The organism is Comamonas sp. C24C (assembly GCF_053345995.1).
Map to the genome: position 1 here is coordinate 320,237 of NZ_JBKFBC010000001.1, position 110,904 is coordinate 431,140.

A 110,904-nucleotide genomic window follows, 5' to 3' on the forward strand; every position below is an offset into this window, starting at 1 on the left:
TGTTTTTTCGACTGCGCTTACGCCGCCATGACTGCCCACAAGGTGCTCATATTCGGTCTGGTGTGGCTTTGCATCTGAAGCCCGCTGCAATCGGTATGCCACTGCACGTTGACCCGTGATCAGCGGCCTTATCCGCGCTGTCCTGTTGTTCGATCTGGGAAACACCATGACTACGCTTGACCACGCTGCATCGGCCAAAGCGCCGGCTGCTGCGAAGAATCGCCCCCTGAACCGGGAGGACTACAAGACCCTGGGCTTATCGGCCCTGGGCGGAACGCTGGAGTTTTATGACTTCGTGGTGTTCGTCTTTTTTGCCAATGTGATCGGCAGCCTGTTCTTTCCGGCTTCGCTGCCCGAGTGGATGCGCCAGCTGCAGACGCTAGGCATTTTCGCCGCCGGCTATCTGGCACGCCCCATCGGCGGCATCTTGATTGCCCACTTCGGCGACATTCTGGGCCGCAAGAAGATGTTCACGCTGTCGGTGTTCCTGATGGCCGTGCCCACGCTGGTCATCGGTCTGCTGCCGACCTATGAAACCATAGGCCTGGCTGCTCCCATCCTGCTGCTGCTGATGCGCGTGATGCAAGGTGCCGCTATTGGCGGTGAGATGCCCGGTGCCTGGGTGTTCGTGGCCGAGCATGCTCCCGTAAAGCGTTACGGCTTCGCCATTGGCGCACTGACTTCTGGCATTACCGGCGGTATCTTCCTGGGCTCCATCATCGGGGTCTGGCTCAACAGCACCTACAGCCAGAGCGAGATCCACGACTGGGCCTGGCGCCTGCCCTTCATTCTGGGCGGTGTCTTCGGTCTGGTGTCGGTGTATCTGCGCAAGTTCCTGCACGAGACTCCCATCTTCCAGGAGTTGCAGGCTCGCAAGGCCGCCGACCGCGAACTGCCGATCAAGACCATCCTGCGCGACCACCGCGAAGCCTGCGTTGTCGTGGCGCTGATGACCTGGGTGCTGTCCACGGCGATTGTGGTGGTGATTCTGTTCACGCCGGCCTATCTGCAAAAAGTGTTTCACATCGAGCCTGCCATGGCCCTGAAGGCCAATGCCGTGGCGACCGTGACGCTGACCATGGGCTGCGTGTTCTGGGGCTGGCTGTCCGACAAGATCGGCACCAAGCTGACCATGCTCATCGGCTGGGGCGGCATGACGGCCACGGCCTATCTGTTCTACCTGAACCTGCCAGGCAACGAGGCGTCTCTGATCTGCAACTATGCGACCGTGGGCTTCTTCGTGGGCTCCATCTCGCTGCTGCCCGTGGTGGGTGTCCGGGCCTTCCCGCCTGAAGTGCGTTTCACCGGTCTGTCCTTCTCCTACAACATGGCCTATGCCGTGTTCGGCGGTCTGACTCCCATGCTGGTGTCCGTGTGGCAGCAGGTGGACGTGATGGCTCCTGCCCACTATGTGGCGGCCATGGGCGTGCTGGGCATGGCGATGGGATTCTGGCCGCTGGCCTGCAAGGGCTGGCAGGCCAAGAAGGCTTGAAGCCGCTTGTCTTGAAGAAAGGGCAGCTCTGGGCTGCCCTTTTTTACGTCTGTCAAAGCCTTGCTGGCTGGGTCTGTGTGCGGGCTTGGGCACAATCGGAGCATGAGCATTGAGCGAAACACCCTGTTATCCGTTTTCAACGGGCTGCTGCAGCCAGAGCGCTTCAAGGACTACGGACCCAACGGCCTGCAGGTTGAAGGCAGGAGCGAGATTCGTCGCATCGTCAGCGGTGTGACGGCCAGTCGCGCCCTGATCGAGGCAGCGATCGAGGGCGGGGCCGATGCCGTCTTCGTGCACCACGGTCTGTTCTGGCGCGGCATGGATGGTCGTATCACGGGCTGGCTCAAGGAGCGCATCCGCCTGCTGCTGGCGCATGACATCAATCTGTTTGCCTATCATCTGCCGCTGGATGCCCATGCCGAACTGGGCAATAACGCGCAGCTCGGGGCTCGGCTGGGCGTGCAGGGTCAGGCCGCATTCGGCGACCAGAACCTGGGCTGGCTGGCCGATGCGGACTTTGCCGATGCCACAGCTCTGGCCGAACATGTGCAAGCCGTGCTGGGGCGCAAGGTGACGCTGGCCGGTGGGCAGGAGAGCCAGCCGATCCGCAAGCTGGCCTGGTGCACCGGAGGGGCGCAGGGCTTTTTCGAGTCCGCGATTGCCGCCGGCGCCGATGCCTATATCACCGGCGAGATCTCCGAGCCCCAGATGCATCTGGCACGGGAGATGGGCGTGAGCTTTATCGCTGCCGGTCATCACGCCACCGAGCGCTACGGCGCGCCGGCCGTGGCGGCCCATGTGGCCCAGGAGTGCGGGCTGGAGCACCGCTTCATCGATATCGACAACCCGGCCTGATCCGGTCCCGGACCTTCGTCTCTCACTTTTGATGGCTGCAAGCACTTGAGAACAGAGGAGCTTGCGGCAACCCTGATGCCTATGTCCGTCAATGCTTCAACCCAAACCATCGCCATCACCCAGGGCGACTGCGCAGGCATAGGGCCTGAAATCATCGCCAAGGCCTTCCGGGCTGCGCCGCAGGCCATGCGCGGCTGCTTTGTGGTGGGCGAGTTGCAGACTCTGCGCCGTGCCACAGCGCTGGCCGCCCGTGCTGCTGAGGGCGATCAGGGCATCGCTCAGCCCGTGGTGGTGATCGATGAGCCGGGCGAAGCCTGGTCTGTCCCGGAGGGTGCTGTCGCGCTGCTGAACCTGCCGGGACTGGCGGGGCCTCAGCCCTATGGCCAGATTTGCGCAGCTGCCGGGCAGGCCGCAGCGCAATGCGTGGTCTGGGCCGCGCAAGCGGCTTTGCGTGGCGAGATTGCCGCCCTGGTCACGGCGCCTCTGCACAAGGAGGCGCTGCATCTGGCGGGAGTGACTTTCCCCGGGCACACGGAACTTCTGCAGGCCGAGGCGGCCGCCCATGCGGGCGTTTCGCTCGAGCAGATGCCGGTGCGCATGATGCTGGCGAACGACGAGTTGCGCACCGTGCTGGTCAGCATCCATGTGTCGCTGCGTGAGGCCATCGAGGCCATGACCGGGCCGCAGATCCTGCAGACCTTGCGCATCACGCATCAGGCGCTGAGCAGGAACCTGGGGCGCGCGCCTCGCATTGCCGTGGCTGGGCTCAATCCGCATGCGGGCGAGGGCGGCATCTTCGGTCGTGAGGAAATCGAGATCATTGCCCCGGCGATCGCGGCAGCTCAGGCCGAAGGCATGGATGTGCAGGGGCCGTTTGCGCCGGACACGGTCTTCATGCGGGCGCGAAATACGCCAGCCCATCCGGGTGAATTCGATGTGGTGTTGGCGATGTACCACGACCAAGGGTTGATCCCAGTCAAATATTTGGGTGTGGAAAAAGGCGTCAACGTGACCCTTGGTTTGCCGCTGGTGCGCACCAGTCCCGACCATGGCACGGCCTTTGACATTGCCGGCCAGGGCGTGGCTGATGAGGCCAGCTTGCTCGAAGCCATACATATGGCACGCAGTCTGGCGATTTGACTGTTCCTCAGCGGCAGCTCAGTGCGACATCCGTCCGGATGCATTGCACGGCAGCGCCCCATGAAAAAAGCCTGCCGGGGCCGGCAGGCTTGCAGTCATAAGACCTGAAGGATCTCAAGCCTTGCGATTGAGGCTGTCGCGGATCTCGCGCAGCAGCTGAATGTCTTCAGGCGTAGCAGGTGCTTGCTCCGGTGCCGCGGGTGCCTCGCGCTTGAGGCGGTTGATCTGCTTGACCATCATGAAAATGATGAAGGCCAGAATTACGAAATTCACTGCAACGGTGATGAAGTTGCCATAGGCAAATACAGGAATGCCGGCTTTTTTCAGCGCATCCAGTGTGCGTGGAACTCCCTCGGGCATGGTGCCCAGAACGACGAACAGGTTGGAGAAATCCAGCTTGCCAAAGAACAGACCCACCAGAGGCATGATCAGGTCGTTGACCACGGAATCAACGATTTTCCCGAACGCGCCGCCGATGATCACGCCCACGGCAAGATCCATGACGTTTCCCTTGATTGCGAACTCACGGAATTCTTGCATCATGCCCATAAGCAGTTCCAGTCACTAAGAGTTTGAGATAGCGCAGTATTGCGTGACTTTGGCGGTTGTCAACGTCGGACTGGGGCTGGAATAACCATAACCCCACCGCTAGAATTTGCAGTTGACCCCAAATCAAGCGATGTACTTCGAGGAAATCCATGAGTGACTCTCCAGTCGACTCCAGCAAGCGCACGTGGATCATCACGTCAGCATGTGCTGGTGCCGTGGGCGGTGTGGCAACGGCCGTCCCTTTTGTGAGCTCCTTCCAGCCTTCTGAAAAAGCCAAAGCAGCAGGTGCTGCGGTAGAGGTGGATATCTCCAATCTCAAGGATGGTGAGAAGCTCACCGTCGAGTGGCGTGGCAAGCCGGTGTGGATCATCAAGCGAACACCCGAGCAGCTCAAGGACTTGCCTGGCCTCGATGGCGAATTGGCGGACCCGAAATCGGTGCGTCATCCCGAAGAGTTCACGCCGCCCTATGCGCAAAATGAAGCGCGCTCCATCAAGCCTGAAATCCTCGTGGTCGTGGGCATCTGCACCCACCTGGGCTGCTCGCCCACCGACAAGTTCGTTGCCGGGCCTCAGCCTTCGCTGCCCGCAGACTGGAAGGGCGGTTTCCTGTGCCCATGCCATGGCTCCACCTTTGACATGGCCGGCCGGGTGTTCAAGAACAAGCCAGCGCCGGATAACCTGCAGGTGCCGCCACATATGTATCTGTCCGACACCAAGCTGCTGATTGGTGAAGACACCAAGGCAGCCTGAGGGAGACAAGAACAATGGCCCACGAATTCAAGCAAATCGACCCGAACTCCACGACTGGAGCGAAGGCCATGAACTGGCTGGAGAACCGGTTTCCGACGGCATTCGATGCGTACCGCGTCCATATGTCGGAGTACTACGCTCCCAAGAACTTCAACTTCTGGTACATCTTCGGCTCGCTGGCGCTGCTGGTGCTGGTGATTCAGATCGTCACCGGCATCTTCCTGGTGATGCACTACAAGCCCGACGCCGAAAAGGCGTTTGCTTCGGTGGAATACATCATGCGTGATGTGCCCTGGGGCTGGCTGATCCGCTATATGCACTCCACGGGCGCCTCGGCGTTCTTTGTGGTGGTCTATCTGCATATGTTCCGCGGTCTTCTGTACGGTTCTTACCGCAAACCGCGCGAACTGGTCTGGATCTTCGGTTGCGCCATCTTCCTGGTGCTGATGGCCGAAGCCTTCATGGGCTATCTGCTGCCCTGGGGCCAGATGTCATACTGGGGCGCCCAGGTGATCGTGAACCTGTTCTCCGCCATCCCCTTTGTCGGCCCCGATCTGGCCTTGCTGATCCGCGGCGACTATGTGGTGGGCGATGCGACGCTGAACCGCTTCTTCAGCTTCCACGTGATTGCCGTGCCCCTGGTGCTGCTGGGTCTGGTCGTGGCGCATTTGCTGGCGCTGCACGATGTGGGCTCCAACAATCCCGACGGTATTGAAATCAAGGGTCCGAATGCGCCCAAGGATGAAAAGGGTCGCCCTCTGGATGGCGTTCCCTTCCACCCTTACTACACGGTGCATGACATCTTCGGCGTGACGGTGTTCCTGTTCCTGTTCTCGGCCGTGGTGTTCTTTGCACCCGAGTTCGGCGGCTACTTCCTGGAGTACAACAACTTCATCCCCGCCGACCCGCTCAAGACGCCCAATCACATTGCCCCCGTCTGGTACTTCACGCCCTTCTATTCGATGCTGCGTGCCATCACCGGCGAGATGATGTATGTGCTGATCGCCTGCGTGGTGCTGGGTGCCGGCTACGGCATTCTCAAGTCGCGCCTGCCCGGTTTTGCCAAGGGTGCAGTGGCCATCGTGGCGCTGGGTGCCATCGCCATGATGCTGTCCATCGACGCCAAGTTTTGGGGTGTGGTCGTCATGGGTGGTGCGGTCATCATCCTGTTTGCCCTGCCCTGGCTCGATTGCAGCCCGGTCAAGTCGATTCGCTATCGTCCCAGCTGGCACAAGTATGTGTATGCAGTGTTTGTGGTGAATTTCGTCGTCCTGGCCTATCTGGGTGTGCAGCCTCCGTCGCCGATTGGCGAGAAGGTGTCTCAGGTCGGCACGCTGTTCTACTTCGGCTTCTTCCTGCTCATGCCCTGGTGGAGTCGCTTGGGCGAGACCAAGCCCGTGCCCGAGCGTGTGACCTTCAAGCCTCACTGAAGCAGGAGAGAACAAGAATGAAGAAACTGATTCTGACCCTGGTTGCGGTCCTGGGTATCGCCGGTGCTGCGCAAGCCTCCGAAGGCGGCATCCACTGGGACAAGGCGCCGGTCAACACCAGCAATACGGCATCCTTGCAAAATGGTGCCAAGATCTTTGTCAACTACTGCCTGAGCTGCCACTCCGCTGCCTTCATGCGTTTCAACCGCTTGAAGGACATCGGTCTGACCGAGCAGGACATCAAGGACAATCTGCTGTTTTCCACCGACAAGGTGGGTGAGACCATGAAGGCCGCCATCAATCCCAAGGAGGCCAAGGAGTGGTTCGGTGCCAATCCTCCCGATCTGACGGTGATTGCGCGCTCACGCGCCGGCTCGGGTGGCTCGGGTGCCGATTACCTCTATACCTTCTTGCGTACTTTCTACAGGGATGACACCAAGGCCACAGGCTGGAATAATCTCGCCTTTCCCAGCGTAGGCATGCCGCATGCGCTGTGGGAGCTGCAGGGCGAGCGTCGCGCCATCTTCGAAGAGCATGACGACCACGGAACTAAGACCCAGGTCTTCAAGGGTTGGGAGCAGGTGTCTCCTGGCAAGATGAGCGCAGTGCAGTACGATCAGGCAGTTGGCGATCTGGTGAATTACCTGCAATGGATGGGGGAGCCGGCTCAGAACACCCGAACCCGTATCGGGGTGGGCGTTTTGATTTTCCTGGGTATCTTCATCTTTATCGCCTGGCGCCTGAATGCCGCGTTCTGGAAAGACGTGAAATAAGCTTTGCCGCCGTGCAGCAGTTGTCTGCAGCCAAACCGTGTTAGTGCAGAGTGGGGTGCCGTGGGCAACCCACTCTTTTTGATTTTTAGGAGTCTCCACCATGATGGTGCTTTATTCGGGAACGACTTGCCCCTTCTCACACCGCTGCCGCTTTGTGCTGTTTGAAAAAGGCATGGATTTCGAGATCCGCGATGTGGACTTGTTCAGCAAGCCCGAAGAGATCGCCGTGATGAACCCCTATGGTCAAGTGCCAATCCTGGTCGAGCGCGACCTGATCCTGTACGAGTCCAACATCATCAACGAGTACATCGATGAGCGCTTTCCCCATCCCCAGCTGATGCCTGGCGACCCCGTGGATCGTGCCCGTGTGCGCCTGTTCCTGCTGAACTTCGAGAAGGAACTGTTCGTGCACGTGAGTGCACTCGAGGAGCGCAACGTCAAGGGCAATGAAAAGGCTCTGGAAAAGGCCCGTGCCCATATCCGTGATCGCCTGACTCAGATGGCTCCCATCTTCCTGAAGAACAAGTACATCATGGGCGAGAACTTCTCCATGCTGGACGTGGCCATTGCTCCGCTGCTGTGGCGCCTGGACTACTACGGCATCGAGCTGTCCAAGAATGCCGCTCCTTTGCTCAAGTATGCCGAGCGTATCTTCTCGCGTCCGGCTTACATTGAAGCGCTGACGCCTTCCGAAAAGGTCATGCGCAAGTAATTGCACATGAGCGCAGAGCGGGCATGCTGAAGGGATTTCCTTCATCTGCCCGCTTTTTTGTCTTTGCAATCTTCTGGATTTGATTCGTCAGGAAACGAGATGACAGCCCCTGAAACGACTTCAACCCGTCCGTATCTGCTGCGGGCTTTGTTTGAATGGTGTACCGACAATGGTCTGACGCCGCATATCGCCGTGCGTGTGGATCGCAGCACCCAGGTGCCCATGGAGTTTGTGCGCGATGGCCAGATCGTGCTCAACATCAGCTACGACGCGACCAGCGGCCTGCTGATCGGCAACGAGTACGTGGAATTCAAGGCACGCTTTGGCGGCCAGCCTCGGGAAATCATGGTACCCGTGGCAAACGTCATGGCCATCTATGCTCGGGAAACCGGCCAGGGCATGGCCTTCCCGCCCGAGGAGGACGAAGTCTCCGCGGATGGCGATGTGTCATTGATGGACGATGGCGAGCCCGACATGGAGTCGGATGACGAATCCTCGGCCGAGCGTGTGGTGCAGCTGGTTCCCGTCAAGGCCGAAGCCGAGGCTTCCGGTGAAGATGATGCTCCTCGTACGCCACCGCCTGCAGGTGGTCGTCCGGCGCTCAAGCGTGTGAAATAAGCGGAGAGACATCCTGAAACCGGATGCCCGAGGGCAAGCCAAGAAATTTTGGGTTTCTTCTTTTGGGGCTGTTTTTCTACGTTAGAATTCAGTCTTCGCCGGTTTAGCTCAGTTGGTAGAGCACCCGCCTTGTAAGCGGTAGGTCGTCAGTTCGAATCCGACAACCGGCACCAAACAAATAGGTCTCTTCGGAGGCCTTTTTTGTTTTTCAGTGCCTAAAAAGCCTTATCAGGCCTGAACCTTGATGCGTATGCGGGTGACGGCCCAGCCTTTGGTGCGTAGATGGGCTGCCATGGCGGGCAGCAGTTGGCGCACTTTGGCGGCAGCTGCGTTGTTTTTCACGATCAGGCACCAGCCGTCTTCATCAATGGGTCCGGCCTGCAGGCTGGCGCGCAGCATGGGCGGAACCAGTGGCAGGACAGCCTTGAGCCGGTTGCTTGAGTCCTGCGTCAGCGCTGCCAGGCGCGCCAATGTGGGAGAAGACTCCATGGCACTGATGGCGGTAACTGCGTGATGACGGCGAACAATGGTCATGCGAAGGGCGGGCGGTTGGGTGAGGGGCGAAGCCCAAGCTTAGCGCAGTCGGCAATGAATGCGGCAGTGCGGGTCGTTTGCGTTGATGTGCCTGCGCTTGCGACGCAATCCCGTACGTACTCTGAAGCAGCGCAAAACCAGGGCAGGCTTGCGCGGTTAGAATGATTTTTTGGTCCTGTTCCTGTTTTGGAGGCGCCAGGAGGTTTTTCACCTATTTTGGGTGTGGCTCTTGACGGCCCCGGGGACGGCCCCATCTGAAGACCAACAATCAAGGAATTCTGGACACATTGCTTTGCGCAACCGGCAAAAAAGCGATGTGCCTTCGCACGCATGGCCACCAATTTCCTCACCAAACTGTTCGGCAGCCGCAATGACCGGTTGCTCAAGCAATACCGTAAGACAGTCGCTCGCATCAATGCGATGGAGCCTGAGTACGAAAAGCTCAGCGATGAGGCATTGCGCGCCAAGACGCAGGAGTTCAAGGATCGCGTTGCCAAGGGCGAGGCGCTGGACGAGCTGTTGCCCGAAGCCTTTGCCGTGGTGCGCGAAGGCTCCAAGCGCGTCATGAAGATGCGTCACTTTGACGTGCAGATGCTGGGCGCCATGGCGCTGCATGACGGCAAGATTGCCGAAATGCGCACCGGTGAAGGCAAGACGCTGACCGCGACGCTGCCCGTGTACCTCAATGCCCTGTCGGGCGAGGGCGTGCATGTGGTGACCGTCAACGATTACCTGGCCAACCGCGATGCCATGACCATGGCTCGCCTCTACAACTTCCTCGGCCTGTCGGTGGGCATCAACCTGCCCAATCTGTCGCGCGAGCAAAAGCAGCAGGCCTACAACTCCGACATCACTTACGGTACGAACAACGAGTACGGCTTCGACTACCTGCGTGACAACATGGTGTATGAGCCCGGCGACCGTGTGCAGCGCGTGCTGAACTACGCCATCGTCGACGAGGTGGACTCGATTCTGATCGACGAGGCGCGCACTCCGCTGATCATCTCCGGTCCGGCCGAGGATCACACGGCCATGTATGTGGCCATGAATCAGATCGTGCCGAATCTGGTGCGTCAGGAAGGCGAAGCCGATCCGCGCACGGGCGAAGGCGTGACCAAGCCCGGCGACTTTACGGTCGACGAAAAATCCCATCAGGTCTATCTGACCGACCAGGGCTATGAAGCGGCCGAGCGCCTGCTGAGCCATGCCGGCCTGATCACCGAAGGCTCGTCGCTCTACGACCCCTCCAATATCTCTCTGGTGCACCATCTGTACGCCGCGCTGCGTGCCAACCAGCTGTACTTCCGCGATCAGCACTATGTGGTGCAGAACGACGAAATCGTGATCGTGGACGAGTTCACCGGCCGCCTGATGGCAGGCCGCCGCTGGAGCGATGGCCTGCACCAGGCCGTGGAAGCCAAGGAAGGTGTGGCCATTCAGGCCGAGAACCAGACCATGGCCTCGATCACCTTCCAGAACTACTTCCGTCTGTACAAGAAGCTGTCGGGCATGACCGGCACGGCCGACACCGAAGCCTACGAATTCCAGGAAATCTATGGCCTGGAGACCGTGGTGGTGCCGCCCAACAAGCCCAGCAAGCGCCAGGATCAGCTCGATCGCGTCTACAAGACCACCAAGGAAAAGTACGATGCGGCGATCAAGGATATCCGCGAGTGCTACGAGCGCGGCCAGCCCGTGCTGGTCGGTACGACCTCGATCGAGAACTCCGAAATCATCGACCAGCTGCTGACCCGCGAGAAGCTGCCCCATCAGGTGCTCAACGCCAAGCAGCATGAGCGCGAGGCCGACATCATTGCCCAGGCGGGCAGTGAAGGCATGATCACCATCGCCACCAATATGGCTGGCCGTGGTACCGACATCGTGCTGGGCGGCAATATCGACAAGCAGCTCAAGGCCATCGAGAGCAACGAGGCGCTCAGCGAGACCGAGCGCAACCAGCAGATCGAGCAGCTGCGTGCCGACTGGCAAGTGGCCCACGACAAGATCGTGGCCCTGGGCGGTCTGCGCATCATCGCCACCGAGCGTCACGAGTCGCGCCGTATCGACAACCAGCTGCGCGGCCGTTCGGGCCGTCAGGGCGATCCCGGTTCCTCGCGCTTCTATCTCAGCCTGGACGACCAGCTGATGCGCATCTTCGCGGGTGACCGTGTCAAGGCCATCATGGACCGCCTGAAGATGCCCGAAGGCGAAGCCATCGAGGCCGGCATCGTGACCCGCTCCATCGAGTCTGCACAGCGCAAGGTGGAAGCCCGCAACTTCGACATGCGCAAGCAGCTGCTCGAATATGACGACGTGGCCAACGACCAGCGCAAGGTGATCTACCAGCAGCGCAACGACATTCTGGATTCGACCGATCTGAACGGCATGCTGGCCGCCATGCGCGAGGACGTGATCACCGACCTGGTGCGCCAGTATGTGCCGGCCGAGTCCATGGAAGAGCAGTGGGACGTGCCCGGCCTGGAAAAGGCGCTGGCCAGCGAATGGCAGATCGATCTGCCCTTGCAGCAAGACGTGGCGGGTTCGGAATCCATCACCGACGAAGAGATTCTGGAAAAGGTCGTCAAGGCGGCCCACGATCTGTTCGATGCCAAGGTGGCTTTGATCGGTCAGGAGAACTTCACGCAGTTCCAGCGTGCCGTGCTGCTGCAGAGCTTCGACACCAACTGGCGCGACCATCTGGCCGCGCTGGACTATCTGCGCCAGGGCATTCACCTGCGCGGCTATGCCCAGAAGCAGCCCAAGCAGGAGTACAAGCGCGAGGCGTTCGAGCTGTTCCGCCAGCTGATCGACCAGGTCAAGACCGAAGTCACCCGCGTGCTGATGACGGTGCAGGTCCGCTCGCGCGAAGAGATGGACGAAGCTGCCGTCGCCATGAACGAGCGCGGCGCCCAGAGCCTGGAGCACATGAGCTATGCCTCGCCCTCGGATACCGAAGGCATGAGCATCGAGGACGACGTGACGCTGGCCGAGCCGCTAGCCATGCCCGAGGGCGTGCATGTGGGTCGCAACGATCCTTGCCCCTGCGGCAGCGGCAAGAAGTTCAAGCTTTGCCACGGCAAGCTGTCCTGACCCCCTGAGGCGCTTTGCGCCTTCCCCCATTGACGGGGCTCATTGCTGTGGGGCGCCTCTTGCTGGCCGTCTCTGACTTGAGCATGCGTTATCGAACAACACGGGCTGCGGCCCGTGTTTGCATTGGGGCGCAGCTTTTTGCGCAACAAAATCCGGCAAGTCCGATCAGGCCTCCGTTTGTTCCGATAATGGGGAACGTTTTAACTTTCGACCCCTAGGCTGCTGCACGGGGCGCGCTCTTGGCCAGAGACATCGAGCAAGAGCCGCCTCGCGGCGAAGATGTCGTCCCCCTCGGGGGAAGCCGCGCAGCGGCACAGGGGGAGGCCTCTCTCAGGAACATACAGAAATGTCCGTGAATCTTTCCGCTCCCGTCGCCGCTGATCTGCTGGCGATCAATGGCGTTCGCATTGGTGTTACCGAAGCCGGCGTGCGCAAGGCCAATCGCAAGGACCTGACGGTGTTCCTGCTCGACGAAGGTGCCTCGGTGGCCGGCGTGTTCACCCAGAACCGTTTCTGCGCCGCTCCCGTGCAGATCTGCCGCGAGCATCTGGCGGCCGGCACCGGCATCCGTGCCATGGTCGTCAACACAGGCAATGCCAATGCCGGCACCGGCGCCGCCGGTCTGGCCAATGCCCGCGCCACCTGCGCTGCGCTGGCTAAGGAGCTGGACCTGAGTGCAGGCCAGATCCTGCCTTTCTCCACCGGCGTGATCATGGAAGAGCTGCCCGTTGACCGCATCGTGGCGGGCATGCCCAAGGCCATCGCTGCCGCCAAGGCTGACAACTGGGCCACGGCTGCCGAAGGCATCATGACCACCGACACCTTGCCCAAGGCCTTCAGCCGCAGCGTCAGCATTGGCGGCAAGACGGTTTCCATCACCGGCATCAGCAAGGGCGCTGGCATGATCCGCCCCAATATGGCGACCATGCTGGGCTTTCTGGCCACGGACGCGGCGATTGCCCCCGAGCTGCTGCAGCCTCTGGTCAAGGAGTTGGCCGACGGCTCTTTCAACCGCGTGACCATTGATGGCGACACTTCCACCAATGACTCGTTCGTGCTGATCGCCACCCACAAGGCCGGCAATGCCCAGATCACGGCGCTCTCCAGCGCCGAGGGCGAGCAGCTCAAGGCAGCATTGCTGGAAGTGGCGCAAAAGCTCGCCCAAGCGATCGTTCGCGATGGCGAGGGCGCCACCAAGTTCATCAGCGTCAAGGTCGAGGGTGGCCGGAATGAGGAGGAGTGCCGTCTGGTCGCTTACTCCATTGCCCACTCGCCCCTGGTCAAGACGGCCTTTTTTGCTTCCGACCCCAACCTGGGCCGCATCCTGGCCGCTGTGGGTTATGCCGGCATTGCCGATCTGGATCAGACCAAAATCGATCTGTACCTGGACGATGTGCATGTGGTGGTCGATGGCGGCCGCAATCCTTCCTACAAGGAAGAAGACGGCCAGCGCGTGATGAAGCAGCAGGAGATCCTGGTGCGCGTGCTGTTGGGTCGTGGCGATGCCGCGCAGACGGTGTGGACCTGCGATCTGAGTCACGAATATGTGACGATCAATGCGGATTACCGGTCGTAATTGACTCACCCCCTGAGGCGCTTTGCCTAGGCGGTTCCGCCTGGGCCACGCGCCTTCCCCCTCTCTCGATGCGTTGCATCGGGAGGGGGACGATACCTTCGCTGCGAGGCGGCTCTTGCTCGGTATCTCTGGCTTGGGCTGCGTCAGCCTCATGCCTCGCAGGCGACTGCGTTTGCTGCAATTTCAGGAGCTTCCTGCGTTTGTTGATATTGAGTTTTGATTGCTTTTCATTCTGAAATCAAGATTCCACAAGCGCAAGAAGCTATAAAAATATGGAGATCTGGTCGTGCAAGATGTGATGAACCCTTTGGAGCGCTTGGTCGAGCGTGCCGAGCAATTGATGCAGCGCATCGAGTCCGTGCTGCCCCAGCCCCTGCAGGCGCCCGCCGACTGGGATGCGGCGATTGCCTGGCGCTACCGCAAGCGCGCGAACGGCTGCGGCGTGCTGGAGCCGGTGCGTCATGTGGGCGCCATGCAGCTGTCCGATCTGCAGAACATTGACGTGCAAAAGGAAAAGATTGCCCGCAATACCGAGCAGTTCGTCAGCGGTCGCACGGCGAACAACGTGTTGCTGACGGGCGCGCGCGGCACGGGCAAGTCCTCGCTGATCCGCGCCTGTCTGCACAGCTATGCGCCCCAGGGCCTGCGTCTGATCGAGGTGGACAAGGCCGATCTGACCGATCTGCCCGACATCGTCGACGTGGTCGCCGGCCGCAGCGAGAAGTTCATCATCTATTGCGACGATCTGAGCTTTGAAGAGGGCGAGCCCGGCTACAAGGCCATGAAGTCCATGCTGGATGGCTCGGTTTCTGCGGCCACGCCCAATGTGCTGGTCTATGCCACCAGCAATCGCCGCCATCTGCTGCCCGAGTACATGACGGACAACCTGGCACAGCAAAAAAGCGAGAACGGCGAGATCCATCCCGGCGAGGTGGTGGAGGAAAAGATCTCCCTGTCCGAGCGCTTCGGTCTCTGGGTGAGCTTCTACCCCTTCAGCCAGGACGAGTATCTGCGCGTGGTGGCGCAGTGGCTGTCCGCGCTGGGCATGGACCAGGCCACCATCGAGGCGGCCAGGCCCGAAGCCCTGGTCTGGGCGCTGGAGCGCGGCTCGCGCAGCGGTCGTGTGGCCCACCAGTTCGCGCGCGACTATGCAGGCCGCAACGAGCGTCCCGTGACGGTCAAGAAACGCATTGAAGATGTGGACGGTCTGGCTGAAGAAGCAGACCTGGAATGAAGAAAGAGTGTTGTGGAAGTGACTGCTGAAACACAGGCGCAGCGCAAGCACACGGAAGTGGCCGTGGGCGTGCTGTTGCGCGAATCCGATGGGGCGCTGCTGATTTCAAGCCGCCCTGCAGGCAAGCCTTATGCGGGCTACTGGGAGTTTCCTGGCGGCAAGCTGGAGGCCGGTGAAAGCGTGGAGCAGGCTTTGCGTCGCGAGCTGATCGAAGAGCTGGGCGTGACCATCGGCCAGGCCCATGCCTGGAAGGTGACCGAGCATGATTACCCGCATGCGCTGGTGCGTCTGCACTGGTGCAAGGTGACGCAATGGACGGGCGAGTTCGAGATGCGCGAGGGCCAGCAGATGGCCTGGCAGCAGCTGCCGCTTGATGTGCACCCAGTCCTGCCAGGCGCCTACCCCGTGCTGCAATGGCTGAGCGAGGAGCGCGGCCTGGTTTTTGATCAAAGCTATTACGAGGCGCAGCAACCCGTGGAGTGAGGCGTTACGCTACTGAATGGAGAGCGCCTTGCGTATGGTGAGTCTGGATTTACTTGGGTAATCAAGCTGAAATCAAGACATGCCAAGCGCAAGGCGCTCTTGTTTTTTGCTGCTTTGCTTAGTTTTCCGTGCGCGGATCGCCAAACGGCGCATCTTCGGGTGGCGTCTGAGCCGGAACGCGGAACTCTTCATTGCCCCAGGCGCCCAGATCGATGTTGCGGCAACGCTCGCTGCAGAAGGGGCGGAACTTGTTGCTGGGCAAAAAAACGCTGGGGCCGCCGCAGGTCGGGCATTTCACCATGGTGGGGGATTGCTTGTCAGTGCTCATGGCGTAGATGTATCACAGCTGGAAAACACGGGTGGCCGACCCTGAAAGACAGCGAGCCGCAAGCTGCGGCTCGATGCAGGGAGAAGACTGCCTGCGGCTCAGGCGCAGAGCGTCAGCTCGAAAGACGCGTCGTCATTGCTGGGCTGGGGCTTGCCGCCATGGGCCAGCTTGAGCAGGCGCACCGATACCAGCAGGCGGTTGCCGCTGATCTCGGGCACCAGATTCAGATGCGGGTCTATGCGCAGGCGCAGTAGCTGGAAGCTGCGGCCGGCCGGCATGGCCTGCTGGAACACGCCATGCTCGGCCACCACGCGCTGGGGAATGCCAGTCTCGCGCAGCAGCTGCAGAATCAGCTCCAGCGCCTGGCCCAGCGGGGTCAGCTCGCCGGTCCAGTCTTCGAGGTCGCGCTGGCGGTAGCGTGGGTCGAGGTTCTGCCAGGCGTGATAGGCCGGCAGGTCAAAGCTGCAGGTGCCTCCGGGTATGCCCACGCGGCTGCGGATGGACATCAGCCATTCGTTCTCGGTCAGCGCCTGGCCGGTCTTGCCGGTCTGTGCATTGATGGTGGCAAAGCAGCCTTCCACCTGGCGCGCCACCTGGTGCAGCATGTGCTGGGAAATATCGGGGTTGTCGCGCAGCACGTCCAGCAGGTGCTTCTGGCGCTCCAGATCCTTGATGACGTCGGCCCGCAGATCGCTGCGCGAGGCCACATCCATGATCTCGAAGATGGTGATCAGGGCGAAATGATGATCGACCGAATGTGCGCGGGTCAGCAGCTCGCGCAGACGGCGATACAGCTGCTCAAGGCGCAGATAAGTTCTCAGACGCTCGTTAAAAGGATATTCGTACAGGATCACGTTTGCTGGGCTCCTCGGGGCGCACAGGAATCAGCGGTCAACGTGCACATGCGGCGATCACACGCACAGGCCAAGCCATGGCCTGCATCATAGCCCGAACCATGCAGCGATTTGATCGGTATATGCGTGGAGAGTTTCGATTGTGACCCCGTCATCGTTATAGACGACCCAGTCGGCCGCTGCCAGGCGCTGCGCGCGCGTGGCCTGGGCGTCGATGATGGCCTGAACGGCCTCGCGGCTCAGAGCGCTGCGCGCCATGACGCGCTCCGTCTGCGTGCTCTCGCGGCAGTCCACGACCAGCACTCCATCGAGCCTGGTTCGCCAGTGGCCGGACTCGATCAGCAGCGGGATGTCGTGCACGATGAGCTTGCTGCCGGCCGCCACGGCTGCTTCATGCTGCTGCCGGGTCTGCTCGGCGATCAGGGGGTGGAGTATGGCTTCCAGGCGCTGCCGCGCGGAGGAGTCGGCAAATACCAGCTCGCGCATGCGGGCGCGGTTGAGGGCGCCCTGGGCGTCGATCAGGTCGGCGCCAAAAGCCTGTGCGATCAGAGGCAGGGCCATGCCGCCGCTTGCCGTCAGGCTGCGCGAGATATGGTCGGCATCGATCAGCGTTGCGCCGCGTGCCTGCAGCCTGGCCGCAACCGTGCTCTTGCCGCTGCCAATGCCACCCGTCAGTCCCAGTCTGAATGGTGAGCGCTCGGGCAAGGATTGCATGGCTTAAAGACCCACAAAGCCGAGCACCGCTTGCGGGCCCCAGATCAGGCTGACGAAACCGCCGCCCGCGAGAAAAGGACCGAAGGGTACATAGCCACCTTCGCGCAGCTTGCTGTTGATCTTGAGCGCAATGCCGATGACGGCACCCACGACCGAGGCCATGAGAATGATGGGCACCAGTGCCTGCCAGCCGAACCAGGCGCCAAGCGCGGCAAAGAGCTTGAAGTCGCCATAGCCCATGCCTTCCTTGCCCGTGGCCAGCTTGAAGGCCCAGAAGATCAGCCACAGCGACAGATAACCTGCGACGGCGCCCCACAGCGACTGCTGCAATGGCACCTGGGTCCATTGCAGGGCGGAGGCGATCAGTCCGGCCCAGAGCAGGGGCAGAGTGATGGAGTCCGGCAGGAATGTGGTGTCCCAGTCGATCAAGGCAAGCGTCAGCAGGGCCGCGCTGAAGCCGCACCAGGCAAAGCCGGTGGCGGTCAGGCCGTCACGACCCAGACAGAAGGCAAACAGTGCGGCGCAAACCAGTTCGACCAAGGGATAGCGCAGGCTGATGGGCTTTTTGCACTCGGCGCAGCGCCCGCGCAGAAACAGATAGCTGAGAACGGGAATGTTCTCGTACCAGGCAATCTGATGGCCGCAATGCGGGCAGCGCGATCTGGGCTGGCTCAGCGTGACGGCAGGCTTGGCGGGTGGCAGCTCAATCCTGGCGCTCTGGTCCTTCTCCTTCTGCTCCTCGGCCCATTGCACACCTTCGGCATGCCATTCCTGCTCCATCATCAGCGGCAGGCGGTGGATCACCACATTCAGAAAGCTGCCGATCAGCAAGCCCAGGACGCCGCCGGCAGCGGCATTCAACACCAGTTCGGAAATCATCAGACCACTTGACCCAACTTGAAGATAGGCAGATACATGGACACCACGATGCCGCCAATCAAGGTGCCGAGGAAGACGATGATGATGGGCTCCATCAGGCTGGATAGGCCCGCCACCATTTCGTCCACTTCACTTTCATAGAAGTCGGCGGCCTTGCCCAGCATATGGTCGATGGCGCCCGATTCCTCGCCGATGGCGCACATCTGCAGAACCATGGAAGGGAAAATATTGGCATTGGCCATGGCAACCGTGAGGCTGGTGCCCGTAGAGACCTCCGACTGAATCCTGTCGGTGGCGCTTCTATAGAGATAGTTGCCCGAGGCACCGCCCACGGAGTCCAGCGCCTCGACCAGCGGCACGCCGGCGGCAAACATGGTGGACAGCGTACGCGTCCAACGGGCCACGCAGGATTTCTCGATCAGCACGCCGAAGATGGGCATTTTGAGCATGGTCCGGTCCATGAACTGCTGCACGCGCTCGTTGCGTTTCCAGGCCTGCATGAAGAAGTAGATGCCGCCGCCCAGCACGCCGAAGATCAGCCACCAGTACTGCACAAAGTACTCGCTGATGGCCATCACCAGCAAGGTGGGCGCGGGCAGGTCGGCGCCGAAGGAGGTGAAGACCTCCTTGAAGGCCGGGATCACGAAGATCATGATCACGGTCACCACGACAAAGGCCACGATCATCACCGATATGGGATACATCAGTGCGGACTTGATCTTGGACTTGATGGCTTCCGTCTTTTCCATGTAGGTGGCAAGACGGTCCAGCAGCGATTCCAGAATACCTGCGGCCTCGCCGGCCTCCACCAGGTTGCAGTAGAGGCTGTCGAAATAGAGCGGAAACTTGCGAAAGGCAGCGCTCAGCGAGGTACCGGTCTCCACATCGGAGCGGATGTCGTTGAGCAGCTTGGTGACATTGGGGTTGGTATTGCCGCGACCCACGATGTCGAAAGACTGCAGCAGCGGCACGCCGGCCTTCATCATGGTGGCCAGCTGGCGCGTGAAGAGCGCAATGTCCTTGGGCTTGATCTTCTTGCCGCCGCGGGTTCTGCGTTTCTTGATCTTGGACGGAGTCACGCCCTGGCGGCGCAGCATGGCTTGGATCTGGTTTTCTCCACCGGCACGAGTCTCACCGCGAACGATCTTGCCGTTACGGTCCTTGCCTTCCCACTCGAAGAGAAATTCCTTGATTCCCTTGGACGCTGCGCTTGCCATGGCGTTCCCTCACTGATACTGGTTTTACTCGTTGGTGACCGCCAGCACTTCTTCGAGTGAGGTCAGACCCAGCTTGACTTTATGCAGGCCCGAGCCGCGCAGAGAGCGTACTCCTTCGGCCTTGGCCTGTGCGGCAATTTCCAGCGCGCTGCCATCACGCAGGATGATGCGCTGAATCTCCTCGCTGATGGGCATCACCTGATAGATGCCGACACGTCCCTTGTAGCCATTATTGCAGGCAGGGCAGCCCACAGGCTTGTAGCTGACCCAGCTGCCGTCGAGCTCCTCTTCAGCGTAGCCGGCTTCGATCAGGGCGTCGTGCGGTATGTCGGCGGGTTCCTTGCACTGAGCACACAGGCGTCGTGCCAAACGCTGGGCGGTGATCAGAATCACGCTGGAAGCAATATTGAAAGGGGCGATGCCCATATTGCGCATGCGCGTCAGCGTGGTCGGGGCATCATTGGTGTGCAGCGTGGACAGCACCAGGTGCCCGGTCTGGGCGGCCTTGATCGAGATGTCGGCGGTTTCCAGGTCACGGATTTCACCGACCATGATGATGTCCGGGTCCTGACGCAGAAAGGATTTGAGCGCAGCGGCAAAGGTCAGGCCGGCCTTCTCGTTCACATTGACCTGGTTGACGCCAGGCATGTTGATTTCGGAAGGGTCTTCGGCGGTGGCGATGTTCACGCCTGGCTGGTTGAGCAGGTTCAGGCAGGTGTAGAGCGACACGGTCTTGCCCGAGCCCGTGGGGCCTGTGACCAAGATCATGCCGTAGGGGCGGTTGATGGCCTTGAGCAGGCGCTCCTTTTCCTCGGGCTCGTAGCCCAGGGCGTCGATGCCCATCTTGGCCGAGCTCGGGTCCAGAATACGGATCACGATCTTCTCGCCAAACAGCGTGGGCAAGGTGCTGACACGAAAGTCGATGACGCGGTCGGGGCCGACCTTGAGCTTCATGCGACCGTCCTGCGGAACGCGCTTTTCCGAGATGTCCAGGCGCGAGATCACCTTGATGCGGGAAGCCAGCTTGTCCTTGATCGCGATCGGGGGCGAGGCGATCTCGCGCAGCTCGCCGTCGATACGAAAGCGCACGCGGTAATTGTGTTCGTAGGGCTCGAAGTGCAAGTCGGACGCGCGCATATTGAAGGCGTCCAGCAGCATCTTGTGCAGAAACTTGACGACCGGAGCGTCCTCGACCTCGGCGCCGACGGCATTGTCTTTTTCCTCGGGGGCATCCTCGATCTTGACGTCGTCGAAGTCAAAGTCTCCGGAGCTGGAATAGGTGTCTAGGGATTCGCTGACGCTCTTGCCGGTCTGCTCGACCAGCTTTTGCAGCTTGTCGGCCTCGACAACTACCCAATCCACCAGCAACTGAGTCGTGAACTTGATCTGCTCGGCCGCTTCCTGCTGCGTCGGGTCTGCCGTGGCAATGGTGAGCCGGTTGCCGCGCTTGCTGAGCGCCAGCACGCGGTAGGCGTTGCTGATCTTGGGGTCCAGCAGCTCGCGCGGCAGCTGCTGGGCGTCGATGGCATTGAGGTCCAGCAGCGGTGTGCTGAACATCATGGAGATGGTTTCGGCAATTTCCAGCGCGCTGATCTCGCCGGACTGGCTCAGTTCGGTGATGAATGGCGTCTTGCCTGTGGCTGCTTTTTTGGCTGCGTTCTCGGCTGCTTGCTGCGAGACCTTGCCGGCGGAAATCAGGGCTCTGCCTAGACCGGGGATGGCAATGGGCGCAGGAGCGTTCTTTTGCAGATTGTCGGCAGCGGCCATGTATCCAAGTCTGGGAGGTGTAGGAGGAGTCCTATCCTACCATTCTTGTTGTTACCAGCGGTATGCTGTCAGACCCGCATGCCGGCGTCAACACAGCGTCATTGGACCTGGCGCAAGAAACGGCGACAAAAATGAGATTGGTCGGGGTGAGAGGATTCGAACCTCCGGCCTCTACGTCCCGAACGTAGCGCTCTACCAGGCTAAGCTACACCCCGCAAGCTTTGTTTGTCGAGCACCCAGCACCCAAGTGTACCTGGCGATTCAGGTGCGGCGCTCCAAAAGCTGAGAGGCCAATTGTAGCAAACTTGCGGTGTATGCATTGCTTGGCAGTGCGGCCAAGGCATCAATGGCGCGCTGAGCTTCCGCATGTGCGGCCGCTCTGGCAATGTCCAGGGCGCCGGTGCTGCGCACGATGTCCACCACGGCGTCGAGCTGGTCGGTGGAGCCTTGCTCGATGGCGTTGCGGACAATGGCGGCCTGCTCGGCGCTGCCGCGCTGCATGGCTGCGATCAGGGGCAGGGTGCATTTGCCTTCGCGCAGGTCATCGCCCAGGTTCTTGCCCATTTCCTGGGCGTTGCCGGTGTAGTCCAGCACATCGTCGATGATCTGGAAAGCCGTTCCCAGGGCCTGACCATAGGTGGCGCAGGCCTGTTCCATTTCGGGCGAGGCGCCGGCCAGCACGGCAGCCAGCTGTGCGCTGGCCTCGAAGAGCTGGGCGGTCTTGGAGCGGATTACATGCAGATAGCCGGCTTCATTCAGCGATGCATCATGGGTGTTGATGAGCTGCTGGACTTCGCCTTCCGCGATCACATTGGTGGCGTCGGACAGAATTTGCAGCACGCGCATGCTGCCCACTTCCACCATCATCTGGAAGGAGCGGGTGTGCAGAAAGTCTCCGACCAGAACGCTGGCCGGGTTGCCGAAGGTCTCGTTGGCCGTGGCCCTGCCGCGACGCAGTGTGGACTCGTCCACCACATCGTCGTGCAGCAAGGTTGCCGTGTGGATCAGTTCCACCACTGCTGCCAGAATGTATTTGTTCTTGCCCTGGTGGCCGAGGGCCCCGGCGATCAGCAGCAGCAGCGCCGGACGCAGGCGTGTGCCGCCAGCGGCAATGATGTATTGGGAGATCTGTGCGATCAGGGGGACGCTGGTTGTCAGTCGCTGAGCAATGACGATATCCACTTCGCGCATGTCATCTGCGATCAAGGCAAGCGGATTGGATGTGGAAATTTCTGTAGTCAAGGTGATGAACCGCCAAGTGGACTCACGATTATAGAAAGATGCAACCAAGTTTTGCGTGGTGTCCTCAGAGCCCGTTCAAGTGAACGAAGGCTGCGACATTGCTGTTGCTCGCAAGGCGCAAGCCTCACTGCGCACCTGTGCCTGACATCTGTCCCGCGCGGCCACGGTCGCGGCGTGCGGGTATGCTGAAGCGCTTCCTAGGGGTATGGCAGCAGAAAAAATGCATGCGTGCTAGAATTACCGGCTCCGTGGAAATCATTTCATGGAACTCTCAGACTTTAGAGGTTTTCAATGTACGCAGTCATAAAAACCGGCGGCAAGCAGTATCGCGTTGCAGCTGGCGAAAAGATCAAGGTAGAACAGATTGCTGCGGACGTAGGCCAGGAAATCGTGATCGACCAAGTTTTGGCCGTCGGCAACGGCGCTGAAATCAAGGTTGGTGCCCCCCTGGTGTCCGGTGCATCTGTAAAGGCAACTGTGGTTGCTCACGGCAAGCACGACAAGGTGCACATCTTCAAGATGCGCCGTCGTAAGCACTATCAAAAGCGCCAAGGCCATCGTCAGCAGTTCACCGAACTGCAAATCGTGGCAATCGCTGCTTAATTTTAGGAGCTAAGTCATGGCACAGAAAAAAGGCGGCGGCTCTACGCGTAACGGACGTGATTCCAAGCCAAAAATGCTGGGCGTGAAGGCCTTTGGTGGCGAGCTGGTGACAGCTGGTTCCATCATCGTGCGTCAGCGCGGCACCAAGTTCCACCCCGGTGAGAACGTTGGCGTGGGCAAGGATCACACCCTGTTTGCACTGGTTGACGGCCACGTGTCGTTCGGTGTGAAGGGCGCTCTGTCCAAGCAAACAGTCAACATCACGGCTGCATAAGTCGTCTGTGACTCCAACAAAGCCCCGACTTGTCGGGGCTTTGTTGTTTGAAAAGGCTCCAGGCAGCAGATTTCTGGCAGATGGGGCATGGTAATAGAGCACTCAAGTGTGGCCCGGAGCTTCTGGTGCACACTGATTTTGTAGACTGGATGCCTCATGAAGTTCGTTGACGAAGCTTTTATCGACATTGCAGCTGGTGACGGCGGCAATGGCTGCGTGTCTTTCCGGCACGAGAAATACAAGGAATTTGGCGGCCCCGACGGTGGTGACGGCGGCCGTGGCGGTCATGTGTATGCCGTGGCCGATGTGAACCTGAATACGCTGGTGGATTACCGCTACTCGCGCCGCCACGAGGCCAAGCGCGGCCAGCACGGCATGGGCTCCGACATGTTCGGTGCAGCCGGTGACGACATCACGCTGAACATGCCTGTGGGCACCATCATCAGCGATGCGGATACCGGCGAAGTGCTGTTCGAGCTGCTGGAGCCCGGCCAGGTCATCACCATCGCCAAGGGCGGTGACGGCGGTTTCGGCAATCTGCGATTCAAGAGTGCCATCAACCGGGCGCCGCGCCAGAAGACGCCCGGCTATCCTGGTGAGCGCCGCAACCTGAAGCTGGAGCTCAAGGTGCTGGCCGATGTGGGCCTGCTGGGCATGCCCAATGCCGGCAAGTCCACTTTCATCACGGCCGTCTCCAACGCCCGTCCCAAGATTGCCGACTATCCCTTCACCACCTTGCATCCCAATCTGGGTGTGGTGCGCGTGGCCGCAGAGCAGAGCTTTGTGGTGGCCGACATCCCGGGTCTGATCGAGGGCGCCTCTGAAGGTGCGGGCCTGGGTCACCAGTTCCTGCGCCATCTGCAGCGCACGCGTCTGCTGCTGCATATCGTGGACATTGCACCGTTTGACGAGGGCGTGGACCCGGTCGAGCAGGCCAGGGCCATTGTGGCCGAGCTCAAGAAGTACGACGCCGAGCTCTACGACAAGCCACGCTGGCTGGTGCTCAACAAGCTGGACATGGTTCCCGCGGAGGAGCGTGCCGCCAAGGTCAAGGACTTCGTCAAGCGCTTCAAGTGGAAGGGCCCGGTCTATGAGATCTCGGCGCTGACCCGCGAAGGCTGCGAACCGCTGATCCGCAAGATCTACGAGCATGTGCACAACCTGCAGCTGGCGGAACAGGCGCCCAAGGAAGTGGACCCCCGTTTTGCGGGAGGCGAGGATTCTGGTCTGGATATGGCCGATCCGCGTTTCGCTTCCTACGATCCGGAATAAGCTAGAGGGTACAACCCAGCAGCGCACTTGGTGCGCTGTTTTGCTTTGAATTTAATAGCTGCTTGCGCTTTACTTATAAGCGTTAGAGGCCTAAAACACTGTAAATTCTCATGTCTTCCAATGTGCTGCGTGATGCCCGTCGCATCGTCGTCAAAGTCGGCTCCAGCCTGGTTACGAATGAAGGTCGTGGTCTGGATGAGGCCGCCATTGAAGAGTGGAGCCGCCAGCTGGCGGCATTGGTGAATGGTGAAGACGGCGTCAAGCGCGAAGTCATCATGGTCTCCAGCGGCGCCATTGCCGAAGGCATGAAGCGACTGGGCTGGGCCACGCGGCCGACAGAAGTGCATGAGCTGCAGGCCGCAGCCGCCGTCGGTCAGATGGGGCTGGCCCAGATGTACGAGACCAAGCTGCGCGGCGAAGGCGTGCCAAGCGCCCAGGTGCTGCTGACCCATGCGGATCTGGCCGATCGCGAGCGCTATCTGAACGCCCGCACCACGCTGCTGACGCTGCTGCAGCTGGGGGTGGTGCCCGTCATCAACGAAAACGACACGGTGGTGATCGATGAGATCCGCTTTGGCGACAACGACACCCTGGGTGCGCTGGTGGCCAACCTGGTCGAGGCCGATGCGCTGGTCATCCTGACCGATCAGCGCGGCCTCTACAGTGCCGACCCGCGCAAGAACCCCGATGCCAGGTTCATCGACGTGGCCGAAGCCGGCAACCCTGAGCTCGAAGCCATGGCCGGTGGTGCAGGTCTGTCCATCGGTACGGGCGGCATGATCACCAAGATCCTGGCGGCCAAGCGTGCGGCGGGCTCCGGTGCTTCCACCGTGATCGCCTGGGGGCGCGAGAAAGACGTGCTGCTGCGCCTGACGCGTGGCGAGTCCATTGGCACGCTGCTGGTTGCCAACACGCACAAGATGCAGGCGCGCAAGCAGTGGATTGCCGACCATCTGCAACTGCGTGGTTCGGTGACCGTGGATGCGGGTGCCGTCTCCAAGCTGCGTGATGAGGGCAAAAGCCTGCTGCCCATCGGCATGATCGCCGTGGAGGGCGATTTCTCGCGTGGTGAAGTGATTGCCGTGCGCGATGAGGACGGCGCCGAGATCGCCCGTGGCCTGGCCAGCTATGCCAGCGCCGAGGCGCGACTGCTGTGCCGCAAGAGCTCCTCGGAGATCGAATCGCTGCTGGGCTACTCGGCCGGTCCCGAAATGATGCACCGCGACAATATGGTGGTGGCCGGACACTGAGTACCGGCGGTCATCAAAAAAGCCGTAATGCTGCGAGGCATTACGGCTTTGTTCATTGCAGAGGCTTGTGATCGGGCGGATTGTCTATGCCGGTCTGCGGGTCAGGGTCAAAACTGGCACCGGGCGGCAGCTCTATGCCGGGGTTGATGCGAAAGCTTCCTGTACGGGCCGGGTACATGACCTGGTGGTGCTGCGCCAGATGCGCAGTGCCGGGCTGGCCTGCTTCCTGCTCTCGTGGCCGCATGCCACTGCGCAGATAGCGGTTGCGCTGCTGCTCGCCGCGCGGCAGAAAGCGCGCCAGCTCGGTCAGCGCCATTTCATAGACGCCGCGTTTGAATTCGACCACCACATCCAGAGGAACCCAGTAGTCATTCCAGCGCCAGGCATCGAACTCAGGGTGATCGGTGGCACGCAGGTTCAAGTCCCAGTCATGCCCGACCAGTTGAAGCAAAAACCATATCTGCTTCTGGCCTTTGTAATGCCCGCGCGCGTCGCGGCGGATGTACCTGTCTGGCACCTCGTAGCGCAACCAGTCCCTGGTGCGGGCAACCACGCGAACGTGATTGGGCTTCAGCCCCACTTCCTCGTGCAGCTCGCGGAACATGGCTTGCTCGGGTGTCTCACCCCGATCAATGCCACCTTGCGGAAACTGCCAGCTGTGGGTGCGAATGCGTTTTCCCCAGAACACCTGGTTTCTTTGGTTGAGCAGGATGATGCCGACGTTCGGGCGAAATCCGTCCCGGTCAAGCATAATCAAACCCCAAATTTTTGAATTGTGTTCATTATGCATGGCCCCTTGTGATCGACAAGCGGGCCATGCCTATTTCCACTGAATTGCCAGTTCCATGAAAGCCACCCAATTTCTCATCTCCACCCTGAAAGAAGCTCCGGCCGATGCCGAAGTGGTCAGCCACAAGCTCATGATGCGGGCTGGCATGATCAAAAAGCTGGGTGCTGGCATTTACAACTACATGCCCATGGGCCTGCGCGTGATCCGCAAGGTCGAGGCCATCGTGCGCGAGGAAATGAACCGCGCCGGCGCCATCGAAACCACCATGCCCGTGGTCCAGCCTGCCGAGCTGTGGCAGGAAACCGGCCGCTTCGAGAAGATGGGCCCAGAGCTGCTGCGCATCCAGGACCGCCATGGCCGTGATTTCGTGATCCAGCCCACTTCCGAAGAGGTGGTCACCGATATCGCGCGCCAGGAGTTCAAGAGCTACAAGCAGCTGCCCAAGAACCTCTACCAGATCCAGACCAAGTTCCGCGACGAGCGCCGTCCGCGCTTCGGCCTGATGCGCGGTCGCGAGTTCATCATGAAGGACGCCTATTCCTTCGACAAGGACCGCGATGCGGCCCAGATCAGCTACCAGACCATGCGCGAAGCCTATAAGCGCATCTTCGACCGCTTCGGCCTGCAGTACCGCGCCGTGCGTGCCGACTCGGGTGCCATCGGCGGCGATCTGAGTGAAGAGTTCCAGGTCATCGCCTCCACGGGCGAGGACGCCATCGTCTACTGCCCGAACAGCGACTACGCGGCCAATATCGAGAAGGCCGAGAGCCTGGCGCCCACCCAGGCCCGTCCTGCTGCCGCCCAGGCCATGCAAAAGGTTGCCACTCCCGGCAACAGCACCTGCGAAGCCGTGGCCGAGCAGCTGGGTCTGCCTCTGGCGCAGACCGTGAAGTCGCTGGTGCTGGCCACGGACGAGCTCGACGACAAGGGTCTGATCGTCAAGACGCAGGTTTGGCTGCTGTTGCTGCGCGGCGACCACGAGATGAACGAAATCAAGGTTGGCAAGGTCGAAGGCCTGGCGGGCTTCCGTTTCGCGACCGTGGGCGAGATCGAGGAGCACTTCGGTGCCAAGCCCGGCTATCTGGGTCCCATCGGCCTGAAGAAGCCCGTGAACATCGTGGTGGACCGCGATGTGGCCGTGATGGCCGACTGGGTCTGCGGTGCCAACGAGGAAGACTTCCACATCACCGGCGTGAACTTCGGCCGCGACCTGCCCGAGCCTGCGGTGGTGGCTGATCTGCGCAATGTGGTGGCTGGCGACCCATCGCCCGACGGTGCGGGCGAGCTGGCGATCGAGCGCGGCATTGAAATCGGTCATGTGTTCTACCTGGGCACCAAGTACTCCAAGGCCATGGAAGCCACTTTCCTCGGCGACAACGGCAAGCCCCAGCACTTCGAGATGGGCTGCTACGGCATTGGCGTGACCCGCCTGCCCGCCGCTGCCGTGGAGCAGAATCACGACGAGCGCGGCATGATCTGGCCCGATGCGATTGCACCGTTCACCGTGGTGATCTGCCCCATCGGCATGGGTCGCAGCGAGGCCGTGAAGACCGAGGCCGAGAAGCTCTATGGCGAGCTGCTGGCACTGGGCGTGGACGTGATCCTGGACGACCGCGATGAGCGCCCCGGTGCCATGCTGGCCGACTGGGAGCTGATCGGCGTGCCCCACCGCGTGGTGCTGGGCGACCGTGGCCTGAAGGAAGGCGTGGTCGAGTACCAGCAGCGCCGTGACACAGAAGCTACAAAGCTGGCGACGAACGAGGTGCTGGGTCACCTCAAGAGCCGCCTGGGCTTGTAAGCTGCTGTTTCCATGCCCGAAACCCTGCTGAGCCGACGCCACTGCCTGAGGACTGCCGCTGCGCTTGCCGCCCCGGCGGCCGGCTGGCTGTGGCCGCAGGTGGCCTGGGCCGGTGGGCAGCTCGAAGAGCCGCTGGCCGACTCCGTGCGCACGGCGCTCAGCGCGGCCGTGGCGGGTTCGGGCGCGCCGCCCGAGCTGGAGTTCGCCTCCACAGCGGCGCGCATGAGCTATCTGCGCTGGCTGGTGGCCAGCAGCGACAAGCTGGCCAAGCGCAAGCCCGACCTGCAGGCGCGGCGCGAGTTCCTGCAGACCGTCTGGTACGAGTCCAAGCGCGCGGGCCTCGATGTGTCCATGGTCATGGGCCTGATCCAGGTGGAGAGCGGCTATCGCAAATACGCCATCTCCAGCGTGGGCGCGCGTGGCTATATGCAGATCATGCCGTTCTGGATGCGGCTGATCGGTGACGGCGATATCGGCAAGCTGTTCCACATGCAGACTAATCTGCGCTTCGGCTGCGTGATCCTGCGCCACTACATGGACCGCGAAAAAGGCGATGCCTATATGGCACTGGGCCGCTACAACGGCAGCCGGGGCCAGCCCCAGTATCCGAATGCCGTGTTCGGCGCCCAGCGGCGCTGGCTGGTGGAAGAGCCTCAGTCGGTCTGATACCGTGGCGATATATAAAAAGAGAGCGCCTGGCGCTCTCTTTTTATTGGTTTCAGCAGGAAAAGAACCTGAAGTCCTTTTTGGGTGAGTGCAAGAAGCTCCTGATTCAGGAGTGACTGCTTTTGCCAGCCTGGGCCTGGGCCGCGCTGCCCTGTACCTTGGCCGCAGCGGCTGCCGAAGGTGCGGCAGATTCCGCCGCAGGCTCGGGAAGGTGGGTCACCATGACCTGGTCGATGCGGTAGCTGTCCACGTCCAGCACCTCGAACTTGAAGCCGCCCCAGGTGACGGTATCGGTGCGGCGCGGCACCCGGCGCAGCATGACCATGAGAAAGCCGGCCAGTGTCTCGTACTCGTCGTCATGCGGCATATCGTCCAGATGCAGCACACGCATCACGTCCTCGATGGGCGTGATGCCGTCGATCAGCCAGGAGTGCTCGTCCCGGCGGATGATCTGCTCCTCGTCGGTCGGGCCGACCAGATCGCCCATCACCGTGCTCATCACGTCGTTGAGCGTCACCACGCCCACGACCAGGCTGTATTCGTTGACGATGACGGCAAAGTCCTCGTGCACCATGCGGAACTGCTCCAGCACCTCGGCCAGCGTCAGGCGGTCGGGCACGATGAGCACCTTGCGGATCAGGCTGTCGTCGGTGAGCGACAGCGGCTGGTTGTTGAGCGCGCGCTGGAACAGGTCCTTGGCGTCCACATAGCCGATCACATGGTCGATATCGCCGTCGCAGACGGGATAGGTGGAAAAAGGCTCCTCGGCAATGCGGGCGCGGATGATGGCGTCGCTGTCGTCGCGGTAGAAGAAGGCCACGCTGTCGCGCTGGGTCATGGCAGAGGCCACGGTGCGCGAGTCCAGCTCGAACACATTGGCAATCACCTGCTGCTCGCGGGCGGCCAGCACGCCGGCTTTGGTGCCCGCTTCGGTCATGGCCAGGATGTCGTCGCTGGTGATGCGCTCGTCGCGCGTGGCCGGCAGGCCCAGCAGGCGAAACAGGGTGTCGGTCGCCAGGTTGTAGAACCAGATGACGGGCTTGAAGATCACCACAAACCAGCGCATGGGCGCGAGTACGCGCACCACATAGCGCTCGGGCTCGTTCATGCTGATGCGACGCGGCAACAGGTCGGCCAGCAGGATGAAGGCCGAGGTGACTATGAAAAACGAGAGCAGGAACCCGAGGGTCGACGAGAGGCTGGGCGAGAACCAGATCGAGAAAAACTCGGTCAGTGCGGGGCTGAACGCACCCTCGCCGACGATGCCGCCGAGGATGGCGACGGCATTCTGTCCCACTTGCACCACGGTGAAATATTCGCCCGGCTGCTCCTGTACGCGCAGGGCATGCTCGGCTCCCTCATTGCCATCGTCGGCCATCTGGCGCAAGCGCAGGCGACGCGAGGCGGCCAGAGAAATCTCCGCCACAGAGAAAAAGGCGCTGAGCAGAATCAGCAGAACAATCACCGCAAGGCTTTGGGACACACTCATAGGCAGGGCTGCTGCGGCACGTCGAAGTGCCTGCGGCCAGTTATCAAGGAGTCTCTATTCGACCACATAAAGCCTGTGGCAGGCAGCTGTACTGGCTTCAGGGCTGAAGCGCGGCTGCCGAATGGGCCACGCGTGCCAGCGCATCGGCCTCGGTATTGCGGTGTCTGGGCACCCATTGCAGAACCAGTTCGTCAAAGTCCTGCATCTGTGCGCGGGCGGCCTCGAACAGCGGGGCGAGTCGGGCGATGGGCCGAGCCGGCTTGGCCGTGGGCGGGCCGAGCTGCTCCAGCAGGATCTGGGAATCGGTGCGCACGGTCAGGCTGCGCGCACCGAGCTCGCGTGCCAGCTTCAGGGCGGCCATCAGGGCGCGCAGCTCGGCTTCGTTGTTGCAGCCGCTGCGGTGCAGATTCTGCGACAACGTATGGCGGCTGCCGTCAGGCAGCTGCAGCAGCACGCCCAGGCTCATGGGGCCGGGGTTGGGCAGGGAGCTGCCATCGATATGGATGCAGCAGTGATGAGGGGGGATGGGTCTGGGAGGCGGCATGAAAAAAGCCACCGGGGTGCCGGTGGCTTGCAGACGGGATGAGGCTTACTTGGCGGCCAGCACTTGCTGCAGCTCGCCCGATTCGTACATCTCCATCATGATGTCCGAGCCACCGATGAATTCGCCCTTGATGTAGAGCTGGGGAATCGTGGGCCACTGGCTGTAGTCCTTGATGCCCTGGCGGATTTCCTGGTCTTCCAGCACGTTCACGGTGGCGATGGACTTTGCATCCACGCCGCAGGCCTTGAGGATCTGGATGGCACGGCCGGAGAAGCCGCACTGAGGGAAGCTGGCGTTGCCCTTCATGAACAGCAGGATGTCGTTGTTCTTGACCAGGTCGTCGATGCGTTGTTGAGTGTTGCTCATAGTGGGCTCCGGATTTTGGAAATGGCGGTACCAGCCGCGATGTCTGCAATTATTTCACCGACCGCAAGGAATGCGATGCTGTGAGGAAATCTTGCTGACAGGATATTTGGGGGTGGAGGTCGGGAAATCAAGCCTTGCCGCTCCGGCAGCCGCCTGTGCAGCGGGCAATGCCGGCCAGGTCGTGGCGGTGCTGGACCTGTTCGAAGCCGGCCGCCTGCATGAGCCGCGCCACGTCTTCGGCCTGATCCCAGCCATGCTCGAAGAGCAGCCAGCCGCCGTCTTTCAGGCGGGCCGGAGCCTGGTCGATGATGCTGCGTATGTCCTCCAGCCCATCGGCGCCGCTGGCCAGGGCCGACAGCGGTTCGTGGGTCAGCGCCGCCAGGTGCCGGTCGTCGGCGCGGATATAGGGCGGATTGCTGACGATCAGGTCTACAGGTTCCAGCCCGTCCAGAGGCTCCAGCCAGCTGCCATGGGCGAACTGTACGGGCAGTTGGAGCCGGGCTGCGTTGCTGCGGGCCACGGCCAGGGCATCGGCGCTGGCGTCCACGGCGATGACCCGGGCTGAGGGGCGCTGGCTTTGCAGGGCCAGGGCGATGGCGCCGCTGCCGGTGCCCAGGTCTACAACGCTAACCGGCTGCCCTTCAGGCATGAGCTCCAGCGCCCAGTCCACCAGGGTCTCGGTATCGGGGCGCGGGTCCAGCACCCTGCTGTCCACGGCGAGATCCAGGCCGTAGAACTCCTTGTTTCCGGTCAGGTAGGCGACAGGCGTGCCTTGCTGGCGCAGGGCGCACAGTTGGCTCCAGCGTTGCTGCTGCTCCTGATTCAGGGCATCGCAGTCATGCGTGATGAGCCAGGCGCGGGCATGCGCTGGCTGCTGCATCAGGTGCAGCAGCAGCATCTGTGCATCGACACGCGCCAGGCCTTGGCGGGCGGCTTGCTGCAGGGCTTGAGCGACGGAGAAAGTGGGGGGCGAGGGTTCGGTCATGGCTTGGCCGGCGGCCATCTTCTTCGGAAATTCAGCAAGGGTATATCTCGGGGTCGCCCGCCTTGTAGAGCGTGCCGTACAGCTGGGTCGACGACTGGCCGGGCTCCAGCATGGGGCGCGAACGTATTCCCAGCAACAGATGCTCCAGCGCCTGCTGAATATTCTCGCCCTCGAAGCTCATGCCTACAAAGGACCAGGAAAAGCAGCGTCCATCGCCCGCCATCAGCAACTGGCCGTGGGCATGGTGAACGTCGGCAACTGCTATCAGCCGGGTGTGCAGGCGCTGTTCCCAGGAGAGCAGGGCGTCGTCCGCATCTTCCCCGGTGAAATACGCTTCAAGCCAGTCAAACTCTATATCGCTGCTGGCGCATTCCCGGCCCTTGCCCACCTGGCCTATGTGCAAGCCCGCCAGGTTCTGCAGTGCCGCCACGGCGGGGTGGCTGGTCAGACTGGGCTGACGGCCCAGAGCGCTTTGCACAGGCACGGGTATGGCGACCTCTCGCTGCGGGGTCCAGCCCCGGGCTTGCAGCAGCTCGATGACGACAGGTGACTCGAAATTCAGCATGGCGGATTTTCAACGCCCGGGCGCCGAGATGAAGGGGCGCGCCTGCAGGATGATGAGCTGGTCGCCCTGCATGGCCCACTCGATATCCTGGTCCCGGCCGCCAAAGCGTTGCTTGATGCCGGCTCCGGCGCGGGCCAGTCGCTGCACCAGTGCGTCGCTGAGCACGGCGCGGCCGGCAGTCACCGCCACTTCACGCACGCCGCCCCTGGCATCCAGCTGCAGCGCCACATCGTCCTGGGAACGGTTGAGCACCTGCACGGCCTTGCTGCGGCTGGAGTAGAGGATTTGCTCTGCGACCCGCCGGCCCTCGACCACGCGGATGCCTATGCCGCGCTTGGCGGCGATATAGCTCATGTAGCGGTGCGAGGCATCGAAGGGGTCGCGGGTGATCATCACGCCAGAGGCGGAGGAGTCCACGGCTTTTTGCACAAACACCGACATCATCACCTGCGCATCGTCTATGCCCGCTGCCTGTCTGGCTTCCCAGGCCTCGAAGTTGTAGACCGAGGCCCAGACCTTGCGCACGGCGGCGGCCAGATCCGTGCCGCTGCGCACATTGGGAACGGTGGTGTAGAGGCCTGCTCCGCTGAAGTTGGGCAGGTCCTCGGAGCTGGAAGAGCTGCGTACGAACACGCCCTGGCTGCCCAGCTGGCCGGACCAGCGCTGTGCCCAGCCATCGGCCACGGCCGGGCTGATGGGCCATTGCTCGATTTCGGCCTGTAGTGCGGACAAGGCCTGCTTTCGAAGGCCTGCATCCGTCGCAAAACCGGGCTGCTGGCGCATGCGGGCAATGCGCTCGGCCAGGCCGTTGGCGCGCATGAAGTCGGCATAGGCGGCAAACGGAATGCAAAATCCATCGGGTACGCTGACGTCTGCCAGGCGGGCGGACTGGATCTCGCCCAGATTGGCGGCCTTGGCGCCGCAGCGGCGGCGATCCGCGCTGCGCAGGCCGGCCAGGGGCACCAGTTCGCTGCGACGCAGATCGGGCTGCAGCAAGACCTTGCTGCCCTTGGCGGGCTGGCGCAGTGCCTGCTGTTCCGCGCTCTGCTGTTCGGCAGCCGTGGCGGCGCGCAGCGCAAAGCTGGCGGGCTGTACGTCGATATGCACCCAGCGGCCGTTGAAGTCCGCGTATTGCTCGGCGGCTTTTTGCACATAGGCATTGGGTATGCCCCAGCCGCGCGCCAGCAGATTGACATGGGACAGCACCGTGGAGGGGCGCTCCGTCATCACACCGGCCACGGGCGGCAGGCTGATGGGTACTTCTCGCAACAGCACGATGTCCCTGGGCTGGAGGTCGTTCACCCCTTCGGCCTGGTTCAGGATGCGCAGCCGGCCCACGGCCTGGCCCTGGTTCAGCGGCAGATAGCTCTGGGCACCCAGTAACTGGGCTTGCGTAACCGCTGCAACACCGGCCTGTCGGGCCACGGCTTCCTGCTGTGTGGAGTTGGCCTTGAAGCGAGCCGGCGCAAAAAAACCGGTGCTCAGCGCGGCGGCCGTGGTCTGCAGCAACTCGGGCGTGAGCTGGTCGCCCTCCCAGAACTCGTAGCTGTAGTCCTTGAGCGCGGGCTGCCAGCTCAGTGTGCCGAGAATGAAGCGACGATCCGGCTCGCGGTAATTACGGTTGAGCGCAGGCTTTCCGCCCTGCAGCAGGCCTTTGGCGCGCAGAAAATCTTCGTGAAACGCGTAGCGCGGCGTGTTGATGAAATGCAGCGGTGCGCTCTTGCTGTGACGGTCGATCACAAACTGCACATGGGGCATGGCGCTGGCCGGGTCGAAGATGCGGGCCACGCGATCGAAGTCGGCGCGGCCGGCCAGCACGGGCAGGCTGGCGGGCGTGTTGCGGCTGCCCGCCGCATCGACCGGACGGCCCGCGCCCGAGTCATAGGCCGACGGCTTGCGCAGGGCCTGAGCCTGGGCCGCGGTTGATGCGAGCAAAAGACTGGAGAGCAGGGCCGAAACCAGAACCGGCAAAAAGCGCTGTGTCATCTTGAGATTGTCCCCATTTCTGGCGGAGCGTTCGAACGGACCCGGTTCGAGCCGACTGCAGCCTGGCCGGTGCCTGCGGACTCAGGAAGCGGCCAGCTCCGCCAGCAGCTCGGCCTCGCGCGCATGTTGCAGGGCCTGGATCACGTCGCCCAGATCACCTTCCATCACGGCCAGCAGCTTGTACAGCGTGAGGTTGATGCGGTGGTCGGTGAGGCGACCCTGGGGGAAGTTGTAGGTGCGGATGCGATCGCTGCGGTCGCCCGAGCCGATCAGGCCCTTGCGCATGGCCGCTTCCTTGGCTGCACGCTCGCTGCGTTCCTTTTCCTGGATGCGGGCCTGCAGCACCTGCAGGGCCTTGGCCTTGTTGCTGTGCTGGCTGCGGCCGTCTTGGCACTCGGCCACGATGCCCGTGGGCAGGTGGACCACGCGCACGGCGGAGTCGGTCTTGTTGATGTGCTGGCCGCCGGCACCGCTGGCGCGAAAGGTGTCGATGCGCAGATCGGCAGGATTGAGCGTGATGGCCTCGGCCTCGTCGGGCTCCGGCATCACGGCCACGGTGCAGGCGCTGGTGTGGATGCGTCCCTGAGTTTCGGTGGCAGGCACACGCTGCACGCGATGGCCGCCCGACTCGAAGCGCAGCGCGCCGTACACATTGTCGCCCTCGATGCGCAGCACCACTTCCTTGTAGCCGCCGATTTCGTTTTCGCTGGCGCTCATCACTTCCACCTTCCAGCCCACGTTGGCGGCGTAGCGGGTGTACATGCGGGTCAGATCGCCGGCAAACAGGGCAGACTCGTCGCCCCCCGTGCCGGCGCGGATTTCGACAAAGGCGGGGCGGGCATCGTCGGGGTCCTTGGGCAGCAGCAGGCGCTGGAGCTCGTCCTCGAGCTTGATCAGCTCGGCTTCGCCGCTGCCGATCTCTTCCTGTGCCATTTCGGCCATGTCGGGGTCGTCCAGCATTTCACGCGCGGCGGCAATGTCGGCTTCGGTCTGCAGGTAGCGCGTGTAGCGGCTGGCAATGGCCGTCACATCGGCATGTTCGCGCGAGATGGTGCGGTACTGCTTCATGTCGCCCATGATGTCTTCGCGCGAGAGCAGGAAATCCAGCTCCTGCAGGCGTTGGGCATAGCGTTCGAGCTGGTTGCGCAAAAAGTCTTGCATAGGGGGTCGCTAAGGCTTGGAAAAGGTGAGGGTGCTCACCTTTGTGGAGTCAGGGAAGAGGGAGGGCGGGCCACGGTCGGGCCATGCGCTGCACGAGGAGGGCAGCGCCGAAGCGGGCGAGCGCCGCTAAAGCTTGCTGGGGTTGCGGCTGGCGCGCAGGAACAGACGGGAGACGGTGTCTGCAGTCTGGGCGCGTTCTTCGGCGTCGCCCTTGTGCAGCTCGGCCATGGTGCCGTGCAGCATTTTCTGTGTGAGACCGCGCGAGAGCGCTTCCAGCACGGTGTCGATGTCTTCACCCTTGGCCAGCAGCTTTTTGGCACGGGCAATCTCCAGCGCGCGCCATTCGTCGGCCTGGGCGTTGACCTGCTGGATCAGCGAGACCGCGCCGCCCACAGGGTTGCGCTGGTCCATCCATTGCATAAAGCTTTGCACGCCGGTGTCGATGATGACCTCGGCCTGTTGCACGGCGGCCTGGCGCTGGGCCTGACCGGTGCGCACGACGGTTGCCAGATCATCCACGGTATAGAGATAGACGTCGTTGAGGTTCTTGACCTCGGATTCGATATCGCGCGGAACGGCCAGGTCCACCATGAAGATGGGGCGGCGCTTGCGCTTCTTGAGAGCGGACTCCACTGCACCCAGGCCGATGATGGGCAGGGTGGATGCTGTGCAGCTGATGATGGCGTCGTATTCGTGCAGATGCTCGGGCAGGTCGGCCAGACGCATGGTGCCGGCGCCGAACTGGGCCGCCAGCTTCTCGCCACGCTCCATGGTGCGATTGGCGATGGTGATCTGCCTGGGATTGCGGGCGGCAAAGTGGGTGGAGACCAGCTCGATCATCTCGCCCGCGCCCACGAACAGCACGCGAATCTTGCTCAGGTCTTCGAACAGCTGGCCGGCCAGACGCACGGCAGCGGCAGCCATGGAGATGCTGTGCGCACCGATCTCGGTGGAGCTGCGCACTTCCTTGGCCACGGCAAAGCTGCGTTGAAACAGCTGGTTGAGCGTGGTGCCCAGGGCTCCTGCAGTCTCGGCCGCACGCACGGCGTTCTTCATCTGGCCGAGGATCTGCGCTTCACCCAGCACCATGGAGTCCAGCCCCGAGGCCACGCGGAAGGCGTGGCGGGCGACCGAGCCATCCTGCAGCAGATACGAGTGCTGGCGTAGCAGCTCAGGCGCCACGCCGCCGCTGTTGGCCAGCCAGTGCATGGTGTGATCCATGGCGGGGGCGTCGGCAGCGCAGTAGATCTCGGTGCGGTTGCAGGTGGAGAGGATGGCGGTTTCCACGCCGCTGTGAGCCCGGCCCGCGTGGGACAGGGATGCGCGCAGGCCTTGCAGCGTCGGCGCGATCTGATCGAGCGCGAACGCAAAACGGCCCCGCATATCGAGCGGAGCCGTGTGGTGATTGATACCTAAAGCCCAGACTGCCATAACAGAGGATTATAAAATTTAGAACCGGATTGGGCACCCCCCGGTCCCAAAGCCTTGGAATCGATTGTTGCCATGGATCTTGTTGCGAGCGTTAATCATTTACTCAACTTCGTCGCCCCGGCTTTTTTTCTCGCTCTGGGCCTGGCGATCTGCGCTCGATGGTTCAAGCAAAACAAGGCTGGGGCCCAATCCTTCACTGCGCAAGTAGCTATCAATTTCATATTGGGTGTAGCGGTTTTGCTGGCCAGTCTTTGGCTGTTTTCACGCGATGGCAAGATGCTCGGCTATGCCGCGCTGGTATGCGCAAGTGCCTGCTGCCAGTGGGTGCTTTCCAGAGCCTGGCGCTGATTGAGGCGTTGGCTGGAAAGCTGTTTTGCGTGAAATCTTGATCTGACTCAAGAGTGTTTGTTGTATTCGCGCCAGTGTCCGGCCTCGCCTCAGTCACTGACGGCCCGGGGTTCGGCCTGCTCCAGTATCCAGCTGCGAAACTGCCTTAGGGCCTCCGTGGGAGGCCGGTTGCCTTGCTGGCACAGAAAGTAGCCGCGCTCGATATGCACCGGTGCATCCAGCGCCAGAGCCACGCGGCCCGATGCCAGATCCTCTTCCACCAGGCAGCGCTGCACCATGGCCACACCCATGCCGGCTGCCACGGCCTGCACCAGCAGGGCCACGGTCTCAAAGTCCGCGACCGGAGCGGGACAAGGCTGGCTCAGGCCCCGGGCCTGCATCCAGCTGGCCCAGTTGCCCGGGTAGTTAGTGTGGAACAGCAGCGGGCGGCTCAGCAAATCCTGCTCGCTGCGGATGGGGTTCGGCCCCTGCAGCTCGCGCGGGTGGCAGATGGGAATGAGGTCGCGGCCGATCACATACTCGGCTTCCACGCCCGCCGGCCATTGCTGGCTGCCGACGCGAATCCAGGCATCGATCTCCGGCGCATTGAGCGGATCGTCGCGCCGGTAGGGTGCGAAGGAGAGCATGATTTGCGGATGACGGCGGTTGAAGTCGGGCAGGCGCGGAATCAGCCAGTGGCTGAACAGCGTGGGAATGACCGACAGGCGCAGTTGGGGCCCATGGCGGCGCCTGCGTGCGGCGGCCGATGCGGATTCGATCGCCATCACGGCGGGCTCTATCGCCTGCAGATAGTCCTGTCCTGCCGCGGTAAGCGCATTGCGTCTGCCCAGGCGTTCGAACAGGGCAAAGCCCAGATGCTCCTCAAGCCTGGCAATGGCCCGGCTGATGCCGCCCTGCGTCACATACAGCTCCTGTGCGGCGAGCGAGTAACTGCCCAGACGGGCGGCTGCGGCAAAGGCGTGAAGTTCGGACAGGGACGGGGAGTGCATGCGCATGACGGCTTGAATTATGACGGCTGGTAATACTTGCGTGCCGTCTTGTCGCTTTTCGTGGCGCGGCCTGCGGCACAGAATGAAAAAAAGGTTGGAGTGCCAAGTCCTGCGCCCTTCGACCGACTCATAACCAGTCAAGGAGAAGCCGCATGGCTATTCGTCGTACCGTTCTGTCATCCATTGCCGCCTGCGCCGCAGCCGCTGCGCTGTCCCCCGCGTTCGCTGCGAATGCAGCAGCGGACTACCCCAATCGCCCCATCCGCTTGATCGTGCCCTTTGGAGCCGGTGGCTCCACCGACATGGTGGCGCGCCTGCTGGCCGACAAGATGGGCCAGATATTGGGCAAGGCCGTGGTGGTGGACAACCGTGGCGGAGCCGGCGGCTCGATCGGCGCTTCGGAAATCGCCAAGGCCGCTCCCGACGGGTACACCATCGGCATGGCCACGGTGTCTACCCATGGCTCCAACCCGGCCATCTTCCGCAAGCTGCCCTATGACGCGATCAAGGACTTTGCTCCCATCACCAATGTGATGAGCGTGCCCAGCGTGTTCGTCGTGAATGCCAGCGTGCCTGCCAAGACCATGAAGGAGTTCATCGCGCTGGCCAAGGCCAACCCCGACAAGTACACCTTTGCCTCGCCGGGCACGGGTTCGCTGGGCCATGCCAATATCGAGAACTTCATGAATCTGGCTGGTATCCAGCTGCTGCACATTCCTTACAAGGGGGCGGGTCAGGCCATTACCGATGCACTGGGCGGACAGGTCAATGCCATGACGGACAACCTGCCTTCGACCCTGCCGCATATCAAGGCCGGCCAGCTGCGTCCTCTGGCCGTGCTGGCCCTCAAGCGCAGCGATGTGCTGCCCGATGTGCCCACCTATACCGAGCTGGGCTATCCCCAGATGGGCGACGGCGGCTGGTTTGGCCTGGTGGCGCCTGCGGGCACACCCAAGCCCATCATCGACAAGCTCAATGCTGCGGCCCACAAGGTCATGGCTTCGCCCGACTATCTGGAAAAGCAGAAGTCCATCTCCGGCGAGTCCATGGGCAACACGCCCGAGCAGTTTGCCAAGCAGATCAAGACTGCTATCGAGCGCTACACGGCCGTGGCCAAGCGCGCCAATATCAAGCTGGACTGATGAAGGCTTCAATGTCTGTGCCTGATTTTCTGCAAGCCAGACCGGCCGAGCCGGTGCTGGTGCACCCGGCCCGGGGCGAGGTTCTGCCCATAGTCTGCGACTCGCCGCACAGCGGCACGGCCTATCCCGAAGATTTCGGCACTGTCGTGCCCATGAGCCTGCTGCGCCGCGGTGAGGACACGCATGTGGCAGCGCTCTGGGACCGCTGGCCCGAGTTCGGCGCCACATTGCTGGAAGCGACTTTCCCGCGCACCTATGTCGATCCGAACCGCAACGAGTCCGACCTGGACCCCGCGCAGATCGAGGGCGAATGGCCGGTGCCGCTGTCGCCCAGCATCAAGACCCAGCAGGGGCTGGGCCTGATCTGGCAGCGCATCAGCAAGGCCGGCGTGGCCACTCCCCTGTATGAACGCAAGCGCACCGTGGCCGAGGTCCAGCACCGTATCGCCCGCTACTGGCGCCCCTATCACGCGGCGCTGGCGCAGGCCATCGACGACAGCGTGTCCCGCTTCGGGGCCGTGTGGCATCTGAATCTGCACTCCATGCCCAACGATGTGTACCAGCGACTGGGGCGCAGCGATGCGCCGCCGCTGGCCGACTTCGTGCTGGGCGACCGTGACGGCACGACCTGCGCGCCCGAGTTCATCCATCTGGTGGGCGATACGCTCAAGGGCTTTGGCTACAGCGTGGCCTATAACGAGCCCTACAAAGGTGTGGAACTGATCGGGCGCATCGGCCAGCCGCAGCTCAATCGCCACTCCATGCAGATCGAGATCCGTCGCCCCGTCTATATGGACGAGGACACGCGTGAACCGAATGCCGGCTTCGAGCCGCTGCGCGCGCATTTTGCCGAGCTCATGCAGGTGCTGGCGGACTATGTGCGCCAGCAGATGAGCAGGGGCTGAAACCTTTGCGTCCTGCGAGGCCCGGCATTGCCGGGCTTTTTTATGTCACGGCCAAATGTCAAAAAACTGTGGCGAGGATGCCGCGATTGAGGGATTCCTTATCGAAGCTGCTATCAGAATCAGTTACGCTCGCAGGTTGGTGTCATCGTATGTCTGATGTAACAACACGCGTCTAGGAATCGTACCGGAATGAAGTTCACTCCCATCGCAGCGCTGGTCATGTCGAGTCTGGCGGCCTTTGCCCAGAGCGCATCCGCGCAAACCGGTGCGGAAGGTCGCATGAATTTTTTGCGCGATTCCAGAGCCGCCACATCGGGTCCCCAGTTTGAATTCAGTCGTCTGCAATATGGCCCGCTGCCGATTGCAGGCTCGCGTGTGGCCTCCACGGCCGGTCCGCTGCAGGCGGCCGAGCGCGGCGATGCCAAGGCACAGAACCAGCTGGGCGAGATGTATGTGCACGGCCAGGGCGTGCCCCAGAATGCCGCCACGGCCGCGCAATGGTTCCGCAAGGCCGCGGCCCAGGGACATGCGGGTGCCCAGAACAGTCTGGGCGCGCTGTACGCCAACGGCCAGGGCCTACCGCAGAACTACCGCGAGGCAGCCCAGTGGTACGGCCGCGCGGCGCAGCAGAACAATGCCGTGGCGCAGTACAACCTGTCTCACCTCTATCAGGAAGGTCTGGGCGTGCCCCAGAGCTTCAGCACCGCCGCCCAGTGGCTGGAGAAATCCGCTGCGCAAGGCCATGTGACGGCCCAGTTCGAGCTGGGCCAGCGCTACCTCAAGGGCAATGGCGTGGCCGTGAACTACATGACGGCCGCCGACTGGTTCAAGAAGGCGGCCGATCAAGGCCATGCGGAAGCGCAGAACCAGCTGGGCTCCATGCTGTCCGACGGGGTGGGCGTGAAGCTGGACCCCGTGCAGGCTGCCCAGTGGCTGCAGCGCGCAGCCGAGCAGGGCGATGCCAGGGCCCAGAACAGCCTGGGCCGCATGTATATGGATGGCGTGGGCGTCCCGCGCGACTACAAGCTGGCGGCTTCCTGGTTCCAGAAGAGCGCCGAGCAATGGAATGCCGACGGCCAGAACCATCTGGGTCGTCTGTATCTCTACGGCCTGGGTGTGGAGCAAAGCCCTGCCTATGCGGCGCAATGGTTCCAGCGCGCGGCCGACCAGAATCATGCCGATGCCCAGTACAACCTGGGCACCATCTATGCCGAAGGTCTGGGCACGCCCCAGAACTACGGCACAGCCCTGCAGTGGTATCAGAAGGCGGCCGAGCAAGGCCATGCCGCCGCCATCAACAACGTGGGCACCTTGTACGCCGAAGGCCGTGGCGTGCCGCAGAACTATGCGACGGCCATGCAGTGGTTCCGCCGTGCGGCCGACAAGGGCGATGCCTCGGCCCAGTTCAACCTGGCGCGTCTGTATGCCGATGGCCAGGGCGGTGCCGCCAGCCCTGCTCAGGCGATGAAGTGGTATGCCGCGGCGGCCGAGCAAGGTCATTCCGGTGCGCAGAATCGCCTGGGCGTGATGTATGCCGAAGGCCAGGGCGCTGCGCGCGACTACGGCAAGGCCGTGCAGTGGTATCAGCGTGCGGCCGAACAGGGTGACGCCGCCGCCCAGTACAACCTGGGCATGGTCTATGCACAGGGCCAGGGTGTGGCGCGTGACAATGCCAGGGCCTACTTCTGGTACAACCTGGCAGCCATGGAGCTGGGTGGCGACGCCGCCAAGCGCCGCGACGAAACGGCCAACAAGCTCACCATTGCCCAGGTGGCCGAGCAGCAGAACAAGGCCTTGGCCTGGCAGCCCAAGCGCTGATTGCCGCCTGGCACTCTGGCAAGCAAGCGCTTCCCTCGAGAAGCGCTTTTTTATGCCGGCTGGTTCCCGTCATGGTTCAGAGCAAGGCTCGAATGCCGCTGCCCGGTGCAGGCTGGCCGAGCCGGGTTTGCCTGGGCCGTACCTGGCGCTGCCGACGATTTTTAAAACCAAGGAGACAACAATGAACAAGATTTCAATGAATATGCTGGCCGGCCTGATGGCTGGCGCAGGCCTGCTTTTGTCCGCGGGCGCACAGGCTCAGGACGCCTTTCCGACCAAGCCCATCCGCATCGTGCTGGGCTTCCCTGCCGGCGGCCCGCTGGACCAGCATGCCCGTCTGCTGACCGACAAGCTGCAGGGCGTGCTCGGTCAGCCGCTGGTGGTGGATTACAAGCCCGGAGCGGGCGGCTCGGTGGGGGCGCAGGACGTGATGCGCTCGCCCGCAGACGGCTACACGCTGATGCTGGCCAATACCGGCGTGATGGTCATCAACCCTGCGCTCTACAGCAAGCTGCCCTACAACACGCTCAAGGACTTCACGCCGATTGCCCGCACCGCCATGCAGCCGCTGGCGCTGCTGGTCAACAACAAGGTGCCGGCCAAGACGCTGACCGAGTTCACGACCTATGCCAAGGCGAACCCCGGCAAGATCAACTTCGGCTCGGCCGGCAACGGCGGCATTAGCCATCTGGTGCCCGAGATGTTCAAGAGCGCTGCAGGCGTGGATCTGGTGCACATTCCCTACAAGGGCAGCGCGCCTGCGTTCACCGATCTGATCGGCGGCCAGGTGCAGTTCATGGCCGAGAGCATTCCTCAGGCGGCCGCCTATCACAAGCAGGGCAAGGTGCGCGCCCTGGCCGTGACCAGCAAGGAGCGCAACCCCGCGCTGCCCGAAGTGCCGACCGCCATCGAGTCCGGCCTCAAGGGCTTCGAGGTGGTGGGTTTCTATGGCTTCCTGGCACCTGCCGGCCTGCCCAAGGAGGTGACGGCCAAGCTCAGCAATGCCTTCCAGCAGGTGATGAGCATGCCCGACGTGAAGAGCCGCATGGTGGAGCAGGGCGCCGATCCGGCCTTCCTCGGCTCTGAAGCCTTCGGCAAGTTCCTGGCCGGCGAGACGCCGCGCTGGGCGGCAGCCGTCAAGGCCTCGGGCACCAAACTGGATTGACCCCCCCTGAGGCGCAGTGCCTAGGCGGCCCCACGCCTTCCCCCGCTCTCGCAGTGCTGCGCACTGCGGGCAGGGGACGCAGCCAGCGCGGCGGGGCCGCCTAGGCCCTTGCGCGGCTGCCCTGATTTGTCAGTGCCAGTATTGGAGGTGGTGAATGCAAAAAAGCCCGGTCACTTTGTAGTGGCTGGGCTTTTGTCTTGCTATGGATATCGAAGCTGTTTTCGCTTGATTTGAAAGGATTTCAGAATTGATTGATGCTGAAATCCTTTGTGAGCATGCGTTAGCAGCTCATGTTTTAGAGGTGATCGCCACTCTGTGCCGGGCTGAACATATCCACGCGGTCGGTGATGATGCCGTCCGTGCCCAGGTCGATCAGGCGTTGTGCGGCCCATTGGTCGTTGACGGTGTAGCTGCTGCAGCGCAGGCCTGCGCCATGCACCTTGGCCACCAGCTCGGGCGTCCACAGGGCGTGGTTGAGCACCATGGCGCTGCAGTCCAGCTCCAGGGCCAGCTTCAGGTCGGCATCACCGTTGCCGTCTGCCAGTTTGTCCACCAGCAGTCCGCGTGGAATATGGGCTGCGGTCTCGCGGGCGCCCTTGAGCGAGTCGGGCTTGAACGAGGTGAACAGCGGCTGCACCTCGGTCTTCGGCCAGATGCGGTTCATCAGCTCGCCGCAGGCACGGCCGGTTTCCAGTTCCTGGCCCGGGGTCGGCTTGATTTCCACATTCAGATGCAGATGGTTGGCCAGGCACCAGCGCGCCAGGGCTTCCAGCGTGGGCAGGGCCTCGCCCGCATAGGCGCGAGAGTGCCAGCTGCCGGCGTCGAGCTGGGCGATCTCGCCCATGCCAAGCTCGCCGCCAATGCCGTGGCCGTTGGTGGTGCGCTCCAGCGTGGCGTCATGCATCAGAAACAGCACGCCGTCCTGGCTGAGCTTGGCATCGCATTCAAAGAATCGGTAGCCATGCTGCGCGCCCAGGCGGAAGGCGCTCATGGTGTTCTCCGGTGCCAGCTTGCCGGCGCCGCGGTGGGCGACCCAACGTGGGTAGGGCCAGGGTTTCAATGCAGTTGTCATAACTTTCTTCGTAGCCTTTACGTGACAAGAGCACCGCAAGCGGGGCTTGGGGTGCTCTCTAAAAAGTCGTCAGTCTAGTGCGACCTCTGTGCCGGCTCAGGCACGTTTGCCGGTTTCGGCGTTGAACCAGTGCAGGCGGTCTTCGCGTGCCGAGATGCGGGCGGTTTCGCCGGGCTTGGGATAGGGCTTGCCTTCTTCCACGCGCACGGTGACGTCTTCATCGCCCACCTTGCCGTGCAGCAGGCGTTCGGCGCCCAGCAATTCCACGGTCTGTACCTTGAACTCCACGCCACCGGCTTCCACCAGGTCGATGTGCTCGGGGCGGATGCCCAGGATCAGGCCGGGCTTGCCATTGGGCGAGTGCTTGAGCAGGTTCATGGGAGGGGAGCCGATGAAGCCCGCCACAAAGGTGGAGGCCGGCGTGTGGTAGACCTCTTCGGGTGTGCCGAACTGCTCCACATTGCCGCCGTTCATCACGACCATGCGCTGGGCCAGGGTCATGGCCTCGACCTGGTCGTGGGTCACGAACAGGCTGGTGATGCCCAGCTCGGCGTGCAGCTTCTGGATCTCCAGACGGGTCTGGCCGCGCAGCTTGGCGTCCAGGTTGGACAGGGGTTCGTCAAACAGGAACACCTGGGGCTGACGCACGATGGCGCGGCCCATGGCCACGCGCTGGCGCTGGCCGCCCGACAACTGGCGCGGCTTGCGGTCCAGCAGATGGCTCAGTTCCAGAATCTTGGCGGCCTTGTCCACACGACGCTTGATCTCGTCTTCGGGCACCTTGGCGAGCTTCAGGCCGTAGGCCATGTTCTCGTAGTTGCTCATGTGGGGGTAGAGCGCGTAGTTCTGGAACACCATGGCGATATTGCGCTTGGCGGGCTCCAGGTCGTTGACCTTGTTGGTGCCGATCAGCAGGTCGCCATCGGTGATTTCTTCCAGGCCGGCGATCATGCGCAGCAGGGTGGACTTGCCGCAGCCCGAGGGGCCGACCAGCACGATGAATTCGCCGTCGTTGATCTCGACGTTGATGCCGTGAATGACGGGCACGGCGGACTTGCCCGTGCCATAGCGCTTGACGATGTTCTTCAGGGAGATGGATGCCATGGGAGGTATTCCAGGTATTCGTTCAATGGGTCAAAAGAAGGTGGTGGAGGTCGTGGTCGAGAGCATTACTTCTCGGTATCCACCAGGCCTTTGACAAACCACTTTTGCATCAGCATGACCACCAGTGTGGGGGGCAGCATGGCCAGGATGGCTGTCGCCATCACGATGTTCCAGTCGATGGCGGCTTCGCCACCGCCAGCGACCATCCGCTTGATGCCCACGACCACGGGATACATGTCTTCCGAGGTGGTCATCAGCAGAGGCCAGAGGTACTGGTTCCAGCCGTAGATGAACTGGATCACGAACAGCGCGGCAATCGAGGTCTTGGACAAGGGCACCAGGATGTCCTTGAAAAAGCGCATGGCGCCGGCGCCATCGATGCGGGCGGCTTCCACCAGCTCATCGGGCACCGTCAGGAAGAACTGGCGGAACAGGAAGGTGGCGGTTGCCGAGGCAATCAGGGGCAGCGACAGACCGGCGTAGCTGTTCAGCAGGCCCAGTTCGGCCACGACCTTGTAGGTGGGCAGAATGCGCACTTCCACGGGCAGCATCAGGGTCAGGAAAATCGCCCAGAAGCAGATCATCTTGAACGGGAAGCGGAAGTACACGATGGCGAAGGCCGACAGCAGCGAGATGGCGATCTTGCCCACGGTGATGATCATGGCCACGACAAAGCTCACCCACATCATGTGGACGACGCTGGTGTTGGAGCCCAGCTTGCCGGAGCCCAGCAGTGCTTCCTTGTAGTTTTCCCACAGATGGGTGCCGGGCAGCAGAGGCATGGGCGCCTGCACGATCTCGCTGGCCGTGTGGGTGGAGGCCACCAGTGCCAGATACAGCGGGAAGGCCACGATGGCCACGCCGACGACAAGCACCAGGTGCGAGAAGAAATTGAGCCAGGGGTTGCGGTCAACCATGATCAGTACTGCACTTTCTTTTCAACATAGCGGAACTGGATCACAGTCAGCACAACAACAATCAGCATCAGGATCACGGACTGCGCAGCCGAGCCGCCCAGGTCCAGCGCCTTGAAGCCGTCCAGATACACCTTGTAGACCAGGATCGACGTGGACTGGCCGGGGCCGCCGTGGGTGGCCGCATCGATGATGCCGAAGGTGTCGAAGAAGGCGTAAACGATGTTGATCACCAGCAGGAAGAAGGTGGTGGGCGAGAGCAGCGGCAGCTGGATGTTCCAGAAGCGGCGCCAGGGGCCTGCACCATCAATCGAGGCCGCTTCGATCAGGGCCTTGGGGATGGACTGCAGTCCGGCGAGGAAGAACAGGAAGTTGTAGGAAATCTGCTTCCACACGGCGGCCAGAACAATCAGTGCCATGGCCTGGTTCTCGTTCATCAGGTGGTTCCAGTCATAGCCGAGCTTGCCCAGAAAATATGCCACCACGCCGATGGACGGCGAGAACATGAAAATCCACAGCACGCCGGCAATCACGGGGGCCACGGCATAGGGAATGATCAGCAGGGTCTTGTAGACCATGGCGAAGCGCACGATGCGGTCCGCAAAAATGGCCAGGGCCAGCGATGTGGCGATGCCCACGCCTGCCACCAGCACCGAGAACAGCGCGGTGCGGTAGAAGGAGTCCAGATAGGTGGGGTCGGCGAACAACTGGCGGAAGTTGTCCAGGCCCACCCATTCGGTGCTCATGCCGAACGCGTCTTCCATCTGGAATGACTGGAGTACCGCCTGACCAGCGGGCCAGAAAAAGAAGATGCCGATGATGAGGAGCTGGGGTGCGATAAGCACCCAGGGCAGCCACCTGGATCGGAAAAGAACGCGTTTTTCCATGAGGAGTCACAAATAAAAAAACCACCGGAGCCTGGGTTCAGTCAACGTGGCATTCAAAGGGCTGTGCCTTGGGTGAAGGCACAGCGGGCCTGGGGGTGCCCTGCGGCACCCTCAGGATTACTTCTTGTAGGAACGCTCGAAACGGGCCAGCAGCTCGTCGCCACGGGTCACGATGGCGTCCAGAGCCTGCTTGCCGGTCTTCTTGCCAGCCCACACCTGTTCGAGTTCTTCGTCCTCGATGGTACGGATCTGCACATAGTTGCCCAGACGGATACCGCGCGAGTTGTTGGTCACCTTGCGGATCATCTGCGTCACGGCGGTGTCGGTGCCGGGGTTCTTGGCGTAGAAGCCGGACTTGTCGGTCAGGTCATAGGCGGCCATGGTCACGGGCAGGTAGCCGGTGCGCTGGTGCGAAGCGGCCTGTACCTTGGTCTGCGACAGGAATTCGAAGAACTTGGCCACGCCCTTGTAGTGCTCGGCATTCTTGCCGGACATCACCCACAGCGAAGCGCCACCGATCACGGTGTTCTGGGGAGCGCCCTTGACATCGGGGTAGTAGGGCAGGGCAGCCAGGCCGTAGGCGAACTTGGCGTTCTTGGCCACATCGCCGTAGAAGCCGGACGAAGTCTGGATCATGGCGCATTCACCGGCGGTGAACGAAGCCTGGGGAATGGAGCCGCGGCCCTTGTAGACAAACTCGCCAGCCTTCGCAGCTGCGGCCAGATTGTCGATGTGCTTGACGTGCAGAGGCGAGTTCACCTTCATGCGTGCCTTGTAGCCGTTGGCGCTCAGGCCGTTCTGCTCGGTGGCGAACTCAACGTTGTGCCAGGTGGAGAACGATTCCAGCTGGGTCCAGCCTTGCCAGGCCAGGGTCATGGGGCAGCTGTGGCCGCTTTCCTTGAGCTTCTTGGCGGCAGCAAAGACTTCGGGCCAGGTGGTGGGGGCCTTGTCGGGGTTCAGGCCGGCCTTCTTGAAGGCGTCCTTGTTGTAATAGAAGATGGTGGTCGAGCTGTTGAAGGGGAAGCTCAGCATCTGGCCGTTGGGGGCGGTGTAGTAACCGGCCACGGCGGGGATGTAGGCCTTGGGGTCGAAAGCGACACCGGCGTCCTGCATCACCTTGCCCACGGGCACGGTCGCGCCCTTGGAAGCCATCATGGTGGCAGTGCCCACTTCGAACACCTGCAGGATGTCCGGTGCATTGCCCGAGCGGAAGGCTGCAATCGCGGCTGTCATGGACTCGTCGTAGGCACCCTTATAGGTGGGGACGATCTTGAAGTCCTTCTGGCTCTCGTTGAACTGCTTGGCCAGGTCATTGACCCACTCGTTGTTCACGGCAGTCATCGAGTGCCACCATTGGATTTCGGTGGTGGCTTGTGCCGAGAAGGCAGTTGCGGCGACGGCGGCGGCCATGGCCAGTTGCTTGAATTGCATGAAGGCTCCTCTAACTTTCGTTGACGAAATATGCGGTGATGCACATTAAGTCATTCGTATGACATATGGATGTCATTGTTTGCATGGGCTTGTGCGCTTCACCATGGGCAGAACCCGCAGTCAAAAGCCGTTGCATGACGATCTGGTGACAATTGATGGTGCGCGAAGCTGCGCCATTCTAGGTCAACGGCATTTCGTTTGTTGTTGGTAGTCTTTCGTATTGAGTTGTTTTTGATTCGGAAATGTATGATTTTTGTCTAAATAGCCTATGGAAGATTCATCGATGATTGGGAGGCGCGTGCCTTGAACGAATTCGCAGTGCTGCGCGGTGTTGTGTCATGCAGCGAAGCTGCCCGGGGCTTGCTGCTGCTTTGGCGATAGCAGGGCTGACCACTCAGAACCCATAGCAAAGCATGGCTGAGCCGCCGTCGCTTAAAATCGCCATCCCACTGGCTTAGGGGCGCCACACAGAGGGCGCCCGATACGGTCTACCCCATGAATGTACCGATTGCGTTGGCTGCCGCCCTCCAGGCCCAGGCTGCCGAACCCGCACGACTGCGCGAGATTCCCTATAACTACACATCGTTCTCTGACCGTGAGATCGTGATTCGTCTGCTGGGCTCATCCATGTGGGATGTGCTCAATCAGCTGCGTCAGGAACGCCGCACCGGCCGATCCGCCCGCATGCTCTACGAAGTGCTGGGGGATATCTGGGTTGTGCAGCGCAATCCCTATCTTCAGGACGATCTGATCCACAACCCCGACCGCCGCAAGTCGCTGGTCGAGGCGCTGGAGCATCGTCTGGCCGAGATCGACAAGCGCCGCGAGCCCAACGAGGATGCCGTGCGCGATCAGCTGGTGGGTCAGCTGGTGGAGGCTGCCCATCGCGCAGTGCATGAATTCAATGCCACGTTTGTCGAAGCCGAGCAGCTGCGCCGTCGCGCACAGAAGACACTGCGCCGCTATACCGCCAAGGACAACATCAAGTTTGACGGCCTGTCGCGCGTGGCCCATGTGACCGACGCGACCGACTGGCGCGTCGAGTACCCGTTTGTGGTGCTGACGCCCGATACCGAAGCCGAGATGGCCGGCCTGGTCAAGGGCTGTATCGAGCTGGGCCTGACGATCATTCCGCGTGGAGGCGGTACCGGTTATACGGGTGGTGCCATTCCTTTGACATGGCGCTCGGTGGTCATCAACACCGAAAAGCTGGAGGCGCTGACCGAAGTCGAGATGCGCATGATTCCCGGCGTGGACCACGAAGTGCCCACCATCTACTCCGAAGCCGGTGTGGTGACCCAGCGTGTCGCCGATGCGGCCGAGCGCGGCGGTTTTGTGTTTGCCGTGGATCCGACCTCCATCGAGGCATCCTGCATCGGCGGCAATATCGCCATGAACGCGGGCGGCAAAAAGGCGGTGCTCTGGGGCACGGCCCTGGACAATCTGGTGTCCTGGCGCATGGTCACCCCGGATGCGCAGTGGCTGGAAGTCACGCGCCTGGATCACAACCTCGGCAAGATTCACGATGCCGAGATGGCCTGCTTCGAGCTGAAGTACTTCGAGGCGGACGGCAAGACCCCTGTGCGCACCGAGCGCCTGGACATTCCCGGCCACACCTTCCGCAAGGAAGGCCTGGGCAAGGACGTGACCGACAAATTCCTCTCGGGCCTGCCCGGCATTCAGAAGGAAGGCACGGACGGTCTGATCACCAGCGCACGCTGGGTGGTGCACCGCATGCCGGCGCACACGCGTACCGTGTGCATGGAGTTCTTCGGCAATGCCAAGGATGCCGTGCCCTCCATCGTCGAGATCAAGGACTATATGTTCGCCGAGCAAAAGCGCTCGGGCGTGCTGCTGGCCGGTCTCGAACACCTGGACGACCGCTACCTCAAGGCCGTGGGCTACGCGACCAAGAGCAAGAAGGGCAATGGTCGTCTGCCCAAGATGGTGCTGCTGGGCGATATCGCCGGTGACGACGCCGACGAAGTGGCCCGCGTGGCGGCAGAGGTGGTGCGCATCGCCAATTCGCGCAACGGCGAAGGCTTTACCGCCGTCAGCGCCGAGGCGCGCAAGAAGTTCTGGCTGGACCGCAAGCGCACGGCCGCGATCTCGCGCCATACCAACGCCTTCAAGATCAATGAAGACGTGGTGATTCCTCTGCCGCGCATGGCAGAGTACACCGATGGCATCGAGCGCATCAATATCGAGCTGTCGCTGCGCAACAAGCTCAAGCTCTGCGACGAGCTGAGCGGCTTTTTCAAGCATTCCGACCTGCCCCTGGGCAAGAGCGACGATGCCGGCGACATTCCCAGCGCCGAGCTGCTGGAAGACCGCGTGCAGCAGGCGCTGGCGCTGGTGGCCGAGGTGCGCGATCTCTGGCAAGGCTGGCTGGACGGCGTGGCCACGCTGTTCCCCGAGCTGCAGGATCACCGCCTGCGTGCGAGCTGGAAGACCCAGCTCAAGGAGCCGCTGTCCAAGATTTTCGCGGGCGCTGCCTTCCAGCCGCTGCGCGAGTCGGTTAACGAGATTCACCAGAAGGTGCTCAAGGGCCGTGTCTGGGTGGCGCTGCACATGCACGCCGGCGACGGCAATGTGCACACCAATATTCCCGTCAACTCCGATGACTATGAAATGCTGCAGACCGCGCACGAAGCCGTGGCCCGCATCATGGAGCTGGCGCGCAGTCTGGACGGCGTGATCTCGGGCGAGCACGGCATCGGCATCACCAAGCTGGAATTCCTCTCGGATGCCGAGCTGGCGCCGTTTGCCGATTACAAGAAGCGTGTGGACCCCGAAGGCCGCTTCAACAAGGGCAAGCTGATCCGCAACGAAGAGTGGGATGCCCTGGCGCACCAGAGTCACGACGGCCGCTCGCCGCGCGAGTCGCTGATGTTTGCCGACCTGACCAATGCCTATACGCCCAGCTTTGGTCTGATGGGTTACGAATCCATCATCATGCAGCAGTCGGACATCGGCGCCATCGCCAATTCCGTCAAGGACTGCCTGCGCTGCGGCAAGTGCAAGCCCGTGTGCGCCACTCATGTGCCGCGCGCCAATCTGCTGTACTCGCCACGCAACAAGATTCTGGCCACCTCGCTGCTGGTGGAGGCCTTCCTCTACGAAGAGCAGACACGCCGTGGCGTGTCTATCAAGCACTGGCAGGAATTCGAGGACGTGGCCGACCACTGCACGGTCTGCCACAAGTGCTTCAACCCCTGCCCGGTCAAGATCGACTTCGGCGACGTGACCATGAATATGCGCAATCTGCTGCGCAAGATGGACAAGAAGAGCTTCCGCCCCGGCAACAAGCTGGCCATGGCCATGCTCAACGCCACCAATCCCGACACCATCAAGTTCATGCGCACGGCCATGGTGGGCGTGGGCTTCAAGGCCCAGCGCCTGGCGGCCGACGTGCTGGGAGCGGTTGCCAAGAAGCAGACCGCGCACCCGCCCGCATCGGTGGGCACGGCTCCCATCAAGGAGCAGGTGATCCACTTCATCAACAAGAAGCTGCCCGGCGGTCTGCCGACCAAGACGGCGCGCGCCTTGCTGGACATCGAGGACAAGGACTACGTGCCCATCATCCGCGACCCGCAGGCCACCAAGTCGGACACCGAGGCGGTGTTCTACTTCCCAGGTTGCGGCTCCGAGCGCCTGTTCAGCCAGGTGGGTCTGGCTACGCAGGCCATGCTCTGGCATGCCGGCGTGCAGACCGTGCTGCCGCCCGGCTATCTGTGCTGTGGCTATCCCCAGCGCGGCTCGGGCCAGTTCGACAAGGCCGAGAAGATGATCACGGACAACCGTGTGCTCTTCCACCGTGTGGCGACCACGCTCAACTATCTGGACATCAAGACCGTGGTGGTGAGCTGCGGTACCTGCTATGACCAGCTGCAGGGCTACCAGTTCGACAAGATCTTCCCTGGCTGCCGCATCATCGACATCCACGAATATCTGCTCGAAAAAGGCATCACGCTGCAGAACAAGGGCTCGTACCTGTACCACGACCCCTGCCACACGCCCATGAAGCAGCAGGACCCGATGAAGACCGTCAAGGCCTTGATGGGCGACAACGTGCTCAAGAGCGAGCGCTGCTGCGGCGAGTCCGGCACGCTGGGGGTGACGCGTCCCGACATCTCCACGCAGATCCGCTTCCGCAAGACCGAAGAGATCCGCAAGGGCGAGGCCGCGCTGCGCGACAACGGTCAGCTCGGTGCCCAGGACAACGTCAAGATCCTGACCAGCTGCCCCAGCTGCCTGCAGGGCCTGAGCCGCTACGGCAACGACCTGAACAACGGTCTGCTCGAAGCCGACTACATCGTGGTCGAAATGGCGAAGGACATTTTGGGCGAGAACTGGATGGCCGAGTATGTGAATCGCGCCAACCAGGGCGGTATTGAACGCGTGCTGGTGTGATGCCCCCTGAGTCGCTTCGCGCCTTATCACCCTCGGCGCGGGGCGGCGGGGCCACATAGGCCCTTCCTCGGTGTCTCCGGCCTGCGCTGGGGTTACATCGCAGTGATGTGGGCAAGAAGCATTGCAATGGAGATTTCAGATGTTGGTTGAAAATTGTCCTCTGTGCACTGCCGACGGCGGTACGCTGGTCTGGCGCGGCGACAAGCTGCGTGTGATCCGGGCCGCCGAGCAGGGCTTTCCGGCCTTTTATCGCGTGGTCTGGAATGATCATGCGGCCGAGTTCTCGGATCTGAGTGCGGTGGATCGCATTGTCTGCATGGATGCGGTGGCCCTGGTGGAGCGCGTGCTGCGCGAGCAGCTGGCTCCGACCAAGATCAATCTGGCGGCGCTCGGTAATATGGTGGCGCATCTGCACTGGCATGTGATTGCGCGCTATGACTGGGACAGCCACTTTCCCGCTTCGGTCTGGGCTGGAGCCCAGCGCGAGCGCGATGAAGCCCGCGAAGCTGCGATTGCCCGCCAGCTGCCGCAGGTGGACGAGATGCTGCAAAAGGCACTGGCCCTCTGGGCTGCGTGATGTTTTCGTCTCCGTCGGGAGATCCAAAGGGCAGCTTGAGGCTGCCCTTTTATGCATTGATTAGGAGAAAACCATGGCAGGACTGCAAGCCAACACTCCCACCCCCCAGTCGCTGACCGTGCATGGTGCATCGCGCGTGCTGGAGGTCTCTTATTCGGACGGCAAGACTTTCCGCATTCCGTTCGAGCTGCTGCGCGTGTACTCGCCCTCGGCCGAAGTCCAGGGCCACGGCCCTGGCCAGGAAGTGCTGCAGACCGGCAAGCGCGATGTGGGCATCAACACCGTCGAGCCGGTGGGCAACTACGCCATCAAGCCCTTCTTCAGCGACGGGCACGAAAGCGGTCTTTACACCTGGGAATACCTCTATCAGCTGGGTAGCCAGCAGGACGCTCTGTGGCAGCAATATCTGCAGCGTCTGCAGGAGGCCGGACTGGAGCGCGACACGCCCATGCCCGAGAAAGGCGCCGGCGGCCATGGCTGCAGCGTGCATTGAGCTTTGACTCCCAGGGGCTTGCATGTCGGTCCAAAAGCCGGCAGCAACGTCCCGCACACGCCACAGCGCCCATGCGTGCAGCACAGGGTTATTGAGGCTGGTGCTATATTTCCAATAGCTGGCAGCGCATGTGAAATAAGCGCTCAAGGCGAATTCTTTCCAAAAACCATAGTGCTTCAAAGCCTGTAGCCATACGGGGTTGTCGCTGTACGCGCAAGCACTGCCTGCTTAGCATTCTTTGTTATGAGCTCCACACACTTCGGATTCCAGACTGTTGATGAAAGCGAGAAGGCATCGCGCGTACGCGGTGTGTTCGACTCCGTGGCTTCCAAGTACGACGTCATGAACGACGTGATGTCGGGTGGTCTGCACCGTGCCTGGAAGGCTTACGCGCTGATGGTGGCCAACCTCAAGGAAGGCGACAAGGCGCTGGACATCGCGGGCGGCACTGGGGATCTGTCCCTGGCTTTTTCCAAGAAGGTCGGGGCCAGCGGTCAGGTGGTGCACACCGACATCAACGAAGCCATGCTGCGTGTGGGGCGCGACCGTCTGACCGACAAGGGCGTGATCCTGCCCACGCTGGTCTGCGATGCGGAAAAGCTGCCCTTTCCCGACAACTATTTCGATCTGGTCAGCGTGGCCTTCGGCCTGCGCAATATGACGCACAAGGATGCCGCGCTCAAGGAAATGAACCGCGTGCTGCGTCCTGGCGGCAAGCTGCTGGTGCTGGAATTCTCCAAGGTGGCCAAGCCCCTGGAGAAGGCCTATGACTGGTACTCGTTCAAGGTTTTGCCGGCCATGGGCAAGATGATTGCCGGCGATGCCGAAAGCTATCGCTATCTGGCCGAATCCATCCGCATGCATCCGGGGCAGAAGGAGCTCAAGGCCTTGATGCAGCAATGCGGCTTTGGTCATGTGGACTATCACAACATGACTGGGGGCGTCTGTGCCTTGCATGTGGGAATCAAGTGTTAAGTGCGCCTGGTGCGCAGATTTGTAGCGACTTTCTAGAAGAAGGGAGATGAGATGAAGAAACTTTGGTCAATCGCCTTGGTGGCAATGCTGGTGGTGGCACATGGTCAGGCCGACGCCAAGCGCATGGGCGGCGGCTCATCGCTCGGCAAACAGTCGGGCAACGTCACTCAGCGTGAAGCTTCTCGTGCTCCCGCTCAGAATCCCCAGCAGGCTGGGCAGCAGAATGCGGCGCAGCAAAACCGCGCGGCCCCGCCCGCAACTCCGGCCGCTGCACCCAAGAAGCCCTGGGGCGCCATGTTGGGCGGCCTGGCCGCAGGCCTGGGCCTGGCCTGGCTGGCCAACTCGCTGGGCATGGGCGAAGCCTTTGCCAATATGCTGATGTTCGGTCTGCTGGCCATGGTGATCATGGTGGTGGTCGGCATGATCATGCGCCGTCGCAAGCCCGCGCCTGCCATGCAGAGCAATCACAGCCCCTTCGCCTTTCAGGGCGCAGGCAATCTGGGTGGTGATGCCAACGCTCCCCAGGCTCGCCAGTACAACCCTGAAAAAGTGGGCAACGATGCGTCGGCTCGTCCCTGGGAACAGAACCATATTCCCGAAGCCGCAGCAGCAGCCGGTGGCTCCATGATCGGCTCTGCATTGTCGGGTTCGCAGAACTGGGGCGTGCCCGCAGACTTCGATGCCGAAGGCTTTCTCACGGCAGCCAAGCGTAACTTCGTGACGCTGCAATCGGCCTGGGACAAGTCCGACATCACAACCCTGCGCTCCATGATGACCGACGAGATGCTCTCGGAAATCCGCAGCCAGCTGTCCGAACGCGAGAGCCAGCGTGCCGGTGAACCCAACCTCACCGATGTGCTGATGATCGATGCGCAGTTGCTGGGCATCGAGGACCTGGGCAATGGCTATATGGCCAGCGTCGAGTTCTCCGGCATGATCCGCGAAGAGGCATCGGCAGGCCCCAGCCCCTTCCGCGAAGTCTGGAACATGACCAAGCCCAAGAGCGGCACCAGCGGCTGGCTGGTGGCAGGCGTGCAGGCGCTGCAATAAAGCCACGGCTCGAACTGGCATGTCCCGATCCGGGGCACTCAGCGAGAGCCTGGCCGGCCCTTCGCCTCGCAGCGAAGCCGCCCGCCCCTCAAGGCGAAGGCGCAAAGCGCCACAGGGGGGAATCAATTTCATGAATAATCGGGGACTATGGCAACACAGTCCCCTTTTTCTTTTCTGGGCGGTCTCGTCGAACGCGTGATGGCCGGCCCCCAAGCTCCCGAATGGCTGGTGAGTGAAATGCATCAGCGTCTGGTGCTTTTCCTCAACCATGTGCTGATGCAGGAAAAAGAGGCCAGGGATCGCCTCGTGCGCCAGAAAGGCCGTATTGCGCGCGTGCAATGGCGCCAGTACTCGGTTGCCTTGCTGGTCACCCCTGCCGGCCTGTTCGATCTGGCTCCTGCAGAGGCGGCGCCCGATCTGATGCTGGAAGTCACGGAAACCTCTCCACTGTCGCTGGCCCAGACGGCCTTGCGTGGCGACAAGCCCAGCATTCGCATCGAAGGCGACGTGCAGTTTGCGGCCGAAATCAACTGGCTGGTGGACAACGTCAAGTGGGATGTGGAGGAAGACCTGGCCCGCCTGATCGGTGACGTGCCGGCCCACACCATCGCCAAGGTGGCTCGTACCGCTGCTCAGGGGTTGCGTCAGTTCGTCGGCGCACGCATGGGCGGCAAGTCCTCCTCTGCTGCCGATGCGGCCCATCCTGCCAGCACGGCCCCCGTGGCAGCCATGCCAGGCGCCGATTACACACAGCCATGAGCCGTTTTCTGCGAGGCTGGGCCATCCTCTGGGTGGTGTTTCGTTATGGGCTCGACGAACTGGTGCTCTCCGGGATCCCGCATCCGCGACTGCGCAGCCTGCGCGGCGTGCTGACCTTCGGCCGCAAGCTGGACAAGCCACGTGGCGTACGCCTGCGCGAAGCGCTGGAAGAGCTGGGACCGATCTTCGTGAAGTTCGGTCAAGTGCTGTCCACACGCAGCGACCTGATGCCGCCCGATGTGGCCGAGGAACTGGCCAAGCTGCAGGATCGCGTGCCGCCGTTCGATTCCCAGATCGCGGTGGACACTATCGAGCGTTCCTTTCGCAAGCCGCTGGAGCAGATCTTCATCAGCTTCGAGCGCGAGCCCGTGGCCAGCGCATCGATTGCCCAGGTGCACTTTGCCCGGATCCGCGACAAGGACGGCATCGAGCACGACGTTGCCGTCAAGGTGCTGCGTCCGGGCATGAAGTCCGTGATCGACAAGGATCTGGCGCTGATGCACATGATGGCGAGCTGGCTGGAAAAGCTCTCCCACGACGGCAAGCGTCTCAAGCCCAAGGAAGTGGTTGCCGAGTTCGACAACTATCTGCACGACGAGCTGGATCTGATCCGCGAAGCCTCCAATGCCGCGCAGTTGCGCCGCAATATGGAAGGGCTGGATCTGGTGCTGATCCCCGAGATCCACTGGGATTACTGCCATACCGATGTGATGGTGATGGAGCGCATGAAGGGCGTGCCCATCAGCCAGGTCGAGCGCCTGCGCGAAGCCGGTGTGGACATCCCCAAGCTGGCGCGCGATGGCGTGACCATCTTCTTTACCCAAGTGTTCCGTGACGGTTTCTTCCATGCCGACATGCACCCGGGCAACATCATGGTCAGCCTGGAGCCCGATACCTTCGGACGCTACATCTCGCTGGACTTTGGCATCGTCGGCACGCTGACCGAGTTCGACAAGGAATATCTGGCGCAGAACTTCCTGGCCTTCTTCCGCCGCGACTACAAGCGCGTTGCCGCCTTGCATGTGGAAAGCGGCTGGGTACCGGCCACGACACGCGTCGAGGAACTGGAAGCGGCCATCCGCGCCGTCTGCGAGCCTTATTTCGACCGGCCTCTGGCCGAAATTTCGCTGGGCATGGTGCTGATGCGCCTGTTCCAGACCTCGCGCCGTTTCCAGGTCGAGATCCAGCCCCAGCTGGTGCTGCTGCAAAAGACCTTGCTCAATATCGAAGGCCTGGGGCGCCAGCTCGACCCCAACCTCGACCTCTGGAGCACGGCCAAGCCGTTCCTCGAGAAATGGATGCTGGATCAGATGGGGCCGCAGCGTCTGTGGCATGAGCTGCAGGCTCAGGCCCCGCGTTACGCCAAGATCCTGCCCGACATTCCACGGGTGCTGCACCAGTATCTGTCCAGGCATGGCTCCGGCAATGACAGCGAGACCCTGCTCAAGGAACTGCTGCAGCAGCAGAAAACGACCAACCGTCTGCTGCAGGCTATCCTCTGCGGCGGTATTGGTTTCGTCATCGGTCTGGTGGTGCTGCAGGTTCTGCTGCGCATCCGCTTCTGAGCTTTCCCCTTCTTTAGAGTTCGAGGAGTGCCAGCGTGCTGCTCTCATTGGTGATCGTCTACCTGTTAGTGACCATCGGCATTGGTCTGTGGGCCGCCAGACGCGTGAAGAACACGGCGGATTTCGCCATTGCCGGCCGTCATCTGCCGCTCTACATGATCATCACCACCACCTTTGCGACCTGGTTCGGGTCCGAGCTGGTGCTGGGCGTGCCTGCCAAGTTCATCGAAGGCGGACTGCATGCGCTGGTGGAAGATCCATTTGGCGCGGGCATGTGCCTGATCCTGGTGGGCGTGTTCTTTGCGGCCAAGCTCTACCGCATGAATCTGCTGACCATCAGCGACTACTACCGCTCGCGCTATGGCCGGGCTATCGAGGTGGTCTGCTCGCTGATCATCATGCTCAGCTATCTGGGCTGGGTCTCGGCCCAGGTCACGGCGCTGGGCCTGGTCTTCAATCTGCTCTCGGGCGGTGTCGTCAGCATTCCCATGGGCATGACGATCGGCGTGCTCTCCGTGCTGGTCTACACCCTGTTCGGCGGCATGTGGTCGGTGGCCGTGACGGATTTCGTGCAGATGATCATTCTGGTCGCCGGCCTGCTGATCCTGGCATTTTTTGCCGGTGACATGGCGGGCGGTGCGGGCAAGGTGGTCGATCTGGCCACCAGCCGCGATCTCTTCAAGTTTCTGCCCGAGCCTTCGCTGCACGAAATCGTTTTCTTCATCGGCGCTGCCGTGACCATGATGCTGGGCTCGATTCCGCAGCAGGACATCTTTCAGCGCGTGATGTCGGCAGACACCGAGAAGTCGGCCGTGCGCGGCACCATCATCGGCGGTGCCTGCTATGTGATCTTTGCCTTCGTGCCCATGTTTCTGGTGGCCAGTGCGCTCATCATCATGCCCGCCGAAGCCACGGCCCTGCTGGCCGATGATCCGCAGAAGGTGCTGCCCACCCTGGTGATGGACAAGATGCCGTTTGCCATGCAGGTGCTGTTCTTCGGTGCGCTGCTCTCGGCCATCAAGTCCTGCGCCTCTGCCACCTTGCTGGCCCCCAGCGTGACCTTCACCGAGAACATCTGGCGTCAGTTCCGGCCCTACACCTCGGACAAGGACAATCTCAGGACCATGCGCATCAGCGTGCTGGTGTTCGCGGCCTGTGTGCTGGCCTATTCGATCGTCATGGAAGGCACGCCCATCTATGAGCTGGTCGCCAGCGCCTATCAGGTGCCGCTGGTGGGGGCCTTCGTGCCGCTGGTGTTTGGCCTGTACTGGAAGCGCGCCACCACCCAGGGCGCCATCAGCGCCGTGGCGCTGGGCATCGGTGTGTGGCTCATCTTCATGGTCACGCCCGCGCTCAACCAGGCTTTTCCACAGCAGCTGGCTGGTCTTTTGGCTGCGGTCGTCGGCATGGTGGCAGGCTCGCTGCTGCCCCAGTGGATCAGCAACCATCACCGTGAAATAGAGTCCTTTGCCGAGATCAAGGCTTGAGGGCGCAAACCGGCGCCGCCGGGGCTTGCTTGCGCAGCGCAGCAAAACCAGGGGCGGCGCCTATAATTGAGGGTTTTTGCACTTCCCCCGTTTTTAGCGCTATGCCTATCTATGCATACAAGTGTGGTTCCTGCGGCCACGCCAAGGATGTGCTGCAGAAAATCTCGGACGCGCCGCTGACCGTGTGCCCAGCTTGCGGGGCCGAGGCCTTTTCCAAGCAGCTCACCGCTCCGGGCTTTCAGCTCAAGGGTTCTGGCTGGTACGCCACGGACTTCAAGAACAGCGGCAGCAAGCCGGCTGCAAGCACCTCTTCATCCAGTGACAGTGCCGCTGCACCTGCAGCAGCTGCAGCTCCTGCACCCGCCAATTCCTGAGGCTTACCCACACTATGTCTGCATTGCGCAAGTGGCTGATTGCCGGTTTGCTGGTCATCGTTCCCCTGGTGATCACGCTGGGCGTGCTCAACTGGATCATCGGAACGCTGGATCAGACGCTGGCCATTCTTCCCGAAGCCTGGCAGCCCGACAGATTGCTGGGCATGCATATTCCGGGCTTTGGCGTTATTCTGACCTTGCTGATTCTGCTGCTCGTGGGCGGCATTGCCAGCAATTTCATCGGCCGCAAGCTGGTGGGTTGGGGTGATGCGCTGGTGCGCCGCATTCCCGTGGTGCGCTCCATCTATTCCAGCGTCAAGCAGGTCTCGGACACCGTGTTCTCCGACAGCGGCAACGCTTTTCGCACGGCAGTGCTGGTGCAGTGGCCGCGTGAGGGCGTATGGACCGTGGCTTTCGTCACAGGCCAGCCCAGCGGTGAGGTGGCTGCCCTGTTGCGCGACGAATATGTGAGCGTCTTTGTGCCCACCACGCCCAACCCCACAGGGGGTTATTTCGTGCTGGTGCGCAAGAGCGAATGCATCGAGCTGGAAATGAGTGTGGATGCGGCGCTCAAATACATTGTTTCGATGGGCGTGGTGGCTCCGCCGGACCTCGCACTGATCGAAGAATCCAAACAAACAACCTTGTCGCACCCCTAAGGTGCAGGAAGAATTTTCATGGCAATGCGTTCTCAATACTGCGGTCTGGTGACCGAAGCCCAAATGGGCGAAACCGTGACCTTGTGCGGCTGGGTGAATCGCCGCCGTGACCATGGTGGCGTGATCTTCATCGACCTGCGCGACCGCGAAGGCTATGTGCAGGTGGTCTGCGATCCCGACCGCGCCGAGATGTTCAAGGTGGCCGAAGACGTGCGCAACGAGTTCTGCGTGCAGGTCAAGGGTGTGGTGCGTGCGCGTCCCGCCGGCACTACCAACGACAAGCTCAAGAGCGGCCAGATCGAAGTGCTGTGCCATGAGCTGAATGTGCTCAACGCCTCCGTCACGCCTCCTTTCCAGCTGGACGACGACAATCTGTCGGAAACCGTGCGTCTGACCAACCGCGTGATGGATCTGCGCCGTCCCGTGATGCAGCGCAACATGATGCTGCGCTACAAGACCGCCATCCAGGTGCGCAACTTCCTCGACAAGGAAGGCTTCATCGACATCGAGACTCCCATGCTGGGCAAGTCCACGCCCGAAGGCGCCCGCGACTACCTCGTGCCCTCGCGCGTGCATGACGGCGAATTCTTCGCGTTGCCCCAGTCGCCCCAGCTGTACAAGCAGATGCTGATGGTCTCGGGTTTCGACCGCTACTACCAGATCACCAAGTGCTTCCGCGACGAAGACCTGCGCGCTGACCGTCAGCCCGAATTCACGCAGATCGACTGCGAAACCTCCTTCCTGAACGAAGAGGAAATTCGTGCCATCTTCCAGCGCATGATCAAGGAAGTGTTCCAGACCCAGCTGAACGTGGATCTGGGCGAGTTCCCCATCATGACCTACCAGGATGCGGCCTTCCGCTTCGGTTCGGACAAGCCCGACCTGCGCGTCAAGCTCGAGTTCACCGAGCTGACCGACATCATGGGCGACGTGGACTTCAAGGTCTTCTCCACCCCCGCCACCACCAAGGGTGGCCGTGTCGTGGCCCTGCGCGTGCCCGGCGGCGCTGCCATCTCGCGTGGCGAGATCGACGGCTACACCGAGTTCGTCAAGATCTACGGTGCCAAGGGTCTGGCCTGGATCAAGGTCAACGAAGTGGCCAAGGGCCGCGAAGGCCTGCAGTCGCCCATCGTCAAGAACCTGCATGATGCTGCCCTGACCGAAATCCTCAAGCGCACCGGCGCCCAGGATGGCGACTTGCTGTTCTTCGGCGCCGACAAGGAAAAGATCGTCAACGACTCCATCGGCGCCCTGCGCCTGAAGGTCGGCCACAGCGAATTCGGCAAGAAGAGCGGCCTGTTCGAAGACAAGTGGGCGCCTCTGTGGGTGGTGGACTTCCCCATGTTCGAGCATGACGAGGAATCCGGCCGCTGGGTGGCCGTGCACCATCCCTTCACCTCGCCCAAGGACGGTCACGAAGACCTGATGGACACCGATCCTGGCAAGTGCATTGCCAAGGCCTACGACATGGTCTTGAACGGCTGGGAACTGGGCGGCGGCTCGGTGCGTATCCACCGCGCCGACGTGCAGGCCAAGGTGTTCGAAGCCCTGAACATCACGCCCGAGCAGCAGCGCGCCAAGTTCGGCTATCTGCTGGACGCGCTGCAGTACGGTGCGCCTCCCCACGGCGGTCTGGCCTTCGGTCTGGATCGTCTGATCACGCTGATGACCGGCTCCGACTCCATCCGCGACGTGATTGCCTTCCCCAAGACACAGCGCGCCCAGGATCTGCTGACCCAGGCTCCCTCGCCCGTGGACGAGAAGCAGCTGCGCGAGCTGCACATCAAGCTGCGCAACCCCATGGTGGTCACCACCGAGGCTTGATTGCCAAGCTCCCCGTGAACAGCGCCGGTCGCTGTTCACACCCGAGCGCCAGTTCGCGAAAGCGGCTGGCGCTTTTTTGTTGCTTTGAAATTGGGAGCTGCTTACGCTTGTCAATCTTGGATTTCAGATAGTTTTTTCTATGAATTCAATGAATGGAGAGCGGTTGCAGCTATGAATATTGATGGCTATCAAGCAGCAGGGCGACTCCGCATGCTGTCATCCTGGCCGCGCTAATATGCTGCGATGGAAGTCAGGCCCTACAAGATTCCGCAGTCCGTGCTGGTCGTGATCTACCGTGAAGACGGGAAGGTGTTGCTGCTGCGCCGCAGCATTGCGGCGCCCGAGGGCGAGCCTTTCTGGCAATCCGTCACGGGCAGCAAGGACAGCCTGGACGAGGACTGGCATGAAACCGCGGTGCGCGAGGTGCTGGAGGAAACCGGCATCGACGCGCTGGCGCCGGACTGTTGCCTGACCGACTGGGAACTCGAGAACGTCTACGCCATCTATCCTCAATGGCTGCATCGTTACGCGCCGGGTGTCAGCCATAACCAGGAGCGTGTCTTCGGCCTGCGTGTGCCGTCTCACCTGAGCGTGCACTTGAATCCCAGGGAGCACACCGCACATGATTGGCATGACTGGCGTGAGGCAGCCCAGCGCTGCTTTTCTTCTTCCAATGCAGAAGCTATTTTGCTGTTGCCGCGCTTCGAGCCGGCGCTGGCCGAGCGCCGGTGCAGGCAGCAGCCTTGAAACCATCAGTGCCTATGTCTGAAGTTCAGTTGTTCACACCGCCAGAGCCGCAGATCCTGCGCGTGGCCACCTACAACATTCACAAGGGTGTGCAGGGCCTGGGCCCTGCCAGGCGCTTGGAGATTCACAATCTGGGACTCGCGGTGGAGCAGCTCGATGCGGACATCGTCTGCCTGCAGGAAGTGCGCAAGATGAACCGCAAGGAGGAGCAGTATTTCGACCGCTGGCCCAATGTGCCGCAGGCCGAGTACCTGGCTCCCGAAGGCTACGAGTCCGTCTATCTGACCAATGCCTACACCCGGGACGGCGAGCACGGCAATGCGCTGCTCAGCCGCTGGCCGGTGATCGGCTACCAGCACGAGGACATCTCGGACCACCGCTTCGAGCAGCGCGGCCTTCTGCATGTGGAGCTGGACATCCACGGCAAGCGCGTGCACTCCATCGTCGTGCACCTGGGCCTGATTCCGGGCAGCCGCATTCGCCAGATTGCACTGCTGCAGCGCTTCATCGAGCGCGAGGTGCCTCCCAATGCGCCGCTGGTGGTGGCGGGCGACTTCAACGACTGGGGCAACCAGATCAAGCGCATGCTGGCGGGCTTCGGCCTGTTCGAGTACGAGGAGACGCAGGGCATTCTGACCTATCCCTCGCGGCTGCCGATTGCGCAGCTCGACCATATCTATGTGCGCGGCCTGACGCCGCTGGGGCTGCAGGTGCCCAAGGGGCGCATCTGGTGGCGCATGTCGGATCATCTGCCGCTGATCGCGGAGTTCAAGCTGTAGCAGCCCTGTGCCTTCCCCTTTCTCGCCATCTCTGGCTCCGGGTGCAGGCTGATTGAGTGATTGCTCCTGAAACAATAGCTTCCGACGCCTTGTGAATCTGCCTCTGGATGCCAAATCCTTTGTAGCTTCGGGAAGTTGATTCACTGGTACCATCCTTGGATGTTCAGAGATCTCGCCGATATGAAAAAAGACAACCAGGCCGAAGGTACGCCCGTCTCGGTCAAGATCCGCGAGCGGCTGCAGGCGGCGAACAAGCGTTTCCACGCCAACGACAATATTTCCGAATTCATCGAGCCCGGCGAGCTGGAGAAAATGCTGGACGAGGTGCAGGAGAAGATGCAGGGCGTGCTCGATTCCATGGTGATCGACACCGTGCACGACCACAACACCCGTGCCACGGCCCGCCGCGTGGCCAAGATGTATTTGAACGAGGTCTTCCGTGGCCGCTATGTGGCCCAGCCCGCGATCACCGAATTCCCCAATGCCGAGCACCTGAACGAGCTGATGATCGTCGGCCCGATCACCGTGCGCAGTGCCTGCAGCCACCACCTGTGCCCCGTGATCGGCAAGATCTGGATCGGCGTGCTGCCCAACAAGAACACCAATGTGATCGGCCTGTCCAAGTACGCGCGTCTGGTGGACTGGATCATGGGCCGTCCGCAGATTCAGGAAGAAGCCATCATCCAACTGGCCGATCTGATCATGGACAAGACCCGTCCCGACGGACTGGCCGTGGTCATGGAAGCCTCGCATTTCTGCATGTCCTGGCGCGGCGTGCGCGAGATGGACTCCAAGATGCTGAACTCCGTCATGCGCGGTGCCTTCCTCACCAACTCCGAACTGCGCCGCGAATTCCTCTCGCTCATAGCAGCCCGCAAGTAAATGATCCCCCCTGAGTCGCTGCGCGCCTTCCCCCAAGGGGGACGATGCCCTAGCTGCGAGGCGGCTCTTGCTCGGCATCCCTCTGACGGCTGGTGCCAGTTTTATGAGGTTTTGGCCATAGCTGGCCAGATGAGCAAATGAACTTTTCCTTTCAAAAGGCTGCGCGTCGCGCGGCCTTTTTGCATTTCCGGCTCCCATGTCCCTGCAAGCGTTCACTCTCATCATCCTGGCCGGCCTGATTCATTCGGGCTGGAACATCGTGGCCAAGAAGGCCGGCGGAGACGCCCGCTTTTCGCTCTACACCGCCATCTGCAACGCCGTCATCTGGCTGCCGCTGGGCTGGTGGCTGGGCAAGGATGTGGTGCCTGGCTGGGGCTGGATGGAGTGGGCATTCGTCACGGCCAGCGCCGTGCTGCATGTGGCTTATTTCATAGTGCTGCTGCGCGGCTATCGCGTGGCCGACCTGACGGTGGTCTATCCGCTGGCGCGCGGCAGCGGGCCGCTGATCTCCTCGCTGGTGGCCGTGATCTTTCTCGGCGAGCAGATCTCCACGCTGGGTGCTGCCGGTATTGCGGGCGTGGTGCTGGGCGTGTTTCTGATCGCGGGCGGCCCGCGCATGATTGTTGCCATCCGCGAGGGGCAGGATCTGGAGGCGCGCCAGCGCGTGCTGTCCGGTCTCTACTACGGCCTGCTGACGGGGCTGTTCATTGCCAGCTACACGGTGGTGGACAGCTATGCCGTCAAGATGCTGATGATGTCGCCGATTCTGGTGGACTATATGGGCAATCTGATCCGGCTGGTGATTCTGGCGCCACTGGCCGCCCGGGACTGGCCCGAGACCAAGCGCCTGTGGCGTCTGCAGTGGCGCTATGCGGCCGTGGTGGCGTTTTTCAGTCCGATTGCCTATGTGCTGGTGCTGTATGCGGTGCAAAGCGCGCCCATCTCCCATGTCGCGCCTGCACGCGAGGTGTCCATGCTGTTCGCAGCCCTGATCGGCGGCAGGCTGCTGGGCGAGGGCGACCGAGCCTTGCGCATCGCCGGTGCCATCATGATTGCCCTGGGCGTGACCGCTCTGGGGCTGGGTTGAAATGGGCGGATGTATCGAATTGGCCTGCAGCCTTTGCCGATGGATCGTAAGCCGCTGTTTTTTGAAGAGACCTGACAATGCCGACCTGGGAAGTTCTGATCACATTCTTTGGCGTGGCCCTGCTGCTGGGCCTGAGCCCCGGCCCCGACAATCTGTTTGTGCTGGTGCAATCGGCCCAGCGCGGCTGGCGCGTGGGGCTGTGCGTGGTGGCGGGCCTGTGTCTGGGCATTGTCGGGCACACGGCGGCGGTGGCACTGGGCCTGGCGGCCGTGGTGGCGGCATCGCCCATGCTGTTCACGGTGCTCAAGCTCTGCGGTGCTGCCTATCTGGCCTATCTGGCCTGGGGGGCCTGGCGTGCGCCCGTGCATGTTGAGGAAACTGCCAGGGCGCAGACCGAGCGCGATGTGCTGAGCTTGAGAGCCGCCATGCGCTGGATGGGCCGCGGTGTGGTCATGAACCTCACCAATCCCAAGGTGCTGATCTTCTTTCTGGCCTTTCTGCCCCAGTTCACCGACCCCGCACGCGGCAGCGTCGCGCTTCAGGTCATGGTGCTGGGCTGCGTGTTCATGCTGGCGGCCTGGCTGGTGTTCGGCTCCATCGCCTGCTTTTCGGGTCTGTTCGGTCAGCTGCTGCAGCGCTCCGCCAGCGCCCAGCGCTGGCTCAACCGCATTGCCGCCACCGTCTTCGGCGCGCTGGCGCTGCGCCTGGTGATGGTGCAGCGGTAGCGAGGGACAGGGCCTAGCGATGCTGGTGGCGAAACTCCTGCGTTTTTCCTCCGTATCCATAGGCCGCAGCACGCGCATCGATCAGATGCACATAGGAGACCTCGTGCAGTCTGGGCAGCAAGCCCGCCATGGTCTGGTGAACGGCCTCCAGATAGAGCGCTTTTTCCGCCTTGGTATTGGTTTCGTCGGTGATGCTGATACCCAGGTAGAACGAGCTATGGCCGGTTTCGGCCAGGGTCCGGCCGTCGATCCACCATGTATCGGCAGGCACATACCGAATGGAAATGGCGATGAGCTCGGGCTGCTTGTGCAGGATGTCCCGGGTCAGGCGCGCAATCTGCGAGCTGACTTCGCGGCTGAGCTGGGCATTGGCTTGTCCCGATAGCTGGATGTCGATATGTGGCATGGCATTGTCCCTGAATGGGTTGGTGAAGACAGTCTCATTCTGTGGACTCTCTATCCATTTGGAAAACGGAAAGATATGATTGATATCTCCGGTTTTTCCGATGGATAGAACATGGCCTCTCTCGAAATTTCCCAGTTGAGAACCCTGATTGCGGTGAGCGAGGCCGGCAGCCTGACAGCGGCCGCACCCCGGTTGTTTCTGTCTCAATCTGCGGTCAGCGAGCAGATCCGGAAACTGGAGGACTGTGTGGGTCAGCAGCTGCTGCTGCGCGGCAAGGCCGGTGTGACGCCGACCGGAAGCGGTCTGCAGTTGCTCGAGCATGCCCGCCGGATCACGGCCATGGCCGACGAGGCGCTCCTGGACTTGCGTGGAGAGTCCCTGCGCGGACGGATCCGCCTGGCGGTGACGGACTACTTCAAGCCCGCCCTGCTGGCCCGGATGCTGAAGCAGCTGGCGCATATTCATCCAGGCGTGCGCATGGAGGTGAGCGTGTTGCGCAGCGTCGAGGTGCACGCAGCCGTGTCTTCAGGTCGCAGCGATCTCGGCCTGGTGATGTCGCTGGACAGCGCACAGACGCAGCTGCAGCCCATGGGCTCCAGTGAGGCGCTGGTGTGGGCCAGTGCGCCGGGCTGGCAGCAGGCAGGGCCGCTGCCGCTGCTGGTGCTGCCGCAGAGTTGCGCCTTGCATCAGCTGGCAATCCGGGAGTTGGAAAAGCGGGCCATTGCGTATGAGATCGCGCATCAGGCCTCGGGCGTTGCAGGGCTGCAATCGGCCATCGCTGCAGGCCTGGGGGTGGCCTGCATCAATGCCTCGGCGCTGGGAGAGGGTGTGGTGCAGGTTCCGGCGGAACTGAACCTGCCCGGCCTGCCCCGGGTCTGGTTTGGTTTGCTGCCGGCGAAAGGCGAGGAGCCGGAACTGTTGGGGCAGGTGCGCGCGCTGCTGCTGCAGCAGTGGTCGTTCTGAGCCAGGGCTCCTGCGGGCAGGCCGGTGCTAGCCCCAGGACAACGCCGAGAGATCGTTCACAAACACCGGCATGTCCTTCCACAGCCCGCGCAGCTTCTTGTTCGCCACGGTCACCCATTGCGGGGTGTAGAGAAAGCCATGCACCGAGTCGTGGGCCAGCAGGCGTTGGGCATCGCCAAGCAGGCGTGCGCGATCGGCAGGGCGCGGTGTGCTCTTGATTTTGTCGAACAGCTCGTTGAACTCCTTGGACTGGTAGCCCCAGTAGTAGTCGGGCTTGGCGAAGTTGCCCAGATCAAACGGCTCGACATGCGAAATGATGGTCAGGTCGTAGTTCTTGTTGGTGTAGGTGCCAGACAGCCATTGCGCCCACTCCACGTTCTGCAGCTTGAGCTGGATGCCGATCTTGGCCAACTGGGCCGCAATCAGCTCGCCGCCCTGACGCGCATAGGGCGCGGGCGGCAGCGTCATGGTCAGCGTCAGCGGCGTCTTGATGCCGGTTTCGGCCATCAGTGCCTTGGCTTTTTCCAGATCGAAAGGGTTTACGCCCGTGGTGTCCACATAGCCAAAGGCCGTGGGCACGTAGTAGCTGCCGATGGGCACGCCATAGCCGTCTGCGGCGCCGGCAATCACGGCCTTGCGGTCGATGGCGGCGGCAATGGCGCGGCGCACGCGGATGTCGTTCAGGGGCTTGCGAGCATTGTTGATGGCCAGAATGGTCTTGGCGCGCGAGTTGCTCACCACCACCTGAAAGCGGGCATTGGCCTTGAACTGAGGCACGCTGCGCGGCGAGACGCGCGGGAAGGCATCGACATCGCCGGCCAGGAGTGCGGCAACCTGCGCTGCGGGGTCGGGAATGAAGCGGAACACGGCGCGCTTGATGCGAATGCCCGTGGCCGAGCGGTAGCCGGGCCAGGCGCTCAGCGTGACCGATGCGCCCCTGGCCCAGGCCGACAGCTGGTAGGGGCCGGTGCCCACGGGCTTGGCAGCATTGGTGGCGGCACTCTTGGGCTCGACGATGATGGACGTGGCCTGTCCCATCATGAACAGAAAGTCGGGGTCGATTTCCTGATTGCTCAGCACCACCGTGTGCTCGTCAACGACCTTGGTGCTCAGATTGGCAAAAGTGCGCTTGTCCTTGTTGGTGCTCTTGTCAGCCGCCGCACGGTCGAACGAGAACTTGACGGCTGCGGCGTTGAAGGGCTCGCCGTTCTGGAACTTCACGTCCTTGCGCAGGCGGAAGGTATAGGTCTTGAGGTCGGAGGAGACCTCCCAGCTCTCGGCCAGCAGTGGCGAGACGCTGCCGTCGGCATTGATTTTGGTCAGGGTTTCGAACACGTTGTAGAGCACGACTTCGGCAATCGAAGAGGCGGCTCCGGCCGTGGGGTCGAGTCCTGGTGGCTCCAGGGTCATGGCCAGCGTGACACTGTCTTTTCTGGCCTGGGCGAGAGCCGGCCAGGTGGCGAACAAGGGCAAGCTGGCAGCCGAGCTGGCCAGCAAGGAGCGACGATTGAACATCAACAAAGTCTCCGATGGGGGCAGGCCGCAAGCGGCCCGCAAAAGCGCTGCAAGTCATCGCGGGGAGCGGACTTGTTTCCCATGCGTTTTTACACCAGTCGCAACCGTCTTTGCGGGGGCTGCCGGTATATCGCTGCCGGGAGTGTGAACAACTGTTCGCCGTGCGGCTTCAGAGGACTCGCGGCGCAGCCCGGACCAGGGCTTGGGTATAGGGGTGAGCTGGGGCGGAAAACAGCTGGCGCGGCGTGCCGCGCTCCACCACCAGGCCCTGATGGAGCACCAGAACCTGATCGCAGACATGCTGCACCACGGCCAGATCATGGCTGATGAACAGATAGGACAGGCCCAGCTCGCGCTGCAAGTCCTGCATGAGATTGAGCACCTGGGCCTGCACGGAGACATCGAGTGCACTGACCGGCTCGTCGGCCACGATCAGGCGGGGCCGGGTGATCAGGGCGCGGGCAATCGCGATGCGCTGGCGCTGGCCACCGGAGAACTCGTGCGGATATTTGTCGGCATCCTGCGCGCGCAGACCCACCTGTTCCAGCACCTCCAGTACCTGAAGACGCCGCGCCTCGCGGCCGGGTTTCTTGTTCAGGGTTGCCAGCGGCTCGCTGACGATGCGCTCCACCGTCATGCGCGGGTCCAGCGACCCATAGGGGTCCTGAAACACCATCTGGAAGTCGCGCCGCGCTGCGCGCAGCGCCTGTTCGTCAAGCTGATGCAGATTGCGGCCCAGCAGCTCCACCGTGCCCTCGCTGGGGCGATCCAGTGCCATGACCAGGCGCGCCAGCGTGGATTTGCCCGAGCCCGATTCGCCGACCACGCCCAGACTCTGTCCCGCCGGCAATTCAAAGCTCACGCCGCGCAGCGCCTGCAGCGGCTCGGGCCTGTGCCACAGCGATGTGCGCGGGCGCGAATAGGCTCGTTTCAGGCCGCTGGCCCTCAACAGCATTTCGCTGGAGGCTCCTGTCGCGCCGGTAGCGCCCGGCCCGTTCATGCCTTGGCTCCTTGGGCCAGTACCTGCTCATACAGGCAGCGCGCCACATGGGGCTGGCGCCAGAAGGCCAGAGAGGCCGGTGCCGCCATGCTGGGCTGGTGCAGGGTGCGGGCCGGGGGCGGCTGCACATAGCAGTCGTCCCGGGTGTGGGGGCAGCGGCCTGCAAACGGACAGCCTGCGGGCAGGTCCACGAGCTCCGGTACTGCGCCTGCGATGGTGGGCAGATGGCCCGCAGCTGGCGCGGCCTGGAGCTGCGGCCGGGCTGCGAACAGGCCGCGCGTATAGGGGTGGGCGCGCCTGGCGAACACGGCTTCCGTCATGCCGGACTCGACCACGGTGCCGCCATACATGACCAGCAACTGCTCCACATTCTGGGCAATCACGCCCAGGTCGTGGCTGATGAGCACCAGCGCCATGGAGTGCTCGGCCACCAGCTCCTGCAGCAGATCCAGAATGCGCTGCTGCACCGTCACATCCAGGGCGGTGGTGGGTTCGTCGGCCACCAGCAGATCGGGTCCGCAGGCCAGAGCCATGGCAATCATGATGCGCTGGCGCTGGCCGCCGGAGAACTGGTGCGGGTAGTCGTCCAGCCTCTGTGCGGCCTGTGCAATACCCACGCGCTCCAGCAGCTCGGTGGCGCGGGCGCGGGCCTGGGCGCGGCTCATGCCCAGATGCAGGCGCAGCGGCTCTGCCACCTGGCGGCCGATGCCGTGCACGGGGTTGAGGGCGCTCATGGGTTCCTGAAACACCATGGCCATGCGGTTGCCGCGCAGCGCACAGAGCCGGCGCTCGCTCAGGCCCAGCAGCTCCTGGCTGTCCAACTGGATGCTGCCGTCCACCTGGGCATGTTCGGGCAGCAATCCAAGCAGCGCCAGTGCCGTCAGCGATTTGCCGCAGCCCGATTCGCCGATCAGGCCCAGCGTGGCACCGCGCTCCAGTGTGAAGCTCACATCGCGCACGGCCTGGGCACGGCCACGATGAGTTTGCAGATTGATGGTGAGGTTGGAGACTTCGAGCAAAGCCATGTTGATTCAGCGCTCGCGTGTCAGTCGGGGGTCGAGCAGGTCGCGCAGACCGTCGCCCAGCAGGTTCAGGCCCAGCACCGACAGCGCAATCGCCACGCCGGGCCAGACGGCCAGCAGCGGTGCCTGGAACATCAGGGTCTGGGCTTCGCTGAGCATGCGCCCCCAGGAGGGCTCGGGCGGCTGCGTGCCCAGGCCCAGATAGGACAGGGCAGCCTCGGCCAGAATGGCCAGTGCGAACTGAATGGTGGCCTGCACGACCAGTACCGAGGCAATATTGGGCAGCACATGGCGCAAGGTGATGGCCGTGCGGCTTTGCCCGCAGGCGCGTGCCGCCATCACATAGTCGCGCGACCAGACGGCATTGGCCGAGGCGCGGGTGATGCGCGCAAACGTGGGGATGTTGAAGATGCCGATGGCGATGATGGCATTGACCATGCCCGGCCCGTAGACGGCCGTGAGCATGATGGCCGACAGCAAGGCAGGGAAGGCAAAGGTGAAGTCCGCCAGCCGCATGATGATTTCCTCGACCCAGCCGCGGCATGCGGAAGCGATCAGACCCAGCAGCACGCCCAGCGCCAGTCCTATGCCCACGGCAATCAGGCCCACCGCAATCGAGGCGCGCGCGCCGACCAGAATCTGCGAGGCCAGGTCGCGCCCGAAGGCGTCGGTGCCCAGCCAGTGCCGGCTGCTGCTGGCCTGCAGGGCGGCGTCCATGTCCATCTCGTAGGCCGAGCCCGGCGTCCAGACAAAAGACAGCAGTGCGGCGGCAATCAGCAAGGCCGTGAGCAAGGCACCGAGCACAAAGCTGCGGTGCTGCCTGGCGCGCTGGCCAAGGCCGAGCGGCTTTGTGCGCGAGAAGGCGCGTGTCGGGTAGTCGGGCACGCGAAAGCGGGTATCGGTCTGCCTGCTCATAGGTCGCTGGCTTTGAGGCGGGGGTCGATGGCGGCATAGAGCACATCGACGACAAAATTCACCACCACCACCATGGCCGCCAGCAGCAGCACGCAGTTGCGCACCACGATCACGTCGCGGTTGGAGATGGATTGGAAGATCAGCCGGCCCAGGCCCGGCAGATAGAACACGTTCTCCACCACGATGGTGCCGGCCAGCAGATTGGCGAACTGCAGGCCCATGACGGTGACGACGGGAATCATGGCGTTGCGCAGCACATGGCGCCAGAGCGCCGCGCCGCGTGACAGTCCCTTGGCACGGGCGGTGCGCACAAAGTCCTCGCGCAGCACTTCCAGCACCGCAGAGCGCGTGATGCGCGCCAGGATGGCCGACTGCACCACGGCCAGCGACACGGCGGGCAGCAGCAGCGCCTGCAGCGCGGGCAGCAGGCCGCCGCCGGTTTCCTCGCTCCAGCCCGGAAAGCCGCCGGCCGAGAACCATTGCAGCTTGACCGAAAACAGCAGGATCAGAAGAATCGCAAACCAGAAATTGGGAATGGCAATGCCGATCTGGGCCAGGCCCATCAGGCCCACATCGCCCCAGCGCTTGTGGTTGGCGGCGGCCAGCACGCCCGCCGCAATGGCCAGCACGGCGGTGATGCACATGGCCATGACGGCCAGCGGCACGGTCACCGCAAGGCGCTCCCAGACCAGCTCGGTCACGGCGGAGCCATAGGCATAGCTGTTTCCCATATCGCCCTGCAGCAGGCCGCTGATCCACTGCCAGTAGCGCGTCAGCGCAGGTTGGTCCAGGCCCAGTTGCTGCGTCATGGCGGCCACGGCCTCGGGCTCGGCATCGGGGCCCATGAGCATCTGGGCGGCATTGCCGGGCAGGACTTCCAGCACGGCAAACACCACGATGGAGGCGCCTATCAATGTGGCAATCAGCGTGAGCAGGCGTTTGAGCAAGAAGATGCTCATGGCGTGAGGCGTTGTTTCATCGTGAAGTGGGCGCAGGCGGCGTGTGCGTGCTGCGCAGCATAGCGGCCATTGTGCCGTTTCCTGGAGGTGCAGGCTTTGTCCCGGGTGCAGCCATGTCTTGGGGAGCTTGGGATAATGTGGGCCGATACCGAGAACTGCACAGGAGCTGGCACATGGCATTGATGATTACCGATGAATGCATCAACTGTGATGTGTGCGAGCCCGAGTGCCCTAACGATGCCATCTATATGGGCGAGGAGTTCTACGAAATCGACCCGCACAAGTGCACCGAATGCGTAGGGCATTTTGACGAGCCGCAGTGCGTGCAGATCTGCCCTGTGGCCTGCATACCGGTGAACCCCGAATACATCGAAAGCCATGAGGTGCTGTTCAAAAAATATGAGCAGCTTACGCAGGCCAAGAAAGAAAGTTAAGGCTTTTAGGGGCTGAATTCTTTGTATATCAAGCGTAAATAGCTCCTGATTCAGGAGCTATTTTTCATTCTGCCCCAGGTTCAGGCTTCGCCACCTGCAGGCTGGACGGCATCGGGCGCCGGCTTGCGGGCAGGCTTGGGGCGGGGCGCCTTGGTGGTGTGGATGGCCAGAGTGGCCTTGTCCATCTGGCCTGCCACCATCTCGGGCCAGGCCTTGAGCGAATGCGCGATGGCGTCTTCGATCAGCTTGAGCTGGTCGGGGGCCGGTTTTTTGAGCACCCAGCTGGCGACCTCGCCCTTGTGGCCGGGGTGGCCTATGCCCACGCGCAGACGCCAGTAATTGGGCGAGCCCAGCTGGGCATGGATATCGCGCAAGCCGTTGTGGCCGCCATGGCTGCCGCCGAGCTTGAGCTTGACCACGCCGGGTTCGAAGTCCAGCTCGTCATGCACGACCAGGATTTCCTCGGGCTGGATCTTGAAGAAGCGCGCCAGCGTGCCTACCGACTTGCCCGAGAGATTCATGAAGGTCTGCGGCTCCAGCAGCCAGACGGTCTGGCCGTGGATGTTGGTGCGGGCCATCAGTCCCCAGTAGCTGCGTTCGGGAACCAGACTGACCTTGAGTTCGCGCGCCAGCGCATCAATCCACCAGAAGCCGGCATTGTGCCGGGTGTCTTCATATTCAGGGCCGGGATTGCCGAGGCCGACAAACAGTTTGATCATTGCTGGATTATCTTCTTGCTAGCAAAGCTGGGCTGGCACGCTGGTTCTGCGTGGCCCAAAGAAAAAGCCCACCGAGGTGGGCCTTTTCTTGGAGTACAGCGGCAGGCGCCGTACCGAAGACACAAGAATTACTTCTTGCCCTTCTTGGCGGGAGCAGCTGCGGGAGCAGGTGCGGCGCCTTCGGCAGGAGCCACTTCGGGCAGCTTGATGGAGATCAGCGAAGGGTTCTTGTTGGCGCCACGCACCACAGCCTTCACGCCGTTGGGCAGCTTCAGAGCTTGCAGGCCCAGCACGGACTTGGAAGTCAGGGCGCTCAGGTCCACCTTGATGAACTCGGGCAGGTTTGCGGGTTCGCAGATCACTTGCAGTTCGTGCATCAGAGGAGTCACGGTGCAGTTCTCGACCTTCACGGCGGGGGATTCAGCAGCGCCTTCGAAGTGCAGGGGCACGTTCATGTGCAGCTTGGTGTTGCCGTCCACGCGCTGGAAGTCGATGTGTTGCACCAGCTTCTTGTAGGGGTGGAACTGCACGTCGCGCAGCACGACCTTGGTCACTTGACCGTTGATTTCCATGTCCAGGATGCTGGAGTGGAAAGCTTCCTTGTGCACAGCGTGCCACAGGGCGTTGTGATCGATTTCGATCAGTTGGGCTTCACCAGCACCGTAGACGATACCGGGGGTCTTGCCCGACAGACGCAGACGGCGGCTCGCACCCGTACCTTGCTTGGCGCGCTCAGTAGCGACGAATTGCATAACTAACTCCTAGATGGACGGACCGCGACCAGTCTCGCCCGATTGATAAAAGAATCTGCACCTTGCAGCAAGGCCGTGGATTCTTGCGGTGGCCTCGAAACGGTCAAACCTCCCGAAGGAGGTTTGCTTGGGCTCGAAGCTGAAAAACCAGAGATTTTAAGCGGTAAACAGACTGCTCACCGAATCACCTGTGGAAATGCGGTGAATTGTCTCGGCAAACAGGCCGGCTACGGACAGCTGGCGAATCTTGCCGCACTGCTGGGCTGCGGGGCTCAGAGGAATGGTGTTGGTCACAACCACTTCGTCCAGAGCGCTGCCGTTGCCGATGCGTTCCAGGGCCGGGCCCGAGAAGATGGGGTGCGAGCAGTAGGCGTACACGTTCTTGGCGCCGCGCTGCTTGAGCACTTCGGCAGCCTTCACCAGCGTGCCGGCGGTGTCGATCATGTCGTCCATGATCACGCAGTTGCGGCCGTCGATATCGCCGATCACGTGCATGACTTCGGACACGTTCGCCTTGGGGCGGCGCTTGTCGATGATGGCCAGATCGCAACCCAGTTCCTTGGCCAGGGCGCGAGCACGCACCACACCGCCAACGTCGGGGGAGACGACGATCAGGTCTTCGTAGTTCTTCTGACGCAGATCACCCAGCAGCACAGGGGTGGCGTAGATGTTGTCCACGGGAATGTCGAAGAAGCCCTGGATCTGGTCGGCGTGCAGGTCCATGGTCAGGACGCGCTCGACGCCAACTGCCTGCAGCATATTGGCCACCACCTTGGCGGTGATGGGCACGCGGCTGGAGCGGGGGCGGCGATCCTGGCGGGCATAGCCGAAGTAGGGGATCACGGCGCAGATGCGCTCGGCCGATGCGCGCTTGAGGGCATCGACCATGACCAGCAACTCCATCAGGTTGTCGTTGGTCGGTGCGCAGGTGGACTGAACCACGAAAACGTCACGGGCGCGAACGTTCTGCTTGATCTCGACCGCGACTTCCCCATCGGAGAAACGGCCAACGTCGGCAGCACCCAGGGTGGTGCCGAGGTGCTTAACAATCTCTTCGGCCATGCCAGGATTGGCATTGCCCGTGAAGACCATGAAATCAGAGTGATGTGAATGCATTGTGCGTCCCAGTGCTGTGGGTTGCTATGACGCAAGAAGATGTTTGGCAGGGGAAGAAGGATTCGAACCTTCGCATGCCGGAATCAAAATCCGGTGCCTTAACCAACTTGGCGACTCCCCTACACAGGCCTTTTGTCGAAGACAAACAGCCTTATAACTTGTTCTCTGGAATCCAGCTGTGAAGTGGGTGTTTTTCCAGATTTTTGCAAACCCTGATCTGCCAGCTGCCTGGGGCAGTGCTCAGATCAATGTTTTGCGTGATCGGTGCAAATACTGCACTTCCCGAGCCCGTCATTCTAGCATGCAATTTCAGTGATTCGAGCCATTCTCTGACTTTCTTCACTTCAGGCTGCAGACCTTCAGCGACGGGCTGCAAGTCGTTTCGGCCAAAACCGAAGTGATTCGCAGCGAAGTCGAAGATTGTAGCAGGCTTTGTATCGCGCTTCAGTGACTCGCTGGAAAAAATTCCTGCGGTCTCCAGGCCCTGTTCGGGTTTGACCACCAGGAACTGCTGCTGCGGCAGGGCGTCGCCGTCTGTCAGCGGGGTGATGACTTCACCGATACCGCTGACCCAGGTCGAGTGGCCGCAAAGAAAGAAGGGGACGTCGGCGCCGAGCTTCAGGCCAATGCTTTGCAGTTCCTGGCGCGAGAGCTTCAGATTCCAGAGACGGTTCAGCGCTATCAGCGTGCTGGCTGCATCGGACGAGCCGCCGCCCATGCCGGCCTGGGCCGGCAGCTGCTTTTCAATGCCTATGCGCACGCCTTGGGTGCAGCCTGTGGCCTGCTGCAGGGCGCGGGCCGCGCGGGTGATCAGATCGTCGGCGGGCAGGGCGATGCCGTTGAGGTCCTCGCGGCTGATCTGGCCGCAGGCCGTGCGCTCGAAATGCAGCACATCATGCCAGTCGATGAGCATGAAGACGGATTCCAGCAGGTGATAGCCATCAGGCCTGCGGCCGGTGATGTGCAAAAAGAGGTTGAGCTTGGCCGGGGCCGGCACGTCATAGAGCGAGTGCATGGCGTGTATGTGTCAGTCAAAAAAACGGTGCGGCGATGGCGCCGGGCTGCTGGCGGGTCAGCGAGCGTCCTGGTCGAGAACAATGCGCAAGGATGCCTCGGGGGGCGGGCTGGTGCGGTCGGCGCGCAGACGGCCCTCGCCGATGCGGGAAAGATCGGTTTGCCAGCCGCTGACGGCAGTGTTTCTGCCTTGCAGCCAGTCGAACAGGGCTGCAACGGGGATTTCGCTGCCGGTCATCCGGCTGATGAGTTCGGGCAGGGAGTCGGACTGGGTGATCTGATCGCCCTGCTGCAAGGTGGCTCCGGCACGTGTCCATTGGAGCCGGGCCATGATGGAGCCCAGGGGATTGAAGACCAGCAAGGTACCGCTTTCGGGCTGACCTTGTAATTCGAAGCCGGCGCTGAAGGATTGTTGCTGAGCATCCTGAACTTGTAGCGCCATGCGGCCGGACCAGTGGTGGCTGGCCGTTGCATCGAGCTGCAGCTGCCGCACGGGCTGGGCGCAGCCGCCGAGCATGAGCGCTCCCAGGGCCAGCCCGAGGGCCGGAAGCATCTTCAAGAAGGTCGGGCGGCGCTTCATGGCGTCACTTTGAGGCGTTTGAGTGTTTCCAGCAGCGTGTCATTGCTGCTGTCCGCCTTCAGGCCCTGGCGCCATACGAGCTGGGCGCGGTCCTGCTTGCCCTGGGCCCAAAGGACTTCTCCCAGGTGGGCGGCAATCTCTGCATCCTGGCGCTTGGCATAGGCCTGCTCCAGCAGCTTCTCGGCTTCGTTCAGATTGCCGCGGCGGAAATTCACCCAGCCCAGGCTGTCGGTGATGAACGGGTCGCCGGGCTCCATGTCCAGAGCAGTCTGTATCAGGGTCTGGGCTTCTTCCAGCTTGATATTGCGATCCGCATAGGAGTAGCCCAGTGCGTTGTATGCATGCTTGAAGTCGGGGGCGCGCTTGATGATGTCGCGCAGCAGGCGCTCCATCTCGCTGAAATTGCCGGCTCGCTCTGCCAGCATGGCGGTGTCGTAGGCCAGTTCCACATCATCAGGGAACTGGCTCAGCAGCTGGGCCTGCAGTGCATAGGCTTCCTTGTTCAGACCGGCATCGCGCAGCAACTGCACCTCGGCAATCTGCTTGAGGCGCTTCTGGTTGGGGCCGTTGGCTGGAATGGCCTGGATCAGGGCGCGAGCTTCCTTCACCTTGCCCTGGCGGGCCAGCAGATCGGCGCGGCGGGCCTGCACGCTGAGCAGGTTGGCGGAGTCGGGGATGCGCTGCAGATAGATGTCGGCTTCATCGTAGCGCTGGCGTTTTTCTGCCAGATCGGCCCTGAGCAGATAGAGCTGGGATTCGCCGGCGGAGCGGCCCACGCCTTCAGGCAGTTTGGGCAGCAGGGAGCTGAACTGTGTCAGGGATGTGTCGGCAGCATCCAGCTCGTTGTCCTGCAGTTGCAGATTGGCGAGCATGGCCCAGGCTTCGGGGAACTCGGGCGCTTCGCGGGTGATGAGCTGCAACTGGTTCTTGGCATCGGCATTGCGCTTTTGTCCCAGCAGCACGCGGGTATAGGTCAGGCGCAACTGCGGCGAGTGATTCTTTTCCAGATAGCGCTTGACCAGCGGCTCCACTTCGGCCGAGCCCGATTCCAGTAGCTCCATGGCCAGCAAGGCGATTGCGCCTGATTCGGGGCTCAGCTTGGCGCCGTTCTGCAAGGCTTGCAGTGCGGCAGGCTTCTGGCCGGCTATCAGGCGCATATGACCTATGGTCGCCCAGGCCATGGGGCCATTCTGCGGGTCCTTGAGGTCGATCTCCAGCGCCTGCTCGACCACATCGGCGGCCAGGGGCTTGTCCGAGGCATTGTTGTAGAGCTGGGTGATGGCCAGAAAAGTGGCGCTGCGATTGGCTTGCGGGGTCAGCTCGACCTCGCGGCGCAGATAGCTGGCCGAGTCTGCGATGCGGTTCATCACCACCAGGATGCGCAGCACGGCGCGATTGGCGGCGCGTGACTCGGGGTAGGCTTCCAGCCAGGCGCGGGCATTGCGCAGGGCACGGTCACCCGAGCGGGACTGGACGGCAAGCTCGGTGGCGCGGCGATAGAGGTTTTCGTTGTTGCTGCTGCGCGCCGCTTCCATCATCAGGGCCTGGGCGTCGGTGAGGGCGCCTTCCTGGGCGGCCATCTCTCCCACCAGAATCTCGTAGAACAGCTCGGCAGACAGGGCCGCTTGCTCATTCTCACGCTCGGCGGCCCGTTCGAGATCGGTGCTTTGCTCGATCTTGTCCTGCTGGGGCGGCGGGTCGGCAGGCTGGGCGGATGCGATTGCCGATCCCATGGCCACAACGGCAGCCACGGCGAGTCCCTGAAAACGTAGAGGATGAACCATCGGCTCATAATAATCCAAGCTTGTTGAACACTTGGCGAAGAAGAGATTGCATGCCTGAGTTACCCGAAGTCGAGGTCACGCGCCGCTCTTTTGCAGACCGTATTGCGGGCGCGCAGATTGAAGCCGCCACCCTGGGAAAGCCCCTGCGCTGGCCTCTGGGCCTGCAACCGCAGGCGCTTGCCGGCAGAGTGGTGCTGGGGGTGCGCAGACGCGGCAAGTATCTGCTGGTGGACCTGAGTGAAGGCCTGCTGCTCATGCACCTGGGCATGTCGGGCAGTCTGCGCTTCGCGGGCAGTGACGAGGCGCCGCTGGGCGATGGCGGGCCGCATGATCACTTCGACCTGCAGACATCGCGCGGCTTGCTGCGCCTGCATGATCCGCGCCGTTTCGGTGCCGTAGTCTATGTTCCGGGCGAGAGCGATGCCCTGGCGCGCAAGCTGCTTGACCATCTCGGCATGGAGCCGTTGAGCGAGGGGTTCACGCTGGCGGCCTTCAAGGCCGGGCTGGCCGCCAGCCGTTCTCCCATCAAGCAGTTGCTGCTCAGCGGCAGCGTGGTTGTGGGTGTCGGCAATATCTATGCCTCCGAGGTGCTGTTTCTGTCGCGTATTCACCCGGCAACCCCGGCGCGCGATGTGGGGGCGCGCAAGGTCAGGGCTTTGTATGAGGCCATTCGCGCCGTGCTGGCCTTGGCGGTGGAAAAAGGCGGCACCACCTTGCGCGACTTTTCCGCTGCCAACGGCATGGAAGGGCATTTCCAGCTGCAGGCCCAGGTCTATGGCCGCGATGGCCTGCCCTGCACGCATTGCGGCGCAGCCATACGGCTCATGCGCCAGGGGCAGCGCAGTACCTATTACTGCGCCAGCTGCCAGAAAGGCGCGAAAACTCTCTGAATTTGATAGCAAATACCTTAGATTGAGTATGCGTTCAACCCTGTTTTGAGGTCACAATTCCAGGCCGGGCCTGATATGTCTCGGAGCTGTCGTCAATGCATCGGGACGGGCGCTGTTTCGTGCCGCCGATCGCAGATACTTCACAGTGATAAATATCAGGCCGGACTCTGGAAGAGCCGTAGATGCCGTCAAGGGGCAATGCTATATATTGATCAGGCGGCCAGCCTTGTCTGGCCTGCCGACTCAGACAAACAAGAGGGGTAGATGTGTCAGCTTCATTCAACGAGCAGTTCGGTCAGTATGGCGCGTGGCGACGAGGCTTTGCCACCCAGCTGCAGGAGTTGCGTGAATGGTTGATTGCCCAGGATCTGCTGGACGCCTCGGTGCAGGAGCGCTTGCAGAGGCTGGAAGAGCAGATGCGCTCGGACAAGGTCATGGTGGCCTTTGTGGCCGAGTTCTCGCGTGGCAAGTCCGAGCTGATCAATGCCGTCTTCTTCGCCCATTACGGCCGCCGGCTGATGCCGGCCAGCGCCGGTCGCACCACCATGTGTCCGGCGGAACTGGGCTGGGAGCCCGAGCTGCCGCCCTGCCTGCGTCTGCTGCCCATCGATACCAGAGAGTCGCCGGAGAGCCTGGGCCAGTGGCGCATGCGCGCCGATGCCTGGGTGCAGCACCCGCTGGATATCGCCAATGCGCAGCAGATTGCGGACACCCTGGCCAAGGTTGCCGAGGTGCGCAAGGTCTCCATCGACCAGGCCAGGGCCTGGGGCTTCTGGCATGACGACGAGACTGCCGACAATCCCATGGTCGATGCCGACGGCTGGGTCGAAGTGCCCATGTGGCGCCATGCCCTGATCAATATGCCTCACCCTCTGCTTAAGCAGGGGCTGGTGATTCTCGACACTCCCGGGCTGAATGCCGTGGGGGCCGAGCCGGAGCTGACGGTCAATCTGATACCCCAGGCGCATGCCGTGGTCTTTGTGCTGGGGGCCGATACCGGCGTGACCAAGTCCGATTTGGCCATCTGGCGCGATCATGTGCTGCCGGCAGGGGCAGGCAAGGTCGGGGACGACGAAGCGCTGGCTGCGTCGCGTCTGGTGGTGCTCAACAAGGTGGATACGCTGTGGGACAGCCTGAGCTCCGGTGCCCAGGTGCAGGCTCAGCTGCGCCGCCAGCAGCAGGACTCGGCCCAGTTGCTGGGGGTGGCGCTGGAGCGCGTGCTGCCCGTCTCGGCCCAGAAGGGGCTGGTGGCCAAGGTGGGGCACAACGACAGCCTGCTTCAGGCCAGCGGACTGCCCGCCTTCGAGGACCTGCTGGCCAACGGCATCATGGGACAGCGCCAGAAAGTGCTGCAGACCGCCATGCGCACCAATGTGCAGCAGCTGCAGTCGCAGGTGGAGCGCGTCATCAATATGCGCCGCGGCGATCTTGATGATCAGCTGGCCGAACTTTGCGGTCTGCGCGGCAAGAATGCGACGGTGATCGCCAGCATGCGCTCCCGCATCGAGGCCGAGCACAAGGAGTTCGACCAGAGCGCCAGCCGCATCCAGGCCATGCGCAACATCCATATGCGCATGCTCAAGGAGCTTTTCCAGCTGTTGAGTTCGACCACATTGAAGGCCGAGCTGTCGGAGCTCAAAGAGACCCTGGATCAACGCGGGCTCAAACTGGGCCTGCGCAATGTCTATGAGCGGACCTTCGGGCGTCTGCATGCCGTGGCTGCCAGGGTGCAGGTCCAGGCCGATGAAATCCAGACCATGATGAGTGCCTCGTTCAAGGAGCTCAATGCGGAGTTCGGTTTCTCCCTGCAGACGCCGCCGCAACTGGTGCTGTCCGAGTTCAGGGACGACTTGCGCGGCATCGAGGGCAGCTACACCCAGTACCTTGGGTTGAGCAGCGCTCTCAAGCTCAGCAGCGCCGATTTTTCGCAGCGCCTGATCAAGGCGCTGGCGCTGCGTCTGCGCACGGTGTTCGAAGCGGCATCGAACGATGTGGAGATGTGGAGCAAATCACTGACTGCGCCGGTCGATGCACAATTGCGCGAACGTAAACGCAGTTACACGCGCCGCCTGGAAGCGGTGGACCGCATCAGCGGCGCTGCCACGGAGCTGGAGGAGCGCATTGCCGACATGGAGAATGCGCAAACCCGCCTCGCAGCGCTGCAGACACAGCTGACCAGCGCATCGGCGCAGTTGCTGGATCCGCTCGGTGCCGGGCAGCCGCCAGTCGCTTCCATGCCGCTGGACATCAACCTGGTAGCCTGAAATCTTGACTCTCCCTTCGATTGCCACCGCCGTCGTGCAGTGGCAGGCCAGTCATGGCCGCAATCATCTGCCCTGGCAGCAGACCCGTGATCCTTACCGTGTCTGGCTGTCCGAAATCATGCTGCAGCAGACCCAGGTCAGCACCGTGCTGGGCTACTACCAGCGTTTTCTGGATGCCTTTCCCGATGTGGCCAGCCTGGCTGCCGCCCCTCAGGATGCCGTGCTGGCGCTTTGGAGCGGCCTGGGCTATTACAGCCGCGCGCGCAATCTGCACAAATGCGCGCAGACCGTGATGGAGCAGTGGGGCGGGGCCTTTCCGCAAACGGCCGAAGAACTGGCGACCCTGCCAGGCATTGGCCGTTCCACGGCCGGTGCCATTTCATCGTTCTGCTTTTCAGAGCGGGTGCCGATTCTGGATGCCAACGTGCGCCGTGTTCTCACGCGGGTGCTGGCGTTTGATGCGGATCTGGCGCAGTCCAGAAATGAAAAGCAGCTGTGGGAATATGCCCAGCAACTGTGCCCCACCGAGAATCTGCACGAAGCCATGCCGCGCTACACCCAGGGCATGATGGATCTGGGCGCCAGCGTCTGCACATCGCGCAAGCCCACTTGCCTGGTGTGCCCCCTGCATTCCGAATGCCGGGCGGCCCGCGCCGGCAATCCGGAAAACTATCCTGTGCGCACGCGCAAGATCAAGCGCAGCTCCGAGTCCTGGTGGCTGCTGCTGGCGGTGGATGGGCAGCGCCGCGTATGGCTGCAAAAGCGTCCGCAAGCCGGTATCTGGGCCGGGCTTTACAGCCCACCGGTCTTTGAAGACTATGCGGCACTGCAAAGCCATGCGCAGGCCGCCTGGTCCCAGGACGGGACCCGCAGCTGGCAGGATCTTCCAGGCTTTCTGCATGTGCTGACCCACAAGGACCTGCACCTGCATCCGGTTCTGGTGCCCGTCGATCAGGCCCATGCCGCCCTGGTGTCAGAGGCCGATGAATCTTGCTGGGCGGATGCAGCGGCATGGGCCGAGCTGGGTCTGCCGGCCCCGATCCGCAAGCTGCTCGACGCCGAGCTGGCCTGAGCGCCTGCCGCATGAATGAAAAAAGGTGACGGCCGGCGTCACCTTTTTTCATGGCTGCAGATTTCAGAAACGCAATCTGGGCATCAGCATGGAGCAGCGCAGCCCCATCAAGGCCAGCCACAGCGCCCTGGCCTGCGGGTTGCTGCGCTGCGCCTGCAATTGCCGGCCCGCGGCCACCACCTGCTGGCGCAGGGCTTGCTGTGCCCTGCGGTCGCCTTGGCTCTGTGCGCTCAGCCAGAGTTGCTGGTATTGCTGCACGCTGAGCTGGCAAGGCTCGCCGAGCAGATGGCGCGACGAAACGTTCAGCAAGGCCTGGGCCTGCGGGCTGTGTCGTGACTGGCTCATGCGGCCTCCTCCTGCTTCGAAGACTTGTCCGGCACGTCGCTCTCGCTGCGTCCAAACGCGTACCAGTCCACATGGCGGGTGCAGATCATGACCAGGGCCAGCACGCCGAACAGGGCGATGGAGCCGACGACCAGAGCGGTCTGTTCCAGCTGCAGCAGCACATACAGCAGGCCGTACAGGGCCGAGATGGCAATCGCGAACGGCAGGCCGCGTCTGATGCTGCCCAGAATATGGCTGGCATAGAAGGCCAGCAGAGCCACGCAGGAGCTGGCAGCAATTGCATAGGCCGTGGCAAAGCCCAGGTGTTCGGACAGGCTGATGAGCAACAGGAAGAAACTGCACAAGGCCGAGCCGACCAGCAGGTACTGCACGGGGTGAACGCGCAGCTTTTTCATGACTTCGAACAGGCCGACCGCGACAAAGGTCAGGATCACAAAAAGAATGCCGTACTTGGTGGCGCGCTCGCTCAGCGAGTAGACATTGACCGGGTTGACGAACTCCGTGTCCATGGTTTCGAGGCAGGGGCCGCTGTCGTCATGGCCGCGGGCTGCCGAGGCTGCATAGGTTTCCGAGCTGCCCAAGTAGCCGGGGCTGCAAAGACGTTGCTGGCGGGTGAAGGCGGTGCTGGCAGAGGTGGCCAGCGAGGACAGCTCCCAGCTGGCGGTAAAACCACTGTCCGTCACCTCGCGTCGACTGGGTAGAAAGCTGCCGCCAAACGAGGGATGAGGCCAGTCGGCAGTCAGCGTGACCTTGCTTTCTGTGGCGATGGGGCTGAAGGCGAGCTGCTCCGTGCCCAGCAGCTGCAGCTTGAGGTCCAGGTTCAGGGCTTCGCCTTTTTTCAGCAGGCTGGCATCAATCTCCGCCTGAATGCCCTTGCCGTAGCGCTCCAGCGGTGTGCCAGATTCGACCGCCAGATCCTGGCCGTTGGCCTGCAGCGTCGCGCTGCGGATGCCGCGCGGGTCGCTGAGCGCAAATGCCACAAGGACCTTCTTGCAGCGCACCACGGCATTGGGCTCGCTGGGCTTGGGCAGCTCGGCATACTGCGCGGGATTGGCAAAACCGGCCGATATCTGGTCGTGCAGCACATAGGTGTTGATGTGATGCAGGCCGCGCGAGCGCTCCTCCATCTTGGCATTGGCGTCGTGGTTGAGCGTGTCGGGCAGCAGCATGCGCTGGAATTCCCGTGTGCTGTATTCGATTTTCTTGCCATTGGTCGTGCTGGTGGTTTCCGTGCAGTTCTGCACCAGGGCCGGGCCGATCAGCGTCTGGGTGCCGGCCAGGCTGGAGACCACGCTTTGCACGGCGTAGTCGCGGTTGCGGATGCGGTCTTTCACCACATCCTGAATCATGGACAGACCGGCCATGAGCAAGGCCAGAACGATCAGCAGTGAGACTGTCTTGAACAGCAGTCGGTTTTTCATGCGTGCTCCTGAATGAGGGGTTCAGGACGCAGTGTCGGCAGCGACTGTGTGGACGCAATGAAGTCTGTGAAGCGGGTGTGAAGTCCTGCTTGAAAGCTCTGGCTGCCTAGCTTTCGGGAGCGAAATCCAGCGTCACGGCAAGGCCGGGATGTCGGTTTGCCACCTGCATGCTGCCGCCATGAAGATGCATGATGCGGGTGACGATGGACAGGCCCAGTCCGGTGCCGCTGCGCTCTCCGTTGGGTCTGGGAGTCGTGAAGAAACGCTCGCCCAGACGGGCCAGCAAGGGCTCGGCCACGCCCGGGCCCCGATCACTGACGGTGATGCGGTGCGGGGCCAGATCAAGCTCGATCACGCTGTTCTCTGCAGAGAAATCCAGGGCGTTTTGCAGCAGATTGCTGATGGCCAGAGTGACCAGGCCAGCCTCCCAGGGGCCGCTGCTGTCCACGCCGTTCAGGCGCATGGCAATGCCGCGTTGCTCGGTATGGCTTTGCAAGGAGTTCATGGCTTGCAGGGCACATTCCATCAGGCTGCAACCATGGCGGGTGTCCAGTTGCTGGCGCTGCTCGAGACGGCTGAGCTGGAGCAACTGGTCGATCAGGTTCTGCAGACGCAGGCTCTGGTCCACCACCTGTATGGCAAACATGGCCCGGTCCTGGGGCGGCAGCTCTTCCTGCAGCAACTCGCCTGCGCCGCGTATGGCAGCCACCGGGCTTTTGAGTTCGTGGGTCAGGGCGCGTACATAGCCCTCGATATAGTCGCGCCCTTCCAGGCGCTTGCGCATATTGTCCATGGCCTGGGCCAGCTCGCCCAGCTCGCCGGGCATGTCGGGTATGGCCGCAGGAGCCGAGGCCTGTGCGGGGTGGGCAGACTCGTTGAGCGTGGGGGCCTGCACCTGTTGTGCATAGTTGCGCAGCCGACGCACGTGAAGCACAAACCACCAGGTCACGGCGCAGCCCACGGCGGCGGACAGCAGCACAAACAGCAGGCCACCGCGCAGAATCTTCTGCTCCGCGCTGTCGACGATTTTCTGTACCGAGCTGGAGGGCTTGGAGGCGGTCAGCACCCCGGCAATCTTGCCGTCCACCATGATGGGCGCCGAGACATACATGACGCTGCTGGATTCGTCCTCCTTGACGGCTCGCGTGGTGCGTGCGCCGTATTCACCGCGCAGCGTCAGGTAGACATCGCGCCAGCGCGAGTAGTCGGCGCCCTGGTCCTTGCCCTGGGAGTCGAACAGCACCATGCCCCGGGCGTCGGTGACGGTGATGCGCAGATCCAGCGTGGTCTTGCGTGTGTCCCAGATCCAGGCCTGTATCGGCTTTTGCGTGTAGCCCTGCAGCTGGGTGGCAAAGGCGCTGCCCGCACCGGCTTGCAGCCGGCCTTTTTCCATGTCGGCACTGGCCAGCGTGGCCAGCGCATAGGCGGTCTCCACCAGCGTGTCCTCGGTCACCTTGCGCACGCTGGGCTTGATCTCCACCATGAAGACGCGCAGCACGAAAAAGGCGGCCAGGCCGTTGATCAGGAAGAAGGCAAAGAAGAGACGCAGACCCAGGCGCATACCGGCTATCCGGGCTGGTTCAGGCTATAGCCCAGACCGCGGTGGGTGACGATGAGCTCCTGATCGGGCAAGCGCTCGCGCAGCTTGGCGCGCAGGGTCTTGATATGGGTGTCCACCGTGCGGTCCGTGCTCTCGCTGTCCAGCCCCCAGATTTGCTCCAGCAAGGCGTCGCGGCTCAGGATGCGGCCCGCTGCGTTGACAAGGCTTTGCAGCAGCTGATATTCGCGCCTGGTCAGATCCAGTGCCCTGCTGTGGATCAGAGCCCGTTGGCCTTGCTCATCTATTTGAAGTGCCTTTGTAAGCTGGGCGGGCGCTGCAGGCTGAAATTGCCTGGAGCGGCGCAGCAGGGCGCGGGTGCGCGCCAGCAGTTCGCGCGGGCTGAAGGGCTTGGTCAGATAGTCGTCCGCGCCCAGTTCCAGGCCCAGAACCTTGTCCATCTCCTCACCTCTGGCACTGAGCACCAGTACAGGAACAATGGAGCCGGCAGAGCGCAGCTCGCGGCACCAGTCCAGGCCGTTGCCGTCGGGCAGGCCCACATCCATGAGAAGCACGTCAAACGGTGTCTTGCTCCATTGCTGACGCGCATCGGCGATCAGCAGGCTGTGGGTGACGGCAATGCCCTCGCGCTCCAGAGCGTAGCAAACCGTTCGTGCAATGGCCGGGTCGTCTTCGAGCAGCAGCACATGCATGGCTGACGTCTGAGGGCTGAGCATGCGGGTCAGCTGATCGGGTGGGCGGCTTCCGGGGCCAGAAATTGTTGAGAGACCTGGATGAACTTGTCGCGGAAATCCAGCGAGCGGTGGCGGCGCACGGTGGGCCACTGCTTCTCGAAATGCCGGGCAAGGGCTTCGACGAGAAAGACCGAGCGGTGCTGCCCGCCCGTGCAACCTATGCCCACGGTGACATAGCTGCGGTGGTCTCTGGCCAGCAGCGGCAGCCAACGTTCGAGGAACTGCTGTATGTCCAGCTGCATCTGCTGCACCTCGGGCAGGGCTCCCAGATAGTCGGAAACCGGCTTGTCCAGGCCCGTCAAGGCACGCAGTTCCTTGTCGTAGAAGGGGTTGGGCAGCATGCGCACGTCAAACACATAGTCCGAGTCGATGGGCATGCTGTGCTTGAATCCAAAGGACTGGAACATCAGCGTCATCTGTCCTGCCGGTGCTTCGATGATCTGCTTGATATAGCTTTGCAGCTGAGCCGACTTGAGGTCCCCGGTGTCGATGACGATGGAGCGGTCGCGCAGCAGGCCCAGCAGCTCCCGCTCCTTTTCGATATCGAGCTCCAGTGCCTGGCGCTCGTTGGTCAGGGAGCCGGGGGACAGGGGGTGGCGCCTGCGGGTTTCCGAAAAACGCCTGATCAGAGTGCCGCTGTCGGCGTCGAGAAAGATCATGCGTGGCATCAGCCCCTGCTTTTTCAGTCGATGCAGCTGGTCGGGCAGCTGGGGCAGGCCCTTGGCGCTGCGTGCATCCATCGCAATGGCGACTTTATCGTCCTGATGGTTGAGCTTGAGCTCCACAAAGGACTGCAGCAATTCCGGGGGCAGGTTGTCGACGCAGTAGTAGCCAGCATCTTCCAGCGCGTGCAGCGCAACGGATTTGCCCGATCCGGACATGCCGCTGATCAGAACAATCTCCATGGACATGATTTCAAACTCCTCTGACTTTGCCGCTCTTGCGGGCTGCCGTGCTGGCCTTGGCACTTCGGGCCGGGGTGGCCGACGAACGCAGGGCGCTGTTGGCGGCCTGCTTTGCAGGCAATCTTGCCATGGCCAGCATTTCTCTGGCATGGGCCATGGTTGCTTCGGACAGATGCTCGCCGCCCAGCATGCGGGCCATTTCCATCTCGCGCTCTTCGCCCGCCAGCGGGTCCACGCTGCTGATGGTGGTGTTGGACTTGGGGCGCTTGGTCACCCGGTAATGCTGGTCTGCGTAGGCAGCGACCTGGGGCAGGTGGGTGACGGCCAGCACCTGGCGCGACCCGCCGAGAGAGTGCATGAGGCGGCCCACAGTTTCGGCCACGGCACCGCCCACGCCGGAGTCCACCTCGTCAAAGATCAAGGTTCCGGCCTGGCCCAGCTCGCTGGTGGTTACGGCAATCGCCAGCGAGATGCGCGACAGCTCGCCGCCTGATGCCACCTTGGCCACGGGCTTGGGCGTGGCGCCGGTATGGCCGGCCACGAGAAAGGTGATGCCGTCCGTGCCGGCCGGGCTGGCGGCTTCGGCATGTTCCAGCTGTACTTCGAAACGGCCGCCCTTCATACCCAGACTTTGCATGGACTGGGTGATGGCGCGTGACAGGCGCGGCGCAGCCAGGGTGCGCTGCTGCGAAATTTTGCGCGCCTCGGCCTGATATTTGAGATGGGCAGCCTGCTCTTTGGCGCGCAGGCCCTCGACATCGACGGCGGCATCCAACTGGTGCAGCTCCTGCTTCCAGCCTTCGAGCAGGGCGGGCAACTCTTCGGGCGTGCGCTTGTAGCGGCGCGCCAGCTGCATCCACAGCGACAGGCGTTCGTCGAGATCGGCCAGCAGCTCGGGGTCCAGGTCGGCGCGGCGCAGATAGGCCTGCAGCGAGTGGCGGGCGTCGTGCAACTGGGCCACACAGGAGCCGAGCACGTCGGCAATGCTCTGAAACTCGGGCTCCAGGTGCTCCTGATCCTGCAGCAGGTGGTGGGCCCTGCCCAATGGGGTGGCCGCTCCCGCATCGTCATCTTCCAGCAGCTGCAGGCAGGACTGGGCCGAGTCCATCAAGGTCTGCGCGTGCGACAGGCGCGTGTGCTGGGCGTTGAGCTCATCCCACTCTTCGGCGCGCGGCGACAGCTTGTCCAGCTCGGATATCTGCCATTGCAGTCGCTCTCGCTCGCGCTGCAGATTGTCCTGGGCCGAAAGCGCCTGCTCCAGAGCCTGATGGCTCTGGCGCCATTCCTGCCACAACGACTTGAGCTGTGCGGTTTCAATACCGCCGTAGGTATCCAGCATGGCGCGTGCCGCGTCCGGGCGGGTCAGGCTTTGCCAGGCATGCTGGCCATGAATGTCGATCAGCTGATCGCCCAGATGGCGCAGCTGCGTGGCCGTGGCGGGCGAGCCATTGATCCAGGCGCGGCTGCGGCCCAGGCTGTCTATGACGCGGCGCAGCAGCAAATCCTGCTCTTGCGCAAAACCCGACTCTTCCAGCCATTCGTGCAGGTGAGGGGGGCAATCGAACTCGGCGCAGATATCGGCTTGGGGACAGCCTTCGCGCACCACCTGTGCGTCGGCGCGTGCGCCCAGCACCAGTTGCAGGGCGTCGAGCATGATGGATTTGCCGGCGCCGGTTTCGCCGGTCAGCACCGTGAAGCCGGTCTGCCAGTCCAGGTCGAGTGACTGAACAATCACAAAGTCCCGCAGGACGATGCGCTTCAAGGCCATGGTCAGACGCCTCCCTCGTTCCAGCCCAGCTTTTTGCGCAGGGTGTCGAAGTAATTCCAGCCCTTGGGGTGCAGAAAGTGCACGCTGTGATCGGCGCGGGTCACCAGGATGCGATCGCCATGCTGCAGCGATTTCAGGGACTGCATGTCAAAGTTCGCGCTGGCATCGCCACGGCCGCCCACCACCTCGATAGTCACCTCCTGGGCGTCGGAGAGCACGATGGGGCGGTTGGAGAGGTTGTGCGGCGCGATGGGCACCATCACCCAGGCCGGAATCGAGGGGTGCAGCATGGGGCCGCCGGCCGAGAGCGCATAGGCGGTAGAGCCCGTGGGGGTGGCCACGATCAAGCCGTCAGCGCGCTGGTTGGAGACAAAGCTGCCGCCGACCTCGATGCGTAGCTCCACCATGCCCGAGGTAGAGCCACGGTTGACCACCACGTCATTCATGGCCTGGGCTTCAAACACGCACTGGCCGTCGCGCATGACGCGAGCATTCATCAGCGTGCGTTCGTCTTCCTCGTATTCGCCCTGCAGGATGGGCGTGATGGAGGCTTCGAATTCATCCAGGGCAATGTCGGTGACAAACCCGAGGCGGCCCTGGTTGATGCCGACCAGCGGCGTGCCATAGCGCGCCAGATGGCGGCACACGCCCAACATGGTGCCGTCGCCGCCCACCACCAGGCCGAGGTCGCAATGCTTGCCCAGGCCGTCCACGTCCATGCTCGGGTAATCGGGCAGGCCCGCGTAGATGGCCGACTGGGTATCCAGAATCACCTCACAACCCATGCTGCGCACATAACCGGCAATCCGTTGCAGTGCTTCGCTGGCCGCATCGGAGGGAACCCCTGCTGCCGGTGTGTGGTACTTGCCGATCAGGGCAATATGGTGGAACGTGGATGTCATCTGGGAAATTACATCATTAAAATGAAATCATGCTCGACGAACGTGCCAAGTTATTGCTCAAAGCGCTGATCGAGCGTTACATCGCTGACGGTCAACCAGTCGGCTCGCGCACTCTTTCACGTGCATCCGGGCTTGAATTGTCGCCTGCCACCATACGCAACGTGATGGCCGACCTGGAAGAGATGGGTCTGATCATCAGCCCTCACACATCGGCAGGCCGCGTGCCGACAGCCAGGGGATATCGCCTGTTTGTCGACACCATGCTGACCGTGGACCGCTCCGATCTTGTAACGCCCGGCCTGATCCCCGAACAGCCGCAGAAGGTGATCGCCAATGCGGCCAACCTGCTGTCCAACCTCTCCCAGTTCGTGGGCGTGGTCATGGTGCCGCGTCGCAGCTCCGTCTTCAAGCATATCGAGTTCGTGCGCCTGTCGGAGCGGCGCTTTCTGGTCATCATCGTCTCGCCCGAAGGCGATGTGCAAAACCGCGTGATCTTCACGGATGTGGATTACGAGTCCTCGCAACTGATAGAAGCCTCGAATTTCCTCAATCACCATTACGCCGGTTTGACAATGGAGGAGGTGCGCGCGCGTCTCCAAACCGAGGTGGAGCAATTGCGGGGCCAGGTTGCCAGCCTCATGCAGGCGGCGGTGAATGTAGGTGCCGAAGTCATGAGCCACCACGATCGCGAGGATGTGGTGATCGCCGGCGAGCGCAATCTGCTGTCGGTGAGCGATTTTTCCAGCGACATGGGCAATCTGCGCCGCGCTTTCGACCTGTTCGAGCAGAAAACGCAGATTCTCAGGCTGCTGGACTTCTCCAATCAGGCCGATGGCGTGCGCATCTATATCGGTGGCGAGAGCCAGACCGTGCCGTTTGAAGATTTGTCCGTAGTGAGCGCTCCCTATGAGCTTGATGGCAAGGTGGTAGGCACCCTGGGGGTGATCGGCCCCACGCGCATGCACTACGACAAGATGATCCAGATTGTCGATATCACATCCAAACTGGTGAGCAATGCTCTGAGTCACAAGCGTTAGGCCCTACAATGGCGAAGTTTTTCTGGTGGCAGCCACGGCTGTTGTCAGTGTTGGGGCGTTAGCTCAGTTGGTTAGAGCAGAGGACTCATAATCCTTTGGTCGTCGGTTCAAGTCCGCCACGCCCTACCAATCTACATAAGGAAAGCCTGCTATCTAAAAAATAGCGGGCTTTTTCTTTATCTGTTGATGCATTCCATATGCATCCAGTAGTACATGGTTTTGTACTTTCTAGCGGCTTGATGGCACTGCCTGCTCTCGTTTTTTGTTATCCGTCAGAGGCGTGCAAGAACTGACAGTCACGCGCGTTGTGCTTGAAGGACCAGCAGCCGGACATTGCTCTCTTCATCAGCCAGGTCACCAAGGTACAAGCCTGTTCCTTCCCAAGCACAGAAGCGGTTTGGCTAAGTCTGAGCCAGCCTCAAGCCGGGTCCCGCGCCTAGGTCTCACTTCCTGCAGACAGGGCCGGAGCATTGGCAACTCGATTTCGTGCATTGGCCTCAAATCGTTTGCTGCTTCGTGAGCGGCTTCGTTGAGCTGTTTGCTGGCAGCCTTTGTCGATCAACTTCATGGTTGTTGAAGCTGTCGCGATGACCGATTGAGCTCGGCCTGTTCCTCATGCGCTGCTTCTGGCTGGCTCAGAGCGCACGGAGGGACTTTAGTCAGCGCAAAGCGGCACAGGTCCTCAACAAAAGTGGACGTGCGCCGGCCGTTGCCTCGAGTACGCAGTGACAGTCCTTCGCTGAGATATCGGTATCCGCTTCGACGTCGCAAGGAACGCAGCGTCCACTCAGAACCTATCCGTGATGCCCATGAACATCGTGGAATAAACCGGCAGGTGCGCCATGGTGGCTTCCCTTAGCGCAGAAAACTCAAGTATGCGAATTATTGGTCGTTAACAAATGGGAAGAGCCTTTTCTTCAACGATCTCAGAAAGTGGAATGGTCATGAAAATATGCCTGCCAGTAATTGCTATTGCGCTTCAACTGTGTGTTCCATCTATGACTCAAGCAGCCAGTGGAACCATCCGATTCGTTGGCTCGATTGTGGAACCCACGCACTGCAAGGTCACAGAGTTCGGCGCCGCAGCGCCCACCAAACCTCAAGCCAGTTGCTTCACCCGCGAAGGTAAGCTTGCTCCTGCAACCGAACACATGGTCAAGGTAAGCGTGTCAGATTCGCCGATGGCTGCAACTTCCGAGGTGGGCACCATGCATCCGAGCCGAGTGGTGACACTGGAATATCGGTAGTCAAACCGATCCGTTGGGTTGACAGGGTTCATGATCCTTTGGTCGTCGGCTCAAGTCCGCCACGCCCTGGCAAGCAGCATGAAAGCCTGCCGTCTTCATCGATGGCAGGCTTTTTTCTTTGTCGGGTGTGAAAAAATTGCCAGGTTTGATCTGGCGGGCGTTTTTGCGCTGCTAGAATACAACCCTGTTGCGGCTGTAGCTCAGCTGGATAGAGTACTTGGCTACGAACCAAGGGGTCGTGGGTTCGATTCCTGCCAGCCGCACCAAAAAACGTCAAACCTCAGAACTGCAAAGTTCTGAGGTTTTTTCGTTTCCGGGCCTGAGGCCGCTCGGTTTTCAGTCGCTCTCAGGCCTTGGGGATCAGCAGGCTGAAGGTGCTGCCCTGGCCGGGCTGGCTGCTGATCTGCAGACTGCCGCCGTGGCGCTGTGCCACGGTGCGCGTGAAGGCCAGGCCCAGGCCCACGCCGTCCATGCGCTGGTGCTGATGCAGACGTTCGAAGGGCTGGCTGAGTCTGGCCAGTGACTCCTCATCCATGCCCGGGCCGTGATCGTGCACGGCAATGCCCCATTGGCTGCCCTGCTCGACGATGCGGATGTCGACCACCGCGCCTGCATCTGTATCCTGCGGCTTGCCGTACTTGATGGCGTTGGTCAGCAAGTTGATGACGGCGCGGTGCAGCAGGCCCGGGTCGCCGTGCACGCAGGCTTCGGCATCCGGCAGCTCGAACACCAGTTGCATGTTCTGCTGGCTGGCCTGGGCCCAGCAGTCCGAGACGGCTTGATCCGCCAGCAGGCCCAGGTCCACAATCTCGCTGCGGTATTGCTGTCGCTGGGCTCTGGCCAGATGCACAAAGTCGTCCGCCAGTTGCAGCGACGACTGGGCGTAGCCCTCTATGCGGGCGAAGAGGGCCTCCTCCGACTCGATGCGCTTGCCCGTACGCTGCATCTCCAGCAAGGTGATGATGGAGCCGATGGGCGCGCGGATATCGTGGGAGATGAACTGCATGGCCTGGTCGCGCTGGGCCTGTGCGCTGCGCAGGTCGCTGATATCGACCAGGGTGATGAGCCAGCCAGAGGTGGGCGGTGCCTCGAAGGTCTGGCTCAGCAGCATAAGATGGCGGCCCTGGGAGTCGCGCCCCTCGCTTTGACGCGGCAGAGTGGCATTTTGCATGGCGCTGCGGTTCAGCAGGGGGGTGTTGGCGCCGGGCGCTTTGGCAGCGCGTTCCTCGTCACTGGCGGCGTGGTGGAGTTCGGCCAGCAGCAAGACCAGGTCGTCGCCTTGCTGCAGGTTGAGGCCCAGGCTTTCGATATAGCGGTGGGCTGCGGTATTGGCCAGCAGCACCAGTCCGTTGCGGCCGCAGACAAAGGTGGCGGATGGCAGCTGGCGCAGGCTTTCGCTCACGAAGTGATGCAGGGAGCGCAGCTGGCGCGAGGCCTGCTCCACGGCCGAGATGCGCTGATCCAGGGCATCTCCCTTGAGAGCGCTGCGGCTGGCAGTCGGCAGCCCCTGGTCCTGCAGATCGCGCAGCTCCAGCGCCAGAAAGCGTGTCGCGGCGCGAAGGCGCAGCCAGCTCCACAGCGGGTAGGCAAGTGCCAGACTCAGCAGCGCTGCTGCGGGTTCTGTCTGGATATGGCCCCAGCGCGGTGCCAGGCCGGCAATCAGCAGACTGAGCAAGGCCAGCAGGATGCTGGACATCAGCCCGCCAGAGGGTCCGAACCAGGCAAGGGCCAGCAGGCCCAGCAGCACGGGCAGCAGATTGAGGCTGCGGTTGAGCAGGGCAGATGCCGTCTCCAGGTGCGTGCCCTGCAATATGCCGTTGAGCACATGGCCCAGCATTTCCACATTGGAGATCAGGCGTGCATCCAGGCCGATGGGGGCGGTGAATTTTTCGCCGAGACCAGCCGCGGTCGCTCCAATCAGCACGTATTTGCCGCGAAAGGCGGCTGCTGGAATGTCGCCTCGCAGGACGTCGATATAGGAGTAGGTGGTGAACGGCGAACCCAGGCTTTTCTGGCGGTCTTGCGCCGCCTGGGCAAAGGCGATGAAGCGGGGCTCCCGTTTCTGCCAGGAGTCGCCCGCCGCCGGGCCGGCTGGCGACTGGGCAGGTGGCGGGCAGGGCCCGGCGTTCTGGCCCACGCAGTGCAGGCTCAGTGCCATATGCCACCAGGGCTGGGCGGGCGTGCCTTCCTGTGCGTAAAAGCGCCGCACCACCCCGTCGGCATCCATCGGCATCTGGGTGTGGCCCAGTGCGGCAGCTTCGCCGGCAAGGCCCTTCAGCGGAGCGGTGGCGCCGTTCTGCGCGGCGCGTGTGACGGGCAGCACCACATTGCCGCTTTTTTTCAGTGCCTGCTGCAGCAGCAGATCGTCGCCGGGGTAGTCGAGGTCTTCTTCGCTGAAGACCACATCCATGCCGATGGCGCGAGGCTGGCCCTGCGCGATGCGATCCAGCAAGGCCGCGTGCAGCGCGCGGCGCCAGGGCCAGCGGCCTATGCTGTCGATGCTGTCATCGTCGATGGCCACGATGACGACCTCGGGCGAGGCCGGACGCTGGTGCAGCCAGACCGAGGTGTCCTGAAGAATGCCGTTGATGCGCGGTAGCTGGCCCGGGCCGCTGAGCCACCAGGTCAGGCCGAGCAGGAAGGCGCTGAGCAGCAGCCAGCTCAGGCGCAGATTCTGCAATCGGCTTTTGCGCGGGATGGAAGCTTCAACCATGGGCATGGCCTGGTTTGGCGCTCATCAAACCATAGCTACTAGCGCCTGGTAGATATGAATTTGAGGCATGAATCCTATGGAATTTCATGAAATTCAAGCGCTGGGAGCTATTGTTTTTATTGACGCATCAGACGCAGGCCATCGCCGGAAGTCAGCGCCTGTCCTTCGGACGAGGTCACCCAGCTGCCGGTCTGGAATTGACGCGCGGCAGAGAGGTTGCTGCGCAGACCGTTGGCATCCTCGACCTGCATCTGCAGATAGTAGGTGCCGGGGGCCAGTTCCTGCGTGCTCCACTGCGGCTGGGTCACCCAGGTATCGACCAGGGGCGCGGCAAAACCGGCATCGCTGGCCACCACGATGCGGTAGCGCTGGCCCTCTTCGCCTGCCCAGTGAATCAGGCTGCTGCCCTCGCCGGGCGCGCCGCCGATCTGCAGCTCGGGCGATTGCGGGGCCAGGGCCAGCTTCATCTTTTGCGGGGCGGCGAATGGGCCCGCATCCGACTGGCCGTTGCCCAGCGTGCGGATGCTGCCCACGCGCCACTGATATTCGCCGACGGGCAGTTTGGCCAGCGCCTCGGCGGGCAGGGCGCAGTCCTTGAGTTCGCCGGCGTCGATCAGGGGCTGGGCAAAGTTGCCGTTCGCAGCGATGACCTGGATACGGTAGGCCGAGGCTTCGGCCACCTGGGTGCACTTCAGACCGTGCTGGCCCTGTCCAACGGTGGCGTCGGGCGCTGGCGATTCATAGAGCGGGGGCACCGGATGGGCCTTCACGCGCAGCGCCTGCAGGCTGGGCTTGCCGGGAATGCCATTGGCATCGATGGCGCGAATCGCAGCGGTATAGGTGCCGTCTTCCACACCCGTCAGGCGTGCCGGTGACTGGCTGAACAGGCCGCCGCGCACGATTTGCGTCAAATCCTTGTCCTGGGCCAGCAGCACCTGATAGCGCACGGCACCTGCCATCGCGGGCAGGGGTAGGCTGACCCAGCTGGCGTCTTCGATCAAGGAGGGCCAGGCCGCGATATCGGGAGCTGCCAGCATGGCCGTGGGCTTGCCGAGCTGGCCGTCGACGGACACGGACAGGCCTTGACCGGGCTTGAGCAGTTCCGAGGGCTGGCCCGTATGCACGGCGACCGAGCCTTCGTCGACGGCAGCAGTCGTGCGGCCCTGCTCGTCGCTCCACACCAGAAACCGGGTGCCGCGCACACTGGTCGACGCTGCCTGGGTGCGTACCTCGAAACGGCGCTCGCCATTGGCTTGCTTGGGCACGTTGGCTTCGATAGCGCCCTCGCGCAGATCAATCACGGACTGCAGGTTGCCGGCACGGCCTTTGCGGCGCATCTGGCGCAGCTCGACATCGGATTCCGACTGCACGCGCACCAGAGAGCCATCGGCCAGGCGCACGGAGACAAATGCGTTGGCGGGAACCTGGAGCGAATCGCCTTCCTGCAGCAACTGGCCTTTTCGCACGGGCTGGGCCGGCGCCTTGGCCGAGTCGGCGAGATGGTCGAGCGGGCGCGTGCTTTGCACATCGCCCTGCACAAACTCCACCGAGGCCATCGCCGCGCGCAGCAGACGGGTGGGAATTTCCAGCACCGAGCCGGGGCGCAGACGCAGCGGGTCCAGTACCTTGTTATGGCTTTGCAGCGCAGTCCAGCGCTTGTGGTCGCCCAGATAGCGGGCCGCCAGCACCTCCAGCGTATCTCCGCTCACCACGCGGTGGGCTATGGCATCGTTGCCGCGCGGCGTGATCTGGGCATGGGCGACACCTGTCGCCGTCATTCCCCCGAACGCCATCCACAGCATGCCAGCGCCCAGCATGGGCAAAGGGGTGCGGGCAGAGCGGAGGGTGGGACGTAAATCAGGCATTTCAGGATCAGAGGTGAAGGGGCAGCTCGAACTCAAGCAGCCGGGGTTGCAGGCTCCGCAGTTTCGGGGGCATCGAGGCGGTAACCATAGCCATAAACGGCCGAGATGGCATAGGGCTGGCCAGCGCGCAGATTCAGCAGATTGCGCAGGCGCGAGACATGGGTGTCCAGCGAGCGCGATTGCACCTCGGCGTTATGCCCCCAGACGACCTCGCGCAGATGATCGCGCGAGAGCAGCCGGCCCTGGTTCTGGAACAGCGTCAGCGCCAGCGTGTATTCACGGTGCGTGACCTCCACGGGCTTGCCTTCCAGCTCTATGCCGTTGGTGGTGGTGAGAAAGCGGTAGGGGCCGAAGTCAAGCACGCTTTGTGCCGTCAGCGGATAGGCGCGGCGCAGCAGAGCGGCGATGCGTGCGCGCAGCTCGCCCGCGCGGATGGGCTTGATCATGAAGTCATCGGCGCCGCTGGCCAGGCCTTCGACGATGTCGGCCTCTTCGCTGCGGTGGGTCACGAAGATGATCGGTACTTCCTTGCTGATCTGCTCGCGCACCCAGCGCACGATGTCCGGCCCGCTGCTATCGGGCAGTTCCCAGTCGACAAGCAGCAGATCGAAGCTTTCACGACGCAGGGCCTGCTGAAGGGCAGCCCCCTTGAGGTAAGAGTGACAGCTGTGCCCAGCTTCCGTCGCGACTTGTTGCAACAGTTCCAGTTGTAGTGGATCGTCATCCAGGGCAGCAATGCGCATCGGTCGTTCCTTTAGTGCGAAGGATTAAATCCGCGCTGCCTCGTGAGTGCAGAGGCAGCGTCCCATAGGGGTGAGGAGCTATTGCTCGGCGGCCTCACGCAGTTGTTCCAGAGCCTGGATCACCTGGTCGTCGCTGACGTCGGCCAGCGTCTGCAGGCGCGGCTTGAGGCCGGCCAGCGCCGTCGCGCCTTCGCGTTGCAGCTGGGCAATGCTCTGGCCCGCTTCCTTGGGCGCTGCAAAGCCGAGGCTTTGCAGCAGCAGCTGGCCGTCAGCAGCCACCAGCTTGAAGTAGAACTGGCCGTCCGTCTCGCGATACTGCTTGAACTGGGGCAGCGCCGTCTTGGCAACCTTGGCCTTGGCCTTGCTGGCCTGTGCCAGATTGCGAATGCCTACGGCGGCGCGCAGCTGCTGCAGCAAAGGAGTCGCCAGCTTGCGGGCCTTGACCGCGCCGGCCTGAAGAATCTCTTCCAGCTCGGCGGGATGGGCAATCAGATACTCGTAGCGCTCGCGCATGGGGGCGATTTCTCGGTCGATGCGCTCGAACAGGATCTGTTTGGCATCGCCCCAGGCAATGCCTTCGGCATATTGCTGGCGCAGTGCGGCACTTTCCTCTTCGCTGGCAAAGCCCTGGTAGATCTGGAACAGGGCCGAGCCTTCGACTTCCTTGGCTTCGCCGGGAGCGCGCGAGTCGGTGGTGATGCTGTTGATGAGCTTCCTGAGCTGCTCGCGTGGTGCGAACAGCGGAATCGTGTTGTTGTAGCTCTTGCTCATCTTGCGACCGTCAAGGCCGGGCAGGGTGGCAACAGACTCTTCCACCACGGCTTCGGGCAGGGTGAAGTACTCGCTGCCGTAGATGTGGTTGAAGCTGGACGCCATATCGCGCGCCATCTCCAGATGCTGGACCTGGTCGCGGCCCACGGGGACCTTGTTGGCATTGAAGATCAGGATGTCGGCACCCATGAGCACGGGGTACATGAAGAGACCGGCGGTCACGCCGTCGTCAGGTTCGGTGCCGGATGCATTGTTCTTGTCGACTGCCGCCTTGTAGGCATGGGCGCGGTTGAGCAGACCCTTGCCGGTCACGCAGGTCAGAAACCAGGTCAGCTCCGGAATCTCGGGGATGTCCGACTGGCGATAGAAGGTCACATGCTCGGGGTTCAGGCCCGCGGCCAGCCAGCTGGCGGCGATCTCGATGGTCGAACGCTGCACGCGCTCGGGGTCCTGGCACTTGATGAGGGCGTGGTAGTCGGCCAGAAAGTAGAAGTTCTCCACGTTCTTGTCGCGGCTGGCTTCGATGGCCGGGCGCATCATGCCTGCGTAGTTGCCCAGGTGCGGGGTACCGCTGGGGGTGATGCCGGTCAGAAAACGGGTGGTGCTCATAGGGATCAACAACAGATATCAGTAGCAGACCAGGCGCTGGGTTCAGCGCAGCAAGGCCATGAAGGGGTAGAGGATCAGATCGATGGCCGAGTAGCCCAGGCTCATCAGCGGACGCAGCCAGAAGCTGCCGACCACGCCGGCGATCACCAATGCCATGACGATGAAGAAGCCATAGGGCTCGACGCGGGCCAGCACTTGAGCCTGCTTCCAGGGCAGCAGGCCGACCAGGATGCGGCCGCCGTCCAGAGGTGGCAGCGGAAACAGGTTGAAGGCCCACATCACCAGATTGACCAGGATGCCGGCGCGGCACATCTCCAGGAAAAAGCGCTCCTGCAGACCCGTGCCGACCAGCACGATCAGCAGCAGGCCCCAGAACACGGCCTGCACGAAATTGGAGGCAGGACCGGCCAGCGCGACCCAGATCATGTCGCGCTTGGGGTGACGCAGTTGGTCGAAGCGCACGGGTACGGGCTTGGCGTAGCCGAAAAGAAATGCGCCCGAGGTTGCGAAATACAGCAGCAGCGGCATCAAGATGGTGCCGATGGGGTCGATATGCTTGATGGGGTTGAGCGTGATGCGCCCCATCATGGCTGCGGTGTTGTCGCCAAAGTGACGCGCAGCATAGCCGTGCGCCGCCTCATGAATGGTGATGGCGAACAGCACGGGCAGTGCGTAGATCAGGACGGTTTGTATGAGTTCGGTGGGTTCCACGCGCTGATTGTCTCAGACGTCGCGTCAAGCTGCTGTGTTGTGTCGGGACAAGCCGTGGGTGCTTGCAGAAATACGGGTTGCACATAGTTGTGTGGTAAACCAGATGTAGCAAAATGCAACTCGCACAAATTCCCGGGCACGGCTTGCATGTCGGAGCAGGTTTGTGCGGTTTGACGACATCAATACATAACACGGCGTTCGGCAGGACAGGGCAAGGGGATCGATATGACGGTAAGCAAGCGACTGGTGATCGCGTTTGTCAGCATCAGTGTTTTTGTGCTGGCTTTGATGGGAATTGCCTGGTCAGCAATGTCCGATGTGCTGGAGGTGCTCAAGGCGGGCTCGCTGACGGTGCAGCAGTCTCAGAGCCTGATGGCCGAGGTGGAACGCTCGCGCTGGTGGCTGCTGGCACTGGGGGGCTGGGTCTGCATTTCCTGCGCCTGGTCCTGGGTCAGCCTGCGCCGCCGCATCGTGGCGCCCTTGCAGGAGGCCATCCTGATTGCCGAGACCGTGGCCGCAGGCGATCTGAGCAAGGAGTTCTCTTCCAATGCCGAAGGCGAGTTCGGGCGCTTGCTGACTGCGCTGAGCACCATGGAAGACACGCTGACCGAGCTGGTGGGCCGTATCAAGCAGTCCACCGACTCGCTGGCGGTGTCGGCCTACGAGATCGATGCCGGCAACACCAACCTTTCCAGCCGCACCGAGCAGCAGGTCAGCGCACTGACCGAAACCGCCGCCAGTATGGAGCAGCTCACCGTCACCGTGCGCCAGAATGCCGAGCGTGCCCATTCGGCCAGCTCTCTGGCCGTCACTGCTTCGGCCACGGCCGGGCGCGGCGGTGATGTGGTGGATCAGGTGGTTCACACCATGGACGCCATCAGCAGCAGCTCGCGCAAGATTGTGGACATCATTCAGGTGATTGAAGGCATTGCCTTTCAGACCAATATCCTGGCGCTCAATGCGGCCGTGGAAGCGGCCCGCGCCGGCGAGCAGGGACGTGGCTTCGCCGTGGTGGCCAGCGAGGTGCGCTCGCTGGCGCAGCGCAGTGCCGAAGCGGCCAAGCAGATCAAGGAACTGATCACGGCCAGCGTGACGCAGGTCGAAAGCGGCTCGGGCCTGGTGGGGCAGGCCGGCAGCACCATGAAGGAAATCATGCAGTCCGTGGGCCAGGTCACCGGGCTGCTGAGTGAAATCTCGGGCGCGCTGCAGCAGCAAAGCGAGGGCATTGCCCATGTGAACACGGCTGTGGCCCATATGGACAGCACCAATCAGGAAAACGCAGCCCTGGTCATGCAGGCCACGCAGGCCGCAGCGGCGCTCAATGCGCGCACGCAGGATCTGCAGCAGGCCGTGGGTGCCTTCAAGCTCGATGATGATGAGGCACCGGGTCTGGCGCCTGCGGCCATGCCGGCGCCGCGCCGGGCTGCGGCGGCTCAGGCTCAGCCAGCTCGTGCACCAGAGCTGGCCTACGAAGAGTTCTGATTCAGGACAAAGCGCGCAGACGGCCGTAGACGGCCAGGGCCGTGAAGCCACAGTGCAGGCAGATGGCCGTTGCCAGCAGGGCTCTGCGGCGCAGCATGGAATCATCCGCCTGCGCCGACAGCCCTGGAGATACATGGAATGACTGGCCTTTGCCATAGGCCAGGATCGCCCACGCCGTCCAGAGGGTGGCCAGGGCATAGATCAGCCATGACAGAGATGCCTGCCAGAACAGCAGCATCACCATTACCGAGTAGGTGCCGAGAAAGCCGATGAGCCTGGGCCAGTGGCGCTGAACAAAGTCTTGCGGCGGCTGCCTTTTCTGCATGAGGCGGTGCTTATTCGGGCTGCAGGCCGATGTCCTTGAGGCCGCCCATGCCCTGGCGCACCACGACGGGCGGATTGTTCGAGGCCATGGGCGTGAGGTCCAGCACCGTGGTGGGTTGCTGCGGGCAGGCACCGGAGTCGACCACGGCATCCAGCTCATGCGGAAAGCGCTCCAGGATGGAGTCGGCATCATTGAGTGGCTCGGTCTCGCCGGGCGCGATCAAGGTGGTGGCCAGCAAGGGCTCGCCCAGTTCTTCCAGCAGCAGTTGCAGGCCCTTGCGATCCGGCACGCGCAGGCCTATGGTCTTGCGCGAGGGGTGGCTCAGGCGCTTGGGCACTTCCTTGCTGGCTTCAAGGATAAAGGTGTAGGGGCCTGGCGTGGCCAGCTTGAGCAGGCGGTACTGGCGGTTGTCCACGCGGGCATAGTTGGCCAGCTCGGACAGATCGCGGCACAGCAGCGTCAGGTGGTGCTTGTCGTTGATCTGCCGGATGCGGCGCATGCGATCCACGGCGTTCTTGTCGTCCAGATGGCAGACCAGGGCATAGCTGGAGTCGGTGGGAACGGCAAGAATGGCGCCCTTGCGCAGCATGTCCGCTGCCTGCTTGATGATGCGCGGCTGCGGGTTCTCTGGATAGACTTCAAAAACGGTGGTCATGCGGCTTCTCTCTGTTTTTATGCGCGCTGTATGCGGTCCTCCAGCAGTTCCCAGACGGGGGTGAGCTGGCTGGGCAGATAGGGCAGCTGTCCCAGGTCTATCTGCGATTCGTCGGGGCTGTGAAAGTCGCTGCCGCGCGAGGCGGCCAGCCCGAATTCCACAGCCAGATCGGCGTAGCTTGCATATTCATGCGGGCGGTGGCTGCCTGTGACAACTTCCACGCCCTGGCCGCCGAGCTCCTTGAACTTGGAAAACAGCGCATATTCCTCGTTGTGACTCAGGTCGTAACGCGCTGGATGCGCAATCACGGCCACGCCGCCGGCATCCACGATCCAGCGCACGGCGTCGTGCAGATTCGCCCAGACATGGGCGACATAGCCGGGCTTGCCTTCGGTCAGATAGCGTTTGAAGACCTCATAGGTGTCGGCGCAGACCCCGGTCTCCACGAGAAAGCGGGCAAAGTGGGTGCGCGAGATCAGCTCGGGGTTGCCTGCGTGGCGCAGCGCGCCTTCATAGGCCCCCGGAATGCCGGCCAGTTCCAGCTGCCTGGCCATTTCGCGGGCGCGCGGGCCGCGGCCGTGGCGCGTGTCGTAGAGGCCTTGCGTCAGCGCGGCATTGTCGGCGTCAAAGCCAAGGCCCACGATGTGCACGCTGCTGCCCGAGAAGCTGACGGAAATTTCCGTGCCTGTCAGATAGTCCAGTCCCGCTGATCTGGCGGCTGCTGCCGCGCGATGCTGGCCGCCGACCTCGTCGTGGTCGGTCAGCGCCCACAACTCCACTCCGCGCTCGGCAGCACGCAGAGCCAGTTGCTCGGGCGTCAAGGTGCCGTCGGAGACGACGGAGTGACAGTGCAGATCGGCGTTGAGATAGGTTTTTGGCACGGCTTCATTGTAGGCCGCTGCAGGCGATCATGACCTGGGTCATCGCGCGAGCATGCTTGCGGTGGCCGCTTGTAACAAAGCTCAAATATGCCGCCCGTATGCCGAAGAAGGATTGGCTGCAGCGCTTGTGAGACTCAGAAAGCGTTACGGCTGCCACGGTATTGCTTGATTTATTGAGATGGATAAAAAATGAAATTGAATCAGTTCTCGGTGTCACAAAAGCTGTGGGCTTTGGTGATCGGCTTGCTGGCAGGCTTGCTGCTGGTGTCGGCAGGCAGCCTGATCTATCTGGATCGCGTCTATGTGAGCATCTCCAAGGAGGCCACACGCACCCGAATGGCTGCCAACATTGCCAGCGAGTGGCGCCACCTGACCGAGCAAAGCGTGGACCGCTCCATCGTTGCAGCGATCTCTTCCGAAGAGAATCTGGTGGAGCAGCAGCGCAAGCTGATGAGCGACGGGATTGCGCATATCACCGAGCTGCAGAAAAAGCTCAACGAACTGGTCACCGACGAGGAATCGCGCAAGGTGCTGGATGAAGTCGCCGAGCGCAGGCGCGCGACGCTGGAAAGCAATGCCGCCGTCCAGGCCGCGCGCAAGGACAATGACTTTGCGGCGGCCTTCGATCTGGTTGAAAAGCAGCTGCGTCCCAACGCCAAGGTCTACGTGGATGCGCAGCGCAAGTTTGTGCAGTTGCAGGAGCAACGCAGCCAGCGTGCGGTTGCCGATGGCGAAGCACGCCAGTCTCAGGCCTATGTGGCTATCGGTCTGGTCTGCGGCCTGATCGTTCTGCTCGGTCTGGCGATGGCGGCTCTGATCCTGCGCTCGATCATCGCTCCCTTGAATGAGGCGGTCGCTCTGGCCGACTCCATCGCTGCCGGCGATTTGACGGCGACCGTGCGCAATGACCGTCATGACGAACTGGGCCTGCTGCTCAAGTCCCTGAACGCCATGGCCGAGCGTCTGCGCTCCGTCGTCGGCCAGGTGCGTTCGGGTGTGGAGTCCGTCTCTTCGGCCTCGGGCCAGATTGCCACGGGCAACCAGGATCTGTCGGCACGCACCGAGCAGACGGCGGCCAATCTCGAGGAAACCGCAGCCAGCATGGAAGAGCTGACGGCCACCGTCACCCAGTCTGCCGACACGGCACGTCAGGCCAATCAGCTGGCCTCGACCGCTGCCCAGGCCGCCGAGCAAGGCGGTCGGGTGGTGCAGCAGGTGGTGCAGAGCATGGGCCAGATCACCGACAGCAGCCGCAAGATTGCCGACATCATCGGCGTGATCGACTCCATTGCCTTCCAGACCAATATCCTGGCCCTGAATGCGGCCGTGGAAGCGGCACGAGCCGGTGAGCAGGGCCGTGGCTTTGCGGTGGTAGCTGGCGAGGTGCGCAGCCTGGCGCAGCGCAGTGCCGAAGCCGCCAAGGAGATCAAGCAGCTCATCACCACCAGCGTGGACAACGTGCAGTCGGGCTCGCAGCAGGTGGAGCTGGCGGGACAGAGCATGAGCGAGATCGTGGCCAGCGTGCGCCGCGTCAGCGACCTGATCGGCGAGATCACGGCCTCGTCCACCGAGCAGCGCGACGGCATCAACCAGGTCAATCAGGCAGTGAGCAACCTAGACCAGATGACGCAGCAGAACGCGGCGCTGGTGGAGGAGTCCAGCGCGGCGGCGCTGTCCATGCAGGAGCAGGCGCGCCGCCTGGCGGAGGTGGTGTCCGTCTTCAAGCTTGGCCATGAGGCCGGCTATGCCAAGGCGGCAGCACCCCAGCGCCCGGCCAGCCGCGCCATGCCGGCCATGGCCCCGGTAAAGCAGACTGCCGTTGCAGCTCGGCCTGCGATCAAGAAAGCGCCCGCCGGCCCGGCTCCTTCGGCACTGAGCGCCAGCAAGGCTAAGCCTGCTGCGGACTCCGACGATGGGGACTGGGAAACGTTCTAAATAAACATGGGCCCGAGAAGGGCCCATGTTTTTAAGGCTGATGCTTACTTGACGTAGCCAAGAGACCGGGGACCAGCAAGCAGGCCGCGTGGCATAGCTGGTGAGATCAGAAGCCCATGTTGCCGGCACCGCCCTCGAAGTCCTGCGCGGCTTCCACGAGAAACTGCACCTTGCGTTCGCCGCGCCATTCGTTGATGTCCAGGCGATAGGCCAGGGTGGTGCGCGCGGGCAGCGGGTCGGTGTGGTTGAACCAGATGCCGTCGATCTTGGAGCCATGGTGCAGCAGCTCCAGCTTCAGATGCTTTTCGCCAACTAGGCGCTGCGAGGTGATTTCCAGCTCTTCGCTGAAAGTCGGCGCGGCAAAGCCCTGACCCCAGACGGCCAGCTGCATTTGTTCGATCAGGCCGGTGTCCAGCCACTGGGGCGAAAGCGGCCCGTCGGTCTCCAGCCTGCGTGTCAGCGTGGCAGCATCCAGCCATTCCCGGGCGACCTGGGCAAAAGCCTTTTCGAACTCGTCAAAGTGCGCTTCCGTGATGGTGCAGCCTGCTGCCATGGCGTGGCCGCCAAAACGCAGTATCAGACCGGGGTGGCGCTTGCTGACGAGGTCCAGCGCATCGCGCAGATGAAAGCCTGGAATGGAGCGGCCCGAGCCCTTGAGCTCATGCTCCTTGCCCGGAGCGCCGCTGGCTGCAAAGACAAATGTGGGGCGGTGCAGCTTGTCCTTGATGCGCGAGGCCACCACACCGACCACGCCTTCGTGAAAGTCGGGGTCGAACACGCTGATGGCCGGTGGCGGCGTCATGCCGTCCTCGCACAGGCCTTCGGCCATAAGCAGGGCGTGCTCGCGCATGCTGACTTCGATCTCGCGGCGCTCGCGGTTGATGCTGTCCAGCATGCGTGCCAGATTGTCGGCGCGGCTGACATCTTCCGTAGTCAGGCACTCGATGCCTATGGTCATGTCGGCAAGACGACCGGCGGCATTGATGCGTGGTCCCAGGGCAAAACCGAAGTCGATGGTGGAGGCCATGTCAAAGCGGCGGCCCGATGCCTCGAACAGCGCGCGTATGCCGGGCTGCATGCTGCCTTTGCGAATCTGCTTGAGGCCCAGCGCCACCAGGCGGCGGTTGTTGGCGTCGAGTTTGACCACATCGGCCACAGTGCCCAGCGCAACCAGGGGCAGCAATTGCTCCAGCCTGGGCTGGTTGTGGCGATCAAAGCGGCCGCGGTTGCGCAGCTCGGTGCGCAGGGCCAGCAGCACATAGAACATGACGCCCACGCCAGCCATGGACTTGCTGGCGAACTCGCAGCCAGGCTGGTTGGGGTTGACGATGGCGTCCGCTGGCGGCAGGTGGTCGCCCGGCAGATGGTGGTCGGTCACCACGACCGACATGCCCAGCTCCTTGGCCACGGCCACACCTTCCACGCTGGCAATGCCGTTGTCCACGGTAATCAGCATATCGGCACCGGTCTCCTTGACGCGGCGCGAGATGGGTGCGGTCAGGCCGTAGCCGTCGACCACACGGTCGGGCACGAGGTAGTCGGCATGGGCCGCGCCCAGCATGCGCAGGCCGCGCAGGCCCACGGCGCAGGCGGTTGCGCCATCGCAGTCGTAGTCGGCGACGATGCACAGGCGCTTTTGCGCGGCTATGGCATCGGCCAGCAGTTGCACGGCAGCATCGATGCCGCGCAGGCCCGAGGGCGGCAGCAGCAGGGCCGGCGCATCGTCCAGCTCGTCGGCCGAGCAGACGCCTCGCGCTGCATAGAGCTGGGCCAGCAAGGGATGAATCTTGGCCTGCAGCAGTACAGAGACACTGTCGTTGGGGATGGATCGGGGAATTATCTTCATAGCATTTCCCGCAGATCAGGCAAGCGTTTCGTGCCAAAAACACTCTTGATCCGGTCCATCAGGCCGCGTGGCTGGCTTTGCCATTGAACGGCATTGCGCTCGCCGCAGAGCGTGAGCTTGACCGGTTCTCCGCGGGCAGCCCGCTGCTGCAGCTCGGCGATCAGGCTGCTGTCCAGTGCCTGCCAGGCCTTTTGCCAGCCTTGCACATTGCCTTGCAGCGCAGTGTGGCGCAGATCATCCACGCACACGGTCCGGGAGTTCGCCGCAGGCAGGCTGGCAAGGTCTCCCGTGCCATGCACCCAGAAGGAGTTGATGGGCGGCAGGCCGCGTTCGGCACGTCGATCGTTGAAGACATGGGTGTAGAGCAGCATCTGCAGCTCGGTCTGCAGACGCTGAATGATGGCTCCCTGAATCGGGTCGGGCATCCAGGGGCGCACGTCACGGCCCAGCGCGCGGTCCATCGAGGCGGTGGCCAGACCCTTGAAGGCCGCGCCTCGTGCCAGCCAGAGGTCAGCGCGCAGATATTCCAGAGTGATGCCGTCGTCGCTGAACCAGGGTGCGATCAGCGCCAGCAACTGGCGGGATTCGTCTTCGTCCAGTGGCGCGCCGGCCGGGTCGGTCTGATGGACCTGGTCCGGCGTGATATGCCAGTGGCAGGGCGTGATGAAGGCGCAGGCCTGGCTGCTGTCTCCAGCCGCCAGCGCAGCCCAGGGAATCAGCCCGGGTGTATCGGGCAGCTGCATGCCACGGGCCAGGGCGCGCTCATGCGGAGGAGAGAAGTCCATCTCGTCGCCCTGCACCAGCGAGGTCGGCGTCAGCGTTGCTAGCAAGGCCTGCAGGTGAGGGAGTTGCAAACCGTCCCATGCCTGGGGAATGTCGGCAGGGCCGCTGGCATAGGCAACAATGATTTCAGAGGCGCCTGTGCCCAGGGCTTGGGCGGCAGGCAGCAAAGGCGCGGTCAAAGACATGGGCGCTATTGTCGGGCATGGCCGCCGCCTGGGCATGGTGCGGGGGGCTTTGTCACCTCGCAGGCATATTTTTCAGGGTGTAGACCAGGCTGTAGCTTGCATCATCGGCGATGGCGGGCATGCCGGCATTCCAGTCATCCCAGCGCTGGCGCATGGCTTGCAGGCGCTCGGGTTGCTGGCCGGCCAGATTGGCACGCTCGCGCTCGTCCTGCGCCAGATTGAACAGGTATTCGTTGTCCTCCACGCGCAGGTATTTCCATTCGCCTTCGCGCAACGCGCGCTGGTTGCGGTAGAGCATGCGCCAGTACAGCGGCCGGGCAAACTCTGCCCCGTCGGTGCGCAGCACGGGCAGCAGGGAGATGCCATCCAGTGGGTAATCGGGGTCTGCGCTCACACCGGCTGCATCCAGCACCGTGGCAGACCAGTCCATGGTCATGCATGGTTGGGCACTGCTGCGATGGGCCTCGATCACGGCAGGCCAGTGGGCG

103 protein-coding genes and 5 tRNA genes (1 of these 108 running past the window's edge) are annotated in these 110,904 nt (G+C 62.4%); 51 read left to right on the forward strand and 57 right to left on the reverse strand.

Annotation, left to right across the window (positions count from 1 at the left end; genetic code table 11):
* Positions 1 to 166: 166 nt before the first annotated feature.
* From ACLBXN_RS01410 to pdxA, 3 genes are all read left to right on the forward strand, one after another.
* Positions 167 to 1,492, forward strand: a complete 1,326-nt coding sequence (locus ACLBXN_RS01410) for an MFS transporter (protein WP_447610896.1) — start codon at positions 167 to 169, stop codon at positions 1,490 to 1,492.
* A gap of 102 nt (positions 1,493 to 1,594) precedes the next feature.
* Entirely contained in the window at positions 1,595 to 2,347 is a 753-nt protein-coding gene (locus ACLBXN_RS01415) for a Nif3-like dinuclear metal center hexameric protein (protein WP_447610897.1), read from the forward strand.
* Positions 2,348 to 2,428: 81 nt separating this feature from the next.
* Positions 2,429 to 3,487 (forward strand): 4-hydroxythreonine-4-phosphate dehydrogenase PdxA, encoded by a 1,059-nt coding sequence (pdxA, locus tag ACLBXN_RS01420; RefSeq protein WP_447610898.1) that lies wholly within the window; start codon positions 2,429 to 2,431, stop codon positions 3,485 to 3,487.
* A gap of 114 nt (positions 3,488 to 3,601) precedes the next feature.
* On the opposite strand, the gene mscL is transcribed toward pdxA, so the two are convergent.
* Complete coding sequence (gene mscL, locus ACLBXN_RS01425) at positions 3,602 to 4,036, reverse strand: large conductance mechanosensitive channel protein MscL (RefSeq protein WP_003058572.1); 435 nt, start codon at positions 4,034 to 4,036, stop codon at positions 3,602 to 3,604.
* Positions 4,011 to 4,187, reverse strand: a complete 177-nt coding sequence (locus ACLBXN_RS01430) for a hypothetical protein (RefSeq protein ID WP_167006308.1) — start codon at positions 4,185 to 4,187, stop codon at positions 4,011 to 4,013. Before ACLBXN_RS01430 ends, mscL begins: the two co-directional genes overlap by 26 nt.
* Here ACLBXN_RS01430 and petA point away from each other — a divergent pair.
* The 6 genes from petA (at position 4,186) to ACLBXN_RS01460 (ending at position 8,494) form a co-directional block, all read left to right on the forward strand.
* Positions 4,186 to 4,788, forward strand: coding sequence for a ubiquinol-cytochrome c reductase iron-sulfur subunit (gene petA, locus ACLBXN_RS01435; protein ID WP_034364476.1), 603 nt, complete (start codon positions 4,186 to 4,188; stop codon positions 4,786 to 4,788). The genes ACLBXN_RS01430 and petA overlap by 2 nt on opposite strands.
* Before the next feature lie 14 nt (positions 4,789 to 4,802).
* Positions 4,803 to 6,218, forward strand: coding sequence for a cytochrome b (locus ACLBXN_RS01440; RefSeq protein WP_003074023.1), 1,416 nt, complete (start codon positions 4,803 to 4,805; stop codon positions 6,216 to 6,218).
* A gap of 17 nt (positions 6,219 to 6,235) precedes the next feature.
* Complete coding sequence (locus tag ACLBXN_RS01445; protein ID WP_353241022.1) at positions 6,236 to 6,991, forward strand: cytochrome c1; 756 nt, start codon at positions 6,236 to 6,238, stop codon at positions 6,989 to 6,991.
* A gap of 100 nt (positions 6,992 to 7,091) precedes the next feature.
* On the forward strand, positions 7,092 to 7,703 hold the full coding sequence (locus tag ACLBXN_RS01450; protein ID WP_003058564.1) for a glutathione S-transferase N-terminal domain-containing protein: 612 nt from the start codon (positions 7,092 to 7,094) through the stop codon (positions 7,701 to 7,703).
* Between the two features lie 99 nt (positions 7,704 to 7,802).
* Entirely contained in the window at positions 7,803 to 8,321 is a 519-nt protein-coding gene (locus tag ACLBXN_RS01455) for a ClpXP protease specificity-enhancing factor (protein ID WP_447610899.1), read from the forward strand.
* Between the two features lie 97 nt (positions 8,322 to 8,418).
* Positions 8,419 to 8,494, forward strand: a tRNA-Thr gene (locus ACLBXN_RS01460).
* A 55-nt stretch (positions 8,495 to 8,549) separates the two neighbouring features.
* Here ACLBXN_RS01460 and ACLBXN_RS01465 read toward each other — a convergent pair.
* Positions 8,550 to 8,855: a hypothetical protein gene (locus ACLBXN_RS01465; RefSeq protein WP_447610900.1), complete on the reverse strand. Its 306-nt coding sequence runs from the start codon at positions 8,853 to 8,855 to the stop codon at positions 8,550 to 8,552.
* A gap of 330 nt (positions 8,856 to 9,185) precedes the next feature.
* On the opposite strand from ACLBXN_RS01465, the gene secA reads away from it, so the two are divergent.
* From secA to ACLBXN_RS01485, 4 genes are all read left to right on the forward strand, one after another.
* A complete protein-coding gene (secA, locus tag ACLBXN_RS01470; RefSeq protein WP_211457723.1) occupies positions 9,186 to 11,945 on the forward strand; it encodes a preprotein translocase subunit SecA in 2,760 nt (919 codons plus the stop codon).
* A gap of 346 nt (positions 11,946 to 12,291) precedes the next feature.
* Complete coding sequence (gene argJ, locus ACLBXN_RS01475; RefSeq protein WP_447610901.1) at positions 12,292 to 13,521, forward strand: bifunctional glutamate N-acetyltransferase/amino-acid acetyltransferase ArgJ; 1,230 nt, start codon at positions 12,292 to 12,294, stop codon at positions 13,519 to 13,521.
* Between the two features lie 298 nt (positions 13,522 to 13,819).
* Positions 13,820 to 14,755, forward strand: coding sequence for an ATP-binding protein (locus ACLBXN_RS01480; protein ID WP_034348267.1), 936 nt, complete (start codon positions 13,820 to 13,822; stop codon positions 14,753 to 14,755).
* A 12-nt stretch (positions 14,756 to 14,767) separates the two neighbouring features.
* Positions 14,768 to 15,238 (forward strand): NUDIX domain-containing protein, encoded by a 471-nt coding sequence (locus ACLBXN_RS01485; RefSeq protein WP_291593163.1) that lies wholly within the window; start codon positions 14,768 to 14,770, stop codon positions 15,236 to 15,238.
* 118 nt (positions 15,239 to 15,356) lie between these two features.
* Here ACLBXN_RS01485 and ACLBXN_RS01490 read toward each other — a convergent pair whose 3' ends face one another.
* The 8 genes from ACLBXN_RS01490 to ACLBXN_RS01525 all read right to left on the reverse strand — a co-directional run bounded on the left by ACLBXN_RS01490 (position 15,357) and on the right by ACLBXN_RS01525 (position 22,188).
* Positions 15,357 to 15,566 (reverse strand): DNA gyrase inhibitor YacG, encoded by a 210-nt coding sequence (locus ACLBXN_RS01490; RefSeq protein ID WP_034357520.1) that lies wholly within the window; start codon positions 15,564 to 15,566, stop codon positions 15,357 to 15,359.
* A 98-nt stretch (positions 15,567 to 15,664) separates the two neighbouring features.
* Positions 15,665 to 16,420 carry a cell division protein ZapD gene (gene zapD / locus ACLBXN_RS01495; RefSeq protein WP_447610903.1) on the reverse strand — a complete coding sequence of 252 codons (756 nt, stop codon included), beginning with the start codon at positions 16,418 to 16,420 and terminating at the stop codon, positions 15,665 to 15,667.
* Between the two features lie 87 nt (positions 16,421 to 16,507).
* Positions 16,508 to 17,134 (reverse strand): dephospho-CoA kinase, encoded by a 627-nt coding sequence (coaE, locus tag ACLBXN_RS01500; protein WP_447610904.1) that lies wholly within the window; start codon positions 17,132 to 17,134, stop codon positions 16,508 to 16,510.
* A 3-nt stretch (positions 17,135 to 17,137) separates the two neighbouring features.
* Positions 17,138 to 18,013: a prepilin peptidase gene (locus tag ACLBXN_RS01505; protein ID WP_447610905.1), complete on the reverse strand. Its 876-nt coding sequence runs from the start codon at positions 18,011 to 18,013 to the stop codon at positions 17,138 to 17,140.
* Positions 18,013 to 19,230, reverse strand: a complete 1,218-nt coding sequence (locus ACLBXN_RS01510) for a type II secretion system F family protein (protein WP_447610906.1) — start codon at positions 19,228 to 19,230, stop codon at positions 18,013 to 18,015. Before ACLBXN_RS01510 ends, ACLBXN_RS01505 begins: the two co-directional genes overlap by 1 nt.
* A 24-nt stretch (positions 19,231 to 19,254) precedes the next feature.
* Positions 19,255 to 20,997 (reverse strand): type IV-A pilus assembly ATPase PilB, encoded by a 1,743-nt coding sequence (gene pilB / locus ACLBXN_RS01515; protein ID WP_447610908.1) that lies wholly within the window; start codon positions 20,995 to 20,997, stop codon positions 19,255 to 19,257.
* Positions 20,998 to 21,135: 138 nt separating this feature from the next.
* Positions 21,136 to 21,212: transfer RNA gene (locus tag ACLBXN_RS01520), tRNA-Pro, on the reverse strand.
* Between the two features lie 46 nt (positions 21,213 to 21,258).
* A complete protein-coding gene (locus tag ACLBXN_RS01525) occupies positions 21,259 to 22,188 on the reverse strand; it encodes a polyprenyl synthetase family protein (RefSeq protein WP_447611190.1) in 930 nt (309 codons plus the stop codon).
* Between the two features lie 342 nt (positions 22,189 to 22,530).
* On the opposite strand from ACLBXN_RS01525, the gene rplU reads away from it, so the two are divergent.
* The 4 genes from rplU to proB all read left to right on the forward strand — a co-directional run bounded on the left by rplU (position 22,531) and on the right by proB (position 25,638).
* A complete protein-coding gene (gene rplU, locus ACLBXN_RS01530) occupies positions 22,531 to 22,842 on the forward strand; it encodes a 50S ribosomal protein L21 (RefSeq protein ID WP_003058536.1) in 312 nt (103 codons plus the stop codon).
* A gap of 16 nt (positions 22,843 to 22,858) precedes the next feature.
* Positions 22,859 to 23,116: a 50S ribosomal protein L27 gene (rpmA, locus tag ACLBXN_RS01535; RefSeq protein ID WP_003058534.1), complete on the forward strand. Its 258-nt coding sequence runs from the start codon at positions 22,859 to 22,861 to the stop codon at positions 23,114 to 23,116.
* Positions 23,117 to 23,272: 156 nt separating this feature from the next.
* On the forward strand, positions 23,273 to 24,388 hold the full coding sequence (gene cgtA, locus ACLBXN_RS01540) for an Obg family GTPase CgtA (protein WP_447610909.1): 1,116 nt from the start codon (positions 23,273 to 23,275) through the stop codon (positions 24,386 to 24,388).
* 110 nt (positions 24,389 to 24,498) lie between these two features.
* A complete protein-coding gene (proB, locus tag ACLBXN_RS01545) occupies positions 24,499 to 25,638 on the forward strand; it encodes a glutamate 5-kinase (RefSeq protein ID WP_167006277.1) in 1,140 nt (379 codons plus the stop codon).
* Between the two features lie 52 nt (positions 25,639 to 25,690).
* Here proB and ACLBXN_RS01550 read toward each other — a convergent pair whose 3' ends face one another.
* Complete coding sequence (locus ACLBXN_RS01550) at positions 25,691 to 26,389, reverse strand: RNA pyrophosphohydrolase (RefSeq protein ID WP_447610910.1); 699 nt, start codon at positions 26,387 to 26,389, stop codon at positions 25,691 to 25,693.
* A gap of 94 nt (positions 26,390 to 26,483) precedes the next feature.
* Here ACLBXN_RS01550 and ACLBXN_RS01555 point away from each other — a divergent pair, with 94 nt between their 5' ends.
* Both ACLBXN_RS01555 and ACLBXN_RS01560 read left to right on the forward strand, forming a co-directional pair.
* Positions 26,484 to 28,226, forward strand: a complete 1,743-nt coding sequence (locus ACLBXN_RS01555; RefSeq protein WP_447610911.1) for a proline--tRNA ligase — start codon at positions 26,484 to 26,486, stop codon at positions 28,224 to 28,226.
* 12 nt (positions 28,227 to 28,238) lie between these two features.
* Positions 28,239 to 28,892 carry a lytic transglycosylase domain-containing protein gene (locus ACLBXN_RS01560; RefSeq protein ID WP_447610912.1) on the forward strand — a complete coding sequence of 218 codons (654 nt, stop codon included), beginning with the start codon at positions 28,239 to 28,241 and terminating at the stop codon, positions 28,890 to 28,892.
* Positions 28,893 to 28,998: 106 nt separating this feature from the next.
* Here ACLBXN_RS01560 and ACLBXN_RS01565 read toward each other — a convergent pair whose 3' ends face one another.
* From ACLBXN_RS01565 to hemA, 8 genes are all read right to left on the reverse strand, one after another.
* Positions 28,999 to 30,381, reverse strand: a complete 1,383-nt coding sequence (locus ACLBXN_RS01565) for a hemolysin family protein (RefSeq protein ID WP_447610913.1) — start codon at positions 30,379 to 30,381, stop codon at positions 28,999 to 29,001.
* Positions 30,382 to 30,478: 97 nt separating this feature from the next.
* Positions 30,479 to 30,937: a ribonuclease HI family protein gene (locus tag ACLBXN_RS01570; RefSeq protein ID WP_447610914.1), complete on the reverse strand. Its 459-nt coding sequence runs from the start codon at positions 30,935 to 30,937 to the stop codon at positions 30,479 to 30,481.
* A gap of 33 nt (positions 30,938 to 30,970) precedes the next feature.
* Positions 30,971 to 31,291 (reverse strand): Grx4 family monothiol glutaredoxin, encoded by a 321-nt coding sequence (gene grxD / locus ACLBXN_RS01575; protein ID WP_003058519.1) that lies wholly within the window; start codon positions 31,289 to 31,291, stop codon positions 30,971 to 30,973.
* Between the two features lie 127 nt (positions 31,292 to 31,418).
* Positions 31,419 to 32,294: a peptide chain release factor N(5)-glutamine methyltransferase gene (prmC, locus tag ACLBXN_RS01580; RefSeq protein ID WP_447610915.1), complete on the reverse strand. Its 876-nt coding sequence runs from the start codon at positions 32,292 to 32,294 to the stop codon at positions 31,419 to 31,421.
* A gap of 13 nt (positions 32,295 to 32,307) precedes the next feature.
* The gene (locus ACLBXN_RS01585) at positions 32,308 to 32,841 is read right to left on the reverse strand and encodes an SUKH-3 domain-containing protein (RefSeq protein WP_447610916.1); all 534 of its coding nucleotides are present in this window, start codon (positions 32,839 to 32,841) and stop codon (positions 32,308 to 32,310) included.
* A gap of 9 nt (positions 32,842 to 32,850) precedes the next feature.
* Positions 32,851 to 34,827 (reverse strand): PEP/pyruvate-binding domain-containing protein, encoded by a 1,977-nt coding sequence (locus ACLBXN_RS01590; RefSeq protein ID WP_447610917.1) that lies wholly within the window; start codon positions 34,825 to 34,827, stop codon positions 32,851 to 32,853.
* An 81-nt stretch (positions 34,828 to 34,908) separates the two neighbouring features.
* Complete coding sequence (gene prfA, locus ACLBXN_RS01595) at positions 34,909 to 35,988, reverse strand: peptide chain release factor 1 (RefSeq protein WP_003058512.1); 1,080 nt, start codon at positions 35,986 to 35,988, stop codon at positions 34,909 to 34,911.
* A gap of 126 nt (positions 35,989 to 36,114) precedes the next feature.
* The gene (hemA, locus tag ACLBXN_RS01600; protein WP_343676039.1) at positions 36,115 to 37,419 is read right to left on the reverse strand and encodes a glutamyl-tRNA reductase; all 1,305 of its coding nucleotides are present in this window, start codon (positions 37,417 to 37,419) and stop codon (positions 36,115 to 36,117) included.
* A 72-nt stretch (positions 37,420 to 37,491) separates the two neighbouring features.
* On the opposite strand from hemA, the gene ACLBXN_RS01605 reads away from it, so the two are divergent.
* Positions 37,492 to 37,767: a hypothetical protein gene (locus ACLBXN_RS01605; RefSeq protein ID WP_211457709.1), complete on the forward strand. Its 276-nt coding sequence runs from the start codon at positions 37,492 to 37,494 to the stop codon at positions 37,765 to 37,767.
* Between the two features lie 89 nt (positions 37,768 to 37,856).
* On the opposite strand, the gene ACLBXN_RS01610 is transcribed toward ACLBXN_RS01605, so the two are convergent.
* On the reverse strand, positions 37,857 to 38,762 hold the full coding sequence (locus tag ACLBXN_RS01610; protein ID WP_343676040.1) for a LysR substrate-binding domain-containing protein: 906 nt from the start codon (positions 38,760 to 38,762) through the stop codon (positions 37,857 to 37,859).
* Positions 38,763 to 38,908: 146 nt separating this feature from the next.
* Here ACLBXN_RS01610 and ACLBXN_RS01615 point away from each other — a divergent pair, with 146 nt between their 5' ends.
* The 4 genes from ACLBXN_RS01615 to ACLBXN_RS01630 all read left to right on the forward strand — a co-directional run bounded on the left by ACLBXN_RS01615 (position 38,909) and on the right by ACLBXN_RS01630 (position 43,786).
* Positions 38,909 to 39,898, forward strand: coding sequence for a tripartite tricarboxylate transporter substrate binding protein BugE (locus tag ACLBXN_RS01615; RefSeq protein WP_003058506.1), 990 nt, complete (start codon positions 38,909 to 38,911; stop codon positions 39,896 to 39,898).
* An 11-nt stretch (positions 39,899 to 39,909) separates the two neighbouring features.
* Entirely contained in the window at positions 39,910 to 40,803 is an 894-nt protein-coding gene (locus tag ACLBXN_RS01620) for an N-formylglutamate amidohydrolase (protein WP_447610918.1), read from the forward strand.
* A gap of 189 nt (positions 40,804 to 40,992) precedes the next feature.
* Complete coding sequence (locus ACLBXN_RS01625) at positions 40,993 to 42,621, forward strand: SEL1-like repeat protein (protein ID WP_211457705.1); 1,629 nt, start codon at positions 40,993 to 40,995, stop codon at positions 42,619 to 42,621.
* A 181-nt stretch (positions 42,622 to 42,802) separates the two neighbouring features.
* Positions 42,803 to 43,786, forward strand: a complete 984-nt coding sequence (locus ACLBXN_RS01630) for a Bug family tripartite tricarboxylate transporter substrate binding protein (protein WP_447610919.1) — start codon at positions 42,803 to 42,805, stop codon at positions 43,784 to 43,786.
* A 295-nt stretch (positions 43,787 to 44,081) separates the two neighbouring features.
* On the opposite strand, the gene ugpQ is transcribed toward ACLBXN_RS01630, so the two are convergent.
* The 5 genes from ugpQ to ugpB all read right to left on the reverse strand — a co-directional run bounded on the left by ugpQ (position 44,082) and on the right by ugpB (position 49,194).
* Entirely contained in the window at positions 44,082 to 44,858 is a 777-nt protein-coding gene (gene ugpQ, locus ACLBXN_RS01635) for a glycerophosphodiester phosphodiesterase (protein WP_407715159.1), read from the reverse strand.
* A 96-nt stretch (positions 44,859 to 44,954) separates the two neighbouring features.
* The gene (locus ACLBXN_RS01640; protein ID WP_447610920.1) at positions 44,955 to 45,962 is read right to left on the reverse strand and encodes a sn-glycerol-3-phosphate import ATP-binding protein UgpC; all 1,008 of its coding nucleotides are present in this window, start codon (positions 45,960 to 45,962) and stop codon (positions 44,955 to 44,957) included.
* A 65-nt stretch (positions 45,963 to 46,027) separates the two neighbouring features.
* Positions 46,028 to 46,879: a sn-glycerol-3-phosphate ABC transporter permease UgpE gene (ugpE, locus tag ACLBXN_RS01645; protein ID WP_003058493.1), complete on the reverse strand. Its 852-nt coding sequence runs from the start codon at positions 46,877 to 46,879 to the stop codon at positions 46,028 to 46,030.
* A 2-nt stretch (positions 46,880 to 46,881) separates the two neighbouring features.
* The gene (ugpA, locus tag ACLBXN_RS01650) at positions 46,882 to 47,763 is read right to left on the reverse strand and encodes a sn-glycerol-3-phosphate ABC transporter permease UgpA (protein ID WP_043003485.1); all 882 of its coding nucleotides are present in this window, start codon (positions 47,761 to 47,763) and stop codon (positions 46,882 to 46,884) included.
* A 117-nt stretch (positions 47,764 to 47,880) separates the two neighbouring features.
* Positions 47,881 to 49,194, reverse strand: coding sequence for a sn-glycerol-3-phosphate ABC transporter substrate-binding protein UgpB (ugpB, locus tag ACLBXN_RS01655; protein ID WP_003058490.1), 1,314 nt, complete (start codon positions 49,192 to 49,194; stop codon positions 47,881 to 47,883).
* Between the two features lie 495 nt (positions 49,195 to 49,689).
* Here ugpB and ACLBXN_RS01660 point away from each other — a divergent pair, with 495 nt between their 5' ends.
* From ACLBXN_RS01660 to ACLBXN_RS01735, 16 genes are all read left to right on the forward strand, one after another.
* Positions 49,690 to 53,607 (forward strand): DUF3683 domain-containing protein, encoded by a 3,918-nt coding sequence (locus ACLBXN_RS01660; RefSeq protein WP_447610922.1) that lies wholly within the window; start codon positions 49,690 to 49,692, stop codon positions 53,605 to 53,607.
* Positions 53,608 to 53,746: 139 nt separating this feature from the next.
* A complete protein-coding gene (locus ACLBXN_RS01665; protein ID WP_447610923.1) occupies positions 53,747 to 54,184 on the forward strand; it encodes an HIT family protein in 438 nt (145 codons plus the stop codon).
* 73 nt (positions 54,185 to 54,257) lie between these two features.
* On the forward strand, positions 54,258 to 54,677 hold the full coding sequence (locus ACLBXN_RS01670) for a gamma-butyrobetaine hydroxylase-like domain-containing protein (protein WP_043003482.1): 420 nt from the start codon (positions 54,258 to 54,260) through the stop codon (positions 54,675 to 54,677).
* Between the two features lie 243 nt (positions 54,678 to 54,920).
* The gene (gene ubiE / locus ACLBXN_RS01675; protein WP_043003481.1) at positions 54,921 to 55,652 is read left to right on the forward strand and encodes a bifunctional demethylmenaquinone methyltransferase/2-methoxy-6-polyprenyl-1,4-benzoquinol methylase UbiE; all 732 of its coding nucleotides are present in this window, start codon (positions 54,921 to 54,923) and stop codon (positions 55,650 to 55,652) included.
* A 51-nt stretch (positions 55,653 to 55,703) separates the two neighbouring features.
* On the forward strand, positions 55,704 to 56,702 hold the full coding sequence (locus ACLBXN_RS01680; RefSeq protein WP_447610925.1) for a Tim44 domain-containing protein: 999 nt from the start codon (positions 55,704 to 55,706) through the stop codon (positions 56,700 to 56,702).
* Positions 56,703 to 56,849: 147 nt separating this feature from the next.
* On the forward strand, positions 56,850 to 57,461 hold the full coding sequence (locus tag ACLBXN_RS01685; protein ID WP_447610926.1) for a ubiquinone biosynthesis accessory factor UbiJ: 612 nt from the start codon (positions 56,850 to 56,852) through the stop codon (positions 57,459 to 57,461).
* A complete protein-coding gene (gene ubiB / locus ACLBXN_RS01690; protein WP_211457699.1) occupies positions 57,458 to 59,026 on the forward strand; it encodes a ubiquinone biosynthesis regulatory protein kinase UbiB in 1,569 nt (522 codons plus the stop codon). The genes ACLBXN_RS01685 and ubiB overlap by 4 nt, the downstream gene beginning before the upstream one ends.
* Before the next feature lie 35 nt (positions 59,027 to 59,061).
* Positions 59,062 to 60,513 (forward strand): sodium:solute symporter family protein, encoded by a 1,452-nt coding sequence (locus ACLBXN_RS01695; RefSeq protein ID WP_407715160.1) that lies wholly within the window; start codon positions 59,062 to 59,064, stop codon positions 60,511 to 60,513.
* A 101-nt stretch (positions 60,514 to 60,614) separates the two neighbouring features.
* Positions 60,615 to 60,887, forward strand: a complete 273-nt coding sequence (locus ACLBXN_RS01700; RefSeq protein WP_003058474.1) for an FmdB family zinc ribbon protein — start codon at positions 60,615 to 60,617, stop codon at positions 60,885 to 60,887.
* Between the two features lie 14 nt (positions 60,888 to 60,901).
* On the forward strand, positions 60,902 to 61,546 hold the full coding sequence (locus tag ACLBXN_RS01705) for a DUF502 domain-containing protein (protein ID WP_003058473.1): 645 nt from the start codon (positions 60,902 to 60,904) through the stop codon (positions 61,544 to 61,546).
* Between the two features lie 18 nt (positions 61,547 to 61,564).
* Positions 61,565 to 63,370: an aspartate--tRNA ligase gene (aspS, locus tag ACLBXN_RS01710; RefSeq protein WP_039049630.1), complete on the forward strand. Its 1,806-nt coding sequence runs from the start codon at positions 61,565 to 61,567 to the stop codon at positions 63,368 to 63,370.
* Positions 63,371 to 63,613: 243 nt separating this feature from the next.
* Positions 63,614 to 64,117 carry a dihydroneopterin triphosphate diphosphatase gene (gene nudB / locus ACLBXN_RS01715; RefSeq protein ID WP_447610927.1) on the forward strand — a complete coding sequence of 168 codons (504 nt, stop codon included), beginning with the start codon at positions 63,614 to 63,616 and terminating at the stop codon, positions 64,115 to 64,117.
* 14 nt (positions 64,118 to 64,131) lie between these two features.
* Positions 64,132 to 64,896 carry an endonuclease/exonuclease/phosphatase family protein gene (locus tag ACLBXN_RS01720; RefSeq protein ID WP_003066010.1) on the forward strand — a complete coding sequence of 255 codons (765 nt, stop codon included), beginning with the start codon at positions 64,132 to 64,134 and terminating at the stop codon, positions 64,894 to 64,896.
* Positions 64,897 to 65,055: 159 nt separating this feature from the next.
* A complete protein-coding gene (gene folE, locus ACLBXN_RS01725) occupies positions 65,056 to 65,778 on the forward strand; it encodes a GTP cyclohydrolase I (RefSeq protein ID WP_003058469.1) in 723 nt (240 codons plus the stop codon).
* 196 nt (positions 65,779 to 65,974) lie between these two features.
* Positions 65,975 to 66,865 (forward strand): DMT family transporter, encoded by an 891-nt coding sequence (locus ACLBXN_RS01730; protein ID WP_003058467.1) that lies wholly within the window; start codon positions 65,975 to 65,977, stop codon positions 66,863 to 66,865.
* 77 nt (positions 66,866 to 66,942) lie between these two features.
* Positions 66,943 to 67,590, forward strand: coding sequence for a LysE family translocator (locus ACLBXN_RS01735; RefSeq protein WP_407715162.1), 648 nt, complete (start codon positions 66,943 to 66,945; stop codon positions 67,588 to 67,590).
* Between the two features lie 13 nt (positions 67,591 to 67,603).
* Here ACLBXN_RS01735 and ACLBXN_RS01740 read toward each other — a convergent pair whose 3' ends face one another.
* Positions 67,604 to 67,996: a tautomerase family protein gene (locus ACLBXN_RS01740; RefSeq protein WP_447610928.1), complete on the reverse strand. Its 393-nt coding sequence runs from the start codon at positions 67,994 to 67,996 to the stop codon at positions 67,604 to 67,606.
* Positions 67,997 to 68,107: 111 nt separating this feature from the next.
* On the opposite strand from ACLBXN_RS01740, the gene ACLBXN_RS01745 reads away from it, so the two are divergent.
* Positions 68,108 to 68,959, forward strand: a complete 852-nt coding sequence (locus ACLBXN_RS01745; protein ID WP_447610929.1) for a LysR family transcriptional regulator — start codon at positions 68,108 to 68,110, stop codon at positions 68,957 to 68,959.
* 27 nt (positions 68,960 to 68,986) lie between these two features.
* Here ACLBXN_RS01745 and ACLBXN_RS01750 read toward each other — a convergent pair whose 3' ends face one another.
* The 5 genes from ACLBXN_RS01750 to ACLBXN_RS01770 form a co-directional block, all read right to left on the reverse strand.
* Positions 68,987 to 70,474 (reverse strand): ABC transporter substrate-binding protein, encoded by a 1,488-nt coding sequence (locus tag ACLBXN_RS01750; protein ID WP_211457691.1) that lies wholly within the window; start codon positions 70,472 to 70,474, stop codon positions 68,987 to 68,989.
* A 169-nt stretch (positions 70,475 to 70,643) separates the two neighbouring features.
* On the reverse strand, positions 70,644 to 71,474 hold the full coding sequence (locus ACLBXN_RS01755) for an ATP-binding cassette domain-containing protein (protein WP_447610930.1): 831 nt from the start codon (positions 71,472 to 71,474) through the stop codon (positions 70,644 to 70,646).
* Positions 71,471 to 72,499: an ABC transporter ATP-binding protein gene (locus tag ACLBXN_RS01760; RefSeq protein WP_447610931.1), complete on the reverse strand. Its 1,029-nt coding sequence runs from the start codon at positions 72,497 to 72,499 to the stop codon at positions 71,471 to 71,473. The genes ACLBXN_RS01755 and ACLBXN_RS01760 overlap by 4 nt, the downstream gene beginning before the upstream one ends.
* Before the next feature lie 6 nt (positions 72,500 to 72,505).
* On the reverse strand, positions 72,506 to 73,411 hold the full coding sequence (locus ACLBXN_RS01765; protein WP_447610932.1) for an ABC transporter permease: 906 nt from the start codon (positions 73,409 to 73,411) through the stop codon (positions 72,506 to 72,508).
* On the reverse strand, positions 73,408 to 74,370 hold the full coding sequence (locus ACLBXN_RS01770; protein WP_447610933.1) for an ABC transporter permease: 963 nt from the start codon (positions 74,368 to 74,370) through the stop codon (positions 73,408 to 73,410). The genes ACLBXN_RS01765 and ACLBXN_RS01770 overlap by 4 nt, the downstream gene beginning before the upstream one ends.
* A 173-nt stretch (positions 74,371 to 74,543) precedes the next feature.
* Here ACLBXN_RS01770 and ACLBXN_RS01775 point away from each other — a divergent pair, with 173 nt between their 5' ends.
* Positions 74,544 to 74,804 (forward strand): YfhL family 4Fe-4S dicluster ferredoxin, encoded by a 261-nt coding sequence (locus ACLBXN_RS01775; protein ID WP_043003465.1) that lies wholly within the window; start codon positions 74,544 to 74,546, stop codon positions 74,802 to 74,804.
* 80 nt (positions 74,805 to 74,884) lie between these two features.
* Here the strand turns inward: ACLBXN_RS01775 and pth are convergent, their stop codons facing one another.
* The 7 genes from pth to ACLBXN_RS01810 form a co-directional block, all read right to left on the reverse strand.
* Positions 74,885 to 75,523, reverse strand: a complete 639-nt coding sequence (pth, locus tag ACLBXN_RS01780) for an aminoacyl-tRNA hydrolase (RefSeq protein WP_447610934.1) — start codon at positions 75,521 to 75,523, stop codon at positions 74,885 to 74,887.
* A 128-nt stretch (positions 75,524 to 75,651) separates the two neighbouring features.
* Positions 75,652 to 76,275, reverse strand: coding sequence for a 50S ribosomal protein L25/general stress protein Ctc (locus tag ACLBXN_RS01785; protein WP_003066033.1), 624 nt, complete (start codon positions 76,273 to 76,275; stop codon positions 75,652 to 75,654).
* A gap of 156 nt (positions 76,276 to 76,431) precedes the next feature.
* On the reverse strand, positions 76,432 to 77,391 hold the full coding sequence (locus tag ACLBXN_RS01790; RefSeq protein WP_003058452.1) for a ribose-phosphate pyrophosphokinase: 960 nt from the start codon (positions 77,389 to 77,391) through the stop codon (positions 76,432 to 76,434).
* Positions 77,392 to 77,435: 44 nt separating this feature from the next.
* Positions 77,436 to 77,512: transfer RNA gene (locus tag ACLBXN_RS01795), tRNA-Gln, on the reverse strand.
* Positions 77,513 to 77,542: 30 nt separating this feature from the next.
* Entirely contained in the window at positions 77,543 to 78,406 is an 864-nt protein-coding gene (ispE, locus tag ACLBXN_RS01800) for a 4-(cytidine 5'-diphospho)-2-C-methyl-D-erythritol kinase (protein ID WP_447610935.1), read from the reverse strand.
* Positions 78,407 to 78,463: 57 nt separating this feature from the next.
* Positions 78,464 to 78,985: a lipoprotein insertase outer membrane protein LolB gene (locus ACLBXN_RS01805; RefSeq protein ID WP_447610936.1), complete on the reverse strand. Its 522-nt coding sequence runs from the start codon at positions 78,983 to 78,985 to the stop codon at positions 78,464 to 78,466.
* Positions 78,982 to 80,769, reverse strand: coding sequence for a tetratricopeptide repeat protein (locus ACLBXN_RS01810; RefSeq protein ID WP_447610937.1), 1,788 nt, complete (start codon positions 80,767 to 80,769; stop codon positions 78,982 to 78,984). The genes ACLBXN_RS01805 and ACLBXN_RS01810 overlap by 4 nt, the downstream gene beginning before the upstream one ends.
* 50 nt (positions 80,770 to 80,819) lie before the next feature.
* Here ACLBXN_RS01810 and mutM point away from each other — a divergent pair, with 50 nt between their 5' ends.
* The 3 genes from mutM (at position 80,820) to mutY (ending at position 84,995) form a co-directional block, all read left to right on the forward strand.
* Positions 80,820 to 81,659 (forward strand): bifunctional DNA-formamidopyrimidine glycosylase/DNA-(apurinic or apyrimidinic site) lyase, encoded by an 840-nt coding sequence (mutM, locus tag ACLBXN_RS01815; protein ID WP_447610938.1) that lies wholly within the window; start codon positions 80,820 to 80,822, stop codon positions 81,657 to 81,659.
* A gap of 266 nt (positions 81,660 to 81,925) precedes the next feature.
* Positions 81,926 to 83,923, forward strand: coding sequence for a dynamin family protein (locus ACLBXN_RS01820; RefSeq protein ID WP_447610939.1), 1,998 nt, complete (start codon positions 81,926 to 81,928; stop codon positions 83,921 to 83,923).
* Between the two features lie 4 nt (positions 83,924 to 83,927).
* Positions 83,928 to 84,995 carry an A/G-specific adenine glycosylase gene (mutY, locus tag ACLBXN_RS01825; protein WP_447610940.1) on the forward strand — a complete coding sequence of 356 codons (1,068 nt, stop codon included), beginning with the start codon at positions 83,928 to 83,930 and terminating at the stop codon, positions 84,993 to 84,995.
* 63 nt (positions 84,996 to 85,058) lie between these two features.
* Here the strand turns inward: mutY and ACLBXN_RS01830 are convergent, their stop codons facing one another.
* The 7 genes from ACLBXN_RS01830 to ACLBXN_RS01860 all read right to left on the reverse strand — a co-directional run bounded on the left by ACLBXN_RS01830 (position 85,059) and on the right by ACLBXN_RS01860 (position 92,628).
* Entirely contained in the window at positions 85,059 to 85,340 is a 282-nt protein-coding gene (locus ACLBXN_RS01830; RefSeq protein WP_447610941.1) for a hypothetical protein, read from the reverse strand.
* Positions 85,337 to 86,761 (reverse strand): cell envelope integrity protein CreD, encoded by a 1,425-nt coding sequence (creD, locus tag ACLBXN_RS01835; RefSeq protein WP_447610942.1) that lies wholly within the window; start codon positions 86,759 to 86,761, stop codon positions 85,337 to 85,339. The genes ACLBXN_RS01830 and creD overlap by 4 nt, the downstream gene beginning before the upstream one ends.
* Before the next feature lie 106 nt (positions 86,762 to 86,867).
* Entirely contained in the window at positions 86,868 to 88,322 is a 1,455-nt protein-coding gene (gene creC, locus ACLBXN_RS01840) for a two-component system sensor histidine kinase CreC (RefSeq protein WP_447610943.1), read from the reverse strand.
* A gap of 5 nt (positions 88,323 to 88,327) precedes the next feature.
* Complete coding sequence (locus tag ACLBXN_RS01845) at positions 88,328 to 89,011, reverse strand: winged helix-turn-helix domain-containing protein (RefSeq protein ID WP_343676533.1); 684 nt, start codon at positions 89,009 to 89,011, stop codon at positions 88,328 to 88,330.
* 29 nt (positions 89,012 to 89,040) lie between these two features.
* A complete protein-coding gene (gene rapZ / locus ACLBXN_RS01850; protein ID WP_447610944.1) occupies positions 89,041 to 89,964 on the reverse strand; it encodes an RNase adapter RapZ in 924 nt (307 codons plus the stop codon).
* Between the two features lie 4 nt (positions 89,965 to 89,968).
* Positions 89,969 to 91,726: a DNA repair protein RecN gene (recN, locus tag ACLBXN_RS01855; protein ID WP_447610945.1), complete on the reverse strand. Its 1,758-nt coding sequence runs from the start codon at positions 91,724 to 91,726 to the stop codon at positions 89,969 to 89,971.
* A 2-nt stretch (positions 91,727 to 91,728) separates the two neighbouring features.
* Positions 91,729 to 92,628 carry an NAD kinase gene (locus tag ACLBXN_RS01860; protein WP_003058424.1) on the reverse strand — a complete coding sequence of 300 codons (900 nt, stop codon included), beginning with the start codon at positions 92,626 to 92,628 and terminating at the stop codon, positions 91,729 to 91,731.
* Positions 92,629 to 92,657: 29 nt separating this feature from the next.
* Here ACLBXN_RS01860 and hrcA point away from each other — a divergent pair, with 29 nt between their 5' ends.
* The 4 genes from hrcA to ACLBXN_RS01880 all read left to right on the forward strand — a co-directional run bounded on the left by hrcA (position 92,658) and on the right by ACLBXN_RS01880 (position 95,178).
* Positions 92,658 to 93,665: a heat-inducible transcriptional repressor HrcA gene (hrcA, locus tag ACLBXN_RS01865; RefSeq protein WP_043003449.1), complete on the forward strand. Its 1,008-nt coding sequence runs from the start codon at positions 92,658 to 92,660 to the stop codon at positions 93,663 to 93,665.
* Between the two features lie 52 nt (positions 93,666 to 93,717).
* Positions 93,718 to 93,794: transfer RNA gene (locus tag ACLBXN_RS01870), tRNA-Ile, on the forward strand.
* A gap of 815 nt (positions 93,795 to 94,609) precedes the next feature.
* Positions 94,610 to 94,912 carry a hypothetical protein gene (locus ACLBXN_RS01875; RefSeq protein WP_447610946.1) on the forward strand — a complete coding sequence of 101 codons (303 nt, stop codon included), beginning with the start codon at positions 94,610 to 94,612 and terminating at the stop codon, positions 94,910 to 94,912.
* 189 nt (positions 94,913 to 95,101) lie between these two features.
* Positions 95,102 to 95,178: transfer RNA gene (locus ACLBXN_RS01880), tRNA-Arg, on the forward strand.
* Between the two features lie 80 nt (positions 95,179 to 95,258).
* On the opposite strand, the gene ACLBXN_RS01885 is transcribed toward ACLBXN_RS01880, so the two are convergent.
* From ACLBXN_RS01885 to ACLBXN_RS01905, 5 genes are all read right to left on the reverse strand, one after another.
* Positions 95,259 to 97,625, reverse strand: coding sequence for a CHASE2 domain-containing protein (locus tag ACLBXN_RS01885; protein ID WP_447610947.1), 2,367 nt, complete (start codon positions 97,623 to 97,625; stop codon positions 95,259 to 95,261).
* A 116-nt stretch (positions 97,626 to 97,741) separates the two neighbouring features.
* Complete coding sequence (locus ACLBXN_RS01890; protein ID WP_447611191.1) at positions 97,742 to 99,448, reverse strand: FecR family protein; 1,707 nt, start codon at positions 99,446 to 99,448, stop codon at positions 97,742 to 97,744.
* A 74-nt stretch (positions 99,449 to 99,522) separates the two neighbouring features.
* Entirely contained in the window at positions 99,523 to 100,233 is a 711-nt protein-coding gene (locus tag ACLBXN_RS01895; RefSeq protein WP_447610948.1) for a response regulator transcription factor, read from the reverse strand.
* Between the two features lie 78 nt (positions 100,234 to 100,311).
* Positions 100,312 to 101,613: a tryptophan--tRNA ligase gene (locus tag ACLBXN_RS01900; RefSeq protein WP_447610949.1), complete on the reverse strand. Its 1,302-nt coding sequence runs from the start codon at positions 101,611 to 101,613 to the stop codon at positions 100,312 to 100,314.
* A 42-nt stretch (positions 101,614 to 101,655) separates the two neighbouring features.
* Positions 101,656 to 102,324, reverse strand: a complete 669-nt coding sequence (locus ACLBXN_RS01905; protein ID WP_343676091.1) for a site-2 protease family protein — start codon at positions 102,322 to 102,324, stop codon at positions 101,656 to 101,658.
* Between the two features lie 225 nt (positions 102,325 to 102,549).
* On the opposite strand from ACLBXN_RS01905, the gene ACLBXN_RS01910 reads away from it, so the two are divergent.
* Positions 102,550 to 103,806 (forward strand): methyl-accepting chemotaxis protein, encoded by a 1,257-nt coding sequence (locus ACLBXN_RS01910; protein ID WP_447610951.1) that lies wholly within the window; start codon positions 102,550 to 102,552, stop codon positions 103,804 to 103,806.
* A 1-nt stretch (position 103,807) separates the two neighbouring features.
* On the opposite strand, the gene ACLBXN_RS01915 is transcribed toward ACLBXN_RS01910, so the two are convergent.
* From ACLBXN_RS01915 to ACLBXN_RS01925, 3 genes are read right to left on the reverse strand one after another with little or no spacing between them, the layout of a single operon-like run.
* On the reverse strand, positions 103,808 to 104,131 hold the full coding sequence (locus ACLBXN_RS01915) for a hypothetical protein (RefSeq protein ID WP_447610952.1): 324 nt from the start codon (positions 104,129 to 104,131) through the stop codon (positions 103,808 to 103,810).
* A gap of 10 nt (positions 104,132 to 104,141) precedes the next feature.
* Positions 104,142 to 104,786, reverse strand: coding sequence for an L-threonylcarbamoyladenylate synthase (locus ACLBXN_RS01920; protein ID WP_447610953.1), 645 nt, complete (start codon positions 104,784 to 104,786; stop codon positions 104,142 to 104,144).
* A 17-nt stretch (positions 104,787 to 104,803) separates the two neighbouring features.
* A complete protein-coding gene (locus tag ACLBXN_RS01925; RefSeq protein ID WP_343676096.1) occupies positions 104,804 to 105,667 on the reverse strand; it encodes a 3',5'-nucleoside bisphosphate phosphatase in 864 nt (287 codons plus the stop codon).
* 189 nt (positions 105,668 to 105,856) lie between these two features.
* On the opposite strand from ACLBXN_RS01925, the gene ACLBXN_RS01930 reads away from it, so the two are divergent.
* Positions 105,857 to 107,602 (forward strand): methyl-accepting chemotaxis protein, encoded by a 1,746-nt coding sequence (locus ACLBXN_RS01930; RefSeq protein WP_447610954.1) that lies wholly within the window; start codon positions 105,857 to 105,859, stop codon positions 107,600 to 107,602.
* A gap of 106 nt (positions 107,603 to 107,708) precedes the next feature.
* Here the strand turns inward: ACLBXN_RS01930 and recJ are convergent, their stop codons facing one another.
* The 3 genes in view from recJ to ACLBXN_RS01945 are tightly spaced (at most 52 nt apart) and all read right to left on the reverse strand, a layout consistent with a single transcriptional unit that may run on beyond the window.
* On the reverse strand, positions 107,709 to 109,448 hold the full coding sequence (gene recJ, locus ACLBXN_RS01935) for a single-stranded-DNA-specific exonuclease RecJ (RefSeq protein WP_211457667.1): 1,740 nt from the start codon (positions 109,446 to 109,448) through the stop codon (positions 107,709 to 107,711).
* Positions 109,445 to 110,416 (reverse strand): phosphoglycerate mutase, encoded by a 972-nt coding sequence (locus ACLBXN_RS01940; protein WP_447610955.1) that lies wholly within the window; start codon positions 110,414 to 110,416, stop codon positions 109,445 to 109,447. The genes recJ and ACLBXN_RS01940 overlap by 4 nt, the downstream gene beginning before the upstream one ends.
* A 52-nt stretch (positions 110,417 to 110,468) precedes the next feature.
* Positions 110,469 to 110,904, reverse strand: partial view of a sulfatase family protein gene (locus ACLBXN_RS01945; protein ID WP_447610956.1) — the 3' portion only. The gene runs 890 nt beyond the window's last position; only the last 436 of its 1,326 coding nucleotides appear in the window; its start codon lies off the right edge, out of view; it ends in the stop codon at positions 110,469 to 110,471.

Excerpts from the sequence above, each read along its gene's own strand:
- ACLBXN_RS01450 (WP_003058564.1), top strand. The coding sequence starts at position 7,092 with ATGATGGTGCTTTATTCGGGAACGACTTGCCCCTTCTCACACCGCTGC.
- ACLBXN_RS01745 (WP_447610929.1), top strand. The coding sequence starts at position 68,108 with ATGGCCTCTCTCGAAATTTCCCAGTTGAGAACCCTGATTGCGGTGAGC.
- prmC (WP_447610915.1), bottom strand. The coding sequence starts at position 32,294 with ATGGCCGCCGGCCAAGCCATGACCGAACCCTCGCCCCCCACTTTCTCC.
- ACLBXN_RS01615 (WP_003058506.1), top strand. The coding sequence starts at position 38,909 with ATGGCTATTCGTCGTACCGTTCTGTCATCCATTGCCGCCTGCGCCGCA.
- ugpQ (WP_407715159.1), bottom strand. The coding sequence starts at position 44,858 with ATGACAACTGCATTGAAACCCTGGCCCTACCCACGTTGGGTCGCCCAC.
- rplU (WP_003058536.1), top strand. The coding sequence starts at position 22,531 with ATGTACGCAGTCATAAAAACCGGCGGCAAGCAGTATCGCGTTGCAGCT.
- ACLBXN_RS01785 (WP_003066033.1), bottom strand. The coding sequence starts at position 76,275 with ATGCAATTCGTCGCTACTGAGCGCGCCAAGCAAGGTACGGGTGCGAGC.
- rapZ (WP_447610944.1), bottom strand. The coding sequence starts at position 89,964 with ATGTCCATGGAGATTGTTCTGATCAGCGGCATGTCCGGATCGGGCAAA.
- recN (WP_447610945.1), bottom strand. The coding sequence starts at position 91,726 with ATGGCCTTGAAGCGCATCGTCCTGCGGGACTTTGTGATTGTTCAGTCA.
- argJ (WP_447610901.1), top strand. The coding sequence starts at position 12,292 with ATGTCCGTGAATCTTTCCGCTCCCGTCGCCGCTGATCTGCTGGCGATC.
- prfA (WP_003058512.1), bottom strand. The coding sequence starts at position 35,988 with ATGCAAGACTTTTTGCGCAACCAGCTCGAACGCTATGCCCAACGCCTG.
- ACLBXN_RS01430 (WP_167006308.1), bottom strand. The coding sequence starts at position 4,187 with ATGGATTTCCTCGAAGTACATCGCTTGATTTGGGGTCAACTGCAAATT.
- ACLBXN_RS01550 (WP_447610910.1), bottom strand. The coding sequence starts at position 26,389 with ATGCTTGACCGGGACGGATTTCGCCCGAACGTCGGCATCATCCTGCTC.
- creD (WP_447610942.1), bottom strand. The coding sequence starts at position 86,761 with ATGAAAAACCGACTGCTGTTCAAGACAGTCTCACTGCTGATCGTTCTG.
- hrcA (WP_043003449.1), top strand. The coding sequence starts at position 92,658 with ATGCTCGACGAACGTGCCAAGTTATTGCTCAAAGCGCTGATCGAGCGT.
- ugpA (WP_043003485.1), bottom strand. The coding sequence starts at position 47,763 with ATGGAAAAACGCGTTCTTTTCCGATCCAGGTGGCTGCCCTGGGTGCTT.
- ACLBXN_RS01610 (WP_343676040.1), bottom strand. The coding sequence starts at position 38,762 with ATGCGCATGCACTCCCCGTCCCTGTCCGAACTTCACGCCTTTGCCGCA.
- ACLBXN_RS01620 (WP_447610918.1), top strand. The coding sequence starts at position 39,910 with ATGTCTGTGCCTGATTTTCTGCAAGCCAGACCGGCCGAGCCGGTGCTG.
- ACLBXN_RS01810 (WP_447610937.1), bottom strand. The coding sequence starts at position 80,769 with ATGGTTCATCCTCTACGTTTTCAGGGACTCGCCGTGGCTGCCGTTGTG.
- ACLBXN_RS01640 (WP_447610920.1), bottom strand. The coding sequence starts at position 45,962 with ATGGCATCCATCTCCCTGAAGAACATCGTCAAGCGCTATGGCACGGGC.
- ACLBXN_RS01860 (WP_003058424.1), bottom strand. The coding sequence starts at position 92,628 with ATGACATCCACGTTCCACCATATTGCCCTGATCGGCAAGTACCACACA.
- ACLBXN_RS01560 (WP_447610912.1), top strand. The coding sequence starts at position 28,239 with ATGCCCGAAACCCTGCTGAGCCGACGCCACTGCCTGAGGACTGCCGCT.
- ACLBXN_RS01775 (WP_043003465.1), top strand. The coding sequence starts at position 74,544 with ATGGCATTGATGATTACCGATGAATGCATCAACTGTGATGTGTGCGAG.
- ubiB (WP_211457699.1), top strand. The coding sequence starts at position 57,458 with ATGAGCCGTTTTCTGCGAGGCTGGGCCATCCTCTGGGTGGTGTTTCGT.
- mutM (WP_447610938.1), top strand. The coding sequence starts at position 80,820 with ATGCCTGAGTTACCCGAAGTCGAGGTCACGCGCCGCTCTTTTGCAGAC.
- ACLBXN_RS01720 (WP_003066010.1), top strand. The coding sequence starts at position 64,132 with ATGTCTGAAGTTCAGTTGTTCACACCGCCAGAGCCGCAGATCCTGCGC.
- ACLBXN_RS01455 (WP_447610899.1), top strand. The coding sequence starts at position 7,803 with ATGACAGCCCCTGAAACGACTTCAACCCGTCCGTATCTGCTGCGGGCT.
- ACLBXN_RS01940 (WP_447610955.1), bottom strand. The coding sequence starts at position 110,416 with ATGTCTTTGACCGCGCCTTTGCTGCCTGCCGCCCAAGCCCTGGGCACA.
- ACLBXN_RS01670 (WP_043003482.1), top strand. The coding sequence starts at position 54,258 with ATGGCAGGACTGCAAGCCAACACTCCCACCCCCCAGTCGCTGACCGTG.
- mscL (WP_003058572.1), bottom strand. The coding sequence starts at position 4,036 with ATGGGCATGATGCAAGAATTCCGTGAGTTCGCAATCAAGGGAAACGTC.
- ACLBXN_RS01885 (WP_447610947.1), bottom strand. The coding sequence starts at position 97,625 with ATGGTTGAAGCTTCCATCCCGCGCAAAAGCCGATTGCAGAATCTGCGC.
- ACLBXN_RS01700 (WP_003058474.1), top strand. The coding sequence starts at position 60,615 with ATGCCTATCTATGCATACAAGTGTGGTTCCTGCGGCCACGCCAAGGAT.
- ACLBXN_RS01410 (WP_447610896.1), top strand. The coding sequence starts at position 167 with ATGACTACGCTTGACCACGCTGCATCGGCCAAAGCGCCGGCTGCTGCG.
- ACLBXN_RS01605 (WP_211457709.1), top strand. The coding sequence starts at position 37,492 with ATGGATCTTGTTGCGAGCGTTAATCATTTACTCAACTTCGTCGCCCCG.
- ACLBXN_RS01665 (WP_447610923.1), top strand. The coding sequence starts at position 53,747 with ATGTTGGTTGAAAATTGTCCTCTGTGCACTGCCGACGGCGGTACGCTG.
- ACLBXN_RS01875 (WP_447610946.1), top strand. The coding sequence starts at position 94,610 with ATGAAAATATGCCTGCCAGTAATTGCTATTGCGCTTCAACTGTGTGTT.
- ubiE (WP_043003481.1), top strand. The coding sequence starts at position 54,921 with ATGAGCTCCACACACTTCGGATTCCAGACTGTTGATGAAAGCGAGAAG.
- ACLBXN_RS01565 (WP_447610913.1), bottom strand. The coding sequence starts at position 30,381 with ATGAGTGTGTCCCAAAGCCTTGCGGTGATTGTTCTGCTGATTCTGCTC.
- ACLBXN_RS01730 (WP_003058467.1), top strand. The coding sequence starts at position 65,975 with ATGTCCCTGCAAGCGTTCACTCTCATCATCCTGGCCGGCCTGATTCAT.
- ACLBXN_RS01765 (WP_447610932.1), bottom strand. The coding sequence starts at position 73,411 with ATGAGCAGGCAGACCGATACCCGCTTTCGCGTGCCCGACTACCCGACA.
- ACLBXN_RS01790 (WP_003058452.1), bottom strand. The coding sequence starts at position 77,391 with ATGCATTCACATCACTCTGATTTCATGGTCTTCACGGGCAATGCCAAT.
- creC (WP_447610943.1), bottom strand. The coding sequence starts at position 88,322 with ATGCGCCTGGGTCTGCGTCTCTTCTTTGCCTTCTTCCTGATCAACGGC.
- ACLBXN_RS01830 (WP_447610941.1), bottom strand. The coding sequence starts at position 85,340 with ATGAGCCAGTCACGACACAGCCCGCAGGCCCAGGCCTTGCTGAACGTT.
- ACLBXN_RS01895 (WP_447610948.1), bottom strand. The coding sequence starts at position 100,233 with ATGCGCATTGCTGCCCTGGATGACGATCCACTACAACTGGAACTGTTG.
- ACLBXN_RS01735 (WP_407715162.1), top strand. The coding sequence starts at position 66,943 with ATGCCGACCTGGGAAGTTCTGATCACATTCTTTGGCGTGGCCCTGCTG.
- ACLBXN_RS01555 (WP_447610911.1), top strand. The coding sequence starts at position 26,484 with ATGAAAGCCACCCAATTTCTCATCTCCACCCTGAAAGAAGCTCCGGCC.
- ACLBXN_RS01685 (WP_447610926.1), top strand. The coding sequence starts at position 56,850 with ATGGCAACACAGTCCCCTTTTTCTTTTCTGGGCGGTCTCGTCGAACGC.
- ACLBXN_RS01660 (WP_447610922.1), top strand. The coding sequence starts at position 49,690 with ATGAATGTACCGATTGCGTTGGCTGCCGCCCTCCAGGCCCAGGCTGCC.
- ACLBXN_RS01590 (WP_447610917.1), bottom strand. The coding sequence starts at position 34,827 with ATGACACAGCGCTTTTTGCCGGTTCTGGTTTCGGCCCTGCTCTCCAGT.
- ispE (WP_447610935.1), bottom strand. The coding sequence starts at position 78,406 with ATGCACTCGCTCTATGACGTGCCGGCCCCGGCCAAGCTCAACCTCTTT.
- ACLBXN_RS01920 (WP_447610953.1), bottom strand. The coding sequence starts at position 104,786 with ATGACCACCGTTTTTGAAGTCTATCCAGAGAACCCGCAGCCGCGCATC.
- ACLBXN_RS01415 (WP_447610897.1), top strand. The coding sequence starts at position 1,595 with ATGAGCATTGAGCGAAACACCCTGTTATCCGTTTTCAACGGGCTGCTG.
- ACLBXN_RS01805 (WP_447610936.1), bottom strand. The coding sequence starts at position 78,985 with ATGAAGCGCCGCCCGACCTTCTTGAAGATGCTTCCGGCCCTCGGGCTG.
- ACLBXN_RS01510 (WP_447610906.1), bottom strand. The coding sequence starts at position 19,230 with ATGGCAAGCGCAGCGTCCAAGGGAATCAAGGAATTTCTCTTCGAGTGG.
- ACLBXN_RS01755 (WP_447610930.1), bottom strand. The coding sequence starts at position 71,474 with ATGAACGGGCCGGGCGCTACCGGCGCGACAGGAGCCTCCAGCGAAATG.
- ACLBXN_RS01445 (WP_353241022.1), top strand. The coding sequence starts at position 6,236 with ATGAAGAAACTGATTCTGACCCTGGTTGCGGTCCTGGGTATCGCCGGT.
- ACLBXN_RS01525 (WP_447611190.1), bottom strand. The coding sequence starts at position 22,188 with ATGCGCGAAGTGGATATCGTCATTGCTCAGCGACTGACAACCAGCGTC.
- ACLBXN_RS01705 (WP_003058473.1), top strand. The coding sequence starts at position 60,902 with ATGTCTGCATTGCGCAAGTGGCTGATTGCCGGTTTGCTGGTCATCGTT.
- recJ (WP_211457667.1), bottom strand. The coding sequence starts at position 109,448 with ATGAAGATAATTCCCCGATCCATCCCCAACGACAGTGTCTCTGTACTG.
- ACLBXN_RS01740 (WP_447610928.1), bottom strand. The coding sequence starts at position 67,996 with ATGCCACATATCGACATCCAGCTATCGGGACAAGCCAATGCCCAGCTC.
- ugpB (WP_003058490.1), bottom strand. The coding sequence starts at position 49,194 with ATGCAATTCAAGCAACTGGCCATGGCCGCCGCCGTCGCCGCAACTGCC.
- ACLBXN_RS01910 (WP_447610951.1), top strand. The coding sequence starts at position 102,550 with ATGACGGTAAGCAAGCGACTGGTGATCGCGTTTGTCAGCATCAGTGTT.
- cgtA (WP_447610909.1), top strand. The coding sequence starts at position 23,273 with ATGAAGTTCGTTGACGAAGCTTTTATCGACATTGCAGCTGGTGACGGC.
- ACLBXN_RS01505 (WP_447610905.1), bottom strand. The coding sequence starts at position 18,013 with ATGATTTCCGAACTGGTGTTGAATGCCGCTGCCGGCGGCGTCCTGGGC.
- ACLBXN_RS01480 (WP_034348267.1), top strand. The coding sequence starts at position 13,820 with ATGAACCCTTTGGAGCGCTTGGTCGAGCGTGCCGAGCAATTGATGCAG.
- grxD (WP_003058519.1), bottom strand. The coding sequence starts at position 31,291 with ATGAGCAACACTCAACAACGCATCGACGACCTGGTCAAGAACAACGAC.
- secA (WP_211457723.1), top strand. The coding sequence starts at position 9,186 with ATGGCCACCAATTTCCTCACCAAACTGTTCGGCAGCCGCAATGACCGG.
- rpmA (WP_003058534.1), top strand. The coding sequence starts at position 22,859 with ATGGCACAGAAAAAAGGCGGCGGCTCTACGCGTAACGGACGTGATTCC.
- ACLBXN_RS01625 (WP_211457705.1), top strand. The coding sequence starts at position 40,993 with ATGAAGTTCACTCCCATCGCAGCGCTGGTCATGTCGAGTCTGGCGGCC.
- ACLBXN_RS01585 (WP_447610916.1), bottom strand. The coding sequence starts at position 32,841 with ATGCTGAATTTCGAGTCACCTGTCGTCATCGAGCTGCTGCAAGCCCGG.
- ACLBXN_RS01915 (WP_447610952.1), bottom strand. The coding sequence starts at position 104,131 with ATGCAGAAAAGGCAGCCGCCGCAAGACTTTGTTCAGCGCCACTGGCCC.
- coaE (WP_447610904.1), bottom strand. The coding sequence starts at position 17,134 with ATGCAATCCTTGCCCGAGCGCTCACCATTCAGACTGGGACTGACGGGT.
- ACLBXN_RS01845 (WP_343676533.1), bottom strand. The coding sequence starts at position 89,011 with ATGCATGTGCTGCTGCTCGAAGACGACCCGGCCATTGCACGAACGGTT.
- nudB (WP_447610927.1), top strand. The coding sequence starts at position 63,614 with ATGGAAGTCAGGCCCTACAAGATTCCGCAGTCCGTGCTGGTCGTGATC.
- ACLBXN_RS01490 (WP_034357520.1), bottom strand. The coding sequence starts at position 15,566 with ATGAGCACTGACAAGCAATCCCCCACCATGGTGAAATGCCCGACCTGC.
- petA (WP_034364476.1), top strand. The coding sequence starts at position 4,186 with ATGAGTGACTCTCCAGTCGACTCCAGCAAGCGCACGTGGATCATCACG.
- pilB (WP_447610908.1), bottom strand. The coding sequence starts at position 20,997 with ATGGCCGCTGCCGACAATCTGCAAAAGAACGCTCCTGCGCCCATTGCC.
- ACLBXN_RS01750 (WP_211457691.1), bottom strand. The coding sequence starts at position 70,474 with ATGTTCAATCGTCGCTCCTTGCTGGCCAGCTCGGCTGCCAGCTTGCCC.
- ACLBXN_RS01465 (WP_447610900.1), bottom strand. The coding sequence starts at position 8,855 with ATGACCATTGTTCGCCGTCATCACGCAGTTACCGCCATCAGTGCCATG.
- proB (WP_167006277.1), top strand. The coding sequence starts at position 24,499 with ATGTCTTCCAATGTGCTGCGTGATGCCCGTCGCATCGTCGTCAAAGTC.
- ACLBXN_RS01760 (WP_447610931.1), bottom strand. The coding sequence starts at position 72,499 with ATGGCTTTGCTCGAAGTCTCCAACCTCACCATCAATCTGCAAACTCAT.
- ugpE (WP_003058493.1), bottom strand. The coding sequence starts at position 46,879 with ATGGTTGACCGCAACCCCTGGCTCAATTTCTTCTCGCACCTGGTGCTT.
- folE (WP_003058469.1), top strand. The coding sequence starts at position 65,056 with ATGTTCAGAGATCTCGCCGATATGAAAAAAGACAACCAGGCCGAAGGT.
- ACLBXN_RS01900 (WP_447610949.1), bottom strand. The coding sequence starts at position 101,613 with ATGAGCACCACCCGTTTTCTGACCGGCATCACCCCCAGCGGTACCCCG.
- hemA (WP_343676039.1), bottom strand. The coding sequence starts at position 37,419 with ATGGCAGTCTGGGCTTTAGGTATCAATCACCACACGGCTCCGCTCGAT.
- aspS (WP_039049630.1), top strand. The coding sequence starts at position 61,565 with ATGGCAATGCGTTCTCAATACTGCGGTCTGGTGACCGAAGCCCAAATG.
- ACLBXN_RS01930 (WP_447610954.1), top strand. The coding sequence starts at position 105,857 with ATGAAATTGAATCAGTTCTCGGTGTCACAAAAGCTGTGGGCTTTGGTG.
- pth (WP_447610934.1), bottom strand. The coding sequence starts at position 75,523 with ATGATCAAACTGTTTGTCGGCCTCGGCAATCCCGGCCCTGAATATGAA.
- ACLBXN_RS01630 (WP_447610919.1), top strand. The coding sequence starts at position 42,803 with ATGAACAAGATTTCAATGAATATGCTGGCCGGCCTGATGGCTGGCGCA.
- pdxA (WP_447610898.1), top strand. The coding sequence starts at position 2,429 with ATGTCCGTCAATGCTTCAACCCAAACCATCGCCATCACCCAGGGCGAC.
- ACLBXN_RS01770 (WP_447610933.1), bottom strand. The coding sequence starts at position 74,370 with ATGAGCATCTTCTTGCTCAAACGCCTGCTCACGCTGATTGCCACATTG.
- ACLBXN_RS01680 (WP_447610925.1), top strand. The coding sequence starts at position 55,704 with ATGAAGAAACTTTGGTCAATCGCCTTGGTGGCAATGCTGGTGGTGGCA.
- ACLBXN_RS01440 (WP_003074023.1), top strand. The coding sequence starts at position 4,803 with ATGGCCCACGAATTCAAGCAAATCGACCCGAACTCCACGACTGGAGCG.